Below are 86313 nucleotides of genomic sequence, written 5' to 3' on the forward strand. Positions count from 1 at the left end.
ACGTCCATCACTCGCCCTCGGCGACCTCGTCTGCGACGCGCCGGACGGTCTCGAACTCCTCGTCGCTGTAGGCGACGAACCGAACGTCCGTCAGCGACGTCGGGTCGAAGGCGTCGATCTCCTCGCAGATGATCCGTGCGCCCTCCTCGAGCGGGAAGCCGGCGACGCCACAGCCGAGCGCCGGGACGACTAGCGACGCACAGTCCAACTCGTCGGCGGCCGCGAGACTGTTGCGCGTCGCCTCGCGGATGCTCGTCTCGGTTGCCTTCCCGTCGCCGTGGTGCGGCATCGCGGCGGCGTGGACGACGTAGTCGGCGTCGAGTCCGAAGGCGTCGGTGACGGCGACCCCGCCGAGGTCGACCGGCCCCTCGGCCATCGCAGCCTCGTTGAGCTCCTCGCCCCCTCTCCGACGGAGCGCCCCGGCGACGCCGGAGCCCATCCGGAGACTCGTCCCGGCGGCGTTGACGAGGACGTCGGCCTCCTGTGCGGCGATGTCTCCCTGTACGACGGTGAACTCCATACGAGAGACGTCTGTACGACGGCGCAAAAGCGTTTGTGCGGCGATCACTCGAAAACCGGTGTGGACGCACGGCTGTCGCGCGGTCTCGTGACAGTGCCGTGACGGTGTGTCGCGTCTGCCGGGCGTCGAACGTGGCGGTCGGTGACGAGACGACTCGCGGTGTGGGAACACAAGAGTTGTAACGGCCGGTAGAGCAAGGGTTGGTATGAGCACGGACGACAGGGTTGGTCCCCGGTCTGCCGATCGCACCTTCCTCGCGGTTCTCGCCGTCACCGCTCTCGCCCTCGTCGCTCGCCTCGTCGGTCTCGGCACGCGAGTCATGCACTGGGACGAGGGGCGGGTCGGCTACTGGATCCTCCGTTACCACGAGACGGGCGAGTTCTACTACCGGCCGATCATCCACGGTCCGTTTCTCCCCGTCGTCAACGACTACGTCTTCACCGTCCTCCCACCGTCGGACTTCAGCGCGCGCCTCGTCGTCGCCGTCGTCGGCGGGCTTCTCCCGCTGACCGCGCTGCTGTTCCGAACTCGCCTCCGCGACTCGGAGACGGCCGCGCTCGCGCTGTTTCTCGCCGTCAACCCGCTTTTCGTCTACTACTCGCGGTTCATGCGCAACGACGTCCTCGTCGCGGCGTTCTCCTTCGCCGCCCTCGGCTTCTTCGTCTACGGCTACGACCGAACGGATCCGAAGTATCTCTATCCGGCCGGCGCGGCGCTGGCACTCGGATTGACCGCCAAGGAGAACGGTCTCGTCTACGTCGTCTGCTATCTCGGCGCGGCGTTCCTCCTCTTCGATCACCGGCTCGTTCGGGCCGCACAGGCGGGGCGACCGGTCAGAGAGACGGCCCACGACTACCTGATCTACGCGAAGACCGGGCTCAGTTCGTGGGCGGGCGACGTCAAGACGGGCGTCTTTTGGCTGTTGACTCACACCGCCGTCGGCGTCGCGGCGTTCCTCGTCGTCGTCGTCTTCTTCTACGCGCCACGACCGGAACTCTGGCAGCTGTTCGGCGACGTGACGATGGCGCCCGACGTGCTCGAGCGGGCGACGGTCGGCGCGTGGGAGCGGTTCTACGGCCAGTGGGCCTCGGGTTCTCACCAGGCGCACGACTACCTCCCGTTCCTCTTCGACCTGCTCGAGACCATCGTCTACGGGTCGGGCGTGCTCGTCGTGTTCGCACTTCTCGGCTTCGTCGTCGACGGCTACTCCAGCGACCGCCCGCGCGACCTCGTCGCCTTCGCCGCCTACTGGGGGATCGCGAGCGTCGTCGGCTATCCCGTCGCGACCGACATCCAAGCGCCGTGGGCGGCAATCCACGTCGTCCTCCCGCTGGCGATCCCGGCAGCCGTCGGCGCCGGCTACGTCTATCGGACGGCCCGCCAGTCGGTCGCCATCGAGGACGCCGTCGGGACGACCATCGCCGCGCTGGTCATCCTCTCGGCGGTCGTCGGCGTCGCCGGTGCAAACGTCACCTACGTCGACAGCACGAGCGAAGACGACAAACAGGTGCTCCAGTGGGCACAGCCGAACAACGACCTCAAGGACACGCTCCTGAAGATCGAGCAGGTCTCGCGGACCAACGAAGGCCACGACGTGCTGTTCTACGGGACGAAACATCCGAGTACGGGTGAATCGCTGTTCTACGTGAAAGACGAGTCGGCGCCGCTGGAGAACTGGCAGGTCTCGAACTGGCACAGCCGCCTCCCGCTCCCCTGGTACACCGAGATGTACGGCGCGAACGTGACGAGCACGCCGCCGAACGTGACGGCGACCGAGATGGCACAGGACGCGCCACCCGTCGTGATCGCCTACGACTGGAACCGCTCGGAGATCGAGGAGGCGCTGCCGGGCTACACGGTGTACGAACACAAGTTCAAACTCTGGAGCGAGGAGATCGTCGTCTTCGTCGACGAGTCGCAACTCCCCGACTCCCGTCAGGCGGACGTCCGACAGCCCGACCCACGTTCCCGTGACACAACCGCTCGTCTCGACCCCGCGACGGTCGCCTCTCCCCGTTGAGATACGCACGTTCTCGCACATCGAATCCGTCCGGGTGGTAACTCTTATGCAGGTTCATACGAAACGGCCGACCGTGACAGTGACCTTACCCGGCCCGACGCTCGGCGTCGTCGGCGGCGGACAACTCGGGCGGATGTTGGCCGAGGCCGCAGCACCCCTCGGCGTCGAGGTGGTCGTCCTCGACCCGACGCCCGACTGCCCGGCGGCGACCGTCGCCCGCGACCAGGTGGAAGGCGACTTCGACGACCCCCAGTCCGTCCGCGACCTCGCTGCCCGCGTCGACGCGCTGACGTTCGAGATCGAACTGGCAGACCCCGACCTCCTCGAAGAGGTCCAAGACGAGTACGACGTACCGGTCCACCCCTCGCCGGACACGCTACGAACGATTCAGGACAAACTCGTCCAGAAGCGGACGCTCGGCGACGCGGACATCTCCATCCCCGAGTTCCACCGCGTCGACGACGCCGACGACCTCCGGGCCGCCGTCGAGGAGTTCGGCAGCGTGATGCTCAAAGCCCGGACCGGCGGCTACGACGGTCGCGGCAACGTCCCGGTCACCTCGCTCGACGAGGTCGAAGAGGCGTTGGAGTACATCGGCCACGCCCCCGCGATGGCCGAACGGTTCGTCGACTTCGTCCGCGAGGTGTCGGTCATCGGCGTGAAGGGCAGAGACGAAGTTCGGGCGTTCCCGCTCGGCGAGAACGTCCACGAGGAGGAGATTCTCCGCGAGACGGTCGTCCCCGCTCGGACGAGCGACGCCGTGACAGAGCGCGCGAGAGACGTCGCTCACGACGTGCTCGAACAGTTGGATGGTCGTGGCGTGTACGGGATCGAACTCTTCGAAGCTCCCGACGGCGAGATTCTCGTCAACGAGATCGCCCCGCGTCCGCACAACTCCGGGCACTGGACCATCGAGGGCGCGCTGACCTCCCAGTTCGAGCAGCACGCTCGTGCAGTGCTTGGGTGGCCGCTCGGTGCGACGGACCTGCGCGCGCCGACGGTCAGCGCGAACGTTCTGGGTGACGTGGAGTCGGCGCAGCCAGCCGAACTCCACGGCGTCGATGGCGTGCTCGCCGCCGACGGCGTGAGCCTCCACTGGTACGGCAAACGGGAGGTGCGACCCCTGCGGAAGATGGGTCACATCACCGCCGTCGGCGACCCGGACGGACTCGCCGGCGACGGCAGTGTCGATCCGTCCACTGCCGTCGACGACCTGCTCGAATCGGCTCGCGACCACGTCGACTCGCTCACCTTCGACCGATGAACGTCCAACAGCTCATCGACAGACTCGAATCGGAAGCGGCACAGGAGAGAGACCCGGAGACGACACCCGACGTAGGCATCATCATGGGGTCGGACTCGGATCTCGACGTGATGTCGGGGGCGTACGACGCGCTGGAGGAACTCGGCTTCGAGGAGCAGACCGACTTCGAGAACCCGCCCGAAGTGCGGTTCAGCTACGAGAGCTACGTCGTCTCGGCGCACAGGACGCCCGAGTTGATGTACGCCTACGGAGAGACTGCGGAGGCCCGCGGGCTGGACGTGATCGTCGCCGGCGCGGGCGGGAAGTCCGCCGACTTGCCGAACATGACCGCCTCCATCGCGTACCCGCTACCGGTCGTCGGTGTGCCGGTCCAGGAGAAGTCCGTCGACTCGGTGATCGGGATGCCGACCGGCGCGCCGATTGTCGCCGTCGACGCGGGCAAGTCGTTCAACGCGGCGCTGTCGGCAGCGCAGATACTGTCGAGACAGCACGAGGCGGTGCGCGACGCGCTCGTCGCGTACCACGACGAACTCGTCGAAGGCGTGGCCGACGTCTCCCGTGATCTGCACGATCTCGGCCACGTCTCGTTCCGCGAGCGTTCGGAGTAACGGACTGTTTTTCTCGCTTCCCAGTCTCCGCCGCAGGGTTCACGGTTGAAACCGCCGTAATCGCCCGAACGAGCAAGAATCAATGCTTATAGGGGAGCACCCCTAACCCGCGGACGTTACGGAGAACTCGGTATGAATCCATGGATAGCTATCGGCGCATTGGGCGTAGTCAGTGTCGGCATCCCGCTCGGTATGATGGCGGTGTCGGCGTTGCTACGTCCGAGTGTGCCGGAACAAGGTAAAAGCGCCATCTACGAGAGCGGTGAGATCCCGACGGGGACGGCACGCATCCAGTTCAACATCCAGTACTACATGGTTGCGCTGCTGTTCGTCGTCTTCGACATCGAGACCGTCCTCATCTTCCCGTGGACGGTCATCTATCGCTCCGCGTTGGAGCAGGGAGCAACCCTCGCTGAGGTGCTGCTTCCGATGCTCGTCTTCATCGGGATTCTCGTCGTCGGTCTCGTCTGGGCATGGCGCAACGGTGCGGTCAAGTGGGTCAAAAGTCCGCTTGCCGAGAGCCGGAAGACAGAGAGACAAACATGAGTAGTCAAGACAAGCCATTCGTCACGGAGGACTCGAAAGTACTGACCGACACTCGGGACGCCCGAATGTCCGGACAGGACAACCGATTCAACTCGAAGCTCCGTGAGGCGTTCGGTTCGTCGCCGTTCATCCTCACGAAGTTCGACAAGTTCATGAACTGGGTCCGGGGGTCGTCGATGTTCATGCTGCAGTTCGGGATCGCCTGCTGCAGCATCGAGATGATGCACACCTACGCCGTCAAGCACGACCTCGACCGCTTCGGTGCCGGTGTCCCCCGCGCGTCGCCGCGACAGGCCGACGTGATCATCGTTCCGGGAACCATCGTCTCGAAGTTCGCCCCGCGCATGAAGCGGGTGTACGACCAGATGCCCGAACCCAAGTTCGTCATCGGGATGGGGTCGTGTACTATCTCGGGCGGCCCGTTCCAAGAGGGGTACAACGTCGTCAAGGGCGCAGAGGAGGTCATCCCGGTCGACATTCACGTCCCCGGCTGTCCGCCCCGTCCCGAGGCGCTCGTCTACGGCGTCGCCAAGCTGCAGGAGCGGATCGCCAACGGCGAGTCGAGTCCGGTGACGGTCAAACCGTACGAACTCGAACAGTTCGGCGATCTCACCCGGGACGAGATCGTCGACCAACTCGCCGCAGAGATCGACGAGGACGACCTCGTCATGCGGTACAACTGGGCTGATTCACCATGAGTCTGGAGGAGCCAGAGGACGCAGAACAGCCTGCCGTCGAGGGACGCTCGCTGGGCGACGAACTCGCCGACCTGCTCGGCGACCACGTCCTCACTCGCGAGGAGCACCTCAACGCGCCGGGGTTCGTCATCCGTCCCGACGAGGTACAGGACGTCCTCTTCACGCTCCGCGACGAGGCGGGGTTCGACCACCTCTCGTGTGTCACGGCCGAGGAGCGCGAGGACCGCTACGAGTCCATCTACCATCTGAAGAAGTACGACGACCCCACGCAGGAGGTCAGCATCGTCGTCCCGACCGACAAGACGAACCCGGTCAGTCAGACGGCCGAACCCGTCTACCGGACGGCCGACTGGCACGAGCGGGAGGCCTACGACCTCGTCGGCATCGAGTACGAGGGACACCCGGACCTGCGCCGCATCCTCCTCCCGGAGACGTGGCAGGGTCACCCCCTCTCGATGGACTACGAACAGGACCGCCCGCAGCTCGTCCCGCTGCGTGAGCACGCCAACCCGCTGCAGGACGACCACACGGGCGAGGGTGGCGACACGATGTTCCTCAACATCGGGCCGCACCACCCGGCGACCCACGGTGTGCTCCACCTGAAGACGACGCTCGACGGCGAGCAGGTCGCCGACGTCGAATCCGACATCGGCTACCTCCACCGCTGTGAGGAGCAGATCTGTCAGCAGGGGACCTACCGCCACCAGATCATGCCGTACCCCGACCGGTGGGACTACATCTCGGCCGGCCTGCTCAACGAGTGGGCCTACGCGCGTGCGGCCGAGGACCTCGCGGACATCGAGGTGCCCGAGTACGCACAGATCATCCGGACGATGGGTGCGGAGCTGTGCCGGATCGCCGCACACATGCTGGCGGTCGGCACGTTCGCACTCGACGTCTACGGGGACTTCACGGCCATCTTCATGTACGCCATCCGCGACCGGGAGAAGACCCAGAACATCCTCGAGGATCTCACCGGCCAGCGGCTGATGTTCAACTACTTCCGCCTCGGCGGCGTCGTCTGGGACCTGCCGGAACCCCGCGAGGAGTTCTTCGAGAAGATCCGGGACTTCCTCGACGACCTGCCGCAGGCGCTCGAGGAGTACCACGACCTCATCTCGGGCAACGAGATCCTGCAGATGCGGACCGTCGGTACGGGGATTCTCCCCGAGGACGTCGCCAAGAGCTACGGTGCGACCGGTCCGGTCGCCCGCGGCTCCGGCGTCGACTACGACCTCCGCCGCGACGACCCCTACGGCTACTACGAGAACCTCGACTGGGACGTCGTCGTCGAGGACGGCTGTGACAACTACAGTCGCCTGCTCGTCCGACTCCGCGAGGTCGAAGAGTCCGCGAAGATCATCGAACAGTGCGTCGACCTGCTGGAGGACTGGCCCGAGGAGGATCGGACGATCCAGGCGAACGTCCCCCGGACGCTCAAACCCGACGACGACACGGAAGTCTACCGCGCCGTCGAGGGTGCGAAGGGCGAGCTCGGCATCTACATCCGCTCGGACGGCACCGACAAACCCGGGCGATTCAAGATCCGCAGCCCGTGCTTCTCGAACCTCCAGACGCTGCCGGAGATGGCACAGGGCGAGTACGTCCCTGACCTCATCGCCGCGCTCGGCAGCCTCGACATCGTGCTCGGCGAGGTGGACCGGTGATGGGAACGCTGCTGCTTCAGGCGCAGTCGCAGACGCCGCTCGTCGACACCATCGCCGGCCTCCTCGGTCTCGACGGGTTGCTCGGCGCCGTCGTCGGTGGACTGCTCGGTGCGTTCCTCATCGCCAACGTGATGCTCATCACGACGGCCGTCGCCGGGCCGTGGGCGAAGCGGAAGATCACCGCGTCGTTCACCGACCGTATCGCAGTCAACCGGATCGGACCGTTCGGTCTGCTCGTCATCGTCGCCGACGCGGTGCGACTGATGTCGAAAGAGCTCATCGTTCCCGACGGCGTCGACCGTCCCGCGTGGGACCTCGCACCCATCGTCGTGCCGTTCTCGGCGCTGATGGGGTTCGCCGTCATCCCGATGGGGAGCGGCATCCACCTGGCCGACCCCGAGTCCGGCCTCGTCTACGCGTTCGCGGTGAGTTCCATCGCCTCGCTCGGACTCATCATGGCGGGGTACTCGTCGAACAACAAGTACTCGCTTCTCGGTGGGCGCCGTACCATCAAACAGAACATCGCCTACGAGATTCCGCTCATCGTCACGGCGGCGTCCGTCGTCCTCTTCACGGGAACGCTCCGGATGAGCGAGATCGTCGCCGTGCAGGCCGAACCGCTCTTTACGGTTGCGGGCGTCACGATCCCGCAGTGGTTCGCGTTCGTCAACCCCTTCGCGTTCGTGCTGTTCCTGGCGGCGAACCTGGCGGAAGTCGGCCGTAACCCGTTCGACACGCCGGAGGCGCCGACCGAGATCGTCGGCGGTTACCAGACCGAGTACTCCAGCATCTACTTCGTCCTGTTCTACCTCGGGGAGTTCATCCACATCTTCCTGGGCGGGGCGCTCATCGCGACGCTGTTCCTCGGCGGCCCGGCCGGTCCGGGTCCGGAGGCGCTCGGCTTCCTCTGGTTCACGATCAAGATCTGGGCGGTGTTCCTGTTCACGCAGTGGGCCCGCTCGGCGGTGCCGCGTGTGCGTATCGACCAACTCATCGAGATCGGCTGGAAGGGCATGCTCGTGCTGTCCTTCGCCAACCTGGTGCTCACGGCCATCATCGTGGGAGTGATTGCATGATTGGAATTCTGAAAGGAATGGCGACGACGATGAAACACGCACTGGACGGCCAGACGTTCACGGTCGAGTACCCCGACGTCGCGCCGGAGGTGAGCCCCCGGTTCCGTGGGGTCCACAAGTTCAGCCAGGAGCGCTGTATCTGGTGTCGCCAGTGTGAGAACGTCTGTCCGAACGATACGATCCAGATCGTGCAGGACGACAAGCGCAACGGCGAGCAGTACAACCTCCACATCGGCCAGTGTATCTACTGCCGGCTGTGCGAGGAGGTCTGCCCCGTCGACGCCATTCTGCTGACACAGAACTTCGAGTTCACGGCAGACACGAAAAACGAGTTCGTGTACAACAAAGAGCAGCTGAAGAACGTCCCGTGGTACAAGGACATCGACCCCCTCAACTCGCGTAACCCCGACCGTGGGGCGTGGATCGGCGAGGGTGAGGGAGAAGTAGATTACCAGTAGAGTGACCCTCGAGATTTCGACCGTGAGAGGCCTCGAATCGGCCTCCACCGTCTCGAAATCTTCAAAGGGATCTCTCAAGGAGATACAAACAATGGTTTATGAAACCATCGCGTTCGCGCTGTTCGCCCTCGTCACCGTGGGCTGCAGCCTCGGCGTCGTCCTCGTTCGGGACGTGTGGCATTCCGCACTCCTGCTCGGGGGCGCGCTGTTGAGCGTCGCGGTGCATTACGTGATGTTGCAGGCGGAGTTTCTCGCCGCTATGCAGATTCTCGTCTACGTGGGCGGGGTTCTCATCCTCATCGCGTTCGCCGTGATGCTGACGCGTACGAATCCGGAGGTGAGTAGTACATGACAACGAAACCGCAGTTGAACGACGACCTGAACCTGCTACCGGGGCTCGCCGCCCTCGGACTGTTCGTCGTCCTGGCTGCCGTGTTCCTGCAGACGGAGTTCGGTCCCCCACAGGGGTTCCCGGCCGACGCGAGCATCGTCGCTAGCATCGGCTACGCGATGTTCAACCTCGATTTCGGTGCGGTGCCGGGAGAGAGCTTCCTCGTCGCGTTCATGGTGATGGCCGTCACGCTCGACGTCGCCATCGACGCCGCCGTCTACCTCGCACAGCGCGAGGACGAGGGCTCGTTCCTGCAGTCGGCGGCGAGCAGCGCACGCGGCGCAGTGACGGGTGAGGGCGTCCGGACCGACGGCGGCGCCGACGACACGGAGGGGGAGCGATAATGGTGCCCGCAGAGTGGTATCTGCTCCTCTCGGGGCTGATGTTCTGTATCGGCCTGTTCGGCATCCTGACGCGGCGCAACGCGCTGCTGTTCCTGATGTCCGTCGAGCTGATGCTGAACGCGGCGAACATCAACCTCGTCGCCTTCTCCTACCAGTGGGGGAACGTGACTGGCCAGACGTTCAGCCTGTTCACCATGGCGCTCGCGGCCGCCGAAGTCGCCATCGGTATCGGCATCATCCTCGTGCTGTATCGCAACTTCAACGACCTCGACGTGACGAAAGCAACGACGATGAGGTGGTAACTGATGGCTGCATTCGACTACGCTCCGGCGATCGTTCTCCTGCCGTTCCTCTCGTTCCTCGTCTCGGTCGGCGTCGCCGTCAGCGGTCGGGACCTGCTCCCGAAGGGCGGCGCGCTGCCAGGGATCGCGGCGACCGCAGGCTCGCTCCTGCTCTCGCTGTGGATGCTCTTGACTGTCTCGAACGGCAGCTACTACGACGAAACGATCTACACGTGGGCGACGACGGATCAGAGCTTCGAGCTGACGTTCGGACTACTCGTCGATCCGCTCAGTGCGATGATGCTCGTCATCGTGACGCTCATCGCGACTCTCGTGCACGTGTTCTCGCTCGGCTACATGAACGACGAAGGCGAGATAGGGCTCCCCCGGTACTACGCCGGTCTCGGCCTCTTTACGGCCTCCATGCTCGGGTTCGTCGTCGCCGACAACCTGCTCATGGCGTTCATGTTCTTCGAGCTGGTCGGGCTCTGCTCGTACCTGCTCATCGGCTTCTGGTTCCGCGAACCGGGCCCGCCGAGCGCCGCGAAGAAGGCGTTCCTGGTCACCCGCTTCGGTGACTACTTCTTCCTCATCGGCGTCGTCGCCGTGTTCGCTACCTTCGGCACCGCGCAGTTCGCGGGCGAGGGTGCGTTCCCGGCGCTCGCCGAACAGGTACTGAACGGCGAAGCCAGCGCCAACACGTTCGGCTTCGAACCGCAGACGTGGTTCACCATCGTCGGACTGCTCGTCCTCGGCGGCGTCGTCGGCAAGTCCGCGCAGTTCCCGCTGCACACGTGGCTTCCGGACGCCATGGAGGGTCCGACGCCCGTCTCCGCGCTCATCCACGCGGCGACGATGGTCGCAGCCGGTGTGTACCTCGTCGCTCGGATGTACGGCTTCTACGCGCTCTCGCCGACGGGGCTCGCCATCATCGCGTTCATCGGCGGCTTCACCGCCCTGTTCGCGGCGACGATGGGCGTCGTCAAGCGCGAGATCAAACAGGTGCTCGCGTACTCCACCATCTCCCAGTACGGCTATATGATGCTCGCGCTGGGGTCGGGTGGCTACATCGCGGCGACCTTCCACCTCATGACGCACGCGTTCTTCAAGGCGCTGCTGTTCCTCGGGGCGGGGTCGGTCATCATCGCGATGCACCACAACGAGGACATGTGGGACATGGGCAACCTGAAAGAGAAGATGCCCGTCACCTACGCGACGTTCCTCGCCGGATCGCTCGCACTCGCCGGCATCTTCCCGTTCTCGGGCTTCTGGTCCAAAGACGAGGTGCTCTACGAGGCGCTCGTCCACGGACTGGGGGGCAGTCCGCTGCTGTTCGGCGCGTGGGCGATGGGGCTGCTCGCCGTCTTCTTCACCGGCTTCTACACCTTCCGGATGGTGTTCCTCACCTTCCACGGGAAGGCCCGCACCGACACCGCGCGTGACCCGCACGGCGTGGGCTGGAACGTGAAGGGACCGCTGACGGTGCTCGGCGTGCTGGCGGTCGTCGCCGGCTTCGTCAACATGGTTCCGGTCGCGAAACTCACCGGTGCCGAGATCGAGTTCCTGCACCAGTGGCTCGGACACGGTCCTGCCGGACTCACCAGCGAGCACTACGGCGAACTCACGCACGACTTCGCCCACTACAGCGTCGGCACGCTCGCCGGCGGTGAACTCGGGACGGCGCTCATCTCGGGTGGCGTCTCGCTGACGCTCGCACTCGCGGGCGTCGCGCTCGCACACGTACTGTACAACGTCCCCGAGCCGGTCGAACACACCGACAAGCTCGGCGGTATCAAGACGCTGCTGTACAACAACTACTACCAGGACGAGTATCAGGTCTGGCTGGCGACGGGACTCACGCTGCCCGTCTCCCGCGCGGCCGACAAGTTCGACCAGGGCGTCATCGACGGCGTCGTCAACGGCGTCTCCAGCGTGAGCCTGTTCTCCGGGAGCCGCGTCAAACAGCTCCAAACGGGCGTCGTGAGTAACTACGCGATGCTCCTCACGCTGGGACTGACCGTACTTCTGCTCGTCTTCGGCCTGCTCGGAGGGTGGTTCCTATGATCGTCGAAGCACTAATCGCGTTCACGTTCGTCGCTGCGCTGGTGACCTTCGTCGCCCCGAACCGGGTCGCCGGCAAGCTGGCGTTCGGACTCAGTCTGGTTCCCATCCTCGGGAGCCTCTTCATGTGGAGTCAGTACGACGCGAGCGGCAACGCCTTGCTTGGCGGGTCGCTCGCGTTCGAAGAATCGTTCGCGTGGCTCAGCCTCGCGGGTTACGAACTCTCGTGGCACACCGGCGTCGACGGCATCAGTATGCCGCTCATCGTGCTCACGACGGTGCTCACGTCGCTGGCGATCGTCAGCGCGTGGACGCCGATCGACAGCCGACAGTCGCAGTTCTACGGCCTCTTCCTGTTCATGGAGGCGAACCTCATCGGCGTCTTCACGGCGCTGGACTTCTTCATGTGGTTCGTCTTCTGGGAGGCCGTGCTCATCCCGATGTACCTGCTCGTCGGCGTCTGGGGCGGTCCGCGCCGTAAGTACGCCGCGATCAAGTTCTTCGTCTACACGAACGTCGCGTCGCTCCTGATGTTCATCGGGTTCATGGCGCTCGTGTTCGGCCTCGGCGACTCTATCTCGTCGCTCGGACTGCCGGAGATCGCACAGGCGCTCCGCGGCGGCGAACTCGGCGGGTTCGGGGGCCTCGACGCCACGACGCTGCGGACCGTCGCCTTCGTGGCGATGTTCATCGGCTTCGGCGTCAAGGTGCCAATCGTCCCGCTGCACACGTGGCTGCCGGACGCTCACGTCGAAGCTCCGACCCCGGCCTCGGTGATGCTGGCCGGCGTCCTCCTGAAGATGGGGACGTACGCCCTGCTGCGGTTCAACTTCACGATGCTGCCGGAGACCGCCACCGCGTTGGCGATCCCTATCGCCGTCGTCGCGGCACTCAGCGTCATCTACGGCGCGATGCTCGCGCTGGCCCAGCAGGACCTCAAGCGCATCGTCGCGTACTCCTCCGTCTCGTCGATGGGGTACGTCATCCTCGGCCTCGTCGCCTACACGGTGTACGGGGTCGGCGGCGCGACGTTCCAGATGATCGCCCACGGGCTCATCTCCGGTCTGATGTTCATGGCCGTCGGCGTCATCTACAACACTACGCACACGCGGATGGTCGGCGACATGTCCGGCATGGCCGACCGGATGCCCATCACGGCGGGCATCTTCGTCGCCGGCGCGTTCGGCTACATGGGGCTGCCGCTGATGGCCGGCTTCGCCGGCGAGTTCTTCATCTTCGTCGGTTCGTTCGGCTCGCAGTCGCTTCCCTTCGCGCCCGTGTTCACGGCGGCGGCGATGTTCGGCATCGTCATCGTCGCAGGCTACCTGCTGCTCGCGATGCAGCGGACCCTGTTCGGGTCGTTCCGACTCGAGACCGACTACCCGGTCGGTCGCGCACCCGTCCACGACACGCTCGCGCTGGCGACGCTTCTGGTGCTCGTCATCGCGCTCGGCGTCGCTCCGGACCTGTTCTTCACAATGATCACCGACGCGGTTAACCCGATTCTCCCAGGAGGTGGGCTCTGATGTTGCTGCAGTCGCAACTGCCCAACTGGATGGCGCTGGCACCGGTGTTCGCACTGGCGCTGACGGCGCTGCTCCTGCTCGTCGTCGACAGCATCGACCCGGATTCGACCAACAGCACCGCACTCGCCGGCATCTCCGTCGTCGGGTCGCTGACGTCGCTCGGTCTTGCCGGCTGGTTCCTCACCGCGGGGACCGGACAGGTGTCGACCGGCGGCGGCATCTCGCTGTACGGCGACGCGCTCGTCGTCGACGGGATGGCGCTGTTCTTCATGGCCATCTTCGCCAGCGTCACGGCGATGGTGACCATCGCGAGCTACGACTACCTCCGGACGGACGCCCACCAGGCGGAGTTCTACACGCTGGTCATACTCGCGGCGACCGGCATGGGGCTCATGGCCAGCGCCAACTCGCTGGCGACGGCGTTCGTCTCGCTGGAACTCGCTTCGCTGCCCTCGTACGCGCTCGTCGCGTTCCTCAAGAAGAACCGCGGGAGCGTCGAGGCGGGGCTGAAGTACTTCCTCATCGGCGCGGTCTCCTCGTCGGTGTTCGCGTTCGGTATCAGCCTCGTCTACGCCGCGACGGGGTCGCTCGTCTTCGGCGACGTCGCCGAGGCGCTCTCCGGAACCGACTTCGTCGGCGTCGCCGGCGTCGGCGTGCTGATGATCGCCGGCGGGTTCGCGTTCAAGACCGCCTCCGTCCCGTTCCACTTCTGGGCGCCGGAGGCCTACGAGGGCGCACCCGCCCCGATCAGTGCGTTCCTCTCGTCGGCGTCGAAGGCGGCCGGGTTCGCCGTCGCCTTCCGCGTCTTCACCGAGGCGTTCGCGCTGACGGCCATCCCGCAGGGGATCGACTGGGTGCTGCTGTTCCAGGTGCTAGCCGTCGTCACGATGACGCTCGGTAACTTCGCTGCGGCGACCCAGGAGAACGTCAAGCGGATGCTCGCGTACTCCAGCATCGGTCACGCCGGCTACGCGCTCATCGGTCTCGCCGCGCTGTCGGCGGGGAGCGCTCAGAACGGCAACGTGATGGGTGCCAGCATGGCGCACCTGCTCGTCTACGGGTTCATGAACACGGGCGCGTTCCTGTTCATCGCTCTGACCGAGCACTGGAACGTCGGCCGTCGCTTCGAGGACTTCAACGGACTGGGCTCACAGGCACCCGTCGCCTGCGCGGCGATGACGGTGTTCATGTTCAGTCTCGCGGGCCTGCCGCCGTTCGGCGGGTTCTTCTCGAAGTACTTCCTGTTCGCCGGCGCCATCGGGGCCGGCTTCTGGTGGCTCGCGGCCGTGGGGGCGATCAACAGCGCGCTGTCGCTGTTCTACTACTCCCGCGTCGTCAAGGCGATGTGGATCGAAGACGCCACTCGCGAGTTCGAGATCGCCTCGAAACCGCTCGGTCTCTACGCGGCCGTGATGATCGCGGCACTCGGTACCCTCCTGCTCCTACCCGGCTTCGGGCCGGTCATCGAGGTCGCTCAGTCGGTCGCCACGGCGCTGTTCGCGTAACACCACCCCGAGTTCTCTTCCGTTCACCGCCCGACGGTCCCCTCTCCCGTTTCACCCACGTGCGAGCGCCGACTGACCGATCCGTTCGTCGGCGCTCGCGACGCCGAATCCGCGTGACGGTAGGGTTTTGAATCGGCAGTGCTACGACTCAGATATGGTCAGTCGGTTGGTACTCGGCTGTGGCTCCGTCGGTCACGACATCGTCGAACGGGCCATCGGCTGGTCCGGACGCCTGCACGTCATCACCGACGAGCAGAGTCGGGTGACGGCACTCCGTGACGAACACGTCAGAGCGACGGTGGCAGACCCGACGGACCCGTCGAGATATCCCGAGCGGGCCGACATCGTCATCGTCGCCGCCGACGACCCCGAGCGCAACCGTGCTGCGGCGACCGCCGCCCGCGAGCAGTTCCCCGACGCCCTCTTCGTCGTCTCGACGGGGTTCGGTGCGGGCGAGGAGACGAAGACGGCCATCGACGCGGTCGCGGACCGCGTCGTCGACCCCGAACGGACGGTGGTCGACCGCGTGCTGAACGTCTCGACGGGCGACGGCGCTCGACGGATGCGGAAACTGTTGACCGTCCTCCGCGATCTCGAGGGACCGCTCGCCGTCGTCACCCACGACAACCCCGACCCCGACGCCATCGCCAGCGCACTCGCACTCTCGCGGCTGGCCGAGTCCGTCGGCGTCGACGCCGACGCCTGTTACTTCGGCGAGATCTCCCACCAGGAGAACCGGGCGTTGGTCAACCTCCTCGACATCCAGATGCGCGGACTCGACTCCGAGGCGGATCTCGACGACTACGACGGTATCGCCCTCGTCGATCACTCCCGGCCGGGCGTCAACGATGGACTCCCGACGGAGACGACCGTCGACATCGTCATCGACCACCACCCGCCGCGTGCACCGGTCGAAGCCCGTTTCGTCGACCTCCGGAGCGACGTCGGCGCGACGAGCACGCTCCTCGCGAAGTATCTGGAGTTCTTCGGGCTCACGCCTGACCGGACGGTCGCGACGGCGCTACTGTACGGGATCCGCGTCGACACGAAGGACTTCACTCGCGAGGTGTCTGGGACGGACTTCGAGGCGGCGGCGTTCCTGTTGCAGTTCGTCGACGCGACCGTCCTCGAACGGGTCGAGACGCCCAGCATGAACGCGGAGGTGTTCGAGACCATCGCTCGAGCCATCCGAAACCGCGAACTGCAGGGGTCGGCGCTGGCCTCGTCGGTCGGCGAGATCCGCGATCGAGACGCGCTGGCACAGGCCGCAGAGCATCTGCTCAACATGGAGGGAATCACGACGACGCTCGTCTACGGGTTCATGGACGGGACCGTCTACGCTTCCGGCCGCGCACGCGGTGCGGACCTCGACCTCGGTGAGACGCTCAGAGACGCGTTCGACCAGATCGGGAGCGCGGGCGGTCACGCCGACATGGCCGGCGCACAGATCCCGCTCGGTATCCTCGGCGACGTCGGTGCCGACTCGAAACAGTCGTTAGAGGGGGTTGTCCACGAGATCATCTCCGGACGGTTCTTCGAGACGCTCGGCGACGCACCGACCGCACCGGACCGTGACATCGGTCCCAGTCTCGCCTTCGAGTATCCGACCGAGGACGACCGGGGGAGAGAGCCGCCGTCGACCGGAGAGGAGACCGTCGGCGCCGGGACGCGTCGAGGTTCGACGACGGAGCTCGTCGGCGACCCGGCTGAAGGCGACACGACCGAAGACGACGACGAGAGCGACGCATGACCCCGGAGGGCACCAGCCTTTTGCTATCGAGTGACGTATCCCCGGCAATGAGTGGGAAGGCAACCGTGAAAGAGTATATGACGCGAGACGTCCAGACCGTCTCTCCTGACGATACGGTCGCGGACGTCGCCCGTCGTATCGTCGAGAGCGACGGACACAACGGCTTTCCCGTCTGTCAGGGTCGCCGCGTCGAGGGGTTCGTGACGGCCCGCGATCTGCTTCTCACCGACGACGAGGCACCGATCTTCACCGTGATGACCGACGATCTGATCGTCGCCCACCCGGATATGGCCGTCACGGACGCCGCCCGAGTCATCCTCCGGTCGGGGATCCAGAAACTCCCCGTCGTCGACGACGCGAGCAACCTCGTCGGCATCATCTCGAACACCGACGTCGTCCGGAGTCAGATCGAGCGGGCGACTCCCGAGAAGGTGGGGAAACTGATGCGGACGCTCGAACAGATCCACGGTATCGGCGTCAGACAGGAGAAACGGCGGGTCAAGTTGGAGAGACTCATTCCGACGCAGGCCCGCGTCTACGCCGACGAACTGGCGGGCCGACAGTACGAACTCGAACGCGGCCTCGCGGAACCGCTCGTCGTTATCGACAACAACGGGACGCTGCTGCTGGCGGACGGCCACCACCGCGTGATGGGCGCCCACCGGATCGACATCGGCGAGATGGACGCCTACGTCATCGTCGTCGACGACGACGTCGAACTCGGGATGCAGCGCACGGCCGAGAAGGAGGGGTTGCAGTCGATCGACGATATCGACGTCGTCGACTACGCGCGACATCCGCTCATCGAGACGACGAAGCGGTTCCAGTAGCGACCGGACTGTGTAAAAGGACGTCGCGTGAACCGGAGAGCCGATGGCGCTCCCCATCGAACTCGCTCGCACCCTCCTGTTCGGAATCGTCGTCGGACTCGGGTCGTTTCTCTTCGTCACCGCGCCGCGAGCACTCCGCGACACCGGCCTGCAACTCGTCGTCGTGGTGGTGCTTCCCACTCCACTACGACGGCCTCGACCGCGTCTCGAACCTCGAAGCGGCGCTCTGGGCGTTCGTCGTCCGCTGTCTCGGCGTCGGCTACGCCGGGGTCGCGGCGCTCGCACTCGGGAGCGACCTCGGACGGACGCGTCTCGTCGCAGATGGCGAGTCAACCGCGTGAACGTCACCCGCTGCCGTCAGAAGCGTTAACCGCGGTCCGTCCCCAGAGACGGTATCATGGGACAGCCCTCCACGGTACCCGCCCGCGACGGGGCAGAGACGACCTCGCCGACGTCGTCCGAGGGTTCCCCCGCCGTCTCCGTCCGAGAGCTCACGAAGTCCTACGGCGACGTCGTCGCCGTCGACGGCGTCTCCTTCGACGTCGAAGCCGGGACCGTCGTCGGACTGCTCGGACCGAACGGAGCGGGGAAGACGACGCTCATCAAGTCGATGCTCGGACTCGTCGTCCCCACCTCGGGGACCGCCCGTGTCGACGGCATCGACGTCCACACCGACCCGACGGCGGCGTACGGACGCGTCGGTGCGATGCTCGAAGGGGCGCGCAACGTCTACTGGCGACTCAGCGTCCGCGAGAACCTCGAGTTCTTCGCCGGACTCGCGGGCCACCGGCCGACCGAGGTCCGCGAGCGTCACGACCGACTGCTCGATCAGTTCGGTCTGGCGGAGAAAGCCGACGTAGCTGTCAACGACCTCTCGCGAGGGATGAAACAGAAGGTGGCACTGGCGTGTACCCTCTCGCGAGACGTCCGAGTCGCGTTCCTCGACGAACCGACGCTCGGTCTCGACGTCGAGAGTTCGATGGACCTTCGACGGGAGCTTCGCCGGCTCACCGAACAAGAGGAGATGACGGTCGTCCTCTCGAGCCACGATATGGACGTCGTCGAGGACGTCTGCGACCGAGTCGTCGTCGTCAACGAGGGGAGCGTCGTCGCCGACGACACCGTCCGGAACCTCGTCGACCTCTTTCGCAGCAAGCGATACCGGTTCACGCTCGACTCGCTCCCGTCGCGGGCGACGCGTGAGCGACTCTCCTCGACCTACGACGTCGCGACCGACGAGTGGGAGACGGTCGGCGACACCGTCGAGTTCGAGACGGCACTCTCGGACGGCGAACGCCTGCACGCACTGCTCGGCGATCTCCTCGCTGCGGGCTGTGCAGTCCACGACGTGACGAGCGTCGACCCGGACCTCGAAGACGCCTTCCTCCGGCTGACGGAGCGTGAGGTCTGATGCGGACGAGCGTCCTCGTCCGTGCGGTCGCGCGGAAACAGGTCATCCTCCTCACGCGCTACCCACTGAACACGGCGTCACAACTCGTCGGGCTGTACATCTTCTTCGCGCTGCTTTTCTTCGGCGGACGGGCGGTAGGCGGAGCGGCCGTGAGCGACTCGCTCGGCGGTCTCATCGTCGGCTTCTTCCTGTTTACGATGTCCGTGACCGCCTACGCCGGTCTCTCGTGGGCGATCACGCGCGAGGCACAGTGGGGGACGCTCGAACAGCTCTACATGTCGCCGTACGGGTTCGGACGGGTGATGGCGGTGAGAGTCGGCGTGAACCTCCTCGTGAGTCTCGTCTACGGCGGGTTCATCCTCGCGTCGATGCTGCTCACGACCGGTCGCTCGCTCGCCGTCGACCCGTTGACCGTCGTCCCGGTCGTGGTGTTCACGCTCGGCTCCGCGGTCGGTGTCGGGTTCGTCTTCGGCGGACTGGCGCTCGTCTACAAGCGTATCGAGAACGTCTTCCAACTCGTCCAGTTCGCGTTCATCCTCCTCATCGCTGCACCCGTCGAAGCCTACCCGTTTCTCCGCCTGCTCCCGCTGGCACAGGGTGGCCACCTCCTCCAGCGTGCGATGCAGGGAGGCGTTCGGCTCTGGGAGTTCGCTCCGGTCGACCTCGCCGTTCTCGTCGCGACGGCAGTCGGCTACACCGTCGTCGGCTACGTCGCGTTCCGACACGCGAGCGACAAGGCTCGCCGAGATGGAGTGCTCGGACACTACTGAGGAGAGAAGAGCTTACTCGACGTCGAACTCGGTCTGCCAGGCTGCGATGATGGCTCTGGCGGCCTCCTCCGTCTGAGCGGTCTCCCGCTGGTAGAACTGCCCCTCGGGGGCCTGAAACAGGCGGTCGAACCGGACGGTGAAACTCCCGTCGTGGCGACGTCGCATGCGGATGTTCGCGTGGCCGTCGGAGCGTTCCCACTCGGTCGTCGCGTCGTCGGATGTGGACTCTGTCCAACTCATGAGGCTCGTTTCGACCGCCACCGATAACAAACTACTCGCCACGAGGCGACGACTCGACAGCGTCGAACGGCATCCACGGGCCGACCCACTGGTCGTTCTCACGTCTGTTCGGCCAGCGGACCGTCGGTCCGTCCGCAACGCGGACAGACCGGGTAACCGAGGCAGTCGGAGTCGACGGCGGCCGATCTCTCAGTGACTCCGCAGTTTCCACACTCGAAGATCGACTCCCACTCGAACGCCATGCCCGCCAGCTTGTGCCGTGGGAACTTAACTAAGCTGTCCGGTAAGACGAGTTTCGATCGAACTAACGGGTCGTTACCTTCCGGTTGGACTGTCGTCACGGTCTCGCTGTAGACGACCCGTAGACGAGATGGCGGCGACACACATTTGACTACTGCGTGACTCTTTCGCGCCATGCGTACCACCGTCCGGCGTCGACTCGATCGGTACAGACAGCCCGAGTACACCGGCGAGAACCGGTGTACCCCGTGTACAGTGGTCAACCTCGCGATCGCGGTCGTCCTCAGTGTCGCCGTCGGCGTCTCGTTCACGCCGCTGGGCGTCGTCGTCGCCGGCGTGTCGCTTCTCGCGATCTATCTCCGCGGCTATCTCGTCCCCGGGACGCCGACGCTGACGAAGCGGTATCTCCCGGAGCAGGTGCTCCAGTGGTTCGACAAGAGGCCGACGGTCGCACTCGACGCGGATCTCGACGTCGAGGCGCAACTGCTCGCCGTCGACGCCGTCGAACCGGCCGACGACGACCTGCGGATCACCGACGAGTTCGAGACGGCGTGGGACGAGGAGATCACACGCGTCCGCGGCGACCTCGAGCGCCGCGTCGGGTCGCTGTTGGAACTGGACGACCCGGCCGTCGAACGGGGGACGGACGTCTGTCGCGTGTTCGACGGCGACAGACTGGTCGCACGCTGGCCGTCGACGGCCGCGCTCGTCGCCGACGTCGCGGCCATCCCCCTGCTCCGCGATCGGGCGTCGAACTGGGACGACCTCTCGCGGGCCGAGCAGGGGCAGTTGCTCTCGGGGCTTCGACTCTTCGTCGAGCGGTGCCCGGACTGCGGCGGTGAGCTCCTGTTCAGCGAGGACCACGTCGAGTCGTGCTGCCGGACGGTCGACGTCGTCACCTACGACTGCGACGCGTGTGCGGCCCGTGTGATGGAGATCGAACGCTAAGACGCCCGGCGACCCTGGCGACCCCCTCCCGTCCTCACCCGGTCGCGTCGGTTCGGTCACTGGCGTCGCCGACGTCCGCCCGTACCGACGCCACGAGGTCGAGCGCCGGGTCGAACTCGCCGAGCACGAACAGCGCGTAGTACCGGAAGTACGTCACCACCGGTACCTGGACGAACAGACCGACGACGACTACCGAGAGCCCGTAGAGCGCACCGACGACGCCGAGGACGAACCAGCCAACCGTTCCGAGACCGCCTGTCGAGAGCAGCGCGACGTAGAGAACTCCACCGACGACGACGAACGGGAGTGCGACGACGAGCGCCAGCAGGACGACGACGAGTCCGACGACGATGGCCGCACCGATGGCGAGCGCGTACCGGACGAGCACATACAGTGCAGTCTGTTCCCACTCACTCCGGAGCAGCGGGTACACGCGTTGCCATCCGTCGAGCACGCCACGGTCCTCCGCGAGCATCGTCGGAACGACGAGGTCGGTCGTCAGTTGGAGGACGACGCCGACGACGAGCGCCACGAGTCCGACCACGAGGAGGACGGGGAGTGCGAGAAGGAACAGCGCCGGCGAGAGACCGACCCCACCGAGAACTGCGCCTGCGAGCGGGATCGCAACGAGTGCGAGTATCAGCAGTCCGACGAGCACTCTGAACGCAAACAGTCGCAGCCCGAGGTGGAGATGTTCTCGGAACGGCGCACGGATGCGGACGCTACGACGACTGACACCGTCGACGAAGACGAACTCCAGCACGGATCCGACGAGCAGATAGCCGAAGCCGAGGAGCGCCAGCACGACGAGGACCACGGCCACCATCGGGAGGAGTGATCTGACCGGCAGCGCGTCGACCGAGGGGACCCCGTCGACGAACCCCGGGAGGGGCTCGTCGAACGAGTAGTTGACTGTTCCCTGTCCGCCACCACCGCCACCGCTCCCGCCGCCGAGTCCGCCGACGAAGAAAGCGATAAGCGCCAGTCGAAGCCAACGGCCGATGTCGACGGGGAGCAGCAGCGACGTCGTCGCTCGACGGGCATCGTCGAGCGTCGTGAGGGCGTACCAGGACATATCTGTGGTGTGACGTCGGCGGTGGACAAAAGGATACGGTCGGCTGCTACTCTCGGCGTCCCGAACGGTCGACAGACGCCGATCCCGCTGAGAGCGCTAGCTCTTTCGTCCGTCCGAGAGTAGTGACGGGAGATGACACCGTTCGAACGCCGCACTCGCGACTGTCAGTCTCGACTCCGCGACGGCGCGGGTGACGCTCTCGTCCTATTCCCTAGTCAGAACCTGTTTTACTTGTCGGGGTTCAGCGAGTCACCCGGTGAGCGTCACCTGCTGCTCTTCGTTCCCGCCGACGGCGACCCCGTCTTTCTCGTCCCCGACCTCTACGCCGAGCAGATCCGCGAGACGTCGTGGATCGACGACGTGCGCACGTGGAGCGACGACGAGGACCCTCGCGAATCGCTCCGAGCGGTCGCGACCGACCTCGATCTCGAAGGGGGACGGCTCCTCGTCGACGACACGATGTGGGCACGGTTCACGCAGGACCTTCGCGGGATACTGCCGGACGCGTCGTTCGGACTCGCGAGCGAGGTGGTCGCGCCGCTCAGACTGCGGAAGGACGAAGCCGAACTGGACGCGCTCCGCCGTGCGGGCCGCGTCGCCGACCGCGTCGTCGGCGACGTTCGCGCGCTGGGCGACGACGTACTCGGAACGACCGAGGCGGAACTCGCCGCGACGATCGAACGCCGACTGGTCGACGCCGGTGGTGACGGTTCCTCCTTCGAAATCATCGTGGGCTCCGGGCCGAACGGCGCGAAGCCGCACCACAGCCACGGCGATCGGCGAATCGAAGCCGGCGACCCGGTCGTCCTCGACTTCGGGACTCGCGTCGACGGCTACCCCTCCGATCAGACGCGGACAGTCGTCTTCGCCGGCGACCCGCCGACCGAGTTCGTCGAGGTCCACGACGTGGTTCGCGAGGCTCAGCAGGCGGCCGTCGACGTCGTCGAACCGGGCGTCGCTGCGGGCGCAGTCGACGCCGCCGCACGCGACGTTGTCGAGGCGGTGGGTTACGGCGAGCGGTTCATCCACCGAACCGGCCACGGCGTCGGTCTCGACGTCCACGAGGAGCCGTACATCGTCGCCGACAGCGACGTCGAACTCGAGGCGGGGATGGTGTTCAGCGTCGAACCGGGCGTCTACCTCCCCGGCGAGTTCGGCGTCCGCATCGAGGATCTCGTCGTCGTCACCGACGACGGCTGTGAGCGACTGAACGACACCGACCGTGGGTGGCGGTAGTCACTCCTCCGCCCACGGGTCGCGCTCGAACCGCTTGCCGACGGCGTTGACGACGGCGAGGAAGACGAAGCCGACGAGCGACGCCGTCCCCGCGTCGTCGGGGAGGCGAGACGACTCCTCCTCGACTCGCCACGGCTCTTCCTTCGCGGCCTCTTTCGCGGCCTTCCGGTGCTGGAGGATTTTGTAGACTGCCGCGGCGAACCCGCCGAGCGAGGCGACGGCGAGGCCGATCCACGCGGTGGGGCGACCCGGACCGTCGTCCGTCTCGTCGGCCTCGTCCGTCCCTCCTCCCTCGTCGAAGCTACGCTCGGCGACGTCTGTCGGCGCGTCGACGACGACCGTCGCCGCCGCGTCGCTCTCGTACTCCTTCTCGTCGTCGCTTCCGCGACGGAACCGGAACAGCGTGCGCTTGACAGCAGCCATGTCCCCCCCTTCGGTCCCGACGTTCTTGGAGTTACGGGCAGCGGTGACGCAGCGCATACGTTTATCATCTGTCCGACCCCCGGTGTTGCTATGCGCGTCGCTGTCCTTTCGCCCGACCTCGAACTGACGCTCGAAGAACGCGACCGACCGACGCCGGCGGCCGACGAGGTGGTGGTTCGGATGCGCTCTATCGGCATCTGTGGTTCCGACGTCCACTACTACGAACACGGCCGGATCGGCGACTACGTCGTCGACAGCCCGCTGGTCCTGGGCCACGAGAGCGCCGGCGAGGTCGTCGCTGTCGGCGAGGACGTCGACGACGCTCGCGTCGGCGAGCGGGTCACGCTCGAACCGGGTGTCCCCTGTCGGCGGTGTGAGCACTGTTCGCGCGGCGAGTACAACCTCTGTCCCGACGTGACGTTCATGGCGACGCCGCCGGACGACGGCGCGTTCGCCGAGTACGTCGCCTGGCCCGCCGACTTCGCGTACGCGCTGCCCGACGGCGTCTCGCTGGACGAGGGAGCGCTCGTCGAACCGCTGTCGGTCGGCATCCACGTCGCCCGCCGGGCGAACGTCGGCGTCGGCGACTCGGTGCTCGTCACCGGCTGTGGCCCCATCGGGCTGCTCGCGATGGAGGCAGTCCGCGCCGCCGGCGCGACGGAGGTCGTCATCTCGGACGTAGTACCGGAGAAGCTCACACTCGCGGAGGAACGCGGAGCGGACCTGACGGTCGACGTGAGCGAGGAAGACCTCGTGGCAGCCGTCGACGAGGCGACGGACGGACGGGGTGTCGACGTCGTGATCGAGGCCTCCGGCGCACCGCCGGCCGTGCAGAGTGCGTTCGACGCCGTCCGCCGTGGTGGGTCGGTCGTCCTCGTCGGACTGGCACCGGACGGGGAGATGCCGTTCGACACCAACGAGATCATCGACAACGAACTCGACGTCTTCGGCTCGTTCCGCTACCGGAACACCTACCCCGCCGCCATCGATCTGCTTGCCGACGGCGCGGTCGACGTGGCGGGGATCGTCGACTTCGAGGCTGGCCTCGACGACGTCGACGCGGCGTTCCGGCGAGCGCAGGAACCCGAGACGGTGAAGGGAATGATTCGACTCGACGGCGAGTAGAGAGGGCAAGTAGGTGGCACGATCGGTCGGTCTGCCGGCGAAGCGATGTACCACGCACCCGCGGGACGCTTCGCCGCACGTCGTCAGCTCATACGGCTGGTGGTCACGTTCTCGCACATGAACACTAGGTTCAGGATCACCCGGTCCTCCGGCCGAGCGACAATCCCTACACGTCGTCGAGCGTCGACCCGTCGTCTACTCCGGTTGGCGCCGAAGGACGGCAACGTATCGACCGCCGTCGCGGTGGACGTCGGAGACAGTCCACGGCGTGTCGGCGACGACCTCTCGAAACCGATCGATCGAGAGCATGAGCAGCGTGACCCACGGGTCGAACTCGCCGTCGTAAGCCAGCCGAAACCGTCGGGTGACGACGCCTGGAGCGACCCGGTGGTCGGCCATGTACGACTCGTGTTCCGGTGGAGCCTCCGTCGGGTCGGCGACGTCGCCGACGAGCGTCCCACCTGGACGGACGACCTCGGCGAGGTCACAGAGCAGTCGGCGGAACCGGTTTCGTGTGCCGGCGGCACACCACTGCTGGCCGACGACGAGCGCCGCGTCGAACGGGCCGACCGTCGCGGGCGAGAACAGGTCCATCACGGCCGCGCGTTCGACGCCACGTTCGCGGGTGACGGCGACGGCACCGGGGCTCACGTCGACCCCAAGCACGTCGTGACCGACGGACTGGAGGCGGAGCATCGTCCGGCCGACGCCACAGCCGAGATCGAGCGTTCGCGGGACCGACGCCGAGTGGGTCGTCTCGGCGTCGACTCCTTCTACGGCGTCGACGGCGACCCGGTCGAGTTCGGCCCACTCGTCGTACTGGTCGAAGTAGTGTCCGAGATGAGCCTCGTTCGTCTCACCGTCGTCGCGGTGGTACGTCGGTGGTGCGGCGAGTTCGTCGCGAGCGTAGTCGCGACACATGCGACCGAAGGCATCGGTCACCGGCACGGCTCGGTCGTCCTCCCAGTCATCGTTCCGGTCGTCGGGGCCGACGCCGTTGAAACTTCCTCTCGCCGTCGATGCGGTCGTCCGAATCTTCATCCCGGAGGACGGGGCCACCGACGGTGTGATCTGACGGTCACCGCGTGACGGCCTGCGGGTGTACGGCACACCGTCTCGCGTGTCTCCGTGCCGTCTGTTCGCCTTGTGACCGACGAGGCCGTCGCTCGCGTCGCCGAAAGAATCGAGAAGTCGAATGTGGGTCGGCGCTACTCGTCGTCGGCAGCGGGGGGGACGAGCGCGTCGACGTCCGCGTGCTCGAAGAGCAGGTCGCGGAGCAAGCCGACGGTCTCCTCGTCGCGGGTTCGACCGCTGCGGATGAGATCCTCAGCGCGGTCGACGACCGACATCGTGTCCGCGTTGACGAGGAGGACGGGGACGCCCTTCTCCTCGGCCTTGCCGAGCACTGCGGCCGGTGGTCGGTGTCCACCAGTGAGGATGAGCGCCTTCACGCCGGGCGCTTCGAGCGCCGCGGTGTGGATCTCCGAGCGGTCGCCGCCCGTGATGACCGCTGCGTCTTTCGTCCGGCGGAAGTAGCGCAGCGCGGCGTCGCCGCTCATCGCGCCGACGAGGAACCGCTCGACGAAGGCGTCGGTCGGGACGTTCGTGGCGATCTCCGCTCCAAGTTCCTGTGCGAGCCCTTCGACGGTGACGCCGGCGAGTTCGCGCTTCCGCGGGAGCACGCCCAGCACGTCGATGCCGCGCTGTTCGAGGAACGGGACGACCTCCGTCTCGAGTTCGTCGTAGACGGAGTCGGTGACGCGATTGAACAGAACGCCGGCGAGGTCGTCGCCGATGTCGTCTGCGGCGGCGAGTACCTCGTCGATGTCTCCCGGCTGTGTGTAGTCGGCGACGAGCAGCACCTGCGCGTCGAGCAGCCCGGCCATCTCGGGGTCGGTGAGATCGATGATGCCGCCGGTCGTGTAGCGGCCGGCACCCTCGACGAGCATGAGATCCTTGTCGGCCGAGAGCTGGTCGTAGTTCTCGCGGACGATCTCGGCGAGTTCGTCGCCGTCTTCCTGTCCACGGATGGCACCCTGGACGAACGTCGGCGAGTAGACGATCGGCTCCATCTGGTGCATCTCGGCGTCGAGATCGAGCAGTTCGCGCGCGAGCATCGGGTCCTGGTCGAGCGTCTTGCCGACGTTCGACTGCAGGCGCGTCCCCTTCGGCTTCATGTAGCCGACGTCGAGGCCCCGTTCCTGTGCGAGGAGGCCGAGCGCGAGGGTGACGGCCGTCTTTCCGGTGCTGTCCTGGGTCGAGGTGACGAGTAGCGTGTTCATGGCTGAATCGTGGGCGGGAAGGGTCATAGCTCGTCGGGGTCGACGGTCAGTCGAACGTCGACCGCCTGCGCGCCGTCCGGCAGGGCGACGAGCGGGTTGATGTCCAGTTCGAGGATGGCCGGGAAGTCCGTGACCAGTTGGGAGAGTCGCTGGATGGTCTCCGTGACCTCGTCGACGTCGACGGGGTCGCGACCACGGGCTCCACGGAGCAGCGGCGCGGAGTCGATCTCCTCTGTCATCGCGTGGGCCTCGTTCTCGGCGACGGGGGCGACGCGGAACGTCGTGTCCTCCATCACTTCGACGAAGATGCCGCCGAGGCCGAACATGAGAAGCGGCCCGAACTGCGGGTCGCGGTTCATGCCGACGATGGTCTCGACGCCAGCGTCGAGGTCCACCATCTCTTGGACCTGCACGCCGATGATGTTGGCGTCAGGCTGGTAGTTCCGCGCGCGTGTGATGAGGTCCTCGTAGGCGTCGTAGACGTCCTCGTTCTCGACACCGACCTTCACGCCGCCGATGTCGGATTTGTGGAGGATGTCGGGACTGACGATCTTCATCACGACGCCGCCGTCGATCGTCTCGGCGACGTCGAGCGCGTCGCCTGGCGAGTCGACGATCTCTCCCTGCGGCGTCTCGATGCCGTACGCGTCGAGCAGGTCCATCGCCTCGACACCGAGTCGGGTGTCGTCACGACCCTCGACGGATTCGAGGATATCGCGGGCACGCTCGCGGTCGACGTCGAACTCGGTCGGTTCGTCGTACTCGCGCCGACTGATCTCCTCGAAGTCGGCCAGCGAGTCGAGTGCGAACACCGCACGCGAGGGATCGAAGTAGTTCGGAATCCCCGAGTCCTGCAGGATCTCTGCGGCGGGTTTGACCCGTTCGCCACCCATGAAACAGGCGGCGACCGGCTTGTCGTGTTCCTCGCGGAGTTTGACCGTGTCCTCGGCCAGTTGCTCGTAGTCAAGCACGGCTGTCGGACACGTCAAGACGAGCGCCATTCCGACGTTCTCGTCGGCGAGGGCGACGTCGAGCGCCTCTCGGAACCGGTCGTTGTCGGCGTCGCCGACGATGTCGACCGGGTTGTAGATGTTCCCCTCCTCGGGCAGTTTCTCGGAGAACGCTTCGAGCGTCTCGTCGGAGAAACTCGCCATCGAGAGACTCGAGTCGCCGACGGCGTCCGTCGACATCACGCCGGGACCACCGGCGTTGGTGATGATGGCGATCTCCTTGTTGTCGGGCAGCGGCTGGTTGGCGAGCATCTGTGCGGAGTCGAACAGCTCCTGCACCGACTCCGCGCGGATGACGCCCGCCTGTTCGAGGCCGGCCTCGTACGCCTGGTCGCTGCCGGCGATGGTGCCAGTGTGGCTTGAGGCGGCCTGTGCCCCGGCGTCCGTCCGGCCGGACTTGACGAGCACGATCGGCGTGTCCTGCGTGACCTCGCGAGCAGTGTCGATGAACTCGCGTCCCTCCTCGATGCCTTCGAGGTAGCCGATGACGACGTCAGTCTGCTCGTCGGTCCCCCACGCGTCGATGAAATCCGACTCGTCGAGGACGGCCTTGTTCCCCAGCGAGACGACGTCTTTGAACCCGATGCCTTCGTCGTTCGCCCAGTCGAGGACGGCCGTGATGAAGGCACCCGACTGGCTCATGAACGACATGTTGCCGGAGGTGGCGTTCTCGGGGCCGAAAGTGGCGTTCATCCCTTTCGGCGTACTCATGATTCCTAGACTGTTTGGTCCGACGAGGTTGAGGTTGTACTCCTCGGCGACCTCGGTGAGTTCCTGTTCACGCGCCGCACCCTCACTACCGGTTTCGCCGAACCCGGCGGTGATGACGACGACGTTCTGGATACCCGCCTCACCGGCCTGTCGGACCGCGTCCACAGCGATGTGGGGCGGGACGACGACGACCGCGAGGTCGGCGTCGGTCTCACCGACGTCGGCGACGGCGGGGAGGCCGAACACCTCGTCGTACTTGGGGTTGACCGGCACGACCTCGCCGTCGAAGTCCTCCATGAGGTTCTCGACGATGGCTCGGCCGACCGACCCTTCACGCTCTGTCGCACCGACGACGGCAACCCGTCCCGGCGCGAACAACTCGGATAGGTCTCCCATCGGTCTCGCCTTCCCGCCGTACGCGCATAAATTGCTGTGTGTGAACCGTCTCACGGACTCTGTCATCACGCCACAGACGAGAGAAAATCAGGATGTTTGTCCACCGGGAGTTCGAGAGACCGCCCAAACAGGCGAGAGACGAACCCTCACTGAGATACTGGAGTGCGCCCACGCCGTCTCGTCGGGTGCGTACTGCTCGTTCGCCGGAGGAGAGAGGTGTCAGCCGCGTCAACCGAGCACGCCGAACCCGAACAGCGGGCCGAAGGCGAGATGCAGCGCGACGCCGACGACGAGCGCCGGAATCGTCGTGTAGATGCTCGCGATGACGGCGGCCTTCTTGTCGATGGCGATCAGCGGGAACAGCGCGTCACCGTCCTGACTGATGGCGTTGGCCGTCAGCGCAGAGAACGGGAGCGCGCCCTGCGAGTAGGCGGTCGCGAGCACGATCTGCGGCCCACAGCCGGGGATCAACCCGACGAGTGCGCCCGCGATGGGTGCGAGCAGCCCAGCCGCGGCGGCGACCGCCTGTATCTCGATGCCGGTGAAGACGATACCGTACTCGTAGACGAGGTACGCACCGATGACCCACACCGTGACGAACGACGTCTCCATCGCCGCGTGGGTCAGCGTCTCCTGGACGTTGGCGAACGTGTCTTTCGCGCGCCCGACGTGTCCGTGGCCGACGTAGTGGCGGCCGACGAAGTAGAGGTAGAACGACAGCGCCGCCCCGGTGATACCGAAGACGGTGAACGCCCCCGCGAAGGTCGGTTCTGCGACTATCGGTACCTCGGGAGCACCGCGCAGGAGGTAGAGGACACCGGCGACGAGTGCAACGGTGGCCGCGATCCACCACGCGCCGAGTGCGACGTGGCTCAGCGGCGTCAGGAGAGACGAGTGGCGGGCCAGGTCGTCGTCGTACACCTCACACCCCTGTGCCTCCTCGTAGTGGTGGATCTGGCTCCCGATCGGCGGCGACACGTACCCACCGTCGGTGACCGTCCGGCCGATGCGACTGACCGCGCGGTCGATTCGACCGACGCCGAGTCCGACCGTGTCGACGGCGTAGCCGAAGACGACCGCCGAGACGAACGCGATGGAGTAGGCGTACAGCGCCGCCTCCGGCGCGAGCGCGAGAATGACGAACGCCGAATCGCCGGCCGTCGCGATGAGCGTCGCGACGACCGTCCCGAACGAGACGCTCCCGCGCACGTACAGCGGCATCATCACGATGGCACCCCCACAACCGGGGGTGAGTCCCATCAGCGCACCGACCAGCGGTCCCGCCTTTCGGTTCTGTTCGAGTCGACGGACGAGTCTTCCGTCGGTCTTGTACTGGACGTAACTGAACACGAGAACGGTGACGGCGACGAACGCACTGACCTGAACGAAGCCGTCACGCACGGACGCAACGAAGATATCGACGAGCTCTGACATTTGAGACCTCTAAATTAGACGAGTCTAAATATTAGATTGGTTCGCTACAACTTATAGATTTGTAATCGGATATTTGAAGTTGTGAGGGCGGAATCCACCGCACAGCCGAGAGCCTCTCGGCCACGACGCAGGTCGTCTCCAGCAGAGGCGTTACTCGTCGGACCCGGCGATCCCGCTCGCTTCGATCCGACGCTCGTACTTCGTCGGCGACTCTGCGAGCGCGTCGCCCGCATCGAGATTCAGCTCGTCGGCGAGCGCCAGCAGGGCGAACAGCGCGTTGCCCAGTTCGTCGCTGTGCACGTCCAACGCCGCCGGCGTGGCGCCGTAACTGCTCGACTCGGTAGCGTCGGCGGTGAGCTCACCGACCTCGGCGGCGAGATCGAAGAGTCGATACGCAGGCTCCGTGTGGAGATCGTGTTCCTCGAGAACCGTGACGCCTGTCGTTGTTCGTGCATAGCCGAACCCGAACGATGTGACTGAGGAGACAAGACTGTTGCGGCGACCGAGGTCCAGCGGAGTCGCACCCGGATGAGATGGGGTGGGGAGAGGGTGTCGCTAACCACGTCGAGAAACGGGACGACGACGTCGTCGACAGGCAGTACTCTCGGCGGCACCGTCAAAAAAACTCGTTCGTCGACTAGCCTCAGCCGCTCATCTCACAGCAGGAGCGAGATCACCGCCAGTACCAGGAAGATGAGTACGAATATCTTCGCGATACTCATCGAGATGCCGGCGACGCCGCGGAAGCCGACGAGCGCGGCTACCAGTGCCAGCACGAAGAACACCAGTGCGTAGTAGAGAAACCCACCGCCCGACTGGAGTGGGATCGTGGTCAGTGCGCTGTACATGTATCCTCCGTGTCGCCTGCCCGTCGGTCTACTCGAACCATACAACTCATCGTACGATAGCTGCCCGTATAGTTGCCAGCTACCTAAGAACAGTCCATTCGACACAACTGTCCACTAAAACAGTCCTACTGATCGAGTGACGAGAACTTAGGCCGACCAAAATTTATCACTATTCTGATAACACTTATCCTCGTCGCGAACCAACTGAGGTGTATGGCAGTCGACCTCGGATCGCTCGTGTTCGTCTTCGTCGCCGGACTCGTGACCGCGTTGGCGACGGGAATCGGTGCGGTTCCGTTCTTCATCTTCGACGACATCAGCGACCGTTGGAACGTCGTCCTCTGGGGACTGGCTTCCGGGATCATGGTGTCGGCGTCGGTCTTCGGACTCGCCTCGGAAGGGTTGGCCACGGGACAACACGTCGAACTCACGGGAGGTGTACTCGCGGGTGTCGGTCTCGTCATCGTCGCTCACGACGTGATCGAAGAGTCGACGGTAGCACCGCAGAAGTACGAAGAGGCGGACTTCCGCAAACTCCTCCTGATACTCGGCATCCTGACTGTCCACAGTTTTCCGGAGGGAGTCGCCGTCGGCGTCGCCTTCGCCGACCTCGGACTGGAAGGCGGTGTGGAGTTGTTCGGACTCGCAGTCCCCGTATTGGCGGTGTTCATGACCGTCGCCATCTCCATCCACAACGTCCCCGAGGGTGTCGCCGTCTCCATCCCGTTGCGGGCGATGGGCGTCTCGAACCCCAGACTCGTCTGGTGGGCGGTCTTCTCCAGTCTCCCCCAGCCGGTCGGCGCGGTCATCGCCTTCTACTTCGTCCGTCTCGCTCGCGAGTTCCTCGCGTTCGGATTCGGGTTCGCCGCCGGCGCGATGGTGTATCTCGTCCTCACGGAGTTCATCCCGGAGGCGCTCGAACAGGGCCGGAACGTCCCCGGCGGCGGCAGAACCGAACTGGGGTTCGGCCTCGTCGTCGGCGCGGCAGTGATGCTGCCGCTGGCGTTCATCTGACGCTCGCCTCTCCGCCGGTCGGGTCAGAAACAGTACGCGACAGTCGTCGGGTTAGTGGTCGTGGCCCGTCGCCTCGGCGAACGAGACGCCGAAGCGCTCCTCGAACAGTTCCTCTGCCTTCTCGTTGATCTCCAGCAGGTCGTCCGGCACCTCGCCCTCGGCGTGGTGGACGATGGTGTGGGCGCGCTGGACGAACGAGAGGAGCGTGATCTCTGCGACGACGGTGGCAGGTTCCTCGCCCTGTTCGGAGAGGACGTCGACGAGCCCCTCGGGGAGTTCGATGCTATCGGTGTCGCCGTTCGGTCCTTCTATGGTGTAGGTCTCGGTGTCGACCATGCCCTGCTCTCGGGCGTGGACGCTAAAGGGTCTGTGGGAATCGGACGAAGAACGCGACTAGCCGTCTCGTGGACGGACTGGGATAACGGTCGGTTTATTCGAAAGACGCCTCGGTGCTCAGTCGTCGGACTCGGCCGTCGCAGGTTCGCCGACGTCGGACTCGGCGCGCTCGAGGTCCTCCAGATAGTCGTCGGCGTCGATGGCGGCCTTACAGCCCATCCCGCCGGCCGTGATGGCCTGTTGGTAGTGGTAGTCGACGACGTCGCCGGCTCCGAAGATGCCGTCGACGTCGGTGGCGGTCTGCCCGCCGCCGAAGCCGCCCTTCGTCTCGAGATACCCCTCCGCGTCCATCTCGACGCCCGTCTCTTCGAGATACTCCGTGTTCGGCGTGTGGCCGATGGCGTAGAACACCGCACCGACGTCGAACTCGAACTCCTCGGTTTCGGGGTCGTCGAGTTTCTCCGTCGGATGTCCCTCGGGGTGACGGACGAGCGTGACGTGGTCGACCCCCTCCTCGGGCGTTCCGTGGAGCTCCGTCATCTCGGTGTTGAGCATCAGTTCGATCTCGCCGGCGTCGACCTTCTCTTGGACGCGGTCGATCCAGTAGTCCTCCGCGCGGAACTCCTCGCGGCGGTGGACGAGATACACTGTCGAGGCGAACTTGGTGAGGAAGTTCGCTTCCTCCATCGCGGCGTCGCCGCCGCCGACGACCATGATCTTCTGGTCGCGGAAGAACGCGCCGTCGCAGGTCGCACACGTCGAGAGACCGTACCCCATCAGGTCGTCCTCGCCGGGGACGCCGAGCGTGCGGGCGCTCGCGCCGGAGGCGGCGATGACGGCGTCGGCCGTGTAGACGTCCCCGTTTGTGAGTTCGACGCGGAACGGCCGACTCGAATCGTCGACGGATTTCAGCACGCCGTTCTTGACCTCCGCGCCGAAGCGCTTGGCCTGCTCTTTCATGTTGTTGACCAACTCCGGTCCGGAGATCCCCTCCGGGAACCCCGGATAGTTGTCGACTTCAGTGGTCAGCGTGAGTTGACCACCCGGCTCCGACCCTTCGAAGACGAGCGGTTCGTTGTTCGACCGGGCGGCGTAGATGGCCGCGGTCAGCCCGGCGATACCGGTGCCGGCGACGATGAGTTTCCGATGCTCGACGATCCCGCCGTCGGTGACAGGGGTGTCGCGAGAAGCGTCCTCAGACATGAACAGTTGTTCGTGAGCGGGCGTCATTTAATTTGCGCTGTCCGGTAGACGTGCCGCCATCCCGGACGCCCTTCCGTTCCGCGATCGGCAGAGTCGAAGCGCTTACTACGGTCGGTGAGGTCCGCTGAGACATGGCTGCGGACCTCGAAGAGAAGACCGACCGCTACGAGCGTATGTTCGCCGACGCCCTCGACGAGGCCGAGATCGCGGTCCCCTCGGAGACGCCGCTCGGAGAGGCGGCCGCCGAGTGCCGCGAGATGGCCGAGTCGTATCTCAGCGACGGCCGTCACTTCCGCGCGGACGACGATCTCGTGAACGCGCTCGCCTCGTTCTCCTACGGTTACGGCTGGCTCGACGCGGGCGTCCGGATGGGACTGTTCACGGTTCCGGACGATAGCCACCTCTTTACCATGTGACGTCCGAAGAATCCCAACGTGTTGCCGATACGTCCCGACGCGCTTACATTGAATCGGTGTCTGTAGAGGGATACGATGGAAGGGGTGCTCTGGTACGTCCTGACCGGGACGCGCGGTGGAAAGAACCGCGTCCGGCTGTTGCAGGCGCTCGACGAGCGTCCGCGCAACGCAAACCAACTGGCGGAGGACCTCGACCTCGACTACAAGACGATTCGTCATCACCTCGACGTGCTGATGGAGAACGATGTCGTCGAGAACAGCGGCAACGGCTACGGTACGGTGTATCTCCCCAGCGACCGCGTCAGAAACAACTGGGACACCGTCGAGACGATCATCACGAAGGTGGACTGAATATGGAGAGATTCGGGAAAGAGTATATGCCTGCGTCAGAGCAAAGGAGTACGAGATGAGCCTCTGGTTCGACCTCGCACGGGCCGCCCACGCGCTGAACGTCCTGCTCTTGGTGGGACTCGGCTACGTGTGGGTCCGGAACTACGTCGAGTTCCGATCGAAACACACGCTCGGACTGCTGTTGTTCTCCGTCTTCCTCCTCGCCGAGAACGCCTTCGCCCTCTACATCTACACGATCGACGGCACGCTCGCCCAGTGGTTCGCGAGCGCCGTCCCCGACCCCGCCTGGCAAGGGCTGATGATGCTGCCGATGTTGGAGGCAGTGGCGCTCGTCTTCCTGCTCTGGGTCACCTGGGACTGACTTTCACATCACGCCGCCGGCGGCCGTTCCTCTCGTTCTCCGATCTCGCCCATCTCACTAAGCGCCTCCGGGAGCAGTTCGCGACCGAACAGCGCCTGCTCCAGTGACAGTCTTCCCGGCCCCGACAGAGCGACGCTCACCGCGACGAGCGTGAGCAGCAGGGTGAGCTCGTAGCCGCCGTCGGCGACGCCGAACCCGTTCGGGAGGTGGACGAGCAGCGTCGCCACCGCCATGTCGACGGCGACGAGCACGGCCATATACCGCGTCAACAGGCCGAGGATGATGAGCAACCCTCCACCCGCCTCCACGAGGGTGACCAGCCACGCGAACAACGTCGGTGCGGGGATACCGAGCGACCCGAAGAACCCGGCGACGCCCGCGACCCCACCACCGTTCGCTAGTGGCCCGACGTCGAACTTCCCGATGCCGTGGACGAACATCACGAGGCCGAGGCCGAATCTGAGCGGGAGCGGCCCCCATCTCGCCGAATTAAATCTGAATGACATATTTTGGAGTGCAGATACTACCTGTGATATATTAGCTCTTTTTCGGGCTGGATCGGACACTCCGACAGACCAAACGTCACAAAACCGCAGGACAGTCCGCCGAATTTGGGAACAATTTGGGAGATAATTTCATGATATTTGGCCAAAATGGCTTTCCTTGGAGAGTCCTCCGACCCAGACGAAGCTATGCCCGATACAAACCGCAGAACGTTTCTCAAGACGGTCGGAGTGGCAGGCGCAGCGACGATGGTCGGTGGCGCTGGCGTCGTCGGTGCCGACGAACACGGGTCGGACGACGGCGCCGGTGCAGCGGTCCGCGTCGTCCACGCCTCGCCGGACGCACCGAACGTCGACGTCTACGTCGACGGCTCGAAAGTCCTCTCGGACGTCCCGTTCCGAGCGGTCAGCGACTACCTCTCGCTGAAGGCGGGCACCTACACGGTGAAGATCACCGCCGCGGGCGATCCCGAGACTGTCGCCTTCGAGGGCGACGTGACGGTCGAGGACGCCGACTACACGGTCGCCGCGGTCGGCGAACTGAGCGAAGACACGTTCGCACCGCTCGTACTCGAGGACGCACCGAGCGCTCCCGCCGAGGGGAAGGCGCAGGTTCGTCTCGTCCACGCCTCGCCCGACGCGCCAGCGGTCGACGTGACGGTGAAGGGCGCGGATCTGACGCTGTTCGACGACGTCGAGTTCGGCGAGCACTCCGACTATGTCGAAGTACCGGCGGGTGACTACACCCTCGAAGTCCGCGGGGCGACTGAGAAAGACGACGGCGACGTCGTCGCCACGTTCGACGTGACGGTCGAGGCGGGGATGTCTTACACGGCGTTCGCGACGGGCTATCTCACGCCGGACGACGAGCCGGAAGACCGGGCGTTCGACCTCCTCGTCGCCGCCGACGGGTCGGGGATGGACGAGAAGGCGGGCGAAGACGAAAAGGAGAAGGAGGCCGCCGTCCGCGCGGTCCACGCCATCCCGGACGCGCCGAACGTCGACGTCTACGTCGACGACTCGAAGGTCCTCTCTGACGTCCCGTTCCGGGCGGTCAGCGACTATCTGGCGCTCCCGGTCGGCGAATACACGGTGACGGTCACGGCTGCGGGTGAGCCCCACACGGTCGTCTTCGAGGAGACGCTCACCGTCGAGAAGGGTGCTTACACGGTCGCCGCCGTCGGCGAACTGAGCGAGAAGACGCAGATGCCGCTCGTCCTCGCCGACGACGCGACGAAACCGGCCGACGACACCGCGAAGGTGCGTCTCGTCCACGCCTCGCCGGACGCCCCCGCAGTCGACGTGACCGTAAAGGGCGCGGATCTGACGCTGTTCGACGACGTCGAGTTCGGTGAGCGCTCCGACTACGTCGAGGTTCCCGCCGGCGACTACACGCTCGAAGTCCGCGGGGCGACCGACTGCGACGACGGCGACGTCGTCGCCACGTTCGACGTGACGGTCGAGGGCGGGATGGCCTACACGGCGTTCGCGACGGGCTACCTCACCCCCGACGACGAGCCGTCGAGCTGTCCGTTCGACCTCGTCGTCGCCTCCGACGCGACGACGAAAGGCGAGACTGACGACTCCTCGAACGGCAAAGACGGCGAAGACGGCGACTACTGAGCGTCGTCGACTGCCGGCATCACCCCGGCTCTCACCCCTTCCACATTCGTTCTTTTCTGAATATCATCCCGTTCCCAACAGTCGTGCGAGTCGAACTATTGGGAGACTAAGATGACACCAATAACTGCGAACCCGATCCCGGCAACTCTCGTTACTGTGACTTTTTCTCCGAGGACGACCATACCGATGATGGCCGCGACGACGAAGTACATCGCACCGAGCGTAGAGATGGTTGTCGTCGACCCTCTGGAGAGACCGACGTACATCGAGATGAGGCCGATTCCGGTGAACAAGCCGGCCGTGCCAGCGAGCAGTCCTCCTTTCGCATTGATGGCGAGCGATGCGTCCGAAACGAGGATGAATCCGAGCGCGAGGGGTCCCGCAACGAGATAAGAGATCGCGGCGGCCGTCCTCGGGTCGATGGACTCCGACGCAGCGTTGCCCAAGACCACCCAGATACCCCACGTTACCATCGTAATCGAACCGAAGAAGACGGCCGAATCTATCTCGGGGAAACCCATTGGTGTATTATCTACATCGGCCCTCGGAAAACACCTTTCCCTTTACTATCTGTGGTCGTTAAACAGCCTCCGTTCGAGAAGAGTGCGCCTAGTGCACGGATCTGCAGCACCGCTCACCAGCCATGACGATAGCTGATCGCGACGCTGCCGTTCAGCACGTGGATCTCGACAGGTGAGAGAGCCGTGACGTCGAAGAATACGAAGGGGGGTCGCTTATCGCGCTCAGAGTCGGTAACTGGGCCCGTCGTCGCTGTCTTCGACCTCGACGCCGAGTTCGGTCAGCGCGTCGCGGAGCGCGTCGGCCCGCTCGTAGTTGCCCGCCTCGCGTTCTTCTTCGCGCACGTCGAGCACGAGTTCGACGAGGTCGCCCGCGAGCGACACGTCGCCGTCGGCCGACGCCTCGCCGAAGGTGAGTCCGAAGACGTCGCCGCCGAGTTCCTCGAACGCCTCGATCGTCCGGCGAAGCCCCTGGTAGTCGTACTCCGCGGAATCTTCGAGGTGGCGGTTGCTTGCGGAGGCGAGTTCGAGCAGCGCCGAGATCGCCTCCCGGACGTTGAAGTCGTCGTTCATCGCCGCGGCGAACTGCTCGTGGGTCTCGTCGACCGTCGTTCGGAGGGCTGCGTCTTCGACCTTCGTGCGGGCGTCGACGCTGTCGCAGGCCTCGACGGCGGCCTCGTACGCACGTTCGAGTCGCGACCAGCGCTCCTCGGCCTCCTGCATCGCAGACTCGGAGAACGTCTGTTTCGATCCGTACTCGGTGGAGAGATAGAACGTCCGGACGACGTTCACGCCGAACTCCTCGAGCGCCCCCGAGACGGTGAAGAAGTTGCCGAGCGAGGAGGACATCTTCTCGCCTTTCGTCTCCAGCAGGCCGGTGTGGAGCCAGTAGCGGGCGAACTTCTCCCCCGTCGCGGCCTCGCTCTGGGCGATCTCGTTCTCGTGGTGGGGGAAGACGAGGTCGTGGCCGCCGACGTGGATGTCGATGGTCTCGTCGAGATGGGTCATCGACATCGCCGAGCACTCGATATGCCAGCCAGGTCGCCCTTCGCTCCACGGCGAATCCCACGTCTCGCCGTACTCCTCCTCTTCGTCGACGGGGCGGTCGTCCTTGCGGTGTTCGGCGACGTCGTCGGGGGAGACCGCGCCGGCCTTCCAGAGCGCGAAGTCCGCGGCGTGGCGCTTCTCGGAACGCTCGCTGGCCTCGCCCTGTGCCTCCATCTCGTCGACCTGCTGGTTCGAGAGTTTGCCGTACTCGGCGAACTCGGTCACGTCGAAGTAGACCGACCCGTTGGACTCGTAGGCGTACCCCTTCTCGACGAGCGTCTCGACGAGGTCGATGATCTCGGGGATATGTTCGGAGACACGGGGGTACACCTCCGCACGCTTGAGATTGAGGCCGCGCATGTCGCGGATGACCGAGGCCATGAACTGTTCAGCGACGGCGGCCTCGTCCGCGCCAAGGTCGTCCTCGCCGGCGCGGGCGGCGATCTTCTCGTTGACGTCGGTGAAGTTCTCGACGTGGTGGACCGTGTACCCTTCGTGTTCGAGCCAGCGGTGCATCACGTCGGCGTGGGTCCAGACGCGAGCGTGGCCGAGGTGGGCGTCGTCCGAGACCGTCAGCCCGCACACGTAGAGCAGGACGTCGTCTTCGTCACCGGGCCTGAACTCCTCGCGCGCTCTCGTGAGCGTGTTGGTCACGGACAGTGTCATCGAGAGAGGGTTCCGCCGCGGGTCGCTTGAACCTGTTGAACGTGTGCGACCGCGGTCCGGTGGTCACGCTGGCACCGACTCCAGCGCCGACTCGACCACTCGCACCGCGGTCGCTCCGTCGCGGCGGCCGACGACGACCAGCAGCGTCTCGCCTGCGACGGCGGCGGCGTCGACGGCGACGTCGTCGACCGCGAGGCGTTCGAGGACGGCGGCCAACCCGGCGGCGTCCACCTCGCCCGTCGCCAGCACGGCCGTCTGCGACCCGCCGTCGGCGACGGACGTCCCACCGAGTGAGAAAAGCGGCTCCGTCTCGTTGCGCTCGTCGCCGTCGCCGCTCTCCGCAGTGTCGACCTCGACCCCGCTCTGCATCGTCACGCGGACGCGACGCTCCTCGGTCGCGTAGTCGTCGAGGTCCTCGGAGAAACGCCGCAACGCCGTCGCGACGGCCTCCCGCTCCCCGTCGAGCGCGAGGAAGTCGGCGGCGGCGGTGTGGTTGACGACTCCGGCCCGGAGGGCGTCGCGGAGGAACGGACGTTCGCGGACGGCCTCGCGCGTGTCGGCGGCGAGTGACATGGGCGAGCGATTCGCCGGCGGGAGTAAAAGTGTCTCGGCGAGCCACGAGGAGCGACGTCCACTGAACTGAGTTTCAGTAACTCCGCGAACAGAAATGTAGTTCAGATTATCATTATGGTGCCGGGGGTACACTGTCTAGCTGTGATGAAGCGGAACGAGACGACCCCGAACCCGGTGTACAGACCCGGACAGATACTCGTGGCGACGGGGGTCACGTTCGCCGCCGTCCTGACGTTTCTCGTCGCGGTCGCGAACCCGGTCGCCGTCGCGGGGGCGGTCGCGGCGGCGGGCGTCGCGACCGTCGCGACGACGCTGACACTCGACTACCGCCGGAAGGTGGGACGGACGCGCGAGCTGTGCGTCCCCCGGACGGGCGTCTGCGTCGAGGCGTGAACTCCACAGGCAGCCGCCGCTGACCGAGTCTCTCGGCCCTCCCATTCCGTTTGCGAAGTCACTAAGGCGGTTCCGTCCCTGGTTTCGGACATGAGTCAAGCGCTGGTCATCGTCGCCCACGGGTCGCACCTCAACCCGGACTCCGCCGCGCCGACGCACGCGCACGCGGACACCATCCGCGAGACGACTGCGTTCGACGAGGTGAAAGTCGGCTTCTGGAAAGAGGAGCCACACCTCCGGGAGGTGCTCCGCACCGTCGAGTCCGACGAGGTGTACGTCGTCCCGTTGTTCGTCAGCGAGGGCTACTTCACCGAGCAGGTCATCCCGCGAGAGCTCCGGCTGGAGGGGTGGAACGTCTCGGAGTGGGACTCCGACGGCCTCTCGGCGGACGACGTCACGCTCACCGCCGCCGACACCGGCCAGCAGGTCACCTACTGCGGCCCGGTCGGCACCCACGAGTCGATGACCGACGTCATCGTCCGCCGTGCCGAGACGGTCACCGGCGATCCCGACGTCGGTCCGGGGTTCGGTCTCGCGGTGGTCGGTCACGGCACCGAACGCAACGAAAACTCCGCGAAGGCGATCGAGTACCACGCCGAACGCATCGAGAAGTCGGGGCGGTTCGACGAGGTGCAGGCGCTCTACATGGACGAGGAGCCGGAGGTCGACGACGTCACCGACCACTTCGAGTCGCCCGACGTCGTCGTCGTCCCGCTGTTCATCGCCGACGGCTTCCACACGCAGGAGGACATCCCCGAGGATATGGGCCTCACGGACGACTACCGGAAGGGGTACGACGTCCCCGCCGAGGTCGAGGGACACCGCATCTGGTACGCTGGCGCCGTCGGCACCGAGGGGCTGATGGCGGATGTCATCCTCGAACGCGCCGCCGAGGCCGGTGCGGACGTCGGCGAGGCCGTCGAACTCGTTCGCGAACGCACGCGGAACGTCTCGGCGATGGAGGCGTGAGATGGGGAGTGCACGCACCCAGTTCGAGGCGCTCCGCGAGGCCGCGGCGACCGGCCCGGGCGTCCAGTTCGACGGTCTCTACGTCCACGCAGGCGACGAGGACTACGACCGCGATGGCGGCTACACGTTCGGCACGCCCGAGGGCGAACGCTCGAACCTCTCGGAGTCGGCGTTCCACGCCGCCGCCGAAGAACACGCGAAGTACGTCTCGAACTGGTACTTCTGGACCCACGTCGTCGGCGGGTCGAAGCTCAAAGGCGGCGTCGACGTCGGCGAGGACGGCCACCACCGCCGCAGCTTCCTCCGCTGGCTCGAACTGGCCGACCAGACGCAACACGACGTCCCCGGTCGCTACGAGGCGCTCCAGGGCGGGCTCTCCCATGAGTGGGGCGAGCTCCAGATCACCGCCACGCTCGGTGAGGACGGTCACCGCCGCTACGAGATCCGCCACGAGGACGACGCGGACGCCGACGTCTCCGAACTCGACAGCTACGCCGACCCGCTGGACGTGCGGGAACTGGTCAAGTACGACGACCGGGGTCGCTACCGCCCGCTGAAGACCGCCCCGACGCTCCAGACCGGGTGGGTGTTGACAGATCTCGACCAACGCGAGGTGTTCGAGGCCGTCGACGACGTGATCTACCCGGCGACGGTCGTCAACTGGAACCTCGAACGGCACGGCGAACTCGACGTCGACCACTGGGAGGAGACGATCGGTCGGCAGTCGGGTATCTACAGCGTCGTCCAGACGTGGAACCGCGGCGAGGGCCACGAACACGTCGACTGGGTCGCCGAGAGCTGCTGTGTCGACTCGCAGTGTCTCAAGCGCCGCGAGTGGCAGTACGACGAGGAGACGGAGCTCGACGTCGACGGCGGCGACGGCGTCTTCCCCTGTCGAGAACCGTGTTCGATCGTCGTCGCCGCCGCTCGAAAGTGGACCCGACTGGAGGGCGAGGAGACGAAGACCTACGAGTTCGACCTCACCGAGAGCGAGAAAGAGCAGGTCGAGGAGATAATCGACGCCGTCGCCGACGGACGCGCCGACGAGATCCGGGAGGCCGACGTCTACGACGGTGCGAACCGCTACCGCGCGCGGTTCCTCCGCGCCAAGCGGTTCGACGAGGCGGGGAACCTCTCGGGAACGTCGACTCGCCCCGAGGACGGAGAGAGCCACGGGACCGACGGCGACGACGACCGCGACGAACACGACGACGAAGAGTACGACGACGACTGATCGCCGAGCGGAGCGGGCCCATCCTCACTCCTCGGACTACGATCTCGTCTGTAGCGCGAGCGCCACGAGGACGCCGCCGATGACGACGCCGACGCCGAGGAGTATCACGGCGTTGTCGACAAGGAGACCGACCACGAGCGCCAAGAGGAGGAGGAGTCCGCCGATCGCGACGACCGGGACCCCCCCATCCGACGATGTCGAGGACATCCCGGCGAACTGCTCGCTCAGCGACGGCTCACGCTCGGCGGGGTCGCGGCGCTGTGGTTTCCCGAGCTCCTCGTCGACGTCGACGCCGTGGTTCTTCTCCTCGAACGGCTCGATAGTGACGTCGACGTAGGTCGTCTCCGCTCCGTAGCCGGTGACGATCTTGAGCTTCCCGGTCACCGGTTCGTCGTCGGGGTCGACGTCGACGCGGACGGTCTCGGTCGACCCTGCGTCGACGTAGTGGTTGCCGCCCGCCAACTGCGCGACCGTCGACAGCGTGTCGTCGAGATGGAGATGGATGTGGACGGCCTCACCGTGGTTCTCCAGAGCGACGTAGAACGCCTCGTCGGTCGTGTACGTCTTCGGGGCCGCAACGTCGTGCAGGCGGTCGCGGTTGAGGTCGACGGTCAGCGCTGAAGACACGTCTGCCGAGACACGGCGGGAGACGAAAAAGGTTCAGGACCTCAATCGCGCATATCCGGCGGCAGCAGGTTCGGGATCCCGTCCTCGATGGGGTAGCGCTCACCACACTCCGTACAGACGAGCGTCCCCTCGAGCACCTCGGTGTCGTCCTGCTCGTCGATCTCGAGGTCGAGGTCGTGTTTGTCCATCGGGCAGCAGATGATGTCCATCAGCGACTCCTTCATTGTCGCAAGCGAGGGACGGACCGGTCAAAAACGTAGGGGTTCCAGCCGAGCGGCAGCGCCGTCTCGTGGCTCCCGGGCGGAGGCGGCCGTCCGATGCGCCCGTCCTCAGGCGTCGGGGCGGCGGTAGCCGACGACGAACCAGGCGCCGGCGGCGACGACCCCGGCGGCGACGACGAACACCCAGAACGCGCCCCACGCCGCCGTCGCGAGGCTCTCGCTCCAGACGCCGACGGCGATCCCGACGAGCGTCGCGACCGCAAAGGGGGCGAGAAAAACCGGGTCCGTCCACTCCCCACCCGCGTTGTAGTACTCCACGGCGTACCCCCAGAGGTTGCCGACAGTGAACTGGAAGACGAGGAGTGCGAGCAGGCCGGAGACGACCGCCTCGAACCAGTCTGCGAACGCGTAGTCGCCGGCGCGGAACAGCGACAGGCCGGTGCCGACGAGGAAGACCGCGACCAGTACCGCGTGCCACGGTCGGAGACGTGTCTGGAGGGACATACGCCGAATCGTCGTCGAGCCGATAAGAACGTTCCGGACGGGGGGCCGACGGGTCGCGCCGAGTGGTCGACTGGCGGCTCCGAGTGCTTCCGAGCGTCGACGACGTCCGGCGACTCAGTTGTCGAAGGGGTTCGTCAGTTCGACCGTCTCCGCGCGGTCCGGGCCGACGCCGACGGCGTACACGGGCGCGCCGACCTCGTCGCTGACGTAGTCGAGGTAGTCGCGGGCGGCCGCCGGGATGGCGTCGTAGCCGTCGTCGGCGACCTCGGTCCAGTCGACTTCGGGCCACGTGTCGAACTCCTTCAGGACGGGTTCGCAGTCGCCCCAGCGTTCGGTCGTCGCGGGCATCGTCTTCAGCTCCTCGCCGTCGAGGTCGTAGGCGTGGCCGACCTTGATCTCGTCGAGGCCGGCCAGCACGTCGAGGTGGTTGACGGCGATACCGGTGAACCCGTTGACGCGGGCGGCGTGACGGAGCATCGGCATGTCGAGCCAGCCGATCCGGCGCGGCCGACCCGTGACGGTGCCGAACTCGCCGCCCTTCTCGCGGATGTAGTCGGCGAGGTCCTCGTCGTCGCCGGTCAGTTCGGTCGGGAGCGGACCGGTGCCAACGCGCGAGAGGTAGGCCTTGACGATACCGACGACCTCACCCTGTCCGACGACGGTCGGGCCGACACCGCTGCCAGTGGACGCGCCGCCTGCGGTCGGGTTCGAGGAGGTGACGTACGGGTAGATGCCGTGGTCGATGTCGATCGACGTCCCCTGTGCACCCTCGAACATGAGGTTCGCCCCGTCGTCGAGCCGCTCGCCGAGGTAGTCGCCGGCGTTGACGGTCATGTCCTCCGACTGGAACCGCTCGCCGATCTCCTTGTACTCCTCGTAGAGAGCGTCGACGTCGAACTCCTCGCCCGTCTCGATGCCGAACACCTGCTCGGCGAGCGCCTTCTTCTGCGGGACGACGTACTCGAGTCGCTCACGGAGCACCTCGGGGTCGAGCAGGTCGCCGGCGCGGATGCCGCGCCGACCGGCCTTGTCCTCGTAGGTCGGACCGATGCCGCGGCCCGTCGTGCCCGCGTCGAGACTCGAGTCGCTCTTCGCCTCCTCCTCGATGCCGTCGAGAACGCGGTGGTACGGCATGATGATGTGGGCGCGTCGAGCGACGCGTACGTCGGGGTCCAGACCCCGCTCGCGTAGCTGGTCGAGCTCGTCGAACAGCGTCCGCGGGTTGACGACACAGCCGTTGCCGAGGATGCCCACCTTGTCGCGGACGGCACCGCTCGGTACGAGCGAGAGCTTGTACTCCTCGCCACCTTCGACGACGGTGTGGCCGGCGTTGTCGCCGCCCTGATACCGGACGACGATGTCGGCGTCTCCGCCCCAGAGGTCGACGAGTGCACCTTTGCCCTCGTCACCGAGCTGAGAGCCGACGATAGTTACGGTCATATCCGCCGCTTGCTTCTGTCTCACCTACTAAACCGGTTACGGTCCTCGGCCGTGAGCTATACACGTCTGTGTGGTTTCGTGTTTAGACACCAGAGAGACTACACAGGCTCGTGTATCACTCTCCGGTCGTGCCCGTCGTCACGATCGCTAACCCGAAGTGTTAACTCCACTCATGAGAAACGTCAGAATCAGTCGTCGCGTCGTCGTCTCCGACAGCAACTTTTAAAACCCTAAAAGACAAGTTAACAAATGGCATGATAGACCGACTTGAGAAGGAAGTGGATATGCTTGAACGCCACTTGCAGGTCCTGAAGATGGTCATTGAGAGTGAACCGATCGGCATCGTCAAGATGTCGAACGAGACGGGCTACCCGCACCACAAGGTGCGATACAGTCTGCGCGTGCTCGAGGAGGAGAACCTCATCGAGCCGTCGAGTCAGGGTGCGATCACGACCGAGCGCACCGCCGAGTTCGTCGACGAGCTCGACGACAAACTCGACGACATCGTCGACAAGCTCGGCTCGATGCGCATCGAGGACGCCGCAGAGATCGAAAGCTAACCTCGCAAGTGGGAGGGGCTTAGAGCTCCGGCACGTTCAGGTGGAAGTCCCCGTTCCGAGTTTCGACTAAACAGAGATGGAACCCCTGTTTTCTAGATAGCTTCACGAAACTCTTCCGTCGCCCGCGACTGAGCAGTCCCCCGCCGGTCGCGTCGGCGGCGGTCTCCAGCGCGGCCGGCTCGAAGTAACTCGCCGTGACGAGGAACGCCGCCCCGAGCGACTCGTTGGACTCGCGGAGGCGACTCGCGTTCTCGATGAGCGACGTCATCGTCTCCTCGGTGGCCGGGTCGCGCGAGTCGTTGACGTTGGCGACGACCAGCGGGTTCCCCATCCGGTCGCGTAGCACCACGTCGAACGTCTGCTGTTCGCGGTGTTCCTCGCCGCCGTCGGTGTACTTCAGCGTCACGTCGCCGTGTATCTCCGCCCGGTCCACCTTCGGGATCGCGTCGAACAGTTCGTCGAGATGTCCCTGGTTACCCGTCTCGCGGATCTCGTACAGTAGGTCCTCGACGGCCCACCGGACGAACCCGTACTCGATGCTGTCGTGGAGGAACGTCTCGTAGGAGTCGCCGTCGACGACGACGCCGTCGGTCTCGAACCCGGTGTGGTGTTCGAGTCTGAGGTTCTCGTTGACCGCGGCGCGCTCGCTCTCGCCCTCGTGGGCCTTCTCCAGCGTGCCGCCGCTCTTCGTGCCGTACCGGACGAACAGGTTGGTGCCGTCGAGCGCTGCCTCGGCCGACATCGACTCGGTCGCCGTCTGCGGTGCCGACGACGCCGACGACTCCGAGCGGGCCGCCTCTAGCTCGGTCTCGAGCCGTTCGACCTCGGCTTCGAGTTCCGAGACGCGCGACTGGAGGCGCTCGACCTCCTCGCGGTAGTCGTCGCGCTCGGCGGCGACGCGCTCGCGGGCCGTCTCGAGTTCTTCCTTCGCCTCCGTCGCCGCCTGCAACTGCGCTTCGAGTCGGTCGACGTCGCCGCGCTGTGACTCTCCCTCCTCGTTCGGCCGTTGTTCCGGTCGGGCCGCCGACTGCGCGTCCGGTCGGCGTCGTTGTTGCGTCGACGACTGTGACCTCTGCCGCCGTCGTTTTCGCGCCCGTTGGCTGATCGCTGCCGACGAAGGGGACGTGGCGTCGGAGTCCTCTGCGTCTCCCGTCCCGCTCTCCTTCGGGTCGAGCGCCGGGATCGACGTCGCCTCGCGCCACTCGGCTTCCTCCGAGAAAACGTCCTCGTCGGCGTCCGAGGGCGTCGAGGCGACCGTCGTGTCTGCCGACGCGTCGTCCACGGCGGCGTCGTCGGTGAACGGGGGGGTCCGATCCTCGTGTGCCGACTCGGCGGCCGCCTCCGGTACCGGCTCGGGCGTCGACGCCGACTCCCCTGCGATCGAGTCGGCCCCACCGACGGGGTCCGACTGGTCGGCCGCCGCTCGGGGGACGTCCGTCGGCTCCGCCGGCGTCGTCTCGCCGTCGTCCGCTCTCTCGGACCTCTCGGTCGCCGTCTCCGCCGGAACTTCGTCGTCGGAGACCGTATCGCCCGGGTCTGGTTCGTCTCTCGGCGCGTCGCGTGCGACGTCGGCAGTCGACGTCCGTTCGTCTGCCTCGGCAGCGACGTCCGACTCGGCCGCGGGGGAATCGGCGTCGGAACTCGCCTCGCCCGGCGCGTCGGGGGCGTTCGACGCGTCGGTCGCGTCCCGGTCGACGGCGGCGCTTCCCGTCGGTTCGTCGCGCCGTGGCGGTTCGGGTAGCTCGACGATGTCGACGCTCGCCTCGTTGACGCGGTAGATCCCCACCTCGTCGTCGGCGCGCTCGAACGCCTCCTCGCCCGCCAGCAGCGTCCGGTTGTTGCCGACGAAGGCGACGCTCATCGACTTGCCGCCGTAGTAGACGACGTAGTAGTCGCCCGAGAGGACGTTCTCGGAGAGTTCGACGTACCCCGTGAAGTTACCCGAGGAGAGCGTCGCGTCCGCCGCCGAGAGCGGCGTGTCGTTGGAGTAGTACTTCGCTCGCGTCTCGCTGTCGCCGGCCTGCATCGCGTACAACAGCGGCAGCGCCGGGTCCGGCGCGCGATACGCGGTCGCCTCCGCGTCCGCGAACGCCTCGATATCGCCGTCGAAGACGCCGATGACCTTCCCGTTGAGTACGAACGCCCAGACCGACCCCTCGCTGACGGCACCGGTGAACTCCCGGTCGGCGAGGTCGTGGAGAGCGCCGTAGCCACCCGAAACGGGCGTCGACTCCCACTCGGCGACGACGTCGATTATGTCACTGTCCATTTGTCACTATGTCCCGTCAACCTGACTAAATAGTTTCCGGCACGGATATGATGAATTTCAGATAGCTTCGGCGGTCGTTCGCGACGGAGTCAGCCCACTCGGCGGTAGCTCTTTCTCCGCCCCGTCCGACGGTCGACCGTGTCTCGTCCCGAGGAGTTCTCCTTTCGACGCTATCTCGCCGCCAAGCGGACGGTCGACGACCGGGCGCTCCACCGGCCGACGCTCGACCGCCTGACCGAGACCGTCGCCGGTCGCGACCCGCTCGCCGTGATCGAAGTCGCCGCCGGCGTCGGAACCGGTCTCCAGCGGCTGCTCGCGTGGGACCGTCTGCCCGACCGGCTCGACTACACGCTCCTCGACCGCGACGCCACGAACGTCGACGCCGCCCGTAAACGACTGTCGTCGTGGGCGAGCGACGTCGGCTACGCCGTCACCCGGCGCGACGGGACGCTCGAACTCGCCCGCGGGAGCGAGTCGGTCGTCATCCGCTTCGAGACGGCCGACGCACTGGCGTACGCGGATCAGGTCGACGGACGGTTCGACCTCCTCGTCGGGCAGGCGTTTCTCGATCTCGTGGACCTCGCGGACGGTCTTCCCGCACTCTTCGACCTCGTCGCCGACGGCGGACTCGCGTACTTCCCGATCACGTTCGACGGCGTGACGGCGTTCTCGCCGACGCCCGACCCCGAACTGGAACGGCGCGTCCTCGACGCCTACCACGCGACGATGGACGCGCCGGACCGCGCCGGCGGGAGCACGACCGGTCGGGAACTGCTGGCCGCCGTCCCCGAGGCGGGCGGAGAGGTCGTCGCCGCCGGTGGGTCGGACTGGGTCGTCCACCCGCCGTACCCTGTCGACGAGGCGTACTTCCTCCACCACCTCGTCGACACCGTCGCCGGCGCGGTCGACGGCGACGTCGACGACGCCGACCGGCGGACGTGGGCCGCGGACCGACACGACGCCGTCGCTTCCGGTGAGTTGCGGTTCCTCGCGCACAACGTCGACGTTCTCGCCCGAGTCGTTCGGTGACGTCCGCGCCGCCGTCGACCGCCGAGTCTCAGAGGGAGTGTCGTCGAGCTCGATAGCCTTCTCCCGTAAAAACCGACGACAGGAACCGGCCGGGCTCGCCGTGCTCCGGCTGGCTACGATAACCCGATCAGTCTACGGTCCGTTCGCCGGAGTCGCTCCCCGCGTCGCCGTCTCTCGCTTCGTCGACGAGCCGCCCGGAGACGTAGAGCCAGTCGCGGCCGAAGCCGAGGAGGAGCGCGCCGCCGAAGAGTGCTGCGCCCCACCGTCCCAGTGCGGGCGAGACGACCGGCGTGAGCGCGGCGGCGACGAACGCCATCTGCAGGCCGGCGAGCAGCCGTCTGCTCGTCCGCGGCGGGAGGTCGGCCACGGGGAGCGCCCGGTGCTCGCGGAGGCGGACGGCAGCGACGAAGGCGTAGCGGGCGAGGCCGACGGTGAGATACCACCACGGGAGCTGCCCGGCCGCCATCGCGACGACGGGAGCGACGAGCAGGCCGGCGGCGTCGAACGCCACGTCGAGCCGCTCGCCGAGGGCGGTCGTACGGCCGAGTCGGCGGGCGAGCGCGCCGTCGACGGCGTCGAGCGCGGCGGCCAGCCCGTACAGCAGCGCCGGCAGCCACGCGAGCAGCACGCCGCGTTCGGTCCACGCGAGGAGAATGAACCCGGCGACCCACGCGAGCAGCACACCCCGAGCGAGCGTGACGAGGTTGGGGAGACCGAACCAGTCGGCCGGCATCGCGTCGGCTTCGGGCGGCCGGTTGTCGTCGAACCCGGCGACGAGACGGCCGAACACGCCCACGAGCGTCGCGATCGCGAGCGTCCCCCACCGGAGGGCGGCAGCGGTGCCGACGAGCCGCGCGAGGCCTCCCCCGACGACGACCGTCGCCACGACGGCGACGACGGCGAGAACGAGCGTCCGCCGCCACAGCCCGCGCCGGTGGCTCTGCGGCTCCGCTCGTGAAGAACGGTTCACAGCCGAGAGACGGCGCGGTCGCTCTTAGTTCTACGGCGGTGGGTGGAGAAAAAGACGTGTCGGATCGGTCGAACCAGTCGAACCAGTCGACCCGGTCGGATCGGTCGGCGACGTGCTCAGTCGTCGCCGTCGTCGTCCTCGTCGTCCTCGTCGTCGCGCATCTGGGCGAGTTTGCCGATGAGGTCCTCGTTTGACGCGCCGGCCTCGAACTTCGACTCCCCGTCGTGGTCGTGTTCGTGGGTCGCGACCGCCTCGCTCTCGTCGAGGTCGGCACTACTCTGCTGGTTCTCCTGTTCGGACTCGTCGTAGCTGCCAAATCCCATACTGTACTCGTAGCGGTCTACACCTATAACGCCCCGGGTTCACCGGAACGGTGGGACGTAGTGGCACCACGCAACTTATCACGCTGGCCGCCGCTCCACGGATAGATGTCTCGCCGACAGCCGTCGAACGCGCCCGTCGTCGCCCGTTTGGCCGGTCACGCCGCACCCGTCGTCACCCTCGGAGCGATCCTGCTCGCGACGGTCGTCTCCGACACGTTCGCGTGGACCGACAGCGCCCTCTCGGATCTCGGCGTGGCGGCCGCTACCGCGCCGCTGTTCAACGGCGGTCTCGTCGTCGGCGGACTGCTCGCCCTCCCGTTCGCCTACGCGCTGTGGGTCGACGGACGGGGACCGCTCGGCCGCCTCACGGCCGTCGCGTTCGCGCTCGCGGCGACGACGATGGGTCTCGTCGGCGTCTTCGTCAGCGGTCATCCGCTCCATCTCCCGGTCGCGCTCTCGTTTTACCTCCTCGTGACGGCGACGCTCGTCCTCGACGGGGTCGCACGCAGGACCCGGCGAGCGGGGCAACTCTCGGCGCTGCTCGGCGTCGCACATCTCGCCGGATGGGTCCTCTGGGTCAGCGGTTCTCGGTTCGGTACCGGACTCGCCGTCCCGGAGTTCGTCGGTGCGGTCGTCTTCGCCGCGTGGATGCTCGGACTGAGTCCGTCGGGCTCGTCGCGGTGACTCGGCGACCCGTCGGTTCGGCGTCGACCTCGGCGGCGTGCTCCTCGGCCGAGAGGCGGGCGTCTGGATGTTCGCGGTCGTCGGCGGTGGTCTCGGACGCGTTCGTGCTCTCGTGTTCGTCCCGAGGAACGTCACGCTGGAACTGGAGACGAAGTTCGACGCCGAGGACTGAAACACTCCTACCCTCTACTAAAGGTTGTAAGTATTGGGCCACTCCGCTTAATGCCGCTAGACACGCAGCTTCAGGTGCGGTTCGACAACCGCCCGTCAAGGTCGGATGGTGTCGAACCGTGGCATTCCGGCGTCCACGCAGTGCAGGTTCCACGGCCTGCACCCGTGGATTCGCTTCGACTCCGTGTTCTAAGGATGCTCTCTACCGACGCGAGCGTCGTCGCTCGACGCCGAAGTGGGCCAAAGAAGGGACCGCGCGTCTACTGCAGTGCGCCGCCGAGTTCTGCGCCGAAGTACAGCACGACGACGAGGAAGATCCAGACGGCGTCGACGAAGTGCCAGTACATCGAGGCGGTCGTGACGGAGACGTGACGTTCGGCCGAGTACTGTCCGCGGAGCGCGCGGACGAACACGATGCCGATGAGCACCGCACCGAGCGTCACGTGCAGCCCGTGCAGGCCGGTCAGTCCGAAGAAGGCCGAGGCGAAGATGCCCTCGGTGAGGGTGAACCCCTTGTGGACGATGAACTCGTAGTACTCGAGCACCTGGCCGCCGATGAAGACGGTCCCGAGCACGAGCGTCGAGAGCAGTCCGAGGATGAAGCTCCGGCGGCTCTCGTTACGGAGCGACACCTCCGCCCAGTGGAGCGTGAAACTCGACGCGACCAGCAGCGCGGTGTTAGCCAAGACGAGCGAACTCGTCAGTTCGGGGAGCCCTGCCGGCGGCCACGTCGCTCCTGCTCGAATGTAGAAGTAGTAGCTGAACAGCGCGCCGAACGTCCCGAGTTCGGAGCCGAGGAAGGCGATCATCCCCCAGCGGAGTCCGGACCCGTGGTCGTCGCTCGCACCGCGTTCCCAGAAGTTGACGATGAACGCGTGGTACAGCCACCCGTAGATACCGACGAGGAAGATCCCGACGCTGGCGATGCCGACGGCCGGACCGGCGACGGGAGTGATGAGCGGGTCCTCACCGTTGCCGATGATGTACAACGCGGCGGCCAGGTAGATGCCTGCTCCACCGATGGCGGTGACGAACGGCCACCAACTAGCCTCGCCGAACCCGCGCGGCCAGTCCTCGACGGCGGGGAGATGGTGTCCGTGGTCGTCGTGTGAATCTTCGGTACTCATACGCGTGGGTTCCAGTTCGACTACCAAAAATCCTCCCAAGCGCGTCGCCCGGAATCCGCGACGGAATGCGGCATATATTGCCACATCACCTGGTACGATCGTCGTATTCGGCCGTCGTTCCGCAAGCTACACTTAGTCGACCGCCCGAGTTCGGATACGAACCTACGCCCGGGTCAAAAGAGACAATACCGTCCTGCCGTAATCTCTGCCGTTGGCTCGGTGCACACTCATCAACTCATGACACACCCGTACTCGGTCTCGCGTCGGTCGGTCCTCCGGGTGCTGACCGTCGGCGGTCTCGGCTCGGTCGCAGGCTGTCTCGGCGGGTTCGAGACACAGTCCGCCTGGCGTGACCCCCCGCTCGTCGAGAACCGTCCGAGCGCAGTCTACGTCCCTGCAGTCACCGAAGGGATGAAGCTGTACGGTCAGAAGACGGCAGGGCCGTACGGCGTCGCACTCACGTACTCGTACCCCCACCGTTTCTGGACGGTCGCAGGCACCGACCGGACCAAAACCCCCGTTCAGAGCGAGGACTCGATCCATCTGATGATCTCGCTGTGGGACGACGAGACGGAGACCGTCCTCCCGCTCGACGCCGGCGTGAGTATCGAGATCACGAAGGGAGGGAGTCTCGTCTCGCAGGAGGTCGCCTATCCGATGCTCTCCCAGCAGATGGGGTTCCACTACGGGTCGAACTACGAACTCGACGGCGGCGGCGACTACACCGCGCGGGTTCGAGTCGGGGGCGTCGGCCTGAACCGAACCGGGTCGTTCGCCGGTCGGTTCGAACAGGTCGAGACGGTCGCGTTCGACTTCACCTTCGACACCGACGACCTCTACGACGTCGAGATCACCCGTCTCGACGACCGGAAGGGGACGAGAGACGCGATCGAACCGATGGAGATGGGGTTCCCGGTCGGCCGTGCGCCCGCGGTCGACTCGCTCCCCGGACGGAAGCTCGGCTCTGCCACGAGCGGCGACGCCGTGTTCCACGCGTTCGCCGTCGACGACGGCGGCCGGTTCGGCGTCGACGGCTCGTATCTCTACGTCTCCGTTCGGACGCCGCACAACGGGATCGTCGTTCCGATGATGGGGCTCGAGGCGACGCTGACGCGAGACGGAGAGCGCGTGTTCGACGGGACGCTGGCTCGCACGCTCGACCCGTCGGTCGGCTACCACTACGGCACAGCGGTCGACGCCGTCGAGTCCGGCGACACGCTCGAACTGACCGTCGCGGTTCCGCCGCAGGTGGCCCGCCACGACGGCTACGAGACCGCGTTCTTCGAGATGCCGCCGATGACGCTGAACGGTTCCTAACACACCACATGAACGAGACACGCCCGACACCGACGCCGGAGTCGACACCAGACGCAGCCGACGCTCCGTACCGCTGTGACATCTGCGGCGGAGCGTATCCGACGGAGACGCTGTTGATCCACCACCGCGGCGTTCGTCATCCGGACGAACTCAGCGAGACGGAGTTAGACCAGTACCGCGATGCGTACGAAGAAGAGGAGTCGCAACTCCGACGGTTCCGTATCGTCGCACTCGGCGGCATCGTCCTCCTGTACTTCGGGTTCCTCTTCATGTATGCCATCTTCGCACTCTGATATGGACTCCCGAGACGACACACCGTCGCGATCGGTCGCCCACCTGACGAGTTGGCTCGTCGTGGTCGCGCTCGCCGCCGTCGCGTTCGTCGGGACGGTCACCGCGAGCAACGCTGCCGTCGGACTCGACGGCGCGTCCCAGGAGTCGCTCAGCATCCCGCGGTGGCTCTACGTCGCGACCGGCGGGGCCGTCATCGGAGCGTCCGGTCTGTTGGCGAGTTTCGTCACCGACCGGCGGTTCATCGAGTCGATCCACTCGTGGCGACGGTCGCTGGGCGACGGTCGGACCGTCAGACGGGGTGGCCGTCTGGCGCTCTCGGTGCTGGGTCTCCTCCTCCTCTCTCTCACCGTCTTCCTGGGGTTCACCGGGCCGCAGGTTCCCACGGTGAACTTCGCGATCGTCCTCGTCTTCGCCGGGATGCGTGCGGGGTTCACGATGACGACGTACCTCTTCGGGAACGTCTGGCCCGCACTCAACCCGTGGCGGACGGTCGCCGAGCTGCTCCCGAAGGGGTTCGTCACGTATCCCAAGCGGTTCGGCCGGTGGCCCGCAGTCGCCGGACTGCTCGCTCTCGTCTGGGTCGAGACGGCGACCGGGGTGACGAGACTCCCGTCGTCGCTCGCGACGGCGCTGGTCGTCTACTCCGTCCTCACGGTTGCTGGCGCGGTGCTGTTCGGCCCCGACGACTGGTTCGACTTCGTCGACCCCGTCTCAGTCTTCTTCGCCTTCTACGGCCGGGTCGCCCCCCTCACGTGGACGCGCGAGGGTCTCCAGCTCCACCTGCCCGGGATGCGACTCGTCGAAGACGGCTTCGTCGACGAGTTAGCCGATGTCGCGTTCGTCGTCGCCCTCGTCTGGGAACTGACGTTCAGCGGGTTCGTGACGACGACGGCCGGCGCGTCGTTCGTCGAAGGACTCGCCGGGCTCGGCCTCCCGCCGCTTCTGATCTACGGCGTGAGCTATCTCGGTGGGTTCGCCGCGTTCCTCGGCCTCTACCTGCTCGCCGCCCGGTTCGCCGCAAACTACCTGCGAACGTACCGTTCCGCCCGTGAACTCGCCGTTCGGTTCGCCCCGCCGCTGCTCGCGATCGCTGCGGGCTATCATCTCGCACACTACTTCGGGTTCTTCGTCTCGCTCTCCCCGTCGCTCGTCACCGTTCTCGTGTCGCCGTTCACGCCGTCACCGAACCCGCTGGTGCTCTCGCTCCCGGCGTGGTTTGGGAGCCTCAACGTCGTCTTCGTCCTGCTCGGCCATCTGTTCGCGGTCTGGGCCGCTCACTCCATCGCCTACGGACTCTTCCCCAGTCGGTTACAGGCGATCCGGAGTCAGTACTCGTTCGTCCTCGTGATGATGCTGTACACTGCACTGAGTCTGTGGCTCATCTCGCTGCCGACGACGCAGCCGCCGTTCCTCTGACGGCCGACGGGAGAACCGCCCGCAGTTCCAGACGGGAGTCACTTCCGCTCACACCGTCTCGTCAAGCGCTCCGGCCGTCACTCCTCGGAGACGTGCTGGCCCCAGAATCCGCCGTGTTTGGTGACGACGAGGTCGCCGTAAACGCGGGTCTGACAGGCGAGTCGGAGACCGCTGTCGGGCGAGTGCGGGGGGAACGACAGTCGCCGCCGCTCGCGGTCGGTGAGGTCGTTCACTGCCGGAGCACCCTCGTTCTCGTCCGGAGCAGCAAGTTCGACGGCACAGGTACCGCAGGTGCCGTGCCCGCGACAGTTCAGCTGCTGTGCCCGACCGTTGTGTGGCGTCTCGCCCGCGGCCAGCAGTGCGTCGCGGAGGATTGTTCCCTCGGCACACTCGACGGTGGTCCCCTCGAAGTCGACGGTCGGCATGGTGTAGTGTTAACGCGTCTCGTCCAAAGACCTGACGGTTAAATAGCCCGAACACCCTGTCTCAGACATGGATACGACTCGCCGCGCTCTCCTCGCGACGCTCGGAGGGGGCGCGACGCTCGGACTCGCCGGTTGTCTCGGTGTCGGTGGAAGTAGCAACGGTGACGCGGGCGACTGCGACATCACCGAGGAGTCGACGGTACAGGAACTCCCGGCGCCCAGCATGGGTCCGGAGGACGCGCCCGTCGTCGTCAAAGCGTGGGAGGACTACGTCTGTCCGCACTGTGCGACGTTCGCACTCGACGTCCTGCCGAAGATCCAGTCGAACTTCGTCGAGTCCGGCGACGTCCGTTACGAACACCACGACTTCCCGATCCCGATGAGCGAGAAGTGGTCGTGGGCGATCCCGAGCGCGGCCCGCGGCGTCCAAGACTCGATGGACGACGAGGCGTTCTTCGAGTTCTCCCATCAGATGTTCGCCAATCAAGACAGCTACTCGATGGATCTCGTCCAGACCGAGGCCGAGGCAGTCGGCGCCGACGGCTGTGACATTCGCGGCGACGCTATCAACGGGACCTACCGTCCGGTGCTGGAGGCCGATAAACAGCGCGGCCAACAGCGAGACATCCCGGGGACTCCTGCGGTGTTCGTCAACGGCACGCTCCTGCAGGACACGTCGTGGGAGAACGTGAAGTCGACTATCGAGTCCGAACTGTAGGCCGCTCGCGCGCCGCGACCATCGGGGTCGACGGTCGCGAAGTCGTGAATCGACTACGTTTTCCATTCCTGCCGGCAACGTCGCGTGGGAGACAGACCTGACGGCCGAGTCGGTCCAGATGATGCCGCCGCCGGTCGTCGGTGACGTCGACGGCGACGGCGCAAGCGAGATCGTCGCCGCTGGCAACGACGGGACCGTCTCGGTCGTCTCGGTCGACGGCGAGCTGCGGGCGACCTACAGCCGCGACGTCCCGATCTTTACGCACGCGACGCTGGCCGACACCGACGGCGACGGCGACGACGAGATGCTGGTGGTGTACGCCGACGGACGGGTCGTCTCGCTGGACTACGCGTCGTGAGGGGCGAACAGACGGGACGAAGTAGACGACCCCACGAGTCGGCGTCCCGTACTCCCGCGAACCGACCCGCTGCGCTGGTCAGACCACGGGGTCGGTGGGCTCGCTCTCGCACTTGAACTTTCGCTCCGCTGGTCGGAACGCCGCCCGCCGCTAGTTCCGCTCGCTCGACGCGTCGCTACTCGCTCTCGCCCGTCGGGGCCGGGAACGAACGGAGACGGCGCGGCGGGACGAGGAAGTTACCACGACGACGGACGAAGATGTACTCGAGGATGCCGTTGTTCACTCGCTGGCGGATCGCCGGGTTCGACGTGAGGTCGGTGCCGTTCATCGCCTCGCGGACCTCCTCGAAGACGGAGATACCGGTCTGCAGCGACGGGAAGTGGAGGCTGGCGACGTCGTCGTCGGTCGACTCGAAGTGCCGTCGGAGGGTACGGACGTTCCCCTCCTCGTCGCGGTTGGCCCGTGCGGCCTTCTGGGCGTGGCCGACGCGGCCGTACTGTGTGGCGTGGTCTTCAATACTCTCGATGATCTCGGGTGTGAGACCGCTGCTGTCACCGAGGTTGTCGCCGACGCCCTCGACAATCCCCTCGGCAGCGTGGGCGGGGCTGAACAGCTCGGCGACCCGGTCGTCGAACTCCTGTTCGACGTACCAGTCTTTGAGACGCTGACGAAGGTTCGAGACGTGTTTCGTCGTCCCGCCGGCGAACGGTCCCTCCTGCAGGGTGACGTAGTCCTCGGTCGCCTGGTTCTTCGCGAATCCGGCTTTGAACCCCATGAACAGCGGCGACTCCTCGGGGACCGGTTTCGAGTCGGGGACACCCTCGACGTCTTGTCGCTCGGCGGGCATCCCCGGGCCGACGAACCCGGTCCGTCGAGAGTCGACCGCCAGCACGTCTGTGAGCGGCGACTCGACGGTGATGCCGTTGGCGGTGTCGCGCTCGCCCGTGAGCGCCTGTTCGGCCTCCAGCAGCGCGTCGGCGCGCGTCGACCCGAGGTGGAGCAGCGCGTCCTGTCGGTCGAACTCGGGGTCCTCGAACGGTGCGAGCGACCGTGGTTCGGGGAGGTCGAGCCCCTCCGGCAGCGACTCGTCGAACCGATCGAAGTACGCCGGCGAGTAGGCGATGGAGTAGATCAGCCCCTCGTGGCTCCGCTCGTAGGCTCGGTCGAGCACCGTGAGTGCCGACTCGAGCACCTCCCGGTCGTCCGCGGTCGGTGAGCCGTCGTGGTCGAGGGTCAGATACAGCAGCAACTGGTGGCGCGGTCCTTCGACGTTGCCCGCCTCGTCGTGTTGGAGCACGTCGTTCCAGGCGTGTTGGCGGTCCGGCAGCGACGACGGGTCGTCCGTCCCGCTCGGGATCGGGTCGTCGTCTTCGGTCCGGTCCAGACAGGCTGCGAGGGCGCTGGCGCCGCCGGTGGCGACGGCTGCCTTCATGAACGCTCTGCGCGAGGACGCCCCTTCGAACATACGCGGGCTAGGTGACTGCGCCGTTAAGGGGTTCTGGTCCGGTTCGCGAATCCGTCCGATCCCCTTCGGCCGCCCCTCGGATGCGGGGTTTCGAGCGACGCACCAATCGGCATTTGAGTCTTCGGGCAGTAGGGCCAGGTAATGAACAACCGGTCGTCTCTCCGTTCCGCCCCTCCGGCGGGGGGTCGTTCGTGAGCGGGTTGCTCGTGCTCCCGTGTCACGTCGCCACGACGGTGACGCCGATGCTCGTCGTCGCAGTGTCGCTCGCCGGCCTCGGTTCGGCCGTCGTCGCCGCGCTCGGAATCGCCGCCTTCGCACAGCGTCGGTCGGGGTCGTACCTCCTCGTCGCGCTCGCGCTGTCTGCGGTGCTGGCCCGGAGCGCCGTCGCCGTGCTCACCATCGGCGGCGTCATGCCGTTCGGTCCGCACCACACGGCCGAGCACGCGCTGGACTTCGTGTTGGTGACGCTGGTGCTCGCGGCGGTTTACTACGCTCGCCGCGTCGAGTCGGCGGCGGGGGTGAACCGATGAGCGCCACCCGAGACAGCATCGCGAGCTACGTCCGCGACCATCCGGGCGTCCACTTCAACGAACTCGTCCGCGGCACCGACTTCGCGCCGGGACAGGTCCAGTACCACCTCCGGCGACTCACCGGGTCGGAGACGGTCGCCGCCGAGGAACTGTACGGACGGACCCACTACTACCCGCCGACGTTCTCCGAGTGGGAGCGCGGCGCGCTCGCGCTCGTCCGACGGGAGACCGCCCGCGACGTCATCGGCTACCTGCTCGAACACGGACCGAGCGACCCGGCGACCGTCGCCGACGGCGTCGGTGTCGCCCGGAGCACGCTGGAGTGGCATCTCGACCACCTCGTCGAGCAGGAGGTCGTGACGAAGGAGCGCGACGCACGAAACCGGGTGACGCTCGTGCTCGACCGCCCCGACGCGACCACGGAGCTACTCGCGTCGGTGTCGCCCTCGCTGCCCGACCGCTTCCTCGATCGCTTCACTCGCCTCGTCGACGACCTGCTCGCCGGCGAGTAGGCGGTCGATCGTCCGACGGCCGCTCGTTCGACGGGTGTACCAGAACTCGTAACCTGCCGAGTCCCTAAACTGGGCGTAATGCAACGACGCAGGTTTCTCGGTGCGGCCGGTCTCGGTCTCACCGGTTCGCTCGCCGGCTGTACGAGCGTCACGAGTCTCTTTCAGACGTCGAACAGCCGCGAGCCGCCGCTCGTCGAGAATCGGCCGGACGCCATCTACATCCCGACGCACGAGGAGGGGATGGAGATGATCGGGATGGGCGACGCCGGCGACCTGAAGGTCGGGCTGATGTACAGCTACGCCCACCGGTTCTGGATGGTCGAGAACGACGGCGGCGAGTGGGTCTCGACGGAGGTGCCGTTCGAATCCGACGACACCGTCCACCTCATGGCGATCGTCTGGGAACCCGAGACCGGCGTCGTCGTCCCCTCCACCGACGTCACGGTCGAGGTCACCAACAGCGACGGCCTCGTCTACCAGGAGGTCGTCTACCCGATGTTCTCCCAGCAGATGGGCGTCCACTACGGGGACAACGTCGCGCTCGACGGCAACGACGTCTACACGGTGACGGTCACCGTCGCTGGCGTCCCGTTCGAGCGGTTCGGCTCTTTCGAAGGGAAGTTCGCCGAGGCCGCCACCGCCGAGATCCAGTTCGACTACCGCGAGGGGAAGCGCAACGACATCCCGTATCAACTCCTCGAGGACCGACAGGGCGAACGCGGCGCGCTCCCGGCGATGGAGATGGAGATGCCGACCGGTGTCGCTCCCGACTCGCTCCCCGGCGAGACGATCGGCGAAGGGACGAGCGAGAACGAGGACCTCACGTTCCGCGCACAGGCTGTCACCGACGAGCGATTCGGCGACGCCCCCTACCTGCTCGTCTCGCCGCGGACGCGGTACAACGGCTATCTCGTTCCGGGGATGTCGCTGTCGGCGACGGTCGAACGCGACGGCGAGACAGCCTTCGACGGCGAACTGCGGGCGGGGCTGGACCCGGAGGCGGGGCTGCACTACGGCGCGCCGGTCGAAGGACTCACCGTCGACGATGGCGTCACCGTCGCCGTCGACGTCCCGACCCAGCTCGCCCGTCACGAGGGGTACGAGACCGCCTTCTTCGACGTCGACGACGTCACCGTCGCCTGAGCGAGCCGACGAGAAGACGCCAAGGATTTCCCGCTACCCTCCGTCGACTCTACTATGGGCTCACAGCGCCGAGACCGGGTCGTGCTCGCGGGCGCCGTCTGGGCGGTGCTCGTCTCGCAGGTCTTTCTGTATCCCGGCGTCTCGGATCTCGTCACCGCGCTCGGGGCCACGGGCGACCTCGACGCCGGGATGTACTTTCTCGTCGCCGAGTTCGTCGCCTTCGTCCTCTTTGCACCCGTCTGGGGTGCGCTCAGCGACACGCTCGGTCGACGCGTCCCGCTCGTCGTCGTCGGCGCCCTCGGCGGTGCGGCGTCGTATCTGGCGCTCGCGTTCGTCCCCCAACTGGGACTCCCGTTCGCCGGCGTGCTGGCGATCCGCGCCGTCGGCGGCGCGTTCACCATCGGCGCGTTCTCGCTCTCCATCTCGATGCTATCGGACCTCTCCGGCGGCCACGGCCGTAACATGGGGGCGGCGGGCATCGCCATCGGTCTCGGGGCCGCCCTCGGCTCCGTCGTCGGCGGTCGACTCACTGTCGTCGACCCGCTGGCGCCGCTCGTCGCCGCCACGGGCGTCCTCGTCGTCGTCGCCGGCCTGCTTTCGACCGTCACCGACCGTGCGGAGCGGTCGACCGACCGCGACGTCGGCGGCGCACTCGGCCGCCTGACCGACCGACCGGCGCTGCTCGTCCCCTTCGCGTTCGGCTTCATCGACCGCATGACGGCCGGCTTCTTCGCGCTCGTCGGCGTCTACTACTTCCGCGAGACGTTCGGCCTCGACGCCGCTGGCGCGGGGGCGGTGCTCGCGACCTTCTTTGTCCCCTTCGCTCTCTTTCAGTACCCCGCGGGCGTCCTCTCGGACCGTGTCGGTCGGTTCGTCCCCGTCGTCGTCGGGTCGCTCTGCTACGGCCTCACCATCGTCGGCGTCGTCGCCGCACCGACGCTGCCGCTGGCGGCCGCCGCGATGGCACTCGTCGGCGTTGCCGGTGCGCTCGTCGCTCCGGCGACGATGGCGCTCGTGACGGACGTCGCCGACTCGGACGAGCGAGGCGCGGCGCTCGGCGGGTTCAACGTCTTCGGGAGTCTTGGCTTCTTGACCGGGTTCCTCCTCGGCGGGGCCGCCACCGAGGTCGCGGGCTACGTCCCGGCGTTCCTCGTCGTCGGCGGGGCCGAGATCGCCATCGCCATCGTGGCGTCGCGGGCGGTCAAGCGACTGTCTGACGAGACGATCCTGTCACAGGGGTCGGTGCCGACGGGCGACGACTGAGCGACCGATTCGTGGAACCGACTGCCGAGTGACGGTTGTTAGCGTTCGTTCCGAACAGAGCGCGCGTATCTTTCAGTCCACGTCCACTACTGTTGCGGTCGTGGCGCGAACTGAGCGGATGATTCTTCGGAGTATCTGTCGGGAGTGTTGAAAGAATAGAACGAGGTCATCACTCGTCACAATCCTATCTCCGTGAGCAAGAGATCACCGTGTCACTTTTCCTGTGCCCATGCACACCTGCGACAGAATTGAACGATTCCCACATGATTAACTACCTATAGACGTTACTTTCGGGTGAATAATGTCAGGTACAGAGATAAAATTCGACGAGACGGTGGATACGGCTGGCGCAGCGTGCCCTGGTCCACTGATGGAGCTCGTCGGCGTGATCGAACGCGCCGAGTCGGGAGCGGTCGTGCGGCCGTTGAGTGACAACGAACAGTCGGCCAGTGACGTTCCCAAGCGGGCCGAACAGGCAGGGAACACGGTGTTGGGGTCCATCGAACAGGACGACAGCTACGAGTGCTCCGTGGAGAAGCCATGAGTCAACACGTCGTCATCGTCGGTGGGGGAACTGGAGGAAGCGTCCTCGCGAACGACCTCGCAGAGCGCCTCGGGACCGAGCTAGCCGAGGGGGACGTCGACGTGACGCTGGTCAACGACGGTCCCGACCACGTCTACAAGCCCGTCTGGCTGTACGTCCCGTTCGGCAAGCGAGAACCCGAAGATGGCCGTCGCCTCCTCTCGGAGCTCGTCGACGACCGCATCGATCTCCGAAACGACCGGGTCAGCGAGATCGACACCGACGCCAAGCAGCTCCGTTACCAAGACGGAGACGGTCCAGTCGACTACGACTATCTCGTCCTCGCGACGGGGTCGACACTCGCACCGGAAGAGATTCCAGGGCTCGCCGAGGGCGGCCACGACTACTACAGTGAGGATGGCGCGGTGGCACTTCGCGAGGAACTGCTGTCGTTCACCGAGGGCCACCTCGTGCTCAGCGTCATCGGGACGCCCCATATGTGTCCGGCCGCACCGCTGGAGTTCGTCTTTATGGCCGACGACTGGTTCCGCAAGCGTGGGCTCCGAGAGGACATCGAGATCACCTACACGTACCCGATTAATCGCGTCCACGGCAATCCGAACATCGCCGAGTGGGCCAAGCCGCTGATGGACGAGCGCGACATCAACGTCGAGACGTTCTTCAACGCAGACGAGGTCGACCCGGGTTCCAAGGTCGTCACGTCGATGGAGGGGTCGGAGCTCGACTACGACCTCCTCGTCGGCATCCCACCACACCGCGGCGTCGACCTCGTAGAGGAGGCTGGCCTTGGCGACAACGGGTGGGTCAGTGTGGACAAACACACCCTCGAAGCGGAGAACGCGGACGACGTGTACGCGCTCGGTGATACGGCCGAGACCGGTGTCCCGAAGGCGGGAAGTGTCGCACACTACCAGGCAGGTGTCGTGGCACAACGGCTGTCGAGCGATGTCCGTGGCTACCCAGCGACGGCGTCGTACGACGGGAAGACGCTCTGTTTCCTCGAGACGGGCATGGATGAAGCGTCGTTCGTTGCGTTCGACTACGAGAACCCGCCGAATCCGGCACCGCCGTCGCAGAAACTGCACTGGTCGAAGCTAGCGTACAACGAGGCCTACTGGCTCACCGCACGGGGACTGCTCTGAACATGTCGGAAGAACAGTCAGAACAGCGTGAAGCGCTCGAAGAGGCGATCGCAGAGAACCCGGAGGCAGTCGCTGCGTTCGTCGAACGTCTCGACGCCGTTAACGAACTGTTGGACGTGGTGTCCCTCGGCGAGAGTGCACTCAGCGACGAGATGGTCCGAGAGCTCTCGGGGACAGCTACGACGCTCGCGGAGTCCGCAGATGGCCTCGCGACCGACGAGACCGTCGGTCTCGCCGCAGCGGTCGGCGACAACGGGGCGGAGCTCCAAGAGGCACTCGAGACGATCGTCACGTTGCAGCAGTCGGGCGCGCTCGACGACCTCGTGGAGTTAGCCCAGGTGGCTTCGCTAGGCAGTGCCGCACTCAGCGACGAGATGGTCCGGGAGCTCGCGAACACAGGCTCTGCGCTCGGCGAAGTCGCGGATACCGCAGCCGACAAGGGGACTCGGGATGGCCTGCATCGGCTCCTCAAAGGGGTCGGCACGGCCGAAGCCGAGGATCCCGAGCGCATCGGTGCACTCGGACTCGCTCGAGGGGTCCGCGACCCGGACGTCCAGTACGGGTTGGGCTATCTCCTCGCACTCGCAGGTGCGATCGGACGGTCGCGGAACCCGGACGAAGCCTGAGACCGTCCCGATCCGATAGTCGGAGTGAGAGGATCGGCAGTGTCGACTCTGGAGACTCACAGAACGCAGAAAGCTGGTCGGTTGCTGAACTCACTCTCTATCTGTTACACGCCTCTGCTGACAGCCACTGCGGTGGTCTCTGGGGGCGTCCCGTACTGGAGCGCACATATGCGGCACGACCGACACACAAAGTGGCTCGTTTGTCGGCCGATGAGTGGAAGGTTAGATGGCGACGGAGACAGCGTGAGTGAGCCGGGCAGACTCCCCACCCTGCGAAGCCAGAGGCACACACCGACACGGAACGGAAATCCCGTGTGGTGTCATACCATGATTCTGACTCGGTAGTCTTCACTACTGTGCTTGCACTTTCCGGGTTCTATACTCACCAGTTCGAGACGACGTCTCTGCGTCCAGCACGCCACCTCAATCGACGACCAGTCGTCTCACCAGACGAAGCGACTGACAAGGGGTGTCCCGATTAGTCGTGGCCCGAGACGCGAACCGGCTGGTAGGGCTCCTCTAAGTACTCCATCTCGCTCGACGAGAGCGAGACGTCGAGCGCCTCGACGGCGTCTTCGAGATGCTCGACGCTCGTCGTGCCGACGATGGGGGCGTCGACCCACTCCTTGTGGAACAGCCACGCGAGGCCGATCTGTGCCATCTTCACGCCCTTCTCGTCGGCGAGTTCCTGCACGCGCTCGTTGATCTCGCGGCCGCCACCCTCCAGATACGGATGCTGGCGGGCCAGGTCGTCGGACTCCCCTCGGGTCGTCGCCTCGGACTCCTCGTGCGGCCGAGCGAGGTAGCCGCGGGCGAGCGGCGACCACGGGACGACGCCGACGTTCTCCTTCGCACAGAGTGGCAGCATCTCGCGTTCCTCCTCGCGGTAGAGCAGGTTGTAGTGGTTCTGCATCGTGACGAACCGCTCTACCCCCAGCGAGTCGGCAGTGTGGAGCGACTCGGCGAACTGATGGGTCCACATCGACGACGCGCCGATGTACCGCACCTTCCCGCGCCGGACGGCGTCGTCGAGCGCCCGCAACGTCCCCTCGATGGGCGTGTCGTAGTCCCAGCGGTGGATCTGATAGAGGTCGACGGTGTCCATCCCCAACCTGTCCAGAGAGTTCTCCAACTCCTGTTCGATCGCCTTCCGCGAGAGGCCGCCCGAGTTGGGGTTCTCCTCGTCCATCTGGAAGTAGCCCTTCGTGGCGACGACCGACTCCTCGCGGCGACCCTCCAGCGCCTCGCCGAGGACGCGCTCGGACTCCCCGTTCGAGTACATGTTGGCGGTGTCGAAGAAGTTGATCCCGAGGTCGATCGCGCGTTCGACGAGTTCCTTCCCCTCCTCCTCGTCGAGCACCCAGTCGCGCCAGTCGCTCGTTCCGAAGCTCATACAGCCGAGACAGATCCGGGAGACCTCCATCCCGGTGTCGCCGAGTGTCGTGTACTCCATGTTCGAGACTCAGTGGCAACTCACAAAAACGTAGGTTCCGCGGAACTGTGGGCCGAGCGACGAGCGTCGTCCCGCTGACGACTGCTGTCGTACGTCACTGCGGATTTTATGTCTCAGAGACACGTATCTACACCCGACGAGAGCCCTCCGCTCTCGCGGTGATTTCAATGATTCACAACGTTCGACAGACGTGGCACCGGCTCGGTGTCCTGCTCGTCGTCCTCCTCGTCGTGACGGGGTCGATCCCCGCGCTCGCGCTGGCACAGGCGACGGGAGACGACCAGACCGACCAGACGCGCGCCGGCGGTATCGTTAGAATCGGGCCGGGTCAGACGGTCTCCGGCGACCTCGACGCGACCGGCGGCACCGTCCTCGTGTTGGGGACGGTCGACGGGGACCTCGAAGCGGTCGGCGGCACCGTCGTCGTCTCGGGTACCGTCACCGGCGACGTGCAGGCGATCGCCGGGTCGGTCACCATCGAAGGCGACGTCGACGGCAGCGTCGACGCGCTGGGTGGGAGCGTGCTCGTCCGCGACGGCGCACGCATCGGCGGGTCGCTCGAAGCGGCCGCCGGCGCCATCCAGCTCGACGGCGAAGTCGTCGGCAACGCTCGCCTCGGCGGCGACGAAGTGACGCTCGGGCCGACCGCGGTGGTCGGTGGCAACCTCGAGTACGACGCCGAGACGTTCGACGTCGCCCCCGGCGCGTCCGTCGCCGGTACGACGACCCGAAACGACGATCTCTCGTTCAACGTCGGGTCGCCGTTCGCCGGCGGCGTCGACTTCGCGGTGCCGACGATCCCGCCCGTCGTCGTCGTCGCCTACGGCTTCCTCGCGAACCTCCTGCTCGGGGCAGTGCTGCTGCTGGCCGCCCCGCGGTTCGCCGAACAGGTCGTCGACGTCGGCACGAACCGGGCGCTCCAGAGCGGCGGCGTCGGGCTACTGACGCTCGTCGGCGTACCGGTGGTGCTCGTGATCCTCCTCCTCACCATCGTCGGCATCCCGCTGTCGCTGCTCGGGTTCGTCGTCTTCGCGTTCGCGCTCTGGGTCGGACAGGTGTTCGGCGCGTATCTCGTCGGGACGAAGGCGCTCGATCTCGCCGACCGGTCGTCGCGCTGGGGTGCGCTCCTGCTCGGACTGCTGGCGCTGGCCGCGCTGGAACTCCTCCCGTTCGGTCTCGGCGGTGTGGTGAGCTTCGTCGTCCTCCTGCTCGGACTCGGCGCGCTGGCGCTCGCGCTGTACGAACGGTCGCGCGGCGAACGCCGCCGGACGACCGGCGTCGCTGCCGACGACTCCGAGGGACGGCCGACCGCCTGAGCGTCCATACCCACCTCCTCACTGACCGACGGTGAGGAGCCCGTGTCACCCAAATGATTATCCCTGAGCTTTTCGACTCTCGGTTATGGCAATCGACTACGACGACGCCGTCGAATCGTTCGAGTGGGACGTCCCCGCCGACTACAACCTCCCGTCGGTCGTCGAGTCCCACGCCGACTCGTTCGGCGACCGTGTCGCCGTCTACTTCCGCGACGCCGACGGAGCACGGGAGGAGCGAACCTACGAGGACCTCCGGCGTGACATGAACCGCTTCGCGAACGCGCTCGCGGAGTTGGGCGTCGGGAAAGGCGACCGCGTGATGCATCTGTTCCCGCGGCATCCCGACGGGTTCGCCGTTCAACTGGGGGCGCTGAAACGCGGCGCGCTGCTCGTCCCCTGCTCGGAGATGCTGAAACCGAAGGACCTGCAGTTCCGCGCCGACGACTGCGAGGCGACGACGGTCGTCGCCCACGCCGACCTGACGGAGATGGTCGATCCCATCGCCGACGACTCGCCGCTCTCGACGTTCGTCTCGCTGGACGGCGCGCCGGGCGACTGGCAGGCGTTCGGGGACCTGCTCGACGGCCAGTCGGACGAACACGACGGCCCCGACGTCGGCGCGGAGGACCCGATGTCCATCAACTACACCTCGGGCACCACGGGCAACCCGAAACCCGTCCGCCACAAGCATCGCTGGATGCGCTGCTTCGAACTGGTCAACGCCCCCTACTGGTGGGGCGTGACGGCCGACTCGAACCTCGAAGACGAACTGCTCTGGGCGACGACCGGCACGGGGTGGGCCAAGTGGTTCTGGAGTCCCGTCGGCGTCGGCCTGACGACTGGGGCGTCACAACTCGTCTACGAGGGCGAGTTCGACCCCGAGACCTTCCTGCAGGTGATGGACGAGGAGGGCGTCACCCGCCTCTGTGCGGTCCCGACGCAGTACCGGATGTTCACGCAGGTCGACCTCTCGGAGTACGACATCGATCTGACGGCCGCGCTCTCGGCGGGCGAACCGCTCAACCGCGAACCCATCGAGCGCGTCGAAGAGGCGTTCGGCGTCACCCCGCGGGACGGCTACGGCCAGACCGAGACGGTCGCGCTCGTCACCAACTACCCCGGCATCGACGTGAAACCCGGCAGCATGGGCAAGCCGACGCCCGGTCTCGGGACGACCATCGTCGACGACGACGAGGAGGAACTCCCGCCCGGCGAGATCGGCGAGATCGCCGTCCCCGTCGGCTGTCCCGGCATCTTCGACGGCTACTACGAGAAGCCCGACCTCGACGCCGAGACGTTCTCCGGGGAGTACTACCGCACTGGGGACCTCGCCTCCCGCGACGAGGACGGCTACTTCTTCTTCGAGGGCCGCGCCGACGACATCATCATCTCGGCGGGCTACCGCATCGGCCCGTTCGAGGTCGAAGACGCGCTCATCTCGCACCCCGCCGTCGCCGAGGCCGCCGCGGTCGCCAGCCCACACGAGGAACGCGGCGACGTCGTCAAGGCGTATGTCGTCCTCGCAGAGGGTAACGATCCGAGCGACGAACTGGTCGAGGAGATCCAGAGCTTCATGAAGGAGGAGACGGCCCCGTACAAGTATCCCCGACGCGTCGAGTTCGTCGACGAACTGCCGAAGACGTCGAGCGGGAAGATTCGCCGAGTCGAACTCCGCAAGCAGGAAGTCGAGCAGTTCGGGCAGTAGCCTCGACCCCCGAACTAGTCGCGGAAGCTCGCCGTGTAGACGAGAAACGCGCCGGTGGCGATGACGAACGTCAGGAAGGTCACGAGCGACAGCACGGTCGCGATGGGTTCCAGTGGGGCGACGAACTCCGGACCGGTCGTCGCGAGGACGAGCACGGCCACGAGCGCTGCGATGAGTGCGAGCAACCAGTTCGTCAGAATATTGTCCATAGCCCACCCTCACGGGCCTGACGGGAAAGCGTATCGCCGAGCGAGAAAGAACAGCTACTCTAGAGCTTCTTCAGCCGCACTTCGTCTGAGGTCACCGTCGAGATCTGTTCGTTCTGCATCGTCGACTTCACACCGTCTCCGACGCCGAGTGCCTCCCGGAGCGGGCCGGGGAGGTCCTTGTCGGCCTCGAACGTCGCCGCGCCGTCGGCGACGTCTGCGACCGTGCCGACGCGTTCGCCGTCGTGTGTGACCACCGGTTTGCCGCGGTCGTCGTCGGTGAACTGGTGCGCCATAGTGTACGGTGCGGACGCCGCATACGTGTGTCTACTGGCCACCGCCTACTCGTCCCCGTCTCCGTCTTCGTCCTCGTCTGCGACCTCGTCGCCCTCCCATCCCTCGGTGTAGATGTGGTCTTCGGACACGCCCTCGTCTTTCAGCAGGTCGGTCGTCTCGACGACCATCTGCGGGACACCACAGACGTAGAAATCCCTGCCTTCGAGCGAGTCGAGTTCGTCGGTGAGTCGGTGCTGAACGTGTCCCGTCGCTCCGTCCCAGTCTTCTTCGGAGAGCGAGTAGGTGACGTCGACGTTGTCGTTGCTCGCCGCCGTCCGGTCGAACGTCTCGCGGTAGATGAGGTCCTCCCGGGTCTTCTCGCCGACGAACAGGTGCGCGTCGCCGTCGCCGCGGTCTGCGTAGTCGCGGAGCATCGCCGCCATCGGCGTGATACCGGTCCCCGTGGCGACGAAGACGACGTCCGAATCGAAATCGCGGACGTAGAGGTTGCCGTCGACGTCTCCGACCTCGACCGTGTCGCCGCGCTCCCGCTCGTGCATCCAGACGGATGCGGTGCCGTCGTCGTACCGACGGATGGCGAGCGTGAGTTCGTCGGTGCCGGGGAGGTTGGTCACGGTGTAGGGGCGAACGACCTCCTCGCCGTCCTGCTCGAACTGGACGGTCGTGTGCTGGCCCGGCCGGAAGTCGAAGGAGTGGTCCGCGGCGACGAGGTGGAACTGCTTGACGTCGGGTGTGAGTCGAGTGACGTCGTCGACGGTCATCTCGTACGTCATCTATCGGAGCCTCGCCCGCCCGACGCAAAGGCGTGCTGGCCGGTCTCTCGGAGTGAACACGTGCGGACGACGACCGTCGCGTCGCTCGTCAACTCACCGTCTGGGAGGAAAAAACAGCGTGGGATGCCACACCTCGGCTGCGGTGTGGACGACAGACCGCGCACAGTGTGCGCCGACACAACGTCTCTCACAGTCCCTCTTGACTGTATCGTTCGGACAGAAGCGTCTGTTCGCCCCTGTACGGACTGGTCCATCGACGGGGGCGGGGACGGCGCTCTCACTCGGACCGCGTAGAAGCAGTCTGACGCCGCCTCAGAGTCGTTCGACGTTCTTCGCTCGTGGCCCCTTCTCCGCCTGTTCGATTTCGAACTCGACCTCCTGTCCCTCTTCGAGGTCCGGGCCGCCGACGTCTTCCATGTGGAAGAACACGTCCTCGTCCGCCTCGTCCGTCTCGATGAAACCGTAACCGCCCGTGTCGTTGAAGAACGCCACTTTACCTTGCGCCATACGGTTGAACGAACGTCACTTACAGATATAAGGGTTGTGGGGTGGTGACGTTCCCCAACGGCCGTTCGGTCGGCCGTCTCGAGGGGACTGCTGTCGTCAAGAGCGGGGGCGACGCTGCGTGAGGCGTCACTCGGAGGGTCGTTGTACGGCGACGAGCGACTGCACCGACTGTCGGAGTTCGCCCTTCCGAACCGGCTTCTCCAGCAGCTGCCGTGCACCGAGCGACAACGCCTTCTGGCGGACTTCGCTCGAGAGTCGCTTCGCGAGCACGAGGATAGGGACGTCGAGCGACTGTAGTCGCTCACACCGATCCCAGATCTCTCCGGTGAACCCGTCGATGTCGAGCACCGTCAGCGACACCCCGTCGGCCTCCTGTAACAGTTCGTCGAACTCGTCGATGTCGTCCGCGGTCAACACCCGGTAGCCGGCCTCGTCGAGGAGCTTCGTCATCAGTTCGAGGTTACGACTCCGCGAGGCGACCGCGAGGATGAGTGCGTCGCCTTCGGTCATCCGTCTCTCCGTATCCTCCGGTCGTCCGTCTCTCCTCGCCGTCGCGACGCCGACCGTCGCCTCATGGGCCGCATCGGTGAACCTCCTCCCACATGGTTCGTTCACTCTTGCCGCAGTGACAAAACGTTGTTTGCCGTGGGACGGGTCGTTCGCTACTTCCCGCGTAGTCTTCCGAACAGACGGTATCGGCCGTCCGGGTCGTATCGCCGGAAGAGCAGACTGTTCGCCAGCACCGAGACGCTGGAGAACGCCATCGCACCGGCGGCGAGCACCGGTTGGAGCAGTCCGAGCGAAGCCAGCGGGATCATCGCCGTGTTGTAGCCGAGCGCCCAGAAGAGGTTCTGCTTGATCTTCGCCAGCGTCCCCTCCGAGACGTTGATGGCGCGGAGCACGTCCGCGGGGTCGTCCCGCATGAGCGTCACGTCCGCCGCCTCGATGGCGACGTCCGTCCCGCTGCCGAGCGCCGTGCCGACGAACGCCGCGGCGAGCGCCGGGGCGTCGTTGACGCCGTCGCCGACCATCATCGCCCGGTGACCGTCGGACTGGATCTCCTCGACGACGCTCGCCTTGTCCTCCGGCAGCACGCCCGCGCGGACGTTGTCGGGGTCGATGCCGACCTGGTCGGCGACCGCGCGCGCCGTCCGTTCGTTGTCGCCGGTGACGAGCATCACCGTCAGACCCCGTTCGCGGAGCGCCGAGACGGCCATACTCGACTCGGGCTTCACCTCGTCGGCGACGGCGAGCACGCCGAGCAGTCGGTCGTCGAGCGCGACGAGCATCGCCGTCTTCCCCTCGCGCTCCAACTCGGCCATCGTCTCCTCGGCGGCCGAGGGGTCGACGTCGTACTCGCGCAGCAGGTCGGGTTTCCCGACGAGGACGTCGCCGCGGCCGGTCCGCGCGCGGATTCCCTTCCCCGCGACGTTCTGGAGGGCGTCGGGGTCCGAGACGTCGATACCGCGCTCTCGGGCACCCTCGACGACGGCCTCGGCGATGGGGTGTTCGCTGCCGGCCTCCGCGCCGGCGGCGACGTCCAACAGGAACTCTTCGGTGAGTTCCTCGTCCGTGACGGAGTCGTCGCCGGAGACGACGTCGACACCGGCACCGTCTGTCTCGGGGCGGAGCACCCGGACGTCGGTGAGCGTCATCTCACCTTTCGTGAGCGTGCCGGTCTTGTCGAAGATCACCGTGTCGACGTCGCGGACGCGTTCGAGCACGTCGCCACCCTTGAACAGGATACCGTGACTCGCGCCGATGGCGGTCCCGACCATCGTGGCCGCCGGCGTCGCGAGTCCCAGCGCACAGGGACAGGCGATGAGCACGGCCGACGCGAAGACGATGATGGCGAACTCGGCGGTCGAGACGGTCGCCGGACCGCCGGCGACGAGCCCCCACAGCGGCAGCGAGTCGACGACCCCGGACAGCGCACCGGGGAACAGATACCAGACGACGGCCCACAGCAGCGCGTTCGCGATCACCGCCGGGACGAAGTAGGCGCTGATGCGGTCGGCCAGCGTCTGGATCTCGGGCTGGCGACTCTGGGCGTCGCGCACCATCTGGACGATCTGCTGGATGGCCGTCTCCGAACCGACCTTCGTCGCGCGGACGTAGACGAGACCGGTCTCGTTGACCGTCGACCCGACGACCTCGTCGCCCGGTTCCTTCTCGACGGGGACGGACTCGCCGGTGACCATCGACTCGTCGACGGCGGTCTCTCCCTCGAGGATCTCCCCGTCGGTCGGAATCTTCTCGCCGGGTCGGACCTTCAGCACGTCGCCGACCTGCACCTCCTTCAAGGGGACCTGCCGCTCGTCGACGAACTCGCCGTCTTCCTCCGTAACGACGGTCGCCTCGTCGGCCTCAAGTTCGAGTAGCTGCTCGATCGCCGCGCCCGCCTGGCTCTTCGAGCGGGCCTCGAGGTAGTTACCGAGCGTGATGAACGTCAGGATGAGCGCGGCGCTCTCGAAGTAGAGCCCGCCCGCGACGAGGCCGAACAGGACGGCCAGACTGTAGCCGTAGGCCGTCGTCGACCCCAGCGCGATGAGCACGTCCATGTTGGCGGTCCGGTTCTTGGCGAGCGCCTTGTAGGAGTTGACGTAGAACTCCTTGCCGAGGACGACCTGCACGGGCGTCGACAGCGCCAGCGCCCACCAGCCTCGACCGACGCCGAACGGTTGCTCGGGGACCGGCAGCCCCACCAACTCGCCCATCATCAGCACCGACAGCGGGACCGAGAGCGCCACACCGAACAGCACGAGTCGGAGCTGTCGTCGTACCTCGGCGTTCCGGGCGTCCTTTCGCCGGTCAGACTCGCTCTCCTCGCCGCCGGTGTCGCGGACGGGCGAGTACCCCGCATCCTCGATAGCGTCGTAGACGTCGTCGCGGTCGGCGACGGCGGGGTTGTATCGCACCTGCGCCTCGTCGGTGGCGAAGTTCGCGTCGACCGAGACGACCCCCGGAACTTTCGAGACGGCCGACTCGACCGTCTGCGAGCAGTTCGCACAGGTCATGTCGGTGATGCCGACCGACAGCGTCTCGGCGACCGGTTCGTACCCCGACTCCTCGACGGTCTCGTAGATCTCCGCCAACGAGATCCGCTCGGGGTCGTACTCGACGGTCCCCTCGTCGGTGGCGAAGTTAACGTTCACCTCTCCGACTCCCTCGCGCTCCGTCAACGCCTCCGTGATGGTGGACGAGCAGTTGGCACAGCTCATCCCCCGTATCTCGAGTCTGACTCGTTCCATGGAGTTCACTTGTCTCTTATTACGGGTCCCTTACTCATGCGGGTTGTGCCTCAGAAACCGTCGTCGACTGCGACCGAAACTTTCGATACAAAAGCGAACTCGCAGCTCAAGCCCCACTCTGGAGGCGTTCGAACCGCTCCTCGAAGTTGGTGAGACACGATCCACAGCAGAAGTGGTAGAGCTCCCCCTCCAGACGGGTGGACTCGCCCTCACTGGTCACGGTGTTGCTGCACTCCGCACAGGTGAGCGACAGCGTGGCTTCGCCGAGCGACGGCGTCCACTCCGCCTTCCGGAGAAGTCGGACCTCCACGTCGCGGAGCCGTTCGAGGTCGACCGCCTCGTCGAGCAGCCCGGTGACGTCGCCGTCGCGGACAGTCGCCTGCACGACGACAGCGCCGTCGGCCGTCTCGAACGTGTGTTCGACCGCCTCGAGGTCGCGGAGTGCGGCCGCCACCTCACTCGTGCGGGTCACGGGTACGCCGAGTTCGACGAGGACGGGGACGCCCGACGTGAGAAGCGACTGGTCGACGTCGACGGTGAACCCGCGGACGACGCCCAGCTCCCGAAGACGGTCGATCCGGTCGGAGACGGCCGGTGCCGAGAGGTCGACGTGCTCGGCGATGTCACTGTACGGCCGTCGGGCGTCCGCTACCAGCAGACGCAGGATCTGTCGGTCGGTGTCGTCGAGGTCGCGCATAACTGGTCGTACTCGCTCCGTCCGCTTATCGGTTCCGAGAGTAGTTTGAATTCGAAAGTGAATGCGTCGTTCACCCACCGTCTCGAAAGAGAAAGCCGCTAAAGTATCCCGAACCTAGGGGACACCATGACGACACTCACTGTCGAAGGGATGAGCTGTGAGAGCTGTGAGGCGACCGTCGTAGAGGCGCTCGAGGGCGTCGACGGTGTCGAGCGCGCGTCCGCCGACCACGAGGACGACGCTGCGACCGTCGAGGGCGACGCCGACCCGCTGGACCTCGTAACGGCGGTGAACGAGGCGGGGTACGACGCGCAGGCCTGAGATCACTCCCGTTCCTCCCGCGCCATCGCGTGGAACTCGTCGTTCGGGCGCATGTCGGCGAACATCGCCATCCGGTTCGAGAGGTTGAAGAAGGCCGTCACGCTGGCGACGTCCCAGATCTCCGCCTCGCTGTAGCCGGCCGCACGGAGGTCCTCGAGGTCGCGCTCGGTCACTTCGGTGGGACGTTCGGTGAGTTTCACGGCCACGTCGAGCATCACCAACTGCGCGTCCGTGACGTCGGCCTGCCGGTAGTTGGCGACGAGTTGGTCGGCCAGCTTCGGATTCCCGCTGTAGATGCGGAGTAGCGCGCCGTGGGCGACGTTGCAGTAGTAGCAGTGGTTGACGCCCGAGACGGCGACGACGATCATCTCCACCTCCTCGCGGTCGAGTGCGGTGTCCTCGACGAGCGCGTCGTGGTAGTCGAAGAACGCCCGGAAGTGCGAGGGCTTGTACGCGAACGCCGAGAAGACGTTCGGAGTGAACCCCGCCCGCTCGGTCTCATCGGCGATCCGCTCGCGGAGATCCGCGGGGAGGTCGTCGTAGTCCGGGACAGGGAACCGCTGCATCGCGTCGTCGTCGAGTGTCGGGTCGGCCATACCGCGCGGTTCGACGCCACACCACTTAACCGTAGGTCGCCGAACCGTTGACGGCCCAGTAGGACGTCGACTCCACCGTGACTCCCGAAACGCGCGACATCGTCGACGAGTACTGGTCCGACGCGCTCGACTGCTCGCGCGAGACGCTCCGGAGCGACGGCGTCGCTGTCGTCGCGAGCGACGCCAACGACACGAACGACGTCGAGATCGTCGCACGCGGCGGCTCGGCCGTCGTCGCCGTCGCCCCCGATCGATCGACCGTCGTCCGTGAGGCGCTGGCGGGTCTCGACGCGGTGGACGTCGTCGAACCCGGCGTCCTCGTCGAGCGGTTGGCCGCAGTCGACGTGGCTGTCGACGACGTTCTCGGTCCGGCGTTTCTCGGCTACGTTGACGACTCGACGCTCTCACCCGTCGAACGGCCGGCCCGAGTGCTGACCGAAGGTGACGACCGCGCGTACGACGAGTTCCGTGCGGCGTGCGACGACGAGTGGAGTGCTGGCGGGTCGTCGTTCGTCCCGGGCCGTTCAGTCGGCCGGTTCGTCGGGTCCGAGTTGGTTGCACTCGCAGGCTACGAGGTCTGGGACGATACGCTCGCGCATATCGCCGTCGTCACCCACCCGGAACACCGAGACGAGGGCCACGCGCAGGCGGTCGTCTCCGAAGTCGCACGGGCCGCACTCGACGCGGGACTCGTCCCGCAGTACCGGACGCTCGACGCGTGGCCGTGGTCGGTCGCCGTCGCGACGAACCTGGGGTTCGAACGGTGGGGGACGAGCGTCCTCGTCCGTCCGGCGTGACGCGGTCGATTCAGAGGCCGCGTATCGCGACCACCGTCGCCGCCGCGACGGCGAAGACACCGAGAGCGAACAGTCCGTAGTTCCACACCGTACTCTTCGCGGGCGTGAGGGACAGCGAGTAGCGTTTCGTCGACAGCGGCCACAGGAAGTTCACGCCCATCGGGGTGATGACGTCACCGAGGAGGTGGGCGACTACGGTGACGCTCCCGAGGAGGAAGCCGAACGCGCCGAGACCGACCGTCCCGACCCCATCGACGGTGACGACGAGCCCGAGGTTCCGTTCGAGGAACACTCCGACCGCGGCGAACACGCCGCCCACGAACGCCGCGAAGAGAAGCGAGTGCGTCGGCCCGCGGTGGGTGACGTACGGGAGTTTGTGGTCGACGTCCGGCAGCGTCGACAGCCACACCATCGTCGCGCCGGTGACGAACGCGAGCTCGACCGCCCCGGCGGTGACCAACAGGAATCCGATGGGAGCGAAGACGAGAAGCGAGACGCCGAAGTGGCCGAACCGGTACATAGAGAGAGGTTGCGCCAATTCGGACAAAAACACACGGGTCTCCGCGGCCGACGTGCTCGATCGGAGCGACCCTCGCCGGAGCCGACGTCACATCGCCCACGACGGCCGGGGACGTGAGCTTTAATCCGCCGGAGACGCTCCCTGAAGACGTGCTCCAACTCGGGCCCTTCTCGGATCTCATTGGCGTGTTCGGGCCGTTCGTCATCCCAGTCGTTCTCTTCGTCTGTGGGCTCCTCGGCTATCTGATCCTCGTCGCACTCGGTCGTGCTGGCCTGGGAAACGGTAGATAGCGACCCGACTGACGGTCAGTCGACACCGCCGGAAACTCTTTTGTTCAGACCAATAGTTACGAATAATCTGACATTAACTAACTGTGTAGTGTCCGAAGCAGAAGCGAAGAGATGTCAGAAGTGTTCTTCAACCTGACCGGATTCCAGCGCGACCTCCTGTACGTGATCGCTAACCTAGAGAAACCCTCGGGACAAGCCGTCAAGGAGGCCTACGAGAACTCCGTCGAGAACGAGATCAGCGACGCTCGACTGTACCCCAACCTCGACACGCTCGTCAACGAGGGGTTGTTGCAGAAAGGCGATCTCGACCGGCGGACGAACTACTACACCATCACCGACGAGGGGCTGAGAGCTCTCGAGACACGACGGACGTGGGAGAACGGTCTCGTCGCACAGTTTCACTGACGGTCGACCATCCAGAGGTCGGTGCGGCGTTCTCGGAGTCGCTCAGTAGTCTGTGTCCCCCCGCGTGAGTGGTGACGCCGTGTTCGGGAACCCCCGGTCGACGGTGTTCCCACCGGTCAGGGTCGCTCGTACGCTTCGATCGTTTTCTACGGGAATGACTACACCGAGCTGGATGTCACTCACTTCCGGTAAGGAAACGGTACGTTGGGACGAAACGGACAACTCTTCTGCGATCCGCTCGCGGAGTGACAGTCGTCGCAGAAACAGTAGTGTAGCGCCGGACGACCGGAGTCGATCCACTCAGTTCGTTCTGAAGAGGTTCACGAGCGAGTCGACCATCCCGTTCTGCGCACGGTCGGCGGTTCGTTCGGCCTCGACTCCCTCAGCCGCCGCGTGGCTGCCGTCCTCGGGTCGGTCGCCGTCCACTGACTTCGCCTCCGAACCGTCCCCGTCGTCGCCCTCGTCGGCGTCCGACGACGCGACGTTCGGATCGAAGTGGAGATACTGGTAGTACTTCCGGGCGTTCTCCTCGTGGAGTTCGACCGTCCCCCGGTCCTCGTCGTAGTCGATGATACCGACGTCGTCCATCGTGGGTAGATGCGTCTGGTGTAGCGAGACGTACACTCGCTTTCGGTCGGTCGTCGTCACCTCCTCCATCTCGATTCCTTCCTCCGCGGCCGCGACGTGTCGGGCGAGCTCGCCGCGCGACAGCGTCCCGTCGCTCTGCTCGAGGTAGTGCAGCAAGAGTCGGCGACGACTGCTGCGTAAGATCATGAAGACCGTATCTTTCGACTCGTCGGTCAGGCTGTCGTTCGTCGAAGGTCCCGTTCCCACCGAACCTTTCTGATTTTCTAAGTTGGCAGACCCCATACCATTCGTATTAGCTGACTATCATAAAAATATGGTCAGATTTTGACACTCATGAGCGGCCGTGAATTTTCAGATAAACGTACAATACCCAAAGAAAGTGTTAGCCGAAATGAAGTACTGCTATAGAGTCATTAACGATCGATTATCTGTCTTACATATAAATAAACTACCGATATCTCGCCCTTTTTGATTGTTGATAATTCGTTGTTATGGGAGTGACAAGTCTCCACCGACCGGTGTCAGAGAAGTTCACAGCGGTCAGTGGCGGCGATCGCCTCCACGGTCCGCCTTCGACCGTCAAGTCAGGACAGTCGAAGGCGGACGCCAACCGCTCGGCGGTCGGTGACGTTCGCCGAAGCGGGCACGGAGCGACGGAGTAGGAGGCAGTTACGGGGTGTCGCCGTCGACGCCGGCGGGTCACCTCGACCGACTAGTCACTCAGTTCACTTATCAGTTCTGTGTATCTGGTCGTTCTGGCCGTCTGAGGGAAAAATCCCCCCGTTCATACGGACGTGTCGACGCCGTTCGATCGCCCGCTGTCTACTGCTCTCGGAACGTACGCACCGCCTCCCGCGTCGGCAAGGCCGTCATCGCGCCGCCCGCGGTCGTCGTCGTCGCGGCCACCGCGTTGCCGAACGCCAGCGCCTCGGACAGCGGTTCACCCTCGGAGAGCGCGGCGATCGCACCGGCCGTGAACGCGTCACCCGCGCCGGTCGTGTCGACCGGGTCGACCGAGTAGCCGTCGTGTGTGACCTCGGTCTCCTCGTCGGCCCACGGCGCGTCGGCCGTCGCGTACGCATACGACCCTTCGTCGCCGAGGGTGACGAGCACGGTGTGGGGGCCGAACTCGCAGAGTTGCCGGGCGAGGTCGGCCGCGTCGCCCTCGAACCCCGCCTCTCGGAGGTCTTCGGGCGTCGCCTTCACCACGTCAGCGAGGCGGAACCCTTGCTTTGCGGCCTCGACGTAGGAGAACTCCCCCCACCGTTCGGGTCGTGAGTTCGGGTCGAACGACACGATCGAGTCGGTCATCCGAGCGCGTTCGGCGAGGTCGACGACAGCGTCGCGGGAGGGCTCGGTGTCCAACGACAGCACGTCCACGTGGACCCAGTCGTAGTCGGCGAGTTCGTCGTCGTCGACCGTTCCCGGCTCCATCCGGGTGTCGGCCGTCCGGTCGTGGTAGAAGCTGAACTCCCGGTCTGCGTCCTCCCCGAGACTGACGAACGCGAGCGTCGTCTGTGCCTCGGAGTCCCGTTCGACCAGCTCGCCGGAGAGTCCCTCGTCGGCGAGCGTCTCGACCAGGAAGTCGCCGAAGGCGTCGTCGCCGACGCGGGTCCAGAAGTCGACGTCGGCGTCGAGACGGGCGAGGCCGACGGCGACGTTGGCGGGTGCGCCGCCGGCGCGTTTGTCGAACGAGTCGACCGACGCGAGCGGGCCGGGTGCGTCGGGGATGAAGTCTATCAGCGTCTCCCCTGCGACGAGAATCCGTGGCATACTCCCTCTTGGACTAGGTGGATGAAAAGCGTCGCCGGTCCCGGTACGGTTTGCACGAACGTTTATATCACTTCGTCGGAATGTCGGACGTATGACTATCGACCCGCGCGGCTACGACCTGGGGGAACTGCGGGACGCGGCCGACCGTTCCCAGTCGAACGCCCGTGAGAACCGAGGCGGGCACACCGAGGAGTGACGTCTCTCCCGTCTCGGCGGCGGCTCACAGCAACGCCGCCAGTCGGCGCTTGCTGACGCCGAGATAGTCGACGTCGTGCGTGAACACCTCCAACGAGAGCGTCCCCGTCCAGTCGTCGCCGAGGGCGTCGAAGACCGCCGGAAAGTCGATGTCGCCCGCGCCGAACGGGAGATGTTCGTCTTTCGCCTGTCGCGTGTCGTTGAGGTGGAGGTGGCCGATGCGGTCGCCGAACCGCTCGGCGAAGGCGGCGATGCCCGCCGAGTCGCGGCCGTCCATCCGCGCGTGACCCGTGTCGAGCGTCATCGAGACGTCGGTCTCCCGCAGGAGTTCCGAGAACTCGTGGGTCCGGAAGACGCTCCGCGGGACGTTCTCCGCGCAGAGTTCGACGCCGGCCTCGCTCGCGTGTTCGTCCAGCGTTCGCAGTGAGTCGACGACGTTCTCCCGGAGCCCCCTGGCGTCCCAGGCGGGCGACCAGGCTCCGGTCGTCGGGTGGACGACCGCCTTCTCCGCACCGAGGGTGGCCGCGGTGTCGACGGCGGCGGCGAGTTCTCGCACGGACCCCGCTCGGACGTGTTCGAACGGCGACCCGAGGTCGACGCCGCCGAACGGGAGATGGACGAGCAGATCGAGGTCGTGTGTCGTCAGCGACGACCGGAACTCGTCGCTGCGGGCGGCGAGTCGCGTCCGCTCGTCCGCACCGTCCATCATCACCTCCACGAAGTCGAACCCGTGGTCGGCGGCGACTTCGAACACTGTCTCGTGGCTCATCCCCATCTGGGTGACGAACCCGATTCGGCAGTCCATACGGACAGTGCGTCCGCCGACGAGTTATAGCTCCGAGACGAACGAGGCGACCGAGGAGTTCGGGTCCGAAGGTGACTGTTCAGCTGACCGAGCACTGCTCGGACGGAGCCGTCGGCCGTCCCGTCGGGGAGATGTCAGCGAGGGGATTTTTACCGACGGGGTCGAAACGACCGACAATGGCTGACACGCGGGACCCACTGGCCGCCTTCGACGACACAGTCATCGAGACTGTCGCTCGTGAGCGAAATATCGAGGTGACCGAACTCCGTGACCTCGTCCGCCGACAGCAGGAGGTCGTCCGTTCGCTCCCCGGCGTCGACGACATCGTCTACGAGTGGCGCAAGGCGTTCGCCACCGACCCGCTGGTCGAGCGGCGACCCGAGGGGTACTATCTCTCCGTCCCGAACCACGTCTGGCCGGAGTTCGCCACGTCGTTGTCGGCGTCGACGGCCGAACTGAACGCGCTCCGTGCGGTCCACGACCGGCAGTTCCGTGCCGTCCTCGGCGACGACGGCGGCGACAACGACGCCATCGTCCTGACCAGACCCTGACGCCGTCTTCGAACCGCTTCGAAACCGCTCGAGAGGAGCCGGTTCGACAGCCGTTCCCACAGCACGAAACGATTGATTAGTGCCGCGGCTCTCTGCGTTGGTATGCCAGGTCCAGTGTTCCTCCACAACGAGACCGTCGAACTCCGGACGGTCGAAACGGACGACCTCAAGTTCGTCCAAGAACAGGTCAACGACCCCGACGTCTGGGGGATGCTCGGCATGTCGGCCCCGAAGAACCGACACGACGAGGAGGAGTGGCTCGACTCACTCACCGGTGACGACGACACGGTCAACCTGCTCGTCTGTGACGACGGGACTCCGGTCGGCCTGATGGGTCTCCACGTCGACGAGACGTGGGGCGTCGGCGAACTCGGCTACTGGGTCGCACCCGACGCGCAGGGGAACGGGTACTGCACTGCAGCCGTGCGACTGATGTCGACGTACGCGTTCGAGGAGCGACGACTCCACAAGGTCGTCGCCGAGGCGTACGAGCACAACAGCGGGTCACAGCGTGTGCTGGAGAAGGTCGGCTTCACGCAGGAGGGTGTCCACCGCGAGGAGGCGTTCGTCGGCGGTACCTACCGCGACCTGTTGCACTACGGACTGCTCGCCGACGAACTGTCGTCGGTTTCCTCGTCTTAGAGCCCGAGTTGGCGGCCGAGCACGAGATGCTGGATCTCGCTGGTCCCCTCGCCGATCTCCATCAGTTTGGCGTCGCGGTAGAACCGCTGTGGCGCGAAGTCCTCGGTGTAGCCGTAGCCGCCGAGAACCTGGACGGCGTCTTCGGCGACTTCTCTGGCCGCTTCGCTGGCGTCGAGCTTCGCGAGCGCCGACTCCTTGGAGACGCGGTTGCCGGCGTCGTAGCGACAGGCGGCCTTGTGCGTCAGGAGGCGTGCGCGCTCGGTCTTCCGGTACATGTCGACGATCTTGTCGCGGATGGCGTCGTGTTTCGCGATCGGCTTGCCGAACTGCTCGCGCTCCTTCGCGTAGCCGTGGGCGGCGTCGTACGCCCCCTGTGCCAGCCCCGTCGAGAGCGCGGCGATAGAGATGCGGCCGCCGTCGAGCGTCTTCATCGTCTGTTTCCACCCCTCGCCCTCCTCGCCGAGCAGGCGGTCCTCGGGGATGCGAACCTCGTCGAGCGAGATCTCACACGTCGGCGAGCAGTTGAGTCCCATCTTGTCCCAGACGGTGGTGACCTCGAACCCGTCGTCCTCGTTCGGGTCGACGATGAACGTCGAGATGCCGTCGTACCCCTCGCCGGGGTCGGTGACGGCTTTCACGAGGACGCTACCGGCGACACTGGCGTTCGTGATGAACTGCTTCGTCCCGTCGAGGACGTACTCGTCGCCGTCTTTCTCGGCCGTCGTGTCCATATCGCTAGCGTCGCTCCCGCTGCCGGGTTCGGTCAGCGCCCACGCACCGATCTCCTCGCCCGTCGCCAGCGGAGTGAGCCACCGCTCTTTCTGCTCGTCCGTCCCGAACAGCTCGATCGGTTTCGAGGCGAGCGAGATATGCGCGGCGTAGGAGAGTCCGATACCGCCAGAGACGCGGCCGAGTTCCTCGGTGACGAGCGCGTACATCAACTGGTCGCCGCCGAGGCCACCGTACTCCTCGGAGACGGGGACACCCATCATGTCGAGGTCGGCGAGTTGCTCGAAGACGTCGGCGGGGAACCGGTGGTCGTTCTCGAGTTCCTGGGCGACGGGGGCGATCTCCTCCTCGCAGAACTCGCGGACGGTGTCGCGAATCATCCGGTGTTCCGCGGGTAACTCGAAATCCATAGGCAAGGCTTGCGAGAGCGACGTGATAAAGTCAGCGAACGACCGTGACAGACTCGCGCGGCCCGTGATAATTATACGAAACGGCGACGAAAGACGGGACGATGGATTTTCGCCGCCTCGTCAGGGGGCAAGTCGAGTGGGATCGACTCGAGGAGGTCGTCCGCGAACTCACGGTCCGATACGACCGGGAGGAGGTCCACGTCCGGTTTCTCGACGCCGACAACTGGCTCTCGACACCGATGGTCGTCGACGACGAGTGGTTCGTGAAGGTGATCTCGAAGCAGAACTCCGTCGTCCACGCGCTCTTCACGACCGGCCGGAACCTGGGTGCGTTCTCCAGCGGGACGGAGGGGTTCTTCGAACACTTCGGGACGCCGCTCCAGATGGCCGAACACGAACTGGAGGCGACGAAGCGGATGCGGGAAATCGGCGTCAACGCGCCCGCACCGGTCGAAGCGCTCGAAGTAAACGACCTCGGCGTCCTCGTGTTGGAGTATCTCCCGGAGTTCCGCTCGCTGGGCGAACTCGACCGCGAGACTGAACGGCGACTCGCTCCGGATCTCTTTGCCAACCTCCATCTGATGCACGAGAACAGCCTGGCCCACGGCGACCTCCGGGCGGAGAACGTGCTCATCCGCGACGGCGAACTCTACTTCATCGACGCGACAAGCGTCCGCGAGGACGGTCGCGAGGACGCCCGGTCGTACGATCTAGCGTGTGCGCTCGGCGTGCTCGAACCGCTCATCGGCGTCCAGGCGAGCGTCGACGCCGCCCTCTCGGCGTACACTGTCGAGGAGCTGCTGGCGGCCCGAGAGTTCATGGACTTCGTCAACATCCGACCCGACCACGACTTCGACGCTGCCGGGCTGAAAGGAGAGATCGAGAAGCGCGCGTCGTGAGGATCGGGCTCTACTCTGCGCTCGCGTCGAGATGCTTCTCGAGCAGGTTGACGTTCCGTCTGTTGGCCCGCCAGAACGTGTCGAAGATCGTCCCGAGCACCGGGATCGAGCCGATGGCGAGGTCGAGTCCGATGTACGCCAGCATCTTCCCGATCGCCGTCATCGGAACGCCCAGCCGAGCCGCCTCCAGCGGGATGTACAGCGAGAGGGCGCTGCTCACGAGGTCGCCGGAGACGGGCAGCAGGCCGAGAAGCGGGTCGAGTCCGATCTTGACACCGATGACCGGCAGTTCGATCCCGTCGTCGAGCAGTGACGCGAGCGCCTCCGACCGCTGTAGCGCTGCCTCGCTTGCCGCGTCGAAGAGCTCCGAGTCGTCGGGAAGGTCGACGTCGTTCATTGTGTCTCTCCATTCGTCTCCCGGAAGGATGTACGTGGTGGCTGTATATTCCAGTCGTGCGAGTCGCTCTCGCGCGTGTCGTTGACTTCCAATCTAGGGGGTTTTTCACGTCCGATGACGCAAATTTTACCACACCATGAGCGACCAATCAGACGAGACGTACCGCCACTACATCGGCGGAGAGTGGACGGACGGCGACGGGTCGGAGACGTTCGAGAGCGAGAACCCGGCGACGGGCGAGGTGCTCGGCGAGTTCCGCCGTAGCACCGAATCGGACGTCGACGCCGCGCTCGCAGAGGCCGAGGAAGCGGCCGAGGAGTGGCAGGCGCTGTCGCACATCGACCGCGCGGAGTACCTCTGGGAGATCTACCACGAACTGCGCGAGCGGACCGACGAACTGGGCGAGATCGTCTCGAAAGAGTGCGGCAAAGAGATCTCGGAGGGGCGGGCGGACGTGATCGAGGCGTATCACATGGTCGAGTGGGCCGCCGGCGACGCTCGCCACCCGAAGGGCGACGTGGTGCCGAGCGAGATCCCCTCGAAGGACGCCTACATGCGGCGGAAACCGCGGGGTGTCGTGGGCTGTATCACGCCGTGGAACTTCCCGGTGGCGATCCCGTTTTGGCACATGGCCGTCGCGTTGGTCGAGGGCAACACGATCGTCTGGAAGCCGGCCGAACAGACGCCGTGGTGCGGACAGATCATCGCCGAGATGTTCGAGGAGGCGGGCATCCCCGAGGGCGTGTTCAACATGGTCCAAGGGTTCGGCGACGCGGGGGCATCGATCGTCGAAGACGAGCGCGTCGACACGGTTCTGTTCACTGGGAGCGCCGAGGTGGGCCACGAGGTCGCCGAGAAGGTGGCTCAACAACCCGGCAAACTGGCGGCCTGCGAGATGGGCGGGAAGAACAACGTCGTAATCACCGAAGAGGCAGATCTGGACATCGCCGTTCACTCGGCGCTGATGAGTTCGTTCAAGACGACGGGACAGCGCTGTGTCTCGTCGGAGCGATTAGTCGTCCACGAGGACGTCTACGACGAGTTCAAAGAGCGCTTCGTCGAACTCGCTCAGAACGTCTCGGTCGGTGACCCCCTCGAAGAGGACACGTTCATGGGGCCGCTCATCGAGGCCGAGCACAAGGAGAAGGTTACGAAGTACAACCAACTGGCCAAAGACGAGGACGTGAACGTGTTGGTCGACCGGACCGAGTTGGACGCCGAGGAGATTCCGGAGGGGCACGAGGACGGCCACTGGGTGGGTCCGTTCGTCTACGAGGCCGACGCCTGGGAGGACCTCCGCTGTACCCACGAGGAAGTGTTCGGCCCGCACGTGGCGCTGCTGAAATACTCCGGTGACGTCGAGGAGGGCGTCGCGATCCAGAACGACACCGACTACGGACTCGCCGGTGCCATCATCTCGGAGAACTACCGCCAGATCAACTACTACCGCGACAACGCCGAGGTCGGCCTCGCCTACGGCAACCTCCCGTGTATCGGCGCGGAGGTCCACCTGCCGTTCGGCGGGGTCAAGAAGTCCGGCAACGGCTACCCCTCGGCCCGTGAGATCATCGAGGCTGTCACCGAGCGGACCGCCTGGACGCTCAACAACTC

At 66.0% G+C, this 86313-nt stretch carries 97 protein-coding genes (1 of these 97 cut by a window edge); 55 read left to right on the top strand and 42 right to left on the bottom strand.

Features of this window, described 5'->3' with window-relative positions; all coding sequences use genetic code 11:
* Together BSG17_RS15570 and BSG17_RS15575 are read right to left on the bottom strand one after the other, a co-directional pair.
* Positions 1-8: the 5' portion of a DUF8145 family protein gene (locus tag BSG17_RS15570; RefSeq protein WP_089825731.1), read on the bottom strand. The gene continues 199 nt to the left of window position 1, outside the view; the window shows 8 of its 207 coding nt (coding positions 1-8); the start codon lies at positions 6-8; the stop codon falls past the left edge of the window.
* A complete protein-coding gene (locus tag BSG17_RS15575; RefSeq protein ID WP_089825732.1) occupies positions 8-520 on the bottom strand; it encodes a macro domain-containing protein in 513 nt (170 codons plus the stop codon). The genes BSG17_RS15570 and BSG17_RS15575 overlap by 1 nt, the downstream gene beginning before the upstream one ends.
* 205 nt (positions 521-725) lie before the next feature.
* On the opposite strand from BSG17_RS15575, the gene BSG17_RS15580 reads away from it, so the two are divergent.
* From BSG17_RS15580 to BSG17_RS15665, 18 genes are all read left to right on the top strand, one after another.
* On the top strand, positions 726-2540 hold the full coding sequence (locus BSG17_RS15580) for a flippase activity-associated protein Agl23 (RefSeq protein WP_089825734.1): 1815 nt from the start codon (positions 726-728) through the stop codon (positions 2538-2540).
* A gap of 73 nt (positions 2541-2613) precedes the next feature.
* Complete coding sequence (locus BSG17_RS15585; protein WP_089825910.1) at positions 2614-3804, top strand: 5-(carboxyamino)imidazole ribonucleotide synthase; 1191 nt, start codon at positions 2614-2616, stop codon at positions 3802-3804.
* Positions 3801-4412 (top strand): 5-(carboxyamino)imidazole ribonucleotide mutase, encoded by a 612-nt coding sequence (gene purE / locus BSG17_RS15590; RefSeq protein ID WP_089825736.1) that lies wholly within the window; start codon positions 3801-3803, stop codon positions 4410-4412. Before BSG17_RS15585 ends, purE begins: the two co-directional genes overlap by 4 nt.
* Before the next feature lie 132 nt (positions 4413-4544).
* Positions 4545-4958, top strand: a complete 414-nt coding sequence (locus BSG17_RS15595) for an NADH-quinone oxidoreductase subunit A (RefSeq protein ID WP_089825738.1) — start codon at positions 4545-4547, stop codon at positions 4956-4958.
* Positions 4955-5656, top strand: a complete 702-nt coding sequence (locus BSG17_RS15600; RefSeq protein ID WP_089825740.1) for an NADH-quinone oxidoreductase subunit B — start codon at positions 4955-4957, stop codon at positions 5654-5656. The genes BSG17_RS15595 and BSG17_RS15600 overlap by 4 nt, the downstream gene beginning before the upstream one ends.
* Positions 5653-7323 carry an NADH-quinone oxidoreductase subunit D gene (locus BSG17_RS15605; protein ID WP_089825742.1) on the top strand — a complete coding sequence of 557 codons (1671 nt, stop codon included), beginning with the start codon at positions 5653-5655 and terminating at the stop codon, positions 7321-7323. The genes BSG17_RS15600 and BSG17_RS15605 overlap by 4 nt, the downstream gene beginning before the upstream one ends.
* On the top strand, positions 7323-8399 hold the full coding sequence (locus BSG17_RS15610) for a complex I subunit 1/NuoH family protein (RefSeq protein WP_089825744.1): 1077 nt from the start codon (positions 7323-7325) through the stop codon (positions 8397-8399). Before BSG17_RS15605 ends, BSG17_RS15610 begins: the two co-directional genes overlap by 1 nt.
* On the top strand, positions 8396-8857 hold the full coding sequence (locus BSG17_RS15615) for a NuoI/complex I 23 kDa subunit family protein (protein WP_089825746.1): 462 nt from the start codon (positions 8396-8398) through the stop codon (positions 8855-8857). The genes BSG17_RS15610 and BSG17_RS15615 overlap by 4 nt, the downstream gene beginning before the upstream one ends.
* 91 nt (positions 8858-8948) lie before the next feature.
* Positions 8949-9209 carry an NADH-quinone oxidoreductase subunit J gene (locus BSG17_RS15620; protein WP_089825911.1) on the top strand — a complete coding sequence of 87 codons (261 nt, stop codon included), beginning with the start codon at positions 8949-8951 and terminating at the stop codon, positions 9207-9209.
* Entirely contained in the window at positions 9206-9592 is a 387-nt protein-coding gene (locus BSG17_RS15625) for a hypothetical protein (protein WP_089825748.1), read from the top strand. The genes BSG17_RS15620 and BSG17_RS15625 overlap by 4 nt, the downstream gene beginning before the upstream one ends.
* Positions 9592-9894 (top strand): NADH-quinone oxidoreductase subunit NuoK, encoded by a 303-nt coding sequence (gene nuoK / locus BSG17_RS15630; RefSeq protein ID WP_089825749.1) that lies wholly within the window; start codon positions 9592-9594, stop codon positions 9892-9894. The genes BSG17_RS15625 and nuoK overlap by 1 nt, the downstream gene beginning before the upstream one ends.
* Before the next feature lie 3 nt (positions 9895-9897).
* Entirely contained in the window at positions 9898-11937 is a 2040-nt protein-coding gene (gene nuoL, locus BSG17_RS15635) for an NADH-quinone oxidoreductase subunit L (protein ID WP_089825751.1), read from the top strand.
* Positions 11934-13460, top strand: a complete 1527-nt coding sequence (locus BSG17_RS15640; protein WP_089825753.1) for a complex I subunit 4 family protein — start codon at positions 11934-11936, stop codon at positions 13458-13460. Before nuoL ends, BSG17_RS15640 begins: the two co-directional genes overlap by 4 nt.
* A complete protein-coding gene (locus BSG17_RS15645) occupies positions 13460-14965 on the top strand; it encodes an NADH-quinone oxidoreductase subunit N (protein ID WP_089825755.1) in 1506 nt (501 codons plus the stop codon). Before BSG17_RS15640 ends, BSG17_RS15645 begins: the two co-directional genes overlap by 1 nt.
* 154 nt (positions 14966-15119) lie before the next feature.
* Positions 15120-16715 carry a DHH family phosphoesterase gene (locus BSG17_RS15650; RefSeq protein WP_089825757.1) on the top strand — a complete coding sequence of 532 codons (1596 nt, stop codon included), beginning with the start codon at positions 15120-15122 and terminating at the stop codon, positions 16713-16715.
* A gap of 47 nt (positions 16716-16762) precedes the next feature.
* Positions 16763-17545, top strand: coding sequence for a CBS domain-containing protein (locus BSG17_RS15655; protein WP_089825759.1), 783 nt, complete (start codon positions 16763-16765; stop codon positions 17543-17545).
* Between the two features lie 397 nt (positions 17546-17942).
* Positions 17943-18956: an ABC transporter ATP-binding protein gene (locus tag BSG17_RS15660; protein WP_089825761.1), complete on the top strand. Its 1014-nt coding sequence runs from the start codon at positions 17943-17945 to the stop codon at positions 18954-18956.
* Positions 18956-19726 (top strand): ABC transporter permease, encoded by a 771-nt coding sequence (locus tag BSG17_RS15665; RefSeq protein WP_089825763.1) that lies wholly within the window; start codon positions 18956-18958, stop codon positions 19724-19726. The genes BSG17_RS15660 and BSG17_RS15665 overlap by 1 nt, the downstream gene beginning before the upstream one ends.
* Before the next feature lie 12 nt (positions 19727-19738).
* Here the strand turns inward: BSG17_RS15665 and BSG17_RS15670 are convergent, their stop codons facing one another.
* Positions 19739-19966 (bottom strand): DUF7543 family protein, encoded by a 228-nt coding sequence (locus BSG17_RS15670; RefSeq protein ID WP_089825765.1) that lies wholly within the window; start codon positions 19964-19966, stop codon positions 19739-19741.
* A 414-nt stretch (positions 19967-20380) separates the two neighbouring features.
* Here BSG17_RS15670 and BSG17_RS15675 point away from each other — a divergent pair, with 414 nt between their 5' ends.
* Positions 20381-21154, top strand: a complete 774-nt coding sequence (locus tag BSG17_RS15675; protein ID WP_089825766.1) for a DUF8054 domain-containing protein — start codon at positions 20381-20383, stop codon at positions 21152-21154.
* A 34-nt stretch (positions 21155-21188) separates the two neighbouring features.
* On the opposite strand, the gene BSG17_RS15680 is transcribed toward BSG17_RS15675, so the two are convergent.
* A complete protein-coding gene (locus BSG17_RS15680; RefSeq protein ID WP_089825768.1) occupies positions 21189-22229 on the bottom strand; it encodes a DUF7544 domain-containing protein in 1041 nt (346 codons plus the stop codon).
* Between the two features lie 132 nt (positions 22230-22361).
* On the opposite strand from BSG17_RS15680, the gene BSG17_RS15685 reads away from it, so the two are divergent.
* Positions 22362-23465: a M24 family metallopeptidase gene (locus tag BSG17_RS15685; protein WP_089825770.1), complete on the top strand. Its 1104-nt coding sequence runs from the start codon at positions 22362-22364 to the stop codon at positions 23463-23465.
* Here BSG17_RS15685 and BSG17_RS15690 read toward each other — a convergent pair whose 3' ends face one another.
* A complete protein-coding gene (locus BSG17_RS15690) occupies positions 23466-23945 on the bottom strand; it encodes a hypothetical protein (protein WP_211609157.1) in 480 nt (159 codons plus the stop codon).
* 33 nt (positions 23946-23978) lie between these two features.
* Here BSG17_RS15690 and BSG17_RS15695 point away from each other — a divergent pair, with 33 nt between their 5' ends.
* A complete protein-coding gene (locus tag BSG17_RS15695; RefSeq protein ID WP_089825775.1) occupies positions 23979-25013 on the top strand; it encodes an NAD(P)-dependent alcohol dehydrogenase in 1035 nt (344 codons plus the stop codon).
* Between the two features lie 195 nt (positions 25014-25208).
* Here the strand turns inward: BSG17_RS15695 and BSG17_RS15700 are convergent, their stop codons facing one another.
* The 6 genes from BSG17_RS15700 to BSG17_RS15725 form a co-directional block, all read right to left on the bottom strand.
* Positions 25209-26072, bottom strand: a complete 864-nt coding sequence (locus tag BSG17_RS15700) for a class I SAM-dependent methyltransferase (protein ID WP_139246647.1) — start codon at positions 26070-26072, stop codon at positions 25209-25211.
* A gap of 149 nt (positions 26073-26221) precedes the next feature.
* On the bottom strand, positions 26222-27295 hold the full coding sequence (locus BSG17_RS15705; protein WP_089825779.1) for a phosphotransacetylase family protein: 1074 nt from the start codon (positions 27293-27295) through the stop codon (positions 26222-26224).
* 23 nt (positions 27296-27318) lie between these two features.
* Positions 27319-29412: an acetate--CoA ligase family protein gene (locus BSG17_RS15710; RefSeq protein ID WP_089825781.1), complete on the bottom strand. Its 2094-nt coding sequence runs from the start codon at positions 29410-29412 to the stop codon at positions 27319-27321.
* A 228-nt stretch (positions 29413-29640) separates the two neighbouring features.
* Positions 29641-30846, bottom strand: a complete 1206-nt coding sequence (locus BSG17_RS15715) for a putative manganese transporter (RefSeq protein ID WP_089825782.1) — start codon at positions 30844-30846, stop codon at positions 29641-29643.
* A 150-nt stretch (positions 30847-30996) separates the two neighbouring features.
* Positions 30997-31146, bottom strand: coding sequence for a hypothetical protein (locus BSG17_RS27835; protein WP_244531554.1), 150 nt, complete (start codon positions 31144-31146; stop codon positions 30997-30999).
* Positions 31147-31502: 356 nt separating this feature from the next.
* Entirely contained in the window at positions 31503-31694 is a 192-nt protein-coding gene (locus BSG17_RS15725; RefSeq protein WP_089825784.1) for a DUF1328 domain-containing protein, read from the bottom strand.
* Positions 31695-31907: 213 nt separating this feature from the next.
* On the opposite strand from BSG17_RS15725, the gene BSG17_RS15730 reads away from it, so the two are divergent.
* Positions 31908-32708: a ZIP family metal transporter gene (locus tag BSG17_RS15730; RefSeq protein ID WP_089825785.1), complete on the top strand. Its 801-nt coding sequence runs from the start codon at positions 31908-31910 to the stop codon at positions 32706-32708.
* A 51-nt stretch (positions 32709-32759) separates the two neighbouring features.
* Here the strand turns inward: BSG17_RS15730 and BSG17_RS15735 are convergent, their stop codons facing one another.
* Together BSG17_RS15735 and BSG17_RS15740 are read right to left on the bottom strand one after the other, a co-directional pair.
* Entirely contained in the window at positions 32760-33044 is a 285-nt protein-coding gene (locus BSG17_RS15735; RefSeq protein ID WP_089825788.1) for a DUF7545 family protein, read from the bottom strand.
* A gap of 117 nt (positions 33045-33161) precedes the next feature.
* The gene (locus BSG17_RS15740; RefSeq protein ID WP_089825913.1) at positions 33162-34247 is read right to left on the bottom strand and encodes an NAD(P)/FAD-dependent oxidoreductase; all 1086 of its coding nucleotides are present in this window, start codon (positions 34245-34247) and stop codon (positions 33162-33164) included.
* A gap of 131 nt (positions 34248-34378) precedes the next feature.
* Here BSG17_RS15740 and BSG17_RS15745 point away from each other — a divergent pair, with 131 nt between their 5' ends.
* The 3 genes from BSG17_RS15745 to BSG17_RS15755 all read left to right on the top strand — a co-directional run bounded on the left by BSG17_RS15745 (position 34379) and on the right by BSG17_RS15755 (position 35375).
* Entirely contained in the window at positions 34379-34663 is a 285-nt protein-coding gene (locus BSG17_RS15745; protein ID WP_089825790.1) for a DUF357 domain-containing protein, read from the top strand.
* A gap of 75 nt (positions 34664-34738) precedes the next feature.
* Positions 34739-35014, top strand: coding sequence for an ArsR/SmtB family transcription factor (locus BSG17_RS15750; RefSeq protein ID WP_089825793.1), 276 nt, complete (start codon positions 34739-34741; stop codon positions 35012-35014).
* Between the two features lie 55 nt (positions 35015-35069).
* Positions 35070-35375 (top strand): DUF8036 family membrane protein, encoded by a 306-nt coding sequence (locus BSG17_RS15755; RefSeq protein ID WP_089825795.1) that lies wholly within the window; start codon positions 35070-35072, stop codon positions 35373-35375.
* Between the two features lie 8 nt (positions 35376-35383).
* Here BSG17_RS15755 and BSG17_RS15760 read toward each other — a convergent pair whose 3' ends face one another.
* Positions 35384-35881, bottom strand: coding sequence for a DoxX family protein (locus BSG17_RS15760; protein ID WP_089825797.1), 498 nt, complete (start codon positions 35879-35881; stop codon positions 35384-35386).
* A gap of 186 nt (positions 35882-36067) precedes the next feature.
* On the opposite strand from BSG17_RS15760, the gene BSG17_RS15765 reads away from it, so the two are divergent.
* Positions 36068-37501 (top strand): DUF4397 domain-containing protein, encoded by a 1434-nt coding sequence (locus tag BSG17_RS15765; protein ID WP_089825799.1) that lies wholly within the window; start codon positions 36068-36070, stop codon positions 37499-37501.
* A gap of 95 nt (positions 37502-37596) precedes the next feature.
* On the opposite strand, the gene BSG17_RS15770 is transcribed toward BSG17_RS15765, so the two are convergent.
* The 3 genes from BSG17_RS15770 to BSG17_RS15780 all read right to left on the bottom strand — a co-directional run bounded on the left by BSG17_RS15770 (position 37597) and on the right by BSG17_RS15780 (position 40305).
* Positions 37597-38022, bottom strand: coding sequence for an EamA family transporter (locus BSG17_RS15770; RefSeq protein ID WP_089825801.1), 426 nt, complete (start codon positions 38020-38022; stop codon positions 37597-37599).
* A gap of 222 nt (positions 38023-38244) precedes the next feature.
* Positions 38245-39732: a cysteine--tRNA ligase gene (cysS, locus tag BSG17_RS15775; RefSeq protein ID WP_089825803.1), complete on the bottom strand. Its 1488-nt coding sequence runs from the start codon at positions 39730-39732 to the stop codon at positions 38245-38247.
* 63 nt (positions 39733-39795) lie between these two features.
* On the bottom strand, positions 39796-40305 hold the full coding sequence (locus BSG17_RS15780) for a DUF7523 family protein (RefSeq protein WP_089825806.1): 510 nt from the start codon (positions 40303-40305) through the stop codon (positions 39796-39798).
* Between the two features lie 144 nt (positions 40306-40449).
* Here BSG17_RS15780 and BSG17_RS15785 point away from each other — a divergent pair, with 144 nt between their 5' ends.
* The 3 genes from BSG17_RS15785 (at position 40450) to BSG17_RS15795 (ending at position 42901) form a co-directional block, all read left to right on the top strand.
* The gene (locus BSG17_RS15785; RefSeq protein WP_089825808.1) at positions 40450-40698 is read left to right on the top strand and encodes a hypothetical protein; all 249 of its coding nucleotides are present in this window, start codon (positions 40450-40452) and stop codon (positions 40696-40698) included.
* Positions 40699-40788: 90 nt separating this feature from the next.
* Entirely contained in the window at positions 40789-41667 is an 879-nt protein-coding gene (locus tag BSG17_RS15790; RefSeq protein WP_089825810.1) for a CbiX/SirB N-terminal domain-containing protein, read from the top strand.
* A gap of 1 nt (position 41668) precedes the next feature.
* Positions 41669-42901 (top strand): DR2241 family protein, encoded by a 1233-nt coding sequence (locus tag BSG17_RS15795; RefSeq protein WP_089825812.1) that lies wholly within the window; start codon positions 41669-41671, stop codon positions 42899-42901.
* 36 nt (positions 42902-42937) lie between these two features.
* Here the strand turns inward: BSG17_RS15795 and BSG17_RS15800 are convergent, their stop codons facing one another.
* The 4 genes from BSG17_RS15800 to BSG17_RS15815 all read right to left on the bottom strand — a co-directional run bounded on the left by BSG17_RS15800 (position 42938) and on the right by BSG17_RS15815 (position 45693).
* Positions 42938-43528 carry a DUF7524 family protein gene (locus BSG17_RS15800; protein ID WP_089825814.1) on the bottom strand — a complete coding sequence of 197 codons (591 nt, stop codon included), beginning with the start codon at positions 43526-43528 and terminating at the stop codon, positions 42938-42940.
* Positions 43529-43569: 41 nt separating this feature from the next.
* Positions 43570-43752 (bottom strand): methytransferase partner Trm112, encoded by a 183-nt coding sequence (locus BSG17_RS15805; protein WP_089825816.1) that lies wholly within the window; start codon positions 43750-43752, stop codon positions 43570-43572.
* Positions 43753-43857: 105 nt separating this feature from the next.
* A complete protein-coding gene (locus tag BSG17_RS15810; RefSeq protein WP_089825818.1) occupies positions 43858-44253 on the bottom strand; it encodes a hypothetical protein in 396 nt (131 codons plus the stop codon).
* Between the two features lie 114 nt (positions 44254-44367).
* Positions 44368-45693, bottom strand: coding sequence for an adenylosuccinate synthase (locus BSG17_RS15815; protein ID WP_089825820.1), 1326 nt, complete (start codon positions 45691-45693; stop codon positions 44368-44370).
* Positions 45694-45947: 254 nt separating this feature from the next.
* Here BSG17_RS15815 and BSG17_RS15820 point away from each other — a divergent pair, with 254 nt between their 5' ends.
* On the top strand, positions 45948-46253 hold the full coding sequence (locus tag BSG17_RS15820) for a hypothetical protein (RefSeq protein ID WP_089825822.1): 306 nt from the start codon (positions 45948-45950) through the stop codon (positions 46251-46253).
* A 19-nt stretch (positions 46254-46272) separates the two neighbouring features.
* Here the strand turns inward: BSG17_RS15820 and BSG17_RS15825 are convergent, their stop codons facing one another.
* The gene (locus BSG17_RS15825) at positions 46273-48522 is read right to left on the bottom strand and encodes a DUF7527 domain-containing protein (protein WP_089825823.1); all 2250 of its coding nucleotides are present in this window, start codon (positions 48520-48522) and stop codon (positions 46273-46275) included.
* A 138-nt stretch (positions 48523-48660) separates the two neighbouring features.
* Between BSG17_RS15825 and BSG17_RS15830 the strand changes: the two genes are divergently transcribed.
* On the top strand, positions 48661-49551 hold the full coding sequence (locus tag BSG17_RS15830) for a hypothetical protein (protein WP_089825825.1): 891 nt from the start codon (positions 48661-48663) through the stop codon (positions 49549-49551).
* Positions 49552-49678: 127 nt separating this feature from the next.
* On the opposite strand, the gene BSG17_RS15835 is transcribed toward BSG17_RS15830, so the two are convergent.
* Both BSG17_RS15835 and BSG17_RS15840 read right to left on the bottom strand, forming a co-directional pair.
* A complete protein-coding gene (locus BSG17_RS15835) occupies positions 49679-50521 on the bottom strand; it encodes a CDP-alcohol phosphatidyltransferase family protein (protein ID WP_089825827.1) in 843 nt (280 codons plus the stop codon).
* Between the two features lie 116 nt (positions 50522-50637).
* Positions 50638-50844, bottom strand: a complete 207-nt coding sequence (locus tag BSG17_RS15840; protein WP_089825829.1) for a DUF5786 family protein — start codon at positions 50842-50844, stop codon at positions 50638-50640.
* Positions 50845-50949: 105 nt separating this feature from the next.
* Between BSG17_RS15840 and BSG17_RS15845 the strand changes: the two genes are divergently transcribed.
* On the top strand, positions 50950-51528 hold the full coding sequence (locus tag BSG17_RS15845; protein WP_089825831.1) for a DUF998 domain-containing protein: 579 nt from the start codon (positions 50950-50952) through the stop codon (positions 51526-51528).
* Positions 51529-51565: 37 nt separating this feature from the next.
* Positions 51566-51700 (top strand): hypothetical protein, encoded by a 135-nt coding sequence (locus BSG17_RS28310; protein ID WP_280141186.1) that lies wholly within the window; start codon positions 51566-51568, stop codon positions 51698-51700.
* 259 nt (positions 51701-51959) lie between these two features.
* Here the strand turns inward: BSG17_RS28310 and BSG17_RS15850 are convergent, their stop codons facing one another.
* Complete coding sequence (locus BSG17_RS15850) at positions 51960-52826, bottom strand: cytochrome c oxidase subunit 3 (RefSeq protein WP_089825833.1); 867 nt, start codon at positions 52824-52826, stop codon at positions 51960-51962.
* 237 nt (positions 52827-53063) lie between these two features.
* Here BSG17_RS15850 and BSG17_RS15855 point away from each other — a divergent pair, with 237 nt between their 5' ends.
* Genes BSG17_RS15855 through BSG17_RS15865 form a run of 3 tightly spaced genes read left to right on the top strand, consistent with a single transcriptional unit; the run spans position 53064 to position 55853 of the window.
* Positions 53064-54143: a DUF7350 domain-containing protein gene (locus BSG17_RS15855; protein WP_089825835.1), complete on the top strand. Its 1080-nt coding sequence runs from the start codon at positions 53064-53066 to the stop codon at positions 54141-54143.
* Positions 54144-54151: 8 nt separating this feature from the next.
* The gene (locus tag BSG17_RS15860; protein ID WP_244531555.1) at positions 54152-54436 is read left to right on the top strand and encodes a DNA-binding protein; all 285 of its coding nucleotides are present in this window, start codon (positions 54152-54154) and stop codon (positions 54434-54436) included.
* Position 54437: 1 nt separating this feature from the next.
* Positions 54438-55853, top strand: a complete 1416-nt coding sequence (locus BSG17_RS15865; protein ID WP_089825837.1) for a hypothetical protein — start codon at positions 54438-54440, stop codon at positions 55851-55853.
* A gap of 77 nt (positions 55854-55930) precedes the next feature.
* On the opposite strand, the gene BSG17_RS15870 is transcribed toward BSG17_RS15865, so the two are convergent.
* A complete protein-coding gene (locus BSG17_RS15870) occupies positions 55931-56278 on the bottom strand; it encodes a 2Fe-2S iron-sulfur cluster-binding protein (RefSeq protein WP_089825839.1) in 348 nt (115 codons plus the stop codon).
* A gap of 67 nt (positions 56279-56345) precedes the next feature.
* On the opposite strand from BSG17_RS15870, the gene BSG17_RS15875 reads away from it, so the two are divergent.
* The gene (locus tag BSG17_RS15875) at positions 56346-56996 is read left to right on the top strand and encodes a DsbA family protein (protein ID WP_089825841.1); all 651 of its coding nucleotides are present in this window, start codon (positions 56346-56348) and stop codon (positions 56994-56996) included.
* A 118-nt stretch (positions 56997-57114) separates the two neighbouring features.
* A complete protein-coding gene (locus BSG17_RS15880; RefSeq protein WP_211609158.1) occupies positions 57115-57354 on the top strand; it encodes an FG-GAP-like repeat-containing protein in 240 nt (79 codons plus the stop codon).
* A 175-nt stretch (positions 57355-57529) separates the two neighbouring features.
* On the opposite strand, the gene BSG17_RS15885 is transcribed toward BSG17_RS15880, so the two are convergent.
* Positions 57530-58819 (bottom strand): twin-arginine translocation signal domain-containing protein, encoded by a 1290-nt coding sequence (locus BSG17_RS15885; protein ID WP_089825843.1) that lies wholly within the window; start codon positions 58817-58819, stop codon positions 57530-57532.
* A gap of 191 nt (positions 58820-59010) precedes the next feature.
* On the opposite strand from BSG17_RS15885, the gene BSG17_RS15890 reads away from it, so the two are divergent.
* From BSG17_RS15890 to BSG17_RS15920, 7 genes are all read left to right on the top strand, one after another.
* A complete protein-coding gene (locus BSG17_RS15890; protein WP_089825845.1) occupies positions 59011-59349 on the top strand; it encodes a DUF7471 family protein in 339 nt (112 codons plus the stop codon).
* Positions 59346-59861: a winged helix-turn-helix transcriptional regulator gene (locus BSG17_RS15895; protein WP_089825847.1), complete on the top strand. Its 516-nt coding sequence runs from the start codon at positions 59346-59348 to the stop codon at positions 59859-59861. The genes BSG17_RS15890 and BSG17_RS15895 overlap by 4 nt, the downstream gene beginning before the upstream one ends.
* A 78-nt stretch (positions 59862-59939) precedes the next feature.
* Entirely contained in the window at positions 59940-61004 is a 1065-nt protein-coding gene (locus BSG17_RS15900; protein WP_089825849.1) for an iron transporter, read from the top strand.
* A 54-nt stretch (positions 61005-61058) separates the two neighbouring features.
* The gene (locus BSG17_RS15905) at positions 61059-62267 is read left to right on the top strand and encodes an MFS transporter (protein ID WP_089825850.1); all 1209 of its coding nucleotides are present in this window, start codon (positions 61059-61061) and stop codon (positions 62265-62267) included.
* A gap of 301 nt (positions 62268-62568) precedes the next feature.
* Positions 62569-62811: a sulfurtransferase TusA family protein gene (locus BSG17_RS15910; RefSeq protein ID WP_089825852.1), complete on the top strand. Its 243-nt coding sequence runs from the start codon at positions 62569-62571 to the stop codon at positions 62809-62811.
* A complete protein-coding gene (locus BSG17_RS15915) occupies positions 62808-63953 on the top strand; it encodes an NAD(P)/FAD-dependent oxidoreductase (RefSeq protein ID WP_089825854.1) in 1146 nt (381 codons plus the stop codon). Before BSG17_RS15910 ends, BSG17_RS15915 begins: the two co-directional genes overlap by 4 nt.
* A 2-nt stretch (positions 63954-63955) precedes the next feature.
* Entirely contained in the window at positions 63956-64579 is a 624-nt protein-coding gene (locus tag BSG17_RS15920) for a helical membrane plugin domain-containing protein (protein ID WP_089825856.1), read from the top strand.
* A gap of 478 nt (positions 64580-65057) precedes the next feature.
* On the opposite strand, the gene BSG17_RS15925 is transcribed toward BSG17_RS15920, so the two are convergent.
* Positions 65058-66032, bottom strand: coding sequence for an aldo/keto reductase (locus BSG17_RS15925; protein ID WP_089825858.1), 975 nt, complete (start codon positions 66030-66032; stop codon positions 65058-65060).
* A gap of 167 nt (positions 66033-66199) precedes the next feature.
* Here BSG17_RS15925 and BSG17_RS15930 point away from each other — a divergent pair, with 167 nt between their 5' ends.
* Positions 66200-67348: a bactofilin family protein gene (locus tag BSG17_RS15930; RefSeq protein WP_089825861.1), complete on the top strand. Its 1149-nt coding sequence runs from the start codon at positions 66200-66202 to the stop codon at positions 67346-67348.
* An 85-nt stretch (positions 67349-67433) separates the two neighbouring features.
* Positions 67434-69053 (top strand): acetate--CoA ligase, encoded by a 1620-nt coding sequence (locus BSG17_RS15935; RefSeq protein WP_089825862.1) that lies wholly within the window; start codon positions 67434-67436, stop codon positions 69051-69053.
* 14 nt (positions 69054-69067) lie between these two features.
* On the opposite strand, the gene BSG17_RS15940 is transcribed toward BSG17_RS15935, so the two are convergent.
* The 7 genes from BSG17_RS15940 to BSG17_RS15970 form a co-directional block, all read right to left on the bottom strand.
* Positions 69068-69262: a hypothetical protein gene (locus BSG17_RS15940; protein WP_089825864.1), complete on the bottom strand. Its 195-nt coding sequence runs from the start codon at positions 69260-69262 to the stop codon at positions 69068-69070.
* 59 nt (positions 69263-69321) lie between these two features.
* Positions 69322-69555 carry a PRC-barrel domain-containing protein gene (locus BSG17_RS15945; RefSeq protein ID WP_089825866.1) on the bottom strand — a complete coding sequence of 78 codons (234 nt, stop codon included), beginning with the start codon at positions 69553-69555 and terminating at the stop codon, positions 69322-69324.
* Positions 69556-69600: 45 nt separating this feature from the next.
* Positions 69601-70329, bottom strand: a complete 729-nt coding sequence (locus BSG17_RS15950) for a ferredoxin--NADP reductase (protein ID WP_089825868.1) — start codon at positions 70327-70329, stop codon at positions 69601-69603.
* Positions 70330-70641: 312 nt separating this feature from the next.
* Positions 70642-70836 carry a cold-shock protein gene (locus BSG17_RS15955; RefSeq protein WP_089825870.1) on the bottom strand — a complete coding sequence of 65 codons (195 nt, stop codon included), beginning with the start codon at positions 70834-70836 and terminating at the stop codon, positions 70642-70644.
* A gap of 126 nt (positions 70837-70962) precedes the next feature.
* Positions 70963-71346 (bottom strand): response regulator, encoded by a 384-nt coding sequence (locus BSG17_RS15960; RefSeq protein WP_089825871.1) that lies wholly within the window; start codon positions 71344-71346, stop codon positions 70963-70965.
* A gap of 152 nt (positions 71347-71498) precedes the next feature.
* Entirely contained in the window at positions 71499-74087 is a 2589-nt protein-coding gene (locus BSG17_RS15965; RefSeq protein WP_089825873.1) for a heavy metal translocating P-type ATPase, read from the bottom strand.
* A 106-nt stretch (positions 74088-74193) separates the two neighbouring features.
* On the bottom strand, positions 74194-74784 hold the full coding sequence (locus BSG17_RS15970; RefSeq protein ID WP_089825875.1) for an AsnC family transcriptional regulator: 591 nt from the start codon (positions 74782-74784) through the stop codon (positions 74194-74196).
* Positions 74785-74910: 126 nt separating this feature from the next.
* Here BSG17_RS15970 and BSG17_RS15975 point away from each other — a divergent pair, with 126 nt between their 5' ends.
* Entirely contained in the window at positions 74911-75105 is a 195-nt protein-coding gene (locus tag BSG17_RS15975; protein ID WP_089825877.1) for a heavy-metal-associated domain-containing protein, read from the top strand.
* A gap of 2 nt (positions 75106-75107) precedes the next feature.
* On the opposite strand, the gene BSG17_RS15980 is transcribed toward BSG17_RS15975, so the two are convergent.
* The gene (locus BSG17_RS15980) at positions 75108-75701 is read right to left on the bottom strand and encodes a peroxidase-related enzyme (RefSeq protein ID WP_089825879.1); all 594 of its coding nucleotides are present in this window, start codon (positions 75699-75701) and stop codon (positions 75108-75110) included.
* Positions 75702-75778: 77 nt separating this feature from the next.
* On the opposite strand from BSG17_RS15980, the gene BSG17_RS15985 reads away from it, so the two are divergent.
* Positions 75779-76498, top strand: coding sequence for a GNAT family N-acetyltransferase (locus tag BSG17_RS15985; protein WP_089825881.1), 720 nt, complete (start codon positions 75779-75781; stop codon positions 76496-76498).
* 10 nt (positions 76499-76508) lie between these two features.
* On the opposite strand, the gene BSG17_RS15990 is transcribed toward BSG17_RS15985, so the two are convergent.
* Complete coding sequence (locus tag BSG17_RS15990) at positions 76509-77018, bottom strand: metal-dependent hydrolase (RefSeq protein WP_089825883.1); 510 nt, start codon at positions 77016-77018, stop codon at positions 76509-76511.
* A gap of 113 nt (positions 77019-77131) precedes the next feature.
* Here BSG17_RS15990 and BSG17_RS27100 point away from each other — a divergent pair, with 113 nt between their 5' ends.
* Entirely contained in the window at positions 77132-77308 is a 177-nt protein-coding gene (locus tag BSG17_RS27100; RefSeq protein ID WP_170864822.1) for a hypothetical protein, read from the top strand.
* 111 nt (positions 77309-77419) lie between these two features.
* Positions 77420-77713, top strand: a complete 294-nt coding sequence (locus BSG17_RS15995; RefSeq protein WP_089825885.1) for a PadR family transcriptional regulator — start codon at positions 77420-77422, stop codon at positions 77711-77713.
* Between the two features lie 300 nt (positions 77714-78013).
* Here the strand turns inward: BSG17_RS15995 and BSG17_RS16000 are convergent, their stop codons facing one another.
* The 3 genes from BSG17_RS16000 to BSG17_RS16010 all read right to left on the bottom strand — a co-directional run bounded on the left by BSG17_RS16000 (position 78014) and on the right by BSG17_RS16010 (position 81074).
* Positions 78014-78487, bottom strand: a complete 474-nt coding sequence (locus BSG17_RS16000; RefSeq protein WP_139246649.1) for a DUF7344 domain-containing protein — start codon at positions 78485-78487, stop codon at positions 78014-78016.
* Between the two features lie 636 nt (positions 78488-79123).
* A complete protein-coding gene (locus BSG17_RS16005) occupies positions 79124-80074 on the bottom strand; it encodes a carbohydrate kinase family protein (RefSeq protein WP_089825889.1) in 951 nt (316 codons plus the stop codon).
* 220 nt (positions 80075-80294) lie between these two features.
* Entirely contained in the window at positions 80295-81074 is a 780-nt protein-coding gene (locus BSG17_RS16010; RefSeq protein WP_089825891.1) for a sugar phosphate isomerase/epimerase family protein, read from the bottom strand.
* 176 nt (positions 81075-81250) lie between these two features.
* Between BSG17_RS16010 and BSG17_RS16015 the strand changes: the two genes are divergently transcribed.
* Both BSG17_RS16015 and BSG17_RS16020 read left to right on the top strand, forming a co-directional pair.
* Positions 81251-81625, top strand: coding sequence for a DUF8048 family protein (locus BSG17_RS16015; RefSeq protein ID WP_089825893.1), 375 nt, complete (start codon positions 81251-81253; stop codon positions 81623-81625).
* A 102-nt stretch (positions 81626-81727) separates the two neighbouring features.
* Positions 81728-82267, top strand: a complete 540-nt coding sequence (locus BSG17_RS16020) for a GNAT family N-acetyltransferase (RefSeq protein ID WP_089825895.1) — start codon at positions 81728-81730, stop codon at positions 82265-82267.
* Here BSG17_RS16020 and BSG17_RS16025 read toward each other — a convergent pair.
* Entirely contained in the window at positions 82264-83406 is a 1143-nt protein-coding gene (locus BSG17_RS16025) for an acyl-CoA dehydrogenase family protein (RefSeq protein ID WP_089825897.1), read from the bottom strand. The genes BSG17_RS16020 and BSG17_RS16025 overlap by 4 nt on opposite strands.
* Positions 83407-83507: 101 nt before the next feature.
* Between BSG17_RS16025 and BSG17_RS16030 the strand changes: the two genes are divergently transcribed.
* Positions 83508-84305 carry an RIO1 family regulatory kinase/ATPase domain-containing protein gene (locus BSG17_RS16030; RefSeq protein WP_089825899.1) on the top strand — a complete coding sequence of 266 codons (798 nt, stop codon included), beginning with the start codon at positions 83508-83510 and terminating at the stop codon, positions 84303-84305.
* Between the two features lie 10 nt (positions 84306-84315).
* Here BSG17_RS16030 and BSG17_RS16035 read toward each other — a convergent pair whose 3' ends face one another.
* Positions 84316-84702 (bottom strand): DUF4112 domain-containing protein, encoded by a 387-nt coding sequence (locus BSG17_RS16035; protein ID WP_089825901.1) that lies wholly within the window; start codon positions 84700-84702, stop codon positions 84316-84318.
* A gap of 136 nt (positions 84703-84838) precedes the next feature.
* Here BSG17_RS16035 and BSG17_RS16040 point away from each other — a divergent pair.
* Positions 84839-86313 (top strand): aldehyde dehydrogenase family protein (locus BSG17_RS16040; RefSeq protein ID WP_089825904.1); only part of this gene is annotated, 1475 nt, incomplete at its 3' end.

Origin of the sequence: Halogranum amylolyticum (assembly GCF_900110465.1) — an archaeon.
Lineage (GTDB): Archaea > Halobacteriota > Halobacteria > Halobacteriales > Haloferacaceae > Halogranum > Halogranum amylolyticum.

Excerpts from the sequence above, each read along its gene's own strand:
- BSG17_RS15575 (WP_089825732.1), bottom strand. The coding sequence starts at position 520 with ATGGAGTTCACCGTCGTACAGGGAGACATCGCCGCACAGGAGGCCGAC.
- BSG17_RS15580 (WP_089825734.1), top strand. The coding sequence starts at position 726 with ATGAGCACGGACGACAGGGTTGGTCCCCGGTCTGCCGATCGCACCTTC.
- purE (WP_089825736.1), top strand. The coding sequence starts at position 3,801 with ATGAACGTCCAACAGCTCATCGACAGACTCGAATCGGAAGCGGCACAG.
- BSG17_RS15595 (WP_089825738.1), top strand. The coding sequence starts at position 4,545 with ATGAATCCATGGATAGCTATCGGCGCATTGGGCGTAGTCAGTGTCGGC.
- BSG17_RS15600 (WP_089825740.1), top strand. The coding sequence starts at position 4,955 with ATGAGTAGTCAAGACAAGCCATTCGTCACGGAGGACTCGAAAGTACTG.
- BSG17_RS15605 (WP_089825742.1), top strand. The coding sequence starts at position 5,653 with ATGAGTCTGGAGGAGCCAGAGGACGCAGAACAGCCTGCCGTCGAGGGA.
- BSG17_RS15610 (WP_089825744.1), top strand. The coding sequence starts at position 7,323 with ATGGGAACGCTGCTGCTTCAGGCGCAGTCGCAGACGCCGCTCGTCGAC.
- BSG17_RS15615 (WP_089825746.1), top strand. The coding sequence starts at position 8,396 with ATGATTGGAATTCTGAAAGGAATGGCGACGACGATGAAACACGCACTG.
- BSG17_RS15620 (WP_089825911.1), top strand. The coding sequence starts at position 8,949 with ATGGTTTATGAAACCATCGCGTTCGCGCTGTTCGCCCTCGTCACCGTG.
- BSG17_RS15625 (WP_089825748.1), top strand. The coding sequence starts at position 9,206 with ATGACAACGAAACCGCAGTTGAACGACGACCTGAACCTGCTACCGGGG.
- nuoK (WP_089825749.1), top strand. The coding sequence starts at position 9,592 with ATGGTGCCCGCAGAGTGGTATCTGCTCCTCTCGGGGCTGATGTTCTGT.
- nuoL (WP_089825751.1), top strand. The coding sequence starts at position 9,898 with ATGGCTGCATTCGACTACGCTCCGGCGATCGTTCTCCTGCCGTTCCTC.
- BSG17_RS15640 (WP_089825753.1), top strand. The coding sequence starts at position 11,934 with ATGATCGTCGAAGCACTAATCGCGTTCACGTTCGTCGCTGCGCTGGTG.
- BSG17_RS15645 (WP_089825755.1), top strand. The coding sequence starts at position 13,460 with ATGTTGCTGCAGTCGCAACTGCCCAACTGGATGGCGCTGGCACCGGTG.
- BSG17_RS15650 (WP_089825757.1), top strand. The coding sequence starts at position 15,120 with ATGGTCAGTCGGTTGGTACTCGGCTGTGGCTCCGTCGGTCACGACATC.
- BSG17_RS15655 (WP_089825759.1), top strand. The coding sequence starts at position 16,763 with ATGAGTGGGAAGGCAACCGTGAAAGAGTATATGACGCGAGACGTCCAG.
- BSG17_RS15660 (WP_089825761.1), top strand. The coding sequence starts at position 17,943 with ATGGGACAGCCCTCCACGGTACCCGCCCGCGACGGGGCAGAGACGACC.
- BSG17_RS15665 (WP_089825763.1), top strand. The coding sequence starts at position 18,956 with ATGCGGACGAGCGTCCTCGTCCGTGCGGTCGCGCGGAAACAGGTCATC.
- BSG17_RS15670 (WP_089825765.1), bottom strand. The coding sequence starts at position 19,966 with ATGAGTTGGACAGAGTCCACATCCGACGACGCGACGACCGAGTGGGAA.
- BSG17_RS15675 (WP_089825766.1), top strand. The coding sequence starts at position 20,381 with ATGCGTACCACCGTCCGGCGTCGACTCGATCGGTACAGACAGCCCGAG.
- BSG17_RS15680 (WP_089825768.1), bottom strand. The coding sequence starts at position 22,229 with ATGTCCTGGTACGCCCTCACGACGCTCGACGATGCCCGTCGAGCGACG.
- BSG17_RS15685 (WP_089825770.1), top strand. The coding sequence starts at position 22,362 with ATGACACCGTTCGAACGCCGCACTCGCGACTGTCAGTCTCGACTCCGC.
- BSG17_RS15690 (WP_211609157.1), bottom strand. The coding sequence starts at position 23,945 with ATGCGCTGCGTCACCGCTGCCCGTAACTCCAAGAACGTCGGGACCGAA.
- BSG17_RS15695 (WP_089825775.1), top strand. The coding sequence starts at position 23,979 with ATGCGCGTCGCTGTCCTTTCGCCCGACCTCGAACTGACGCTCGAAGAA.
- BSG17_RS15705 (WP_089825779.1), bottom strand. The coding sequence starts at position 27,295 with ATGAACACGCTACTCGTCACCTCGACCCAGGACAGCACCGGAAAGACG.
- BSG17_RS15710 (WP_089825781.1), bottom strand. The coding sequence starts at position 29,412 with ATGGGAGACCTATCCGAGTTGTTCGCGCCGGGACGGGTTGCCGTCGTC.
- BSG17_RS15715 (WP_089825782.1), bottom strand. The coding sequence starts at position 30,846 with ATGTCAGAGCTCGTCGATATCTTCGTTGCGTCCGTGCGTGACGGCTTC.
- BSG17_RS15725 (WP_089825784.1), bottom strand. The coding sequence starts at position 31,694 with ATGTACAGCGCACTGACCACGATCCCACTCCAGTCGGGCGGTGGGTTT.
- BSG17_RS15730 (WP_089825785.1), top strand. The coding sequence starts at position 31,908 with ATGGCAGTCGACCTCGGATCGCTCGTGTTCGTCTTCGTCGCCGGACTC.
- BSG17_RS15735 (WP_089825788.1), bottom strand. The coding sequence starts at position 33,044 with ATGGTCGACACCGAGACCTACACCATAGAAGGACCGAACGGCGACACC.
- BSG17_RS15740 (WP_089825913.1), bottom strand. The coding sequence starts at position 34,247 with ATGTCTGAGGACGCTTCTCGCGACACCCCTGTCACCGACGGCGGGATC.
- BSG17_RS15745 (WP_089825790.1), top strand. The coding sequence starts at position 34,379 with ATGGCTGCGGACCTCGAAGAGAAGACCGACCGCTACGAGCGTATGTTC.
- BSG17_RS15750 (WP_089825793.1), top strand. The coding sequence starts at position 34,739 with ATGGAAGGGGTGCTCTGGTACGTCCTGACCGGGACGCGCGGTGGAAAG.
- BSG17_RS15755 (WP_089825795.1), top strand. The coding sequence starts at position 35,070 with ATGAGCCTCTGGTTCGACCTCGCACGGGCCGCCCACGCGCTGAACGTC.
- BSG17_RS15760 (WP_089825797.1), bottom strand. The coding sequence starts at position 35,881 with ATGTCATTCAGATTTAATTCGGCGAGATGGGGGCCGCTCCCGCTCAGA.
- BSG17_RS15765 (WP_089825799.1), top strand. The coding sequence starts at position 36,068 with ATGCCCGATACAAACCGCAGAACGTTTCTCAAGACGGTCGGAGTGGCA.
- BSG17_RS15770 (WP_089825801.1), bottom strand. The coding sequence starts at position 38,022 with ATGGGTTTCCCCGAGATAGATTCGGCCGTCTTCTTCGGTTCGATTACG.
- cysS (WP_089825803.1), bottom strand. The coding sequence starts at position 39,732 with ATGACACTGTCCGTGACCAACACGCTCACGAGAGCGCGCGAGGAGTTC.
- BSG17_RS15780 (WP_089825806.1), bottom strand. The coding sequence starts at position 40,305 with ATGTCACTCGCCGCCGACACGCGCGAGGCCGTCCGCGAACGTCCGTTC.
- BSG17_RS15785 (WP_089825808.1), top strand. The coding sequence starts at position 40,450 with ATGAAGCGGAACGAGACGACCCCGAACCCGGTGTACAGACCCGGACAG.
- BSG17_RS15790 (WP_089825810.1), top strand. The coding sequence starts at position 40,789 with ATGAGTCAAGCGCTGGTCATCGTCGCCCACGGGTCGCACCTCAACCCG.
- BSG17_RS15795 (WP_089825812.1), top strand. The coding sequence starts at position 41,669 with ATGGGGAGTGCACGCACCCAGTTCGAGGCGCTCCGCGAGGCCGCGGCG.
- BSG17_RS15805 (WP_089825816.1), bottom strand. The coding sequence starts at position 43,752 with ATGAAGGAGTCGCTGATGGACATCATCTGCTGCCCGATGGACAAACAC.
- BSG17_RS15810 (WP_089825818.1), bottom strand. The coding sequence starts at position 44,253 with ATGTCCCTCCAGACACGTCTCCGACCGTGGCACGCGGTACTGGTCGCG.
- BSG17_RS15815 (WP_089825820.1), bottom strand. The coding sequence starts at position 45,693 with ATGACCGTAACTATCGTCGGCTCTCAGCTCGGTGACGAGGGCAAAGGT.
- BSG17_RS15820 (WP_089825822.1), top strand. The coding sequence starts at position 45,948 with ATGATAGACCGACTTGAGAAGGAAGTGGATATGCTTGAACGCCACTTG.
- BSG17_RS15825 (WP_089825823.1), bottom strand. The coding sequence starts at position 48,522 with ATGGACAGTGACATAATCGACGTCGTCGCCGAGTGGGAGTCGACGCCC.
- BSG17_RS15840 (WP_089825829.1), bottom strand. The coding sequence starts at position 50,844 with ATGGGATTTGGCAGCTACGACGAGTCCGAACAGGAGAACCAGCAGAGT.
- BSG17_RS15845 (WP_089825831.1), top strand. The coding sequence starts at position 50,950 with ATGTCTCGCCGACAGCCGTCGAACGCGCCCGTCGTCGCCCGTTTGGCC.
- BSG17_RS15850 (WP_089825833.1), bottom strand. The coding sequence starts at position 52,826 with ATGAGTACCGAAGATTCACACGACGACCACGGACACCATCTCCCCGCC.
- BSG17_RS15855 (WP_089825835.1), top strand. The coding sequence starts at position 53,064 with ATGACACACCCGTACTCGGTCTCGCGTCGGTCGGTCCTCCGGGTGCTG.
- BSG17_RS15860 (WP_244531555.1), top strand. The coding sequence starts at position 54,152 with ATGAACGAGACACGCCCGACACCGACGCCGGAGTCGACACCAGACGCA.
- BSG17_RS15865 (WP_089825837.1), top strand. The coding sequence starts at position 54,438 with ATGGACTCCCGAGACGACACACCGTCGCGATCGGTCGCCCACCTGACG.
- BSG17_RS15870 (WP_089825839.1), bottom strand. The coding sequence starts at position 56,278 with ATGCCGACCGTCGACTTCGAGGGGACCACCGTCGAGTGTGCCGAGGGA.
- BSG17_RS15875 (WP_089825841.1), top strand. The coding sequence starts at position 56,346 with ATGGATACGACTCGCCGCGCTCTCCTCGCGACGCTCGGAGGGGGCGCG.
- BSG17_RS15880 (WP_211609158.1), top strand. The coding sequence starts at position 57,115 with ATGATGCCGCCGCCGGTCGTCGGTGACGTCGACGGCGACGGCGCAAGC.
- BSG17_RS15885 (WP_089825843.1), bottom strand. The coding sequence starts at position 58,819 with ATGTTCGAAGGGGCGTCCTCGCGCAGAGCGTTCATGAAGGCAGCCGTC.
- BSG17_RS15895 (WP_089825847.1), top strand. The coding sequence starts at position 59,346 with ATGAGCGCCACCCGAGACAGCATCGCGAGCTACGTCCGCGACCATCCG.
- BSG17_RS15900 (WP_089825849.1), top strand. The coding sequence starts at position 59,940 with ATGCAACGACGCAGGTTTCTCGGTGCGGCCGGTCTCGGTCTCACCGGT.
- BSG17_RS15905 (WP_089825850.1), top strand. The coding sequence starts at position 61,059 with ATGGGCTCACAGCGCCGAGACCGGGTCGTGCTCGCGGGCGCCGTCTGG.
- BSG17_RS15910 (WP_089825852.1), top strand. The coding sequence starts at position 62,569 with ATGTCAGGTACAGAGATAAAATTCGACGAGACGGTGGATACGGCTGGC.
- BSG17_RS15915 (WP_089825854.1), top strand. The coding sequence starts at position 62,808 with ATGAGTCAACACGTCGTCATCGTCGGTGGGGGAACTGGAGGAAGCGTC.
- BSG17_RS15920 (WP_089825856.1), top strand. The coding sequence starts at position 63,956 with ATGTCGGAAGAACAGTCAGAACAGCGTGAAGCGCTCGAAGAGGCGATC.
- BSG17_RS15925 (WP_089825858.1), bottom strand. The coding sequence starts at position 66,032 with ATGGAGTACACGACACTCGGCGACACCGGGATGGAGGTCTCCCGGATC.
- BSG17_RS15930 (WP_089825861.1), top strand. The coding sequence starts at position 66,200 with ATGATTCACAACGTTCGACAGACGTGGCACCGGCTCGGTGTCCTGCTC.
- BSG17_RS15935 (WP_089825862.1), top strand. The coding sequence starts at position 67,434 with ATGGCAATCGACTACGACGACGCCGTCGAATCGTTCGAGTGGGACGTC.
- BSG17_RS15940 (WP_089825864.1), bottom strand. The coding sequence starts at position 69,262 with ATGGACAATATTCTGACGAACTGGTTGCTCGCACTCATCGCAGCGCTC.
- BSG17_RS15945 (WP_089825866.1), bottom strand. The coding sequence starts at position 69,555 with ATGGCGCACCAGTTCACCGACGACGACCGCGGCAAACCGGTGGTCACA.
- BSG17_RS15950 (WP_089825868.1), bottom strand. The coding sequence starts at position 70,329 with ATGACGTACGAGATGACCGTCGACGACGTCACTCGACTCACACCCGAC.
- BSG17_RS15955 (WP_089825870.1), bottom strand. The coding sequence starts at position 70,836 with ATGGCGCAAGGTAAAGTGGCGTTCTTCAACGACACGGGCGGTTACGGT.
- BSG17_RS15960 (WP_089825871.1), bottom strand. The coding sequence starts at position 71,346 with ATGACCGAAGGCGACGCACTCATCCTCGCGGTCGCCTCGCGGAGTCGT.
- BSG17_RS15965 (WP_089825873.1), bottom strand. The coding sequence starts at position 74,087 with ATGGAACGAGTCAGACTCGAGATACGGGGGATGAGCTGTGCCAACTGC.
- BSG17_RS15970 (WP_089825875.1), bottom strand. The coding sequence starts at position 74,784 with ATGCGCGACCTCGACGACACCGACCGACAGATCCTGCGTCTGCTGGTA.
- BSG17_RS15975 (WP_089825877.1), top strand. The coding sequence starts at position 74,911 with ATGACGACACTCACTGTCGAAGGGATGAGCTGTGAGAGCTGTGAGGCG.
- BSG17_RS15980 (WP_089825879.1), bottom strand. The coding sequence starts at position 75,701 with ATGGCCGACCCGACACTCGACGACGACGCGATGCAGCGGTTCCCTGTC.
- BSG17_RS15990 (WP_089825883.1), bottom strand. The coding sequence starts at position 77,018 with ATGTACCGGTTCGGCCACTTCGGCGTCTCGCTTCTCGTCTTCGCTCCC.
- BSG17_RS15995 (WP_089825885.1), top strand. The coding sequence starts at position 77,420 with ATGTCAGAAGTGTTCTTCAACCTGACCGGATTCCAGCGCGACCTCCTG.
- BSG17_RS16000 (WP_139246649.1), bottom strand. The coding sequence starts at position 78,487 with ATGATCTTACGCAGCAGTCGTCGCCGACTCTTGCTGCACTACCTCGAG.
- BSG17_RS16005 (WP_089825889.1), bottom strand. The coding sequence starts at position 80,074 with ATGCCACGGATTCTCGTCGCAGGGGAGACGCTGATAGACTTCATCCCC.
- BSG17_RS16010 (WP_089825891.1), bottom strand. The coding sequence starts at position 81,074 with ATGGACTGCCGAATCGGGTTCGTCACCCAGATGGGGATGAGCCACGAG.
- BSG17_RS16015 (WP_089825893.1), top strand. The coding sequence starts at position 81,251 with ATGGCTGACACGCGGGACCCACTGGCCGCCTTCGACGACACAGTCATC.
- BSG17_RS16020 (WP_089825895.1), top strand. The coding sequence starts at position 81,728 with ATGCCAGGTCCAGTGTTCCTCCACAACGAGACCGTCGAACTCCGGACG.
- BSG17_RS16025 (WP_089825897.1), bottom strand. The coding sequence starts at position 83,406 with ATGGATTTCGAGTTACCCGCGGAACACCGGATGATTCGCGACACCGTC.
- BSG17_RS16030 (WP_089825899.1), top strand. The coding sequence starts at position 83,508 with ATGGATTTTCGCCGCCTCGTCAGGGGGCAAGTCGAGTGGGATCGACTC.
- BSG17_RS16035 (WP_089825901.1), bottom strand. The coding sequence starts at position 84,702 with ATGAACGACGTCGACCTTCCCGACGACTCGGAGCTCTTCGACGCGGCA.